At 63.4% G+C, this 112,102-nt stretch carries 108 protein-coding genes, 2 tRNA genes and 1 pseudogene (2 of these 111 only partly in view); 50 read left to right on the top strand and 61 right to left on the bottom strand.

The genetic code is table 11. The annotated features are described in order from the left end of the window. Positions 1-432, bottom strand: the beginning of a protein-coding gene (gene parC / locus U1E20_RS14045; protein ID WP_409981245.1) for a DNA topoisomerase IV subunit A. Its footprint begins 1,836 nt before the window's first position; the window shows 432 of its 2,268 coding nt (coding positions 1-432); its start codon is at positions 430-432; its stop codon lies off the left edge, out of view. 240 nt (positions 433-672) lie between these two features. Between parC and U1E20_RS14040 the strand changes: the two genes are divergently transcribed. Then, positions 673-918 carry a hypothetical protein gene (locus U1E20_RS14040; RefSeq protein ID WP_409981244.1) on the top strand — a complete coding sequence of 82 codons (246 nt, stop codon included), beginning with the start codon at positions 673-675 and terminating at the stop codon, positions 916-918. Between the two features lie 15 nt (positions 919-933). Here U1E20_RS14040 and recO read toward each other — a convergent pair whose 3' ends face one another. The 7 genes from recO to U1E20_RS14005 all read right to left on the bottom strand — a co-directional run bounded on the left by recO (position 934) and on the right by U1E20_RS14005 (position 5,571). Then, positions 934-1,665 (bottom strand): DNA repair protein RecO, encoded by a 732-nt coding sequence (gene recO / locus U1E20_RS14035; RefSeq protein ID WP_409981243.1) that lies wholly within the window; start codon positions 1,663-1,665, stop codon positions 934-936. Positions 1,666-1,687: 22 nt separating this feature from the next. Beyond that, on the bottom strand, positions 1,688-1,906 hold the full coding sequence (locus tag U1E20_RS14030) for a DUF1737 domain-containing protein (protein WP_409981242.1): 219 nt from the start codon (positions 1,904-1,906) through the stop codon (positions 1,688-1,690). 87 nt (positions 1,907-1,993) lie between these two features. Further along, positions 1,994-2,920 carry a GTPase Era gene (gene era, locus U1E20_RS14025; RefSeq protein WP_409981241.1) on the bottom strand — a complete coding sequence of 309 codons (927 nt, stop codon included), beginning with the start codon at positions 2,918-2,920 and terminating at the stop codon, positions 1,994-1,996. Beyond that, positions 2,917-3,612, bottom strand: coding sequence for a ribonuclease III (gene rnc / locus U1E20_RS14020; RefSeq protein WP_409981240.1), 696 nt, complete (start codon positions 3,610-3,612; stop codon positions 2,917-2,919). The genes era and rnc overlap by 4 nt, the downstream gene beginning before the upstream one ends. 19 nt (positions 3,613-3,631) lie before the next feature. Further along, positions 3,632-4,402 (bottom strand): signal peptidase I, encoded by a 771-nt coding sequence (gene lepB / locus U1E20_RS14015; protein WP_409981298.1) that lies wholly within the window; start codon positions 4,400-4,402, stop codon positions 3,632-3,634. Positions 4,403-4,640: 238 nt separating this feature from the next. Further along, a complete protein-coding gene (locus U1E20_RS14010) occupies positions 4,641-5,393 on the bottom strand; it encodes a pyridoxine 5'-phosphate synthase (RefSeq protein WP_409981239.1) in 753 nt (250 codons plus the stop codon). 7 nt (positions 5,394-5,400) lie between these two features. Then, positions 5,401-5,571, bottom strand: coding sequence for a hypothetical protein (locus tag U1E20_RS14005; protein WP_409981238.1), 171 nt, complete (start codon positions 5,569-5,571; stop codon positions 5,401-5,403). Between the two features lie 603 nt (positions 5,572-6,174). Between U1E20_RS14005 and U1E20_RS14000 the strand changes: the two genes are divergently transcribed. Both U1E20_RS14000 and U1E20_RS13995 read left to right on the top strand, forming a co-directional pair. Further along, positions 6,175-7,056 carry a GyrI-like domain-containing protein gene (locus U1E20_RS14000; RefSeq protein WP_409981237.1) on the top strand — a complete coding sequence of 294 codons (882 nt, stop codon included), beginning with the start codon at positions 6,175-6,177 and terminating at the stop codon, positions 7,054-7,056. Positions 7,057-7,302: 246 nt separating this feature from the next. After that, entirely contained in the window at positions 7,303-8,109 is an 807-nt protein-coding gene (locus U1E20_RS13995) for a hypothetical protein (protein ID WP_409981236.1), read from the top strand. Between the two features lie 4 nt (positions 8,110-8,113). On the opposite strand, the gene U1E20_RS13990 is transcribed toward U1E20_RS13995, so the two are convergent. Then, complete coding sequence (locus U1E20_RS13990) at positions 8,114-10,324, bottom strand: RelA/SpoT family protein (RefSeq protein WP_409981235.1); 2,211 nt, start codon at positions 10,322-10,324, stop codon at positions 8,114-8,116. Positions 10,325-10,569: 245 nt separating this feature from the next. After that, the gene (rpoZ, locus tag U1E20_RS13985; protein ID WP_409981234.1) at positions 10,570-10,956 is read right to left on the bottom strand and encodes a DNA-directed RNA polymerase subunit omega; all 387 of its coding nucleotides are present in this window, start codon (positions 10,954-10,956) and stop codon (positions 10,570-10,572) included. A gap of 413 nt (positions 10,957-11,369) precedes the next feature. Between rpoZ and U1E20_RS13980 the strand changes: the two genes are divergently transcribed. Continuing rightward, entirely contained in the window at positions 11,370-11,981 is a 612-nt protein-coding gene (locus U1E20_RS13980) for an NYN domain-containing protein (protein ID WP_409981233.1), read from the top strand. Between the two features lie 76 nt (positions 11,982-12,057). Here U1E20_RS13980 and smpB read toward each other — a convergent pair whose 3' ends face one another. Together smpB and dapA are read right to left on the bottom strand one after the other, a co-directional pair. Further along, positions 12,058-12,534, bottom strand: a complete 477-nt coding sequence (gene smpB, locus U1E20_RS13975) for an SsrA-binding protein SmpB (RefSeq protein WP_409981232.1) — start codon at positions 12,532-12,534, stop codon at positions 12,058-12,060. A gap of 49 nt (positions 12,535-12,583) precedes the next feature. Next, the gene (dapA, locus tag U1E20_RS13970) at positions 12,584-13,477 is read right to left on the bottom strand and encodes a 4-hydroxy-tetrahydrodipicolinate synthase (RefSeq protein WP_409981231.1); all 894 of its coding nucleotides are present in this window, start codon (positions 13,475-13,477) and stop codon (positions 12,584-12,586) included. 204 nt (positions 13,478-13,681) lie between these two features. Here dapA and U1E20_RS13965 point away from each other — a divergent pair, with 204 nt between their 5' ends. Beyond that, positions 13,682-15,922, top strand: a complete 2,241-nt coding sequence (locus U1E20_RS13965) for a transglycosylase SLT domain-containing protein (protein WP_409981230.1) — start codon at positions 13,682-13,684, stop codon at positions 15,920-15,922. A gap of 83 nt (positions 15,923-16,005) precedes the next feature. On the opposite strand, the gene U1E20_RS13960 is transcribed toward U1E20_RS13965, so the two are convergent. Genes U1E20_RS13960 through U1E20_RS13950 form a run of 3 tightly spaced genes read right to left on the bottom strand, consistent with a single transcriptional unit; the run spans position 16,006 to position 18,982 of the window. Then, positions 16,006-17,313: an MFS transporter gene (locus U1E20_RS13960; protein WP_409981297.1), complete on the bottom strand. Its 1,308-nt coding sequence runs from the start codon at positions 17,311-17,313 to the stop codon at positions 16,006-16,008. Between the two features lie 7 nt (positions 17,314-17,320). Next, on the bottom strand, positions 17,321-18,037 hold the full coding sequence (locus U1E20_RS13955) for a DUF1345 domain-containing protein (RefSeq protein WP_409981229.1): 717 nt from the start codon (positions 18,035-18,037) through the stop codon (positions 17,321-17,323). 12 nt (positions 18,038-18,049) lie between these two features. Continuing rightward, complete coding sequence (locus U1E20_RS13950; protein ID WP_409981228.1) at positions 18,050-18,982, bottom strand: polyprenyl synthetase family protein; 933 nt, start codon at positions 18,980-18,982, stop codon at positions 18,050-18,052. Between the two features lie 342 nt (positions 18,983-19,324). Between U1E20_RS13950 and U1E20_RS13945 the strand changes: the two genes are divergently transcribed. The 3 genes from U1E20_RS13945 (at position 19,325) to U1E20_RS13935 (ending at position 22,271) form a co-directional block, all read left to right on the top strand. Then, a complete protein-coding gene (locus tag U1E20_RS13945; protein WP_409981227.1) occupies positions 19,325-19,615 on the top strand; it encodes a hypothetical protein in 291 nt (96 codons plus the stop codon). 629 nt (positions 19,616-20,244) lie between these two features. Beyond that, positions 20,245-21,903, top strand: coding sequence for an outer membrane protein (locus U1E20_RS13940; RefSeq protein ID WP_409981226.1), 1,659 nt, complete (start codon positions 20,245-20,247; stop codon positions 21,901-21,903). A gap of 146 nt (positions 21,904-22,049) precedes the next feature. Further along, a complete protein-coding gene (locus U1E20_RS13935; protein WP_409981225.1) occupies positions 22,050-22,271 on the top strand; it encodes a hypothetical protein in 222 nt (73 codons plus the stop codon). Between the two features lie 188 nt (positions 22,272-22,459). Here the strand turns inward: U1E20_RS13935 and U1E20_RS13930 are convergent, their stop codons facing one another. Continuing rightward, positions 22,460-23,404 carry a LysR family transcriptional regulator gene (locus U1E20_RS13930; RefSeq protein ID WP_409981224.1) on the bottom strand — a complete coding sequence of 315 codons (945 nt, stop codon included), beginning with the start codon at positions 23,402-23,404 and terminating at the stop codon, positions 22,460-22,462. Between the two features lie 124 nt (positions 23,405-23,528). On the opposite strand from U1E20_RS13930, the gene U1E20_RS13925 reads away from it, so the two are divergent. The 3 genes from U1E20_RS13925 (at position 23,529) to U1E20_RS13915 (ending at position 25,305) form a co-directional block, all read left to right on the top strand. Then, positions 23,529-24,074 carry a carboxymuconolactone decarboxylase family protein gene (locus tag U1E20_RS13925; RefSeq protein ID WP_409981223.1) on the top strand — a complete coding sequence of 182 codons (546 nt, stop codon included), beginning with the start codon at positions 23,529-23,531 and terminating at the stop codon, positions 24,072-24,074. Positions 24,075-24,137: 63 nt separating this feature from the next. Then, positions 24,138-24,626, top strand: coding sequence for a DUF1348 family protein (locus U1E20_RS13920; protein WP_409981222.1), 489 nt, complete (start codon positions 24,138-24,140; stop codon positions 24,624-24,626). A 31-nt stretch (positions 24,627-24,657) separates the two neighbouring features. Further along, positions 24,658-25,305: a pyridoxamine 5'-phosphate oxidase family protein gene (locus U1E20_RS13915; protein WP_409981221.1), complete on the top strand. Its 648-nt coding sequence runs from the start codon at positions 24,658-24,660 to the stop codon at positions 25,303-25,305. A gap of 92 nt (positions 25,306-25,397) precedes the next feature. Here U1E20_RS13915 and U1E20_RS13910 read toward each other — a convergent pair. After that, positions 25,398-25,547 (bottom strand): annotated as a pseudogene (locus tag U1E20_RS13910) (IS630 family transposase); the annotation flags it as partial. Positions 25,548-26,002: 455 nt separating this feature from the next. Here U1E20_RS13910 and U1E20_RS13905 point away from each other — a divergent pair. Further along, complete coding sequence (locus U1E20_RS13905) at positions 26,003-26,827, top strand: GlcG/HbpS family heme-binding protein (RefSeq protein ID WP_409981220.1); 825 nt, start codon at positions 26,003-26,005, stop codon at positions 26,825-26,827. Positions 26,828-27,303: 476 nt separating this feature from the next. Here U1E20_RS13905 and U1E20_RS13900 read toward each other — a convergent pair whose 3' ends face one another. From U1E20_RS13900 to U1E20_RS13890, 3 genes are all read right to left on the bottom strand, one after another. Beyond that, positions 27,304-27,852 (bottom strand): hypothetical protein, encoded by a 549-nt coding sequence (locus U1E20_RS13900; RefSeq protein WP_409981219.1) that lies wholly within the window; start codon positions 27,850-27,852, stop codon positions 27,304-27,306. Positions 27,853-28,064: 212 nt separating this feature from the next. Further along, complete coding sequence (locus U1E20_RS13895) at positions 28,065-28,250, bottom strand: hypothetical protein (RefSeq protein WP_409981218.1); 186 nt, start codon at positions 28,248-28,250, stop codon at positions 28,065-28,067. An 899-nt stretch (positions 28,251-29,149) separates the two neighbouring features. Beyond that, positions 29,150-29,239: transfer RNA gene (locus tag U1E20_RS13890), tRNA-Ser, on the bottom strand. A 46-nt stretch (positions 29,240-29,285) separates the two neighbouring features. Here U1E20_RS13890 and U1E20_RS13885 point away from each other — a divergent pair. Genes U1E20_RS13885 through U1E20_RS13870 form a run of 4 tightly spaced genes read left to right on the top strand, consistent with a single transcriptional unit; the run spans position 29,286 to position 31,749 of the window. Then, complete coding sequence (locus U1E20_RS13885) at positions 29,286-29,738, top strand: gamma-glutamylcyclotransferase family protein (RefSeq protein WP_409981217.1); 453 nt, start codon at positions 29,286-29,288, stop codon at positions 29,736-29,738. Then, entirely contained in the window at positions 29,735-30,595 is an 861-nt protein-coding gene (panC, locus tag U1E20_RS13880; RefSeq protein WP_409981216.1) for a pantoate--beta-alanine ligase, read from the top strand. The genes U1E20_RS13885 and panC overlap by 4 nt, the downstream gene beginning before the upstream one ends. Beyond that, positions 30,592-30,891 (top strand): acylphosphatase, encoded by a 300-nt coding sequence (locus tag U1E20_RS13875; protein ID WP_409981215.1) that lies wholly within the window; start codon positions 30,592-30,594, stop codon positions 30,889-30,891. Before panC ends, U1E20_RS13875 begins: the two co-directional genes overlap by 4 nt. A gap of 15 nt (positions 30,892-30,906) precedes the next feature. Continuing rightward, the gene (locus tag U1E20_RS13870; RefSeq protein WP_409981214.1) at positions 30,907-31,749 is read left to right on the top strand and encodes a shikimate dehydrogenase; all 843 of its coding nucleotides are present in this window, start codon (positions 30,907-30,909) and stop codon (positions 31,747-31,749) included. A gap of 57 nt (positions 31,750-31,806) precedes the next feature. Here U1E20_RS13870 and U1E20_RS13865 read toward each other — a convergent pair whose 3' ends face one another. Then, positions 31,807-32,280 carry a phasin family protein gene (locus tag U1E20_RS13865; protein ID WP_409981213.1) on the bottom strand — a complete coding sequence of 158 codons (474 nt, stop codon included), beginning with the start codon at positions 32,278-32,280 and terminating at the stop codon, positions 31,807-31,809. Between the two features lie 14 nt (positions 32,281-32,294). Continuing rightward, positions 32,295-32,648, bottom strand: a complete 354-nt coding sequence (locus tag U1E20_RS13860; protein WP_409981212.1) for a phasin family protein — start codon at positions 32,646-32,648, stop codon at positions 32,295-32,297. 429 nt (positions 32,649-33,077) lie between these two features. On the opposite strand from U1E20_RS13860, the gene U1E20_RS13855 reads away from it, so the two are divergent. The 4 genes from U1E20_RS13855 to U1E20_RS13840 all read left to right on the top strand — a co-directional run bounded on the left by U1E20_RS13855 (position 33,078) and on the right by U1E20_RS13840 (position 37,976). Continuing rightward, the gene (locus U1E20_RS13855) at positions 33,078-35,024 is read left to right on the top strand and encodes a sensor histidine kinase (protein WP_409981211.1); all 1,947 of its coding nucleotides are present in this window, start codon (positions 33,078-33,080) and stop codon (positions 35,022-35,024) included. Positions 35,025-35,461: 437 nt separating this feature from the next. Next, the gene (locus U1E20_RS13850) at positions 35,462-36,238 is read left to right on the top strand and encodes a LamB/YcsF family protein (RefSeq protein WP_409981210.1); all 777 of its coding nucleotides are present in this window, start codon (positions 35,462-35,464) and stop codon (positions 36,236-36,238) included. 5 nt (positions 36,239-36,243) lie between these two features. Next, a complete protein-coding gene (locus tag U1E20_RS13845; RefSeq protein ID WP_409981209.1) occupies positions 36,244-36,981 on the top strand; it encodes a 5-oxoprolinase subunit B family protein in 738 nt (245 codons plus the stop codon). After that, a complete protein-coding gene (locus U1E20_RS13840) occupies positions 36,978-37,976 on the top strand; it encodes a biotin-dependent carboxyltransferase family protein (protein WP_409981208.1) in 999 nt (332 codons plus the stop codon). Before U1E20_RS13845 ends, U1E20_RS13840 begins: the two co-directional genes overlap by 4 nt. Here the strand turns inward: U1E20_RS13840 and U1E20_RS13835 are convergent, their stop codons facing one another. The 3 genes from U1E20_RS13835 to gloB all read right to left on the bottom strand — a co-directional run bounded on the left by U1E20_RS13835 (position 37,977) and on the right by gloB (position 40,126). Continuing rightward, complete coding sequence (locus U1E20_RS13835) at positions 37,977-38,780, bottom strand: DUF5765 domain-containing protein (protein WP_409981207.1); 804 nt, start codon at positions 38,778-38,780, stop codon at positions 37,977-37,979. A 114-nt stretch (positions 38,781-38,894) separates the two neighbouring features. Then, positions 38,895-39,353 carry a cupin domain-containing protein gene (locus tag U1E20_RS13830; protein WP_409981206.1) on the bottom strand — a complete coding sequence of 153 codons (459 nt, stop codon included), beginning with the start codon at positions 39,351-39,353 and terminating at the stop codon, positions 38,895-38,897. After that, positions 39,350-40,126: a hydroxyacylglutathione hydrolase gene (gene gloB, locus U1E20_RS13825; protein WP_409981205.1), complete on the bottom strand. Its 777-nt coding sequence runs from the start codon at positions 40,124-40,126 to the stop codon at positions 39,350-39,352. The genes U1E20_RS13830 and gloB overlap by 4 nt, the downstream gene beginning before the upstream one ends. 108 nt (positions 40,127-40,234) lie before the next feature. On the opposite strand from gloB, the gene U1E20_RS13820 reads away from it, so the two are divergent. Continuing rightward, complete coding sequence (locus U1E20_RS13820) at positions 40,235-40,990, top strand: class I SAM-dependent methyltransferase (RefSeq protein WP_409981204.1); 756 nt, start codon at positions 40,235-40,237, stop codon at positions 40,988-40,990. Between the two features lie 65 nt (positions 40,991-41,055). Here U1E20_RS13820 and U1E20_RS13815 read toward each other — a convergent pair whose 3' ends face one another. Then, entirely contained in the window at positions 41,056-41,739 is a 684-nt protein-coding gene (locus U1E20_RS13815; protein ID WP_409981203.1) for an alpha/beta hydrolase, read from the bottom strand. 573 nt (positions 41,740-42,312) lie between these two features. Here U1E20_RS13815 and U1E20_RS13810 point away from each other — a divergent pair. Both U1E20_RS13810 and U1E20_RS13805 read left to right on the top strand, forming a co-directional pair. Then, positions 42,313-42,513 carry a DUF2905 domain-containing protein gene (locus U1E20_RS13810; protein WP_409981202.1) on the top strand — a complete coding sequence of 67 codons (201 nt, stop codon included), beginning with the start codon at positions 42,313-42,315 and terminating at the stop codon, positions 42,511-42,513. A gap of 56 nt (positions 42,514-42,569) precedes the next feature. Then, positions 42,570-43,352, top strand: coding sequence for a hypothetical protein (locus U1E20_RS13805; RefSeq protein ID WP_409981201.1), 783 nt, complete (start codon positions 42,570-42,572; stop codon positions 43,350-43,352). Positions 43,353-43,408: 56 nt separating this feature from the next. Here the strand turns inward: U1E20_RS13805 and U1E20_RS13800 are convergent, their stop codons facing one another. The 7 genes from U1E20_RS13800 to U1E20_RS13770 form a co-directional block, all read right to left on the bottom strand. After that, the gene (locus U1E20_RS13800; RefSeq protein ID WP_409981200.1) at positions 43,409-43,768 is read right to left on the bottom strand and encodes a Rieske (2Fe-2S) protein; all 360 of its coding nucleotides are present in this window, start codon (positions 43,766-43,768) and stop codon (positions 43,409-43,411) included. A gap of 148 nt (positions 43,769-43,916) precedes the next feature. Further along, the gene (locus tag U1E20_RS13795) at positions 43,917-44,243 is read right to left on the bottom strand and encodes a lysozyme inhibitor LprI family protein (RefSeq protein ID WP_409981199.1); all 327 of its coding nucleotides are present in this window, start codon (positions 44,241-44,243) and stop codon (positions 43,917-43,919) included. A gap of 117 nt (positions 44,244-44,360) precedes the next feature. Next, positions 44,361-44,861: a hypothetical protein gene (locus tag U1E20_RS13790; RefSeq protein ID WP_409981198.1), complete on the bottom strand. Its 501-nt coding sequence runs from the start codon at positions 44,859-44,861 to the stop codon at positions 44,361-44,363. A gap of 77 nt (positions 44,862-44,938) precedes the next feature. Next, a tRNA-Leu gene (locus U1E20_RS13785) sits at positions 44,939-45,027 on the bottom strand. A gap of 44 nt (positions 45,028-45,071) precedes the next feature. After that, complete coding sequence (gene gpt, locus U1E20_RS13780; RefSeq protein ID WP_409981197.1) at positions 45,072-45,581, bottom strand: xanthine phosphoribosyltransferase; 510 nt, start codon at positions 45,579-45,581, stop codon at positions 45,072-45,074. Between the two features lie 24 nt (positions 45,582-45,605). Beyond that, positions 45,606-46,367 (bottom strand): competence/damage-inducible protein A, encoded by a 762-nt coding sequence (locus U1E20_RS13775; RefSeq protein ID WP_409981196.1) that lies wholly within the window; start codon positions 46,365-46,367, stop codon positions 45,606-45,608. A 58-nt stretch (positions 46,368-46,425) separates the two neighbouring features. Next, positions 46,426-47,514, bottom strand: coding sequence for an OpgC family protein (locus U1E20_RS13770; protein ID WP_409981195.1), 1,089 nt, complete (start codon positions 47,512-47,514; stop codon positions 46,426-46,428). A gap of 222 nt (positions 47,515-47,736) precedes the next feature. Here U1E20_RS13770 and map point away from each other — a divergent pair, with 222 nt between their 5' ends. From map to U1E20_RS13755, 3 genes are all read left to right on the top strand, one after another. Continuing rightward, entirely contained in the window at positions 47,737-48,573 is an 837-nt protein-coding gene (map, locus tag U1E20_RS13765; protein ID WP_409981194.1) for a type I methionyl aminopeptidase, read from the top strand. After that, positions 48,570-49,295: a RadC family protein gene (gene radC / locus U1E20_RS13760; protein WP_409981193.1), complete on the top strand. Its 726-nt coding sequence runs from the start codon at positions 48,570-48,572 to the stop codon at positions 49,293-49,295. Before map ends, radC begins: the two co-directional genes overlap by 4 nt. Positions 49,296-49,356: 61 nt before the next feature. Then, complete coding sequence (locus U1E20_RS13755; protein ID WP_409981192.1) at positions 49,357-50,754, top strand: DHA2 family efflux MFS transporter permease subunit; 1,398 nt, start codon at positions 49,357-49,359, stop codon at positions 50,752-50,754. A gap of 6 nt (positions 50,755-50,760) precedes the next feature. Here U1E20_RS13755 and U1E20_RS13750 read toward each other — a convergent pair whose 3' ends face one another. The 8 genes from U1E20_RS13750 to U1E20_RS13715 all read right to left on the bottom strand — a co-directional run bounded on the left by U1E20_RS13750 (position 50,761) and on the right by U1E20_RS13715 (position 62,467). After that, entirely contained in the window at positions 50,761-52,827 is a 2,067-nt protein-coding gene (locus U1E20_RS13750) for a hypothetical protein (protein WP_409981191.1), read from the bottom strand. 400 nt (positions 52,828-53,227) lie between these two features. Then, the gene (locus tag U1E20_RS13745) at positions 53,228-53,935 is read right to left on the bottom strand and encodes an RlmE family RNA methyltransferase (RefSeq protein ID WP_409981190.1); all 708 of its coding nucleotides are present in this window, start codon (positions 53,933-53,935) and stop codon (positions 53,228-53,230) included. Continuing rightward, complete coding sequence (locus U1E20_RS13740; RefSeq protein ID WP_409981189.1) at positions 53,932-56,031, bottom strand: ABC transporter ATP-binding protein/permease; 2,100 nt, start codon at positions 56,029-56,031, stop codon at positions 53,932-53,934. The genes U1E20_RS13745 and U1E20_RS13740 overlap by 4 nt, the downstream gene beginning before the upstream one ends. 83 nt (positions 56,032-56,114) lie before the next feature. Beyond that, positions 56,115-56,483 carry an integration host factor subunit alpha gene (locus U1E20_RS13735; protein WP_409981296.1) on the bottom strand — a complete coding sequence of 123 codons (369 nt, stop codon included), beginning with the start codon at positions 56,481-56,483 and terminating at the stop codon, positions 56,115-56,117. A gap of 176 nt (positions 56,484-56,659) precedes the next feature. Beyond that, positions 56,660-57,484: a carbon-nitrogen hydrolase family protein gene (locus U1E20_RS13730; protein ID WP_409981188.1), complete on the bottom strand. Its 825-nt coding sequence runs from the start codon at positions 57,482-57,484 to the stop codon at positions 56,660-56,662. Positions 57,485-57,589: 105 nt separating this feature from the next. Beyond that, positions 57,590-58,234: a TetR/AcrR family transcriptional regulator gene (locus tag U1E20_RS13725; protein WP_409981187.1), complete on the bottom strand. Its 645-nt coding sequence runs from the start codon at positions 58,232-58,234 to the stop codon at positions 57,590-57,592. Continuing rightward, entirely contained in the window at positions 58,231-61,359 is a 3,129-nt protein-coding gene (locus U1E20_RS13720; RefSeq protein ID WP_409981186.1) for an efflux RND transporter permease subunit, read from the bottom strand. Before U1E20_RS13720 ends, U1E20_RS13725 begins: the two co-directional genes overlap by 4 nt. A gap of 10 nt (positions 61,360-61,369) precedes the next feature. After that, entirely contained in the window at positions 61,370-62,467 is a 1,098-nt protein-coding gene (locus tag U1E20_RS13715; RefSeq protein ID WP_409981185.1) for an efflux RND transporter periplasmic adaptor subunit, read from the bottom strand. Between the two features lie 360 nt (positions 62,468-62,827). On the opposite strand from U1E20_RS13715, the gene dnaK reads away from it, so the two are divergent. The 7 genes from dnaK (at position 62,828) to U1E20_RS13680 (ending at position 69,038) form a co-directional block, all read left to right on the top strand. Continuing rightward, entirely contained in the window at positions 62,828-64,723 is a 1,896-nt protein-coding gene (gene dnaK, locus U1E20_RS13710) for a molecular chaperone DnaK (protein ID WP_409981184.1), read from the top strand. Positions 64,724-64,827: 104 nt separating this feature from the next. After that, positions 64,828-65,955, top strand: a complete 1,128-nt coding sequence (gene dnaJ, locus U1E20_RS13705) for a molecular chaperone DnaJ (protein WP_409981183.1) — start codon at positions 64,828-64,830, stop codon at positions 65,953-65,955. A gap of 134 nt (positions 65,956-66,089) precedes the next feature. After that, positions 66,090-66,515, top strand: coding sequence for a regulator (locus U1E20_RS13700; protein ID WP_409981182.1), 426 nt, complete (start codon positions 66,090-66,092; stop codon positions 66,513-66,515). Positions 66,516-66,538: 23 nt separating this feature from the next. Continuing rightward, positions 66,539-67,195, top strand: coding sequence for a pyridoxamine 5'-phosphate oxidase family protein (locus U1E20_RS13695; protein WP_409981181.1), 657 nt, complete (start codon positions 66,539-66,541; stop codon positions 67,193-67,195). Positions 67,196-67,480: 285 nt separating this feature from the next. Beyond that, positions 67,481-68,116, top strand: a complete 636-nt coding sequence (locus tag U1E20_RS13690; RefSeq protein WP_409981180.1) for a class I SAM-dependent methyltransferase — start codon at positions 67,481-67,483, stop codon at positions 68,114-68,116. Continuing rightward, entirely contained in the window at positions 68,113-68,817 is a 705-nt protein-coding gene (gene pyrF / locus U1E20_RS13685; protein WP_409981179.1) for an orotidine-5'-phosphate decarboxylase, read from the top strand. Before U1E20_RS13690 ends, pyrF begins: the two co-directional genes overlap by 4 nt. 14 nt (positions 68,818-68,831) lie before the next feature. After that, positions 68,832-69,038 carry a ChaB family protein gene (locus U1E20_RS13680; RefSeq protein WP_409981178.1) on the top strand — a complete coding sequence of 69 codons (207 nt, stop codon included), beginning with the start codon at positions 68,832-68,834 and terminating at the stop codon, positions 69,036-69,038. Between the two features lie 206 nt (positions 69,039-69,244). Here U1E20_RS13680 and U1E20_RS13675 read toward each other — a convergent pair whose 3' ends face one another. Continuing rightward, positions 69,245-70,897, bottom strand: a complete 1,653-nt coding sequence (locus tag U1E20_RS13675) for a hypothetical protein (RefSeq protein WP_409981177.1) — start codon at positions 70,895-70,897, stop codon at positions 69,245-69,247. Between the two features lie 402 nt (positions 70,898-71,299). Here U1E20_RS13675 and U1E20_RS13670 point away from each other — a divergent pair, with 402 nt between their 5' ends. The 4 genes from U1E20_RS13670 to hpnE are packed head-to-tail and all read left to right on the top strand — an operon-like array spanning position 71,300 to position 75,563. Further along, positions 71,300-72,520, top strand: coding sequence for a glycosyltransferase (locus U1E20_RS13670; protein WP_409981176.1), 1,221 nt, complete (start codon positions 71,300-71,302; stop codon positions 72,518-72,520). A 39-nt stretch (positions 72,521-72,559) separates the two neighbouring features. Continuing rightward, positions 72,560-73,447, top strand: coding sequence for a squalene synthase HpnC (hpnC, locus tag U1E20_RS13665; protein ID WP_409981175.1), 888 nt, complete (start codon positions 72,560-72,562; stop codon positions 73,445-73,447). Then, positions 73,444-74,319 (top strand): presqualene diphosphate synthase HpnD, encoded by an 876-nt coding sequence (gene hpnD / locus U1E20_RS13660; RefSeq protein ID WP_409981174.1) that lies wholly within the window; start codon positions 73,444-73,446, stop codon positions 74,317-74,319. Before hpnC ends, hpnD begins: the two co-directional genes overlap by 4 nt. Beyond that, complete coding sequence (gene hpnE, locus U1E20_RS13655) at positions 74,316-75,563, top strand: hydroxysqualene dehydroxylase HpnE (RefSeq protein ID WP_409981173.1); 1,248 nt, start codon at positions 74,316-74,318, stop codon at positions 75,561-75,563. The genes hpnD and hpnE overlap by 4 nt, the downstream gene beginning before the upstream one ends. 136 nt (positions 75,564-75,699) lie before the next feature. Here hpnE and U1E20_RS13650 read toward each other — a convergent pair whose 3' ends face one another. Continuing rightward, entirely contained in the window at positions 75,700-76,341 is a 642-nt protein-coding gene (locus tag U1E20_RS13650; RefSeq protein ID WP_409981172.1) for a hypothetical protein, read from the bottom strand. Between the two features lie 253 nt (positions 76,342-76,594). On the opposite strand from U1E20_RS13650, the gene U1E20_RS13645 reads away from it, so the two are divergent. The 3 genes from U1E20_RS13645 to U1E20_RS13635 are packed head-to-tail and all read left to right on the top strand — an operon-like array spanning position 76,595 to position 79,629. Beyond that, a complete protein-coding gene (locus U1E20_RS13645) occupies positions 76,595-76,888 on the top strand; it encodes a helix-turn-helix domain-containing protein (RefSeq protein ID WP_409981171.1) in 294 nt (97 codons plus the stop codon). A 25-nt stretch (positions 76,889-76,913) separates the two neighbouring features. After that, entirely contained in the window at positions 76,914-78,887 is a 1,974-nt protein-coding gene (gene shc / locus U1E20_RS13640) for a squalene--hopene cyclase (protein ID WP_409981170.1), read from the top strand. A 10-nt stretch (positions 78,888-78,897) separates the two neighbouring features. Beyond that, the gene (locus U1E20_RS13635; protein WP_409981169.1) at positions 78,898-79,629 is read left to right on the top strand and encodes a phosphorylase; all 732 of its coding nucleotides are present in this window, start codon (positions 78,898-78,900) and stop codon (positions 79,627-79,629) included. Here the strand turns inward: U1E20_RS13635 and hpnH are convergent. After that, positions 79,570-80,721 (bottom strand): adenosyl-hopene transferase HpnH, encoded by a 1,152-nt coding sequence (gene hpnH, locus U1E20_RS13630; protein WP_409981168.1) that lies wholly within the window; start codon positions 80,719-80,721, stop codon positions 79,570-79,572. The two genes, U1E20_RS13635 and hpnH, sit on opposite strands and share 60 nt — an antisense overlap. A 326-nt stretch (positions 80,722-81,047) precedes the next feature. Here hpnH and U1E20_RS13625 point away from each other — a divergent pair, with 326 nt between their 5' ends. Then, on the top strand, positions 81,048-83,252 hold the full coding sequence (locus U1E20_RS13625; protein ID WP_409981167.1) for a hypothetical protein: 2,205 nt from the start codon (positions 81,048-81,050) through the stop codon (positions 83,250-83,252). Between the two features lie 2 nt (positions 83,253-83,254). Here the strand turns inward: U1E20_RS13625 and U1E20_RS13620 are convergent, their stop codons facing one another. Both U1E20_RS13620 and U1E20_RS13615 read right to left on the bottom strand, forming a co-directional pair. Continuing rightward, complete coding sequence (locus U1E20_RS13620; protein ID WP_409981166.1) at positions 83,255-84,070, bottom strand: hypothetical protein; 816 nt, start codon at positions 84,068-84,070, stop codon at positions 83,255-83,257. 75 nt (positions 84,071-84,145) lie between these two features. Next, the gene (locus U1E20_RS13615; protein ID WP_409981165.1) at positions 84,146-85,123 is read right to left on the bottom strand and encodes a hypothetical protein; all 978 of its coding nucleotides are present in this window, start codon (positions 85,121-85,123) and stop codon (positions 84,146-84,148) included. 100 nt (positions 85,124-85,223) lie between these two features. Between U1E20_RS13615 and U1E20_RS13610 the strand changes: the two genes are divergently transcribed. The 4 genes from U1E20_RS13610 to U1E20_RS13595 all read left to right on the top strand — a co-directional run bounded on the left by U1E20_RS13610 (position 85,224) and on the right by U1E20_RS13595 (position 89,345). Next, positions 85,224-86,126, top strand: a complete 903-nt coding sequence (locus U1E20_RS13610; RefSeq protein WP_409981295.1) for a 50S ribosomal protein L11 methyltransferase — start codon at positions 85,224-85,226, stop codon at positions 86,124-86,126. A 105-nt stretch (positions 86,127-86,231) separates the two neighbouring features. Then, a complete protein-coding gene (locus U1E20_RS13605) occupies positions 86,232-88,046 on the top strand; it encodes an aminopeptidase P family protein (RefSeq protein WP_409981164.1) in 1,815 nt (604 codons plus the stop codon). Positions 88,047-88,112: 66 nt separating this feature from the next. Then, the gene (locus U1E20_RS13600) at positions 88,113-88,631 is read left to right on the top strand and encodes a hypothetical protein (protein ID WP_409981163.1); all 519 of its coding nucleotides are present in this window, start codon (positions 88,113-88,115) and stop codon (positions 88,629-88,631) included. Between the two features lie 108 nt (positions 88,632-88,739). Then, complete coding sequence (locus U1E20_RS13595; RefSeq protein ID WP_409981162.1) at positions 88,740-89,345, top strand: phosphatase PAP2 family protein; 606 nt, start codon at positions 88,740-88,742, stop codon at positions 89,343-89,345. 3 nt (positions 89,346-89,348) lie between these two features. Here the strand turns inward: U1E20_RS13595 and U1E20_RS13590 are convergent, their stop codons facing one another. Continuing rightward, positions 89,349-89,966: a GNAT family N-acetyltransferase gene (locus U1E20_RS13590; protein ID WP_409981161.1), complete on the bottom strand. Its 618-nt coding sequence runs from the start codon at positions 89,964-89,966 to the stop codon at positions 89,349-89,351. Positions 89,967-90,234: 268 nt separating this feature from the next. After that, positions 90,235-91,380, bottom strand: a complete 1,146-nt coding sequence (locus tag U1E20_RS13585; RefSeq protein ID WP_409981160.1) for a type III PLP-dependent enzyme — start codon at positions 91,378-91,380, stop codon at positions 90,235-90,237. 660 nt (positions 91,381-92,040) lie between these two features. On the opposite strand from U1E20_RS13585, the gene U1E20_RS13580 reads away from it, so the two are divergent. Then, positions 92,041-93,609: a glucan biosynthesis protein gene (locus tag U1E20_RS13580; RefSeq protein ID WP_409981159.1), complete on the top strand. Its 1,569-nt coding sequence runs from the start codon at positions 92,041-92,043 to the stop codon at positions 93,607-93,609. 136 nt (positions 93,610-93,745) lie between these two features. Here U1E20_RS13580 and U1E20_RS13575 read toward each other — a convergent pair whose 3' ends face one another. Continuing rightward, entirely contained in the window at positions 93,746-94,561 is an 816-nt protein-coding gene (locus U1E20_RS13575) for a creatininase family protein (protein ID WP_409981158.1), read from the bottom strand. Positions 94,562-94,634: 73 nt separating this feature from the next. Between U1E20_RS13575 and U1E20_RS13570 the strand changes: the two genes are divergently transcribed. Next, positions 94,635-95,114 carry a DUF411 domain-containing protein gene (locus U1E20_RS13570; RefSeq protein WP_409981157.1) on the top strand — a complete coding sequence of 160 codons (480 nt, stop codon included), beginning with the start codon at positions 94,635-94,637 and terminating at the stop codon, positions 95,112-95,114. On the opposite strand, the gene U1E20_RS13565 is transcribed toward U1E20_RS13570, so the two are convergent. After that, the gene (locus tag U1E20_RS13565; protein ID WP_409981294.1) at positions 95,042-96,331 is read right to left on the bottom strand and encodes a TIGR03862 family flavoprotein; all 1,290 of its coding nucleotides are present in this window, start codon (positions 96,329-96,331) and stop codon (positions 95,042-95,044) included. The two genes, U1E20_RS13570 and U1E20_RS13565, sit on opposite strands and share 73 nt — an antisense overlap. Before the next feature lie 161 nt (positions 96,332-96,492). On the opposite strand from U1E20_RS13565, the gene U1E20_RS13560 reads away from it, so the two are divergent. Continuing rightward, a complete protein-coding gene (locus U1E20_RS13560) occupies positions 96,493-97,548 on the top strand; it encodes an RluA family pseudouridine synthase (protein WP_409981156.1) in 1,056 nt (351 codons plus the stop codon). Here the strand turns inward: U1E20_RS13560 and U1E20_RS13555 are convergent. Further along, positions 97,539-97,829 (bottom strand): type II toxin-antitoxin system RelE/ParE family toxin, encoded by a 291-nt coding sequence (locus tag U1E20_RS13555; RefSeq protein WP_409981155.1) that lies wholly within the window; start codon positions 97,827-97,829, stop codon positions 97,539-97,541. The two genes, U1E20_RS13560 and U1E20_RS13555, sit on opposite strands and share 10 nt — an antisense overlap. Continuing rightward, positions 97,826-98,074 (bottom strand): type II toxin-antitoxin system ParD family antitoxin, encoded by a 249-nt coding sequence (locus U1E20_RS13550; protein WP_409981154.1) that lies wholly within the window; start codon positions 98,072-98,074, stop codon positions 97,826-97,828. The genes U1E20_RS13555 and U1E20_RS13550 overlap by 4 nt, the downstream gene beginning before the upstream one ends. A 280-nt stretch (positions 98,075-98,354) precedes the next feature. Here U1E20_RS13550 and U1E20_RS13545 point away from each other — a divergent pair, with 280 nt between their 5' ends. Beyond that, positions 98,355-99,350 (top strand): ribonuclease T2 family protein, encoded by a 996-nt coding sequence (locus tag U1E20_RS13545; protein WP_409981153.1) that lies wholly within the window; start codon positions 98,355-98,357, stop codon positions 99,348-99,350. A 183-nt stretch (positions 99,351-99,533) separates the two neighbouring features. On the opposite strand, the gene typA is transcribed toward U1E20_RS13545, so the two are convergent. From typA to epmA, 3 genes are all read right to left on the bottom strand, one after another. Continuing rightward, on the bottom strand, positions 99,534-101,354 hold the full coding sequence (gene typA, locus U1E20_RS13540; RefSeq protein ID WP_409981152.1) for a translational GTPase TypA: 1,821 nt from the start codon (positions 101,352-101,354) through the stop codon (positions 99,534-99,536). 172 nt (positions 101,355-101,526) lie between these two features. Then, the gene (locus U1E20_RS13535) at positions 101,527-103,014 is read right to left on the bottom strand and encodes a hypothetical protein (RefSeq protein ID WP_409981151.1); all 1,488 of its coding nucleotides are present in this window, start codon (positions 103,012-103,014) and stop codon (positions 101,527-101,529) included. 129 nt (positions 103,015-103,143) lie between these two features. Beyond that, positions 103,144-104,187, bottom strand: a complete 1,044-nt coding sequence (epmA, locus tag U1E20_RS13530; protein ID WP_409981150.1) for an EF-P lysine aminoacylase EpmA — start codon at positions 104,185-104,187, stop codon at positions 103,144-103,146. 96 nt (positions 104,188-104,283) lie between these two features. Between epmA and efp the strand changes: the two genes are divergently transcribed. After that, positions 104,284-104,853: an elongation factor P gene (efp, locus tag U1E20_RS13525; RefSeq protein WP_409981149.1), complete on the top strand. Its 570-nt coding sequence runs from the start codon at positions 104,284-104,286 to the stop codon at positions 104,851-104,853. A gap of 178 nt (positions 104,854-105,031) precedes the next feature. Here the strand turns inward: efp and U1E20_RS13520 are convergent, their stop codons facing one another. From U1E20_RS13520 to U1E20_RS13495, 6 genes are all read right to left on the bottom strand, one after another. Then, positions 105,032-105,469: a very short patch repair endonuclease gene (locus U1E20_RS13520; RefSeq protein ID WP_409981148.1), complete on the bottom strand. Its 438-nt coding sequence runs from the start codon at positions 105,467-105,469 to the stop codon at positions 105,032-105,034. Between the two features lie 101 nt (positions 105,470-105,570). Continuing rightward, positions 105,571-106,782: a DNA cytosine methyltransferase gene (locus U1E20_RS13515; protein ID WP_409981147.1), complete on the bottom strand. Its 1,212-nt coding sequence runs from the start codon at positions 106,780-106,782 to the stop codon at positions 105,571-105,573. 193 nt (positions 106,783-106,975) lie between these two features. After that, a complete protein-coding gene (locus tag U1E20_RS13510; protein ID WP_409981146.1) occupies positions 106,976-108,646 on the bottom strand; it encodes a ribonuclease J in 1,671 nt (556 codons plus the stop codon). After that, entirely contained in the window at positions 108,643-109,431 is a 789-nt protein-coding gene (locus tag U1E20_RS13505) for a biotin--[acetyl-CoA-carboxylase] ligase (protein ID WP_409981145.1), read from the bottom strand. The genes U1E20_RS13510 and U1E20_RS13505 overlap by 4 nt, the downstream gene beginning before the upstream one ends. Before the next feature lie 143 nt (positions 109,432-109,574). Further along, positions 109,575-111,008 carry an NADH-quinone oxidoreductase subunit NuoN gene (gene nuoN / locus U1E20_RS13500; RefSeq protein WP_409981144.1) on the bottom strand — a complete coding sequence of 478 codons (1,434 nt, stop codon included), beginning with the start codon at positions 111,006-111,008 and terminating at the stop codon, positions 109,575-109,577. 13 nt (positions 111,009-111,021) lie between these two features. Beyond that, on the bottom strand, positions 111,022-112,102 hold the 3' portion of the coding sequence (locus tag U1E20_RS13495; RefSeq protein WP_409981143.1) for an NADH-quinone oxidoreductase subunit M. It continues 428 nt past the right edge of the window; only the last 1,081 of its 1,509 coding nucleotides appear in the window; its start codon lies beyond the right edge, outside the window — the gene reads right to left on this strand; its stop codon occupies positions 111,022-111,024.

Raw genomic sequence — 112,102 nt, 5'->3', positions numbered from 1 at the left:
TGCGACCGCCGTCATGCGCGCTTCGGTGTAGCGATAGGCGGCGGCCGAATCGCCGTCGACATTGCCGAAATTGCCCTGCCCGTCGACAAGCGGATAGCGCGAGGAGAAATCCTGGGCGAGGCGCACCAGCGCGTCATAGATCGCCTGATCGCCATGGGGATGGAAGGAGCCCATCACGTCGCCGACGATTTTCGCGCATTTCTTGAAAGGCGCGCCGGGATCGAGGCGAAGAATATGCATGCCGTAAAGGATACGGCGGTGGACGGGCTTGAGCCCGTCGCGGGCGTCGGGCAGCGCGCGGCCGGTGATCGTCGACAGCGCGTAACGCAGATAACGCTCTTCGAGCGCCTCGCGCAGATCGACCGGCGCGATCACGCTAACATCGCTTGGGCCTTTGCCTTTTCCGCTTCCCCCGCCGCCTTTTTGCGCCATCTCGTCGATCCGAATCTTAAGTTACGTCGGTACTATGACCGTCGCACCGTCGGCGCAAGCAGGCTGTTCGGCTTTTCCGATCGGCGCGACGAAAGATGACGCGCGCGCATTTTGTCCGCAATGTTGCAAATAAGTTCTTGCGGTCGCCGCGCCTCGTCCTTTAGAAGCTTGGCGGCGATGGCGCGGATCGGCGCGGTCGGGTTTTTCGCCGGTTTTTTGCGGCTTTCAAGACAGGCGTCCATGAAGAAACTGCTTTTGCTGCTTGCTTCCCCGCTGCTCGTCGCCACCGCCTCGCTCGCATTGGACAGGTCGCAGCTCCCGGTCTCCGGACCGACGGTCGCCGCGCGGGAGCGCGCGCCGCAAGCGCCGAGTTCGGTCGACGCCGACATGCAGGCGATGTGCCGCGAAGTGCTTGTCGACATCGACCAGGGCTATGGCGTCAGCAGCCATGAGTCGCGCTATATCTGCGGCGACAAGGACCGTTAACGCGTTCCGCTTGTCTCACGCCGCGCGCGACAGAGCGCCGATGTAAAGATCGCGCGCCGCCGGCAGCGCCGCGCCGCGCGGATTCAGCACGTCGCGCGTGAGGAAATATCCGGTCAATCGGAAGGCGGCGACAAGATCGCCCGGCGCCGCCGCGTCGCTGTCATGGCGAAGAAAATCCGGATAGGGCAACAGCCGGTCCCGCCACGGCGCGCCGGCGGCGCGACTCACCGCGCGGCCCGACTTCGGCGATACATAAGCAAGATCGTCCCGCACGCCGGTCAGCGCGCAGGCGTCGAGATCAAGTCCGAAGCCGAGCGCGCCGAGGAGCGCCAGTTCGAACCGCGCCATCATCAGCGCCGCGATTTCGAAATCGCCGATGTCGCCAAGCCCGGCCGCGACGGCGTCGGCCATTTCGAACAATTCCGCATGAGGATCGCGTTCCGGCAGCAGGCGCAACAGCGCGCAGAGCGACGCGACGCCATTGAGCGCCGCGCCGCGATCGAGGAAATGCGCGGCGCGGGCGGCGAGCGGCTCGATCGTCAGGGCGCCGAGATGATCCTCAAGACGCGCCCGCCACTCTGCTACGACAAGATTGCCGGGCTGCAGAATCGGACGAAGCCGGCGCGAACGGCCGCCGCGCACAAGGCCGAGATGCCGGCCATGGGCGCGGGTCATCAGCTCCAGAATGGCGGATGTTTCGCCATGCCGGCGCGCGCCGATGATCAGAGCGTCGTCGCGCCATTCCATCTCGTCGCCTCGTCCCGCTCCGCTACAAATCTCCGAGCGTCAGATCGGCCCTATATTCAGCGTCCTCGACCTCCTTGGTCAACGCCTGACCGCAGATGACGCGCTTCTTCTCGGAATCATAGGTCAATGTCGGCGAACCATAGAGCGTCCAGCCTCGGCTTAACGCCTCGGTGACGCGATGACAGAAACTCGCGTCGTCGGGTCCGGTTAGATAGCGATAGGCGGTGAAGTGTTTTGTCATGTCGCGCGCCCTGGCTCCGACGCGGTCGGCGCATGGATTGGAACAAGCGGGAGAATCAGCAAACGGCTACGCTTGCCGTTTTGAATACTACCCGCCCTTGGGAAACTCTAGCCGCATTTCGCGATAACGCTCCGGGTCATCGGCCCAATTCTCGCGCACCTTCACGAATAGGAACAGGTGCACCTTCTGTTCGGCCGCCTCGGCGATCTCCTTGCGCGCCGACTGGCCGATCGCCTTGATGGTGCGTCCGCCTTCGCCGATCACGATCTTCTTCTGGCTTTCGCGCGCGACATAGATCGTCTGTTCGATGCGCGCCGAGCCGTCCTTCTGATTGGTCCATGATTCGGTCTCGACCGTCGACTGATAGGGCAGTTCGTCGTGCAGCCGCTCGTAGATTTTCTCGCGGGTGATTTCGGCGGCGAGCAGCCGCAGCGGCGCGTCGGAAAGCTGATCCTCTGGATAGAGCCAGGGTGAAGGCTTCATGCGCTTCGCCAGCGCTTTTCGTAGAGCGTCGACGCCGTCGCCGTTCAGCGCCGAAATCATGAAGGTCTCGTCGAATTTCTGGCGCGCATTGAGCGTCTGCGCGAGCGCCAGCAGCCTCTCGCGGGGAATGAGGTCGATCTTGTTCAGCACGAGCAGCTTCGGCGCTTTTGCCTGCTGAAGCTGCGTCAATATCGCTTCGACTTCCTCGTCGAGGCCTTTGCGGGAATCGACAAGAAGCGCGATCACGTCGGCGTCGGCGGCGCCGGCGAGCGCGCTCGCCACCATGGCGCGATCGAGCCGGCGCTTCGGCGCGAAAATGCCGGGCGTATCGACAAGGATGATCTGCGCCGCCCCTTCGATGGCGATGCCGCGAACCAGCGCCCGCGTCGTCTGCGCCTTGCGCGAGACGATTGACACTTTGGCGCCGACCAGCTGATTGAGCAGCGTCGATTTGCCGGCGTTTGGCGCGCCGACCAGCGCCGCGAAGCCGCAGCGCGTTTCTTCTCCGGCTGGCCGCGCCGTTTCGCTCATCTGCGATCGTCCGCTTCCCGCGCCAGGAACGCCGCCGCGGCGGCCTGTTCGGCGGCGCGCTTGGAGGCGCCCGAGCCCGGCGTCAGCTCGAATCCCTTGATGTCCACGGCGACTTCGAAGAAGGGCGCATGGTCCGGCCCGCTGCGGCCGACGAGCTGATAGCGGGGCGTCGCCAGACCGCGCGCCTGGGCCCATTCCTGCAAGGCCGTCTTGGCGTCGCGCAAATCCTGGCCGCTCGCCCCCATGCGGGCGCCGAACGCCTTACGGACGATGCGCTCCGCCGCCGCCGCGCCGCCGTCGAGAAAGGCGGCGCCGATGACCGCTTCGCAAATGTCGCCGAGCAAAGCGCGTTTGCCGCGCCCGCCGGTCTGCGCCTCGCCCTCCCCGAGCCGCATCGCCGGGCCGACGCCCCATTCCTCCGCCACCTCGGCGCAGGTCTCCTTGCGCACCAGCGCGGCGAGACGCCGGGACAGTTCGCCTTCGGTCTCGCCGGGAAAGGCGTCATAGAGCAGATGGGCGACGGCGAGGCCGAGCACCCGGTCGCCGAGAAATTCGAGACGCTCATATGAATCGCGCCGGGCGGTCGAGGCGCTGACATGGGTTAGCGCCCGGACGAGCAGCGCCGGATCGGCGAACTTATGTCCGATGCGCGCTTCGAGCGCAGCGAGCGCCTCGTCGCGGCCGCGCGTCATTTCGCGTCCACGCGCCTCGTCAATCAACGGGTCGGAACAGCCGGTCCCAACGAACCGACCATGGCCAGCGCCAGAAGGCGAGCGCCGATTCATCCTTCCTGACCGAGAAGAAGATGATTTCGGCGCGGCCGACGAGATTGACGAAGGGCACATAGCCGACGCCGCCTTCCTCGGGCGCGAAGCGCGAATCGGTCGAATTGTCGCGATTGTCGCCCATCATGAAATAGTGATCGGCGGGCACGACGAACAGTTCGGTATTGTCCTTGTAGCCGTGGTCGCCCTCGATCTCGATGATCGTATGTTCGACCGCCGGATGATCGCCGTCTCCGGGCAGCGTCTCTTTATAGGTGGTCACCGGAATCTCGCGGCCGTCGCGGCCCTCGGTCACCGCCTTTTCGATGGGCTCGCGCTGCACGATCACGCCATTGAGATAGAGGCGGCCGTCGATGATCTGGACGCGGTCGCCGGGAAGCCCGATGACCCGCTTGATATAGTCGGTTTCATTGTCTCGCGGCAGCTTGAAGACGACGACGTCTCCTCGGTTCGGCGGCGACGCGAGAATGCGGCCGGAAAAAATATCGGGGCCGAACGGCATCGAATAATTCGAATAGCCATAGGCATATTTCGACACGAACACATAGTCGCCGATGAGCAGGGTCGGGATCATCGACCCCGATGGAATGTTGAACGGCTGAAAGAGCAGCGTGCGGATGACGAGCGCGATCGCCAGCGCCTCGACGATGACCTTGACGGTCTCCAGAAAACCGCCCTCTTCGCGTTTTCGCGCCACCGGAACATTCCTGCTCAAGCCGACTTACTCCTCATGCGTTCGGGCGGCGTCGGCCCGCCCCGGCCGCCCGGCTTACCACGCTACAGCTTCGATGAGAACCGCGCCGGCGCAGAGTGGCGACGACTCGGCGTCAAATGGATGACGATGCGCCAGCATAGTCGCCTTTCTCCGGCGGCTGGCCGATTGTCCCGGATTAACGCTAACGCATGCGGGAGCGTGTGACGCGGCCCGGTCGGCCTCAGAACGCTTGCGCCCGCCCCTCCTCCATCGCCCGGCGCATGCGGGAGATCGCCTCGGCGAGCCCGACGAAAATCGCCTCGCCGATGAGGAAATGGCCGATGTTGAGCTCCGCGACTTGCGGCAGCGCCGAAACGCGGCGCGCCGTGTCATAGTCGAGGCCGTGGCCGGCGTGGATTTCAAGCCCGCGCCCCGCGCCATAGGCGGCGGCTGCCGCGATCCGGGCGAATTCAGCCTCGGCCCGGCCCGGATCGCCGACCTCGACGGCGTGACACCAGGCGCCGGTATGGAGTTCGACGACCGGCGCCTTGATCGACACGGCGGCGTCGAGCGCCTCCCGCGACGGCTCGATGAAGAGCGAGACGCGCACGCCTTCACGGCTCAGCTGATCGACATAGGGCAGCAGATAGTCGTACTGGCCGATCACGTCGAGGCCGCCCTCGGTGGTGCGCTCGGTGCGCTTTTCCGGCACGAGGCAGACGGCGTGCGGCGCGGTGGCGAGGGCGATGTCGAGCATCTGCTCGGTCGCCGCCATTTCGAAGTTTAAGGGCTTCGAGATCGCCGCCTTAAGGCGCGCCATGTCGTCGTCGTGAATGTGGCGGCGATCCTCGCGCAGATGGGCGGTGATGCCGTCGGCGCCCGCCTCGATCGCGGCGAGCGCGGCGCGCACCGGGTCGGGCCGCGGGCCGCCGCGCGCGTTGCGGACGGTGGCGACATGATCGACATTGACGCCGAGGCGAAGGGGCGAGGTCATTGCGCTCCTATAGCGCGCGGGCGGACGGTTTGCCATTGCGCGCCTGTCCGGCAATAGCGCTCTTGGCGCTAATCTTCTGCGCAAAAAATCTTACCCAATCGCAGCGCCAGATTTCACGCAACATTCTTGAGCTATCCGCCTCGTCTTCAATCGTCGGCGAAACGGTCGCGGCGAGCATGCGCTTGCGCCAATATCTTGGTTCCCCCATCGACACTGATTTTAGCCCTGCGACAAAACGCCAATTGTATCGTTGCACGATTTATTTTACTCAAGGGCGAGCGTCGCCAGCGGCGGTCGCGCGAGGGGGGGTGATTTCCCTTGCCCGGGTGACTTTACGCGTTTGGCCTGACATCACGCATTGGGTCGGCGCCCGGAGAAAAAGGAGGGACGCAGTATGAGAAATGTTCGTTCCGCTCCAGCGTTCGTTAAAGCCATATTGTTCCTTAGCGCCGTCGTCGCTTTCCCCGCCATCGTCGCGCGGGGCATCACCCATGCGCCCGCGAACCTCGTGGACGCCATCGAAAAATTCGCGCTGGGCAAATGAGCGGTCGATACGACTGCTCATTGGGTTTTTGGATTTAACCGAAGACAGACGCCAAGTCTGGGGAGGAAAAGGCGAGCGCAGCTGCTGCGCTCGCTTTTTTGTGCAAGACAAAATTCGCTTAAAACCTGCCAGCCTGCGCGCGTCGCGCAGCGTTTGTCATGGGCGCGCCCCCAGCGTCGCGGCTCAAAGAGCAATTTCGGTCAAGAAGCCGGTCTCCGCGCTTGCTACGATGCAAATATGGAGAACGGCGCAAAACAAAAGGGCGCGGACTATGCGCGACGCATCAATCGCGTGCTCGATTACATCGACAGGCATCTCAACGAGGAGCTGACCGTCGACGCGCTGAGCGAAGTGGCGAATTTTTCGAAATTCCACTTCCATCGGCAATTCTCCCAGCACTGCGGGATCAGCCTCTCGCGCTATGTTCAATTCATGAGGCTGAAGCGAGCCGCCTATCGTCTCGCCTTCAATCCGACCGCGCCGATCATCGACATCGCTTTTGATTCGGGGTTCGAAAATCCCGAATCCTTTTCCCGCGCCTTCAAGGCCGCCTTCGGCCAGACGCCCAGCGCCTTCCGCAAGACTCCGGACTGGGCGTCATGGAGCGCGCGAACCCGCATCAGTCTCCCACCCAGAGAAAGGACGAATGACATGGACGTTAAGATCATCGACGTGGAGCCGATTTTGGTCGCGGCGCTCGAACATCGCGGCGCGCCGGCGCTGCTCAATGAATCGGTGCAGCGCTTCATCGCCTGGCGAAAGTCGTCCGGACTTTCGCCGATCAACCAATGCGCGACCTATGGCGTACCCTACAACGATCCGAATGTGACGCCGCCGGAAGAGTTTCGCTTCGACATTTGCGGCTCGGCGCCGGCGCCGGTTCCCGCCAATGAGCAGGGCGTCGTGACGAAAACGATCCCCGGCGGGCGCTGCGCCATGACGATCCATGCCGGCTCGCGCGACCGCATAGACGAGACCGTCTATGCGCTCTATCGCGACTGGCTGCCGGAATCGGGAGAGGAACTGCGGGATTTCCCGGTCTATTTCCACTATCTGAATCTGGATCACGATACGCCGGAGCACCGCCATCTGACCGAGGTTTATTTGCCGCTGAAATAGAGCCCGGCGCCGCACGCGTCGTCTTGCCATGAATTGCAGCGCGAAGTGAATCGTCATTGCGAGCGCAGCGAAGCAATCCAATACGCATGGCGAATGCTGGATTGCTTCGTCGCTGCGCTCCTCACAATGACGATCCTTCACGATTGGCTAAATACAATCCGCGACGAACGCGTCCGCTACTGACCAAGTTGGCCTCGCCAAGAATTTGCGAGCGTCGCATTATTCGCCGGCATTCAATAAAAAAAGTTGGATTTCATGCCTTTCCTAGGCATTTTCTTCGCCGCCCTTATTGTCTGCACGGCAAGCCTCGCTCCGGCACGGGCCCACTCCCCTTATTTTTCGCAGGCGGAAAAAATTGTACTCCCCAACGGAAAATTGGGTGAGCTGCGCCTGCTGCACGGCGACGGCATCTTATGGGCGGATCCCATTCGCGTGCTCGCCTTGGACGAAGAAGGCCGCATGATCGCCCGCAGCCCGCCTTCGCCAAACATGGCCCTATTGTGTGTAAAGGCCCGATGTCGTGTGTTCGATCTTGATGAAGGCGCCGTTCTCGAACTCGATCCCTCAACATTCAGCTTCGGCGCGGTGGTCCCGGCGATCGATAATCCTGACCGTGATTTAAACTGGGAAATTTATGGCTCCGACGATGAGAGCTGGGGCTGGCGCTCGCGGCGGCCCCAGTTCTTCGAATTGATTTGGGGGAATTTGGCGCTCGCGCGCCGCATCGGCAGTTGCATTGGTTTTACAATCATAGCGGGCGTCGTCGCCGGGCCGTCTCTGCGCGCGGCTTTCAGACGGAGATCGACGTTTGACCGGCCAACCTTGATCAAATCTGTGGCGCGTCTTGTCTGGCGCTTGATTTTGCCCCTGATCGGCGCGGCGGCGATATTTTCTAGCTATTATATCGCCGTCGAGCTTTGCGGGTCCACGTTGACTCTATGGATGGTCGCTCTCGTTGGATCTGCAGCCGTCACATTGGCGATTTCTGCGGCTCTGCGCAGGATGAACGAAATGGATGACGACTTGGAGCCGCCGTCGACTGTCACGCCGTAACCACCTACCCAATCACCCTTTCCACCTTGCTCACCAGCGGGCTTGATCGCAGGCGCGTGACGATGCTGTTCAGATGCTTCAAATCCGCGACTTCGAGATCGAAGGTCATTTCGCGGAAGTCCGGCGATTGCGCCTTGAAGCTGATGTTGTCGATATTGGCGCCGGTTTCGCCGATCAGCGTCGCCAGCGCGCCGAGCGAACCCGGCTCGTTGATCGCCGTCACCACGAGACGCGCGGGAAACAGCGCTGCGGAACCCGCCTCGATATCCCAGCGCACGTCGAGCCAGCGTTCGGGCTGATCATCAAAAGCGGTGAGCGAGGGCGACTGGATCGGATAGATGGTGATGCCTTCGCCCGGCGTGAAAATGCCGACGATGCGGTCGCCGGGCACCGCGCCGCCCTCGGGCGCGAAGCTGACCGGCGCGTCGCCGCGCAACCCGCGGATGGGTATCGCGCCGCCGCCGTCATCCTTCGCGCCCGGCGCCTTGAACACCACATTGGCGTTGGCCTTGACGCCAAACCACCCCGGCTCGCCCGGCGCGATCGGCGTCGGCGCGGCTTTGCGCTCCTCGCTGAAATCCGGATAGACCGCCTTGACCACGTCGCCGGAATAGATTTCGCCACGCCCGACAGCGGCGAGCGCGTCTTCGACGGAAGGGCGCGCCAGCCGAGTCAGCGCCGCTTTCAGCTTGTCCTCGCTCCAGACGCGGCCGGCGCGCTCGAAGGCGCGTTCGACGATCTGCCGGCCGAGTCCCGCATATTGGTGACGCACCGCGTCGCGCGTCGCCCGCCGGATCGCGGCGCGCGCCTTGCCGGTCGCGACCGCCGCCTCCCAGGCGGCCGGCGGCACATGGCCCTCGGCGCGGATGATCTCAACCTCGTCGCCGTTCTTCAATGGCGACAGCACGGGCGCGACGCGCCCGTTGATTTTCGCGCCGACCGCCGAATCGCCGAGCTTGGTATGCACGGCGTAAGCGAAATCGATCGGCGTCGCGCCGCGCGGCAGCGCGATCAATCCGCCCTTCGGCGTAAAGCAGAACACCTGATCCTGAAACAGCTCAAGCCGCGTATGTTCGAGGAATTCCTCGGGACTGTCGCCATGGGCGAGAAGATCGAGGGTTTCCTGCAGCCAGCGGAAGGCGCGGCTTTCCTTGGCCAGCTCCTCGCGGCCCTGCGCGCCGATCGCGTCCTTGTAAAGCGCATGGGCGGCGATGCCGAAGCGGGCGATCTCATGCATTTCGGCGGTGCGGATCTGAAGTTCGACGCGCTGATGGCCGGGGCCGATCACAGTCGTGTGAATCGAGCGATAGTCGTTTTGTTTCGGCGTGGAAATATAATCCTTGAAGCGGCCGGGGACGTTTGGCCATTTCGTGTGAACGACGCCGAGCGCGCGATAACAGTCCTCGACGCTCCCGACGATGATGCGAAAGCCGAATATGTCTGATAGCTGCTCGAAGGAAATCGATTTGCGCTCCATCTTGCGCCATACCGAATAGGGCGACTTCTGGCGCCCGGTGACCGCCGCGGTGATGCCGCGCGCCGCGAATTCTCTGGTGAGTTCGTCCTCGATGCGCCTGATGATGCGGCCGTTCTTGGTGCGCAGATCATGCAGGCGCTGTTCGATGGTCTGATGCGCTTCTGGCATCAGATGACGGAAGGCGAGGCCTTCCAACTCCTCGCGCAAGCGCTGCATGCCCATGCGGCCGGCGAGCGGCGCATAAATGTCGAGCGTTTCCTGAGCGATGCGGGCGCGCTTGTCCTGCGGCACGAAATGCAGCGTGCGCATATTGTGCAGCCGGTCGGCGAGCTTGACGAGCAGCACGCGCACGTCTTCGGCGACGGCGAGCAGCAATTTGCGGAAATTCTCGCCCTGGCGCGCCTGTTTGGTGACGAGATCGAGCTTTTCGATCTTGGTCAGACCCTCGACCAGTCTGCCGATCTGTTCGCCGAACAGGCGATCGATCTCTTCGCGCGTCGCATCGGTGTCTTCGAGCGTATCGTGAAGCACCGCCGCGACGATCGTCGCGTCGTCGAGCTTCAGATCAGTGAGAATCGCCGCGACTTCGAGCGGATGCGAAAAATAAGGGTCGCCGGAGGCGCGGGTCTGCGCGCCATGCGCCTTCATGGCGTAGACATAGGCCCGGTTCAACAAATCCTCGTCGACGCGCGGGTTGTATTTCCGCACGCGTTCGACGAGTTCGTACTGACGCATCATGCGCTTGGCGCCAAAAACAGGTTGCGCGCCGACGCGCCAGCCCTCCCTTACGGAAATTTAATGCACGGGGCGAGCGAGTTGCGCCGGGGCGGCGGATGTAGCCAAGCGAGGATAGCGCAGCCGGGCCGCCATGACCAATGGCGACGATGCGCGTATATAAGGCTTGGCTGGATTCGTGTGAAACTTGTGTGGGAGACTTGGCCGAGCGAAAGGGCGTCCGGCCGTCGTCGAGCGATCGTCAGAATCTACTCGGCTTCGTCTTCGACCTCGGCCGGGGGCACAAGACCTTCGAGACCGCGCAGCAAGTCTTCTTCGGTCATCCGATCGAACTGGCCTTCGCCCTCGAGGTCGACGCCGACCGCCGGCGTCAAGGCAGGCGCGGTCTCGGCTTCCGGTTCGTCGACTTCGACGTGACGCTGCAGCGAGTGGATGAAATCCTCGGACAGATCTTCCGGCGCGAGCGCCTCCTCGGCGATTTCGCGAAGCGCGACAACCGGGTTCTTGTCGCGATCGCGATCGACCAGGATTGGCTGACCCGACGAAATGTTCCGCGCCCGATGCGCCGCGAGAAGAACGAGGTCGAAGCGGTTTTCGATCTTGTCGATGCAATCTTCGACAGTAACGCGCGCCATCTGCCGTCAAGCTCCATTCTGTTGGGGAGTAGCGCTGATACGCCAATTATGAAAATTAGGCAATAATCTCTTAAAGCTAGATGGGTCATCCTATCGATTTGACGCTGCTTTTCGGATTCTTTCCAGAAAATCCCCGAAGATCGGCCCGTAAAATGACGCAGTTGCTCTTGACGCTGTGACATCGAAAGGCGATGTATTTGAAGGAGACGCGTGCAGCGCTTTTTCAAAATGGTTGCTGAACGACCCGGCGGATGCGGCAAAATCTGCTCTATCGCGGGGGATGGTTTTGGGGCCGGCCATTGAGAGATTAGAGCTAAACGCCGAGAGACGATTGAGCTAAACGCTGAGCTGCGGGTTGACGGCATAATACGCAACCCGCAGCATGAACACACTAACCCGACCGTGAGACGAATATGGCAGATATCGAACGAATTGCGTTATTCATTGACGGCGCGAACCTATACGCGACCGCGAAATCGCTGGGTTTCGATATTGATTATAAACGCTTGCTCCGCGAATTTCAGGGCAAGGGCCGTCTGATCCGCGCCTTCTATTACACTGCCTTGATCGAGGATCAGGAATATTCCTCGATCCGGCCGCTGATCGACTGGCTCGATTACAACGGCTATGCGGTCGTGACCAAGCCGACGAAGGAATTCGTCGATTCGCTGGGCCGTCGCAAAGTCAAAGGCAATATGGACATCGAGCTTGCGGTCGACGCCATGGAGATGGCGGAGCATCTCGACCACATGGTTCTGTTCTCGGGCGATGGCGACTTCCGCTCGCTGGTCGAGGCGGTGCAACGCAAGGGCGTGCGCGTGTCGGTGATTTCGACGATCACCACTCAGCCGCCGATGATCGCCGACGAATTGCGTCGCCAGGCCGACGAATTCATCGACCTCATCCATCTCGTCGGCAAGATCGGCCGCGATCCTGGCGAACGCGCCGAGCGCATGCAGCGCTATCAGGAGCGCCCGCGTCCGACGACGCCACAGGCGGCGCACGCCGAAGACGAAGGCGAGTAACTCTACGCGCGTAAATGGAAATTGAGCAATTCGGCCTCTCGCATTCGAGAGGCCGAAAATTTTTGAGCCCCGTCAATCACCCCCGCGCGCGCAGCAGGCGGCCTTTCTCGCGGCTCCAGTCGCGCTTCTTCTCGACTTCGCGTTTATCGTGCAGCTTCTTGCCTTTCGCTAAGGCAAGTTGCAGCTTCGCCCGACCCTTGGCGTTGAAATAGAGCTTAAGCGGCACGATCGTCATGCCTTCGCGCTCGACGGCCTGCGACAGCTTGGCGAGTTCACGCGATTTGAGCAGCAGCTTGCGCGGCCGTTTCGGCGGATGATTGAACCGATTGCCGGCGAGATATTCGGGGATGTTGGCGTTGACCAGCCACGCTTCGCCCTGCCGATCGACATGGGCGTAACTCTCCGCAATCGTCGCCTTGCCGGTGCGCAGCGACTTCACCTCGGTGCCTGTCAGCGCCAGCCCGGCCTCAAATGTTTCGCCGATTTCGTAATTGTAGCGCGCCTTGCGATTGTCGGCGACGATCTTGAAATTCGGCTCCGGCTTTGCGGCCACTGACGATCCTCGAAGCGCTCCGACGAAGGTGAAACGCGAATCTGAAACTTTAGGCCGCGAGAACGCCGGCGTGAACCATCGCCGCGCGGATGCGGTCCTTGGTGGCCTGCGTGCAGGGCACGAGAGGCAGCCGCACTTCTTCCTCGACCTTGCCGAGAAGCGACAGACCATATTTTGCGCCGGTGACGCCGGCCTCAAGAAAGGTCGCGACATGCAGCGGCGTCAGCCTGTCCTGAATCTCCAGCGCCTTGGCGAAGTCGCCGGCAAGGCAGGCGTTCTGCAGATCGGCGCAAAGCCGTGGCGCGATATTGGCGACGACTGAAATACAGCCATGCGCGCCCGCCGCCATGCAGGCGAGCGCGGTGAGATCATCACCCGACAGTTGGATGAACTCCGGTCCCATCGCCTGGCGTTGGAGCGAGATGCGGCCGATATTGCCGGTGGCGTCCTTCACGCCGACAACGTTCTTCAGCTCCGCGCAGCGCTTCATCGTCTCGACGCTCATGTCGATCACCGAACGCGGCGGAATATTATAGATGATGATCGGAATCGAGACGGCGTCGTTGATCGCCTTGAAGTGCAGATAGAGCCCTTCCTGATTGGGCTTGTTGTAATAGGGCGTGACGATCAGCAGCGCGTCGGCGCCGGCGCGCTCCGCATGGCCGGCGATGGCGATCGCCTCGCGGGTATTGTTCGAGCCCGCGCCGGCGATAACCGGCGCCCGGCCACGCGCGGCGCGAATCGTCTCGGTGATGACGCGCCCATGCTCCTCATGGCTGAGAGTCGGGCTTTCGCCTGTCGTGCCGACCGGCACTAGGCCATGCGTGCCGTTTTCGATCTGCCAATCGATCAGCGCGCGCAGGGCGTCATAGTCGACTTCTCCATGGGAAAACGGCGTCACCAGGGCCGTTATCGACCCATGAAAAATCGGCCTTCCACTCATTGAATCAACGCCTTCCCTATGCCCCAGAGCCGCCGTATTTGCGTCGCTAAGATTGAGCCGACCTTCATAGCCGCTGGGCTGCGCCGAGGAAAGCCCTGCGCGAGAGTCGAAGGGAGCGCTCGAAATCACAGCCGGCGCGCGAAGTTGAAGCTTCGTAAACCAAATGAGTGCAGCTTTTTCACGCCAGTTAAGGGAAACGCGGTGATGATGTTGCCTCGACGCGTCGCGACACGCTTCAAACTCACGATCGGCATCGCCGCCCTCGCGATCGCCGCGCCCGCTTTTACCGGTTTTGACCGTCTCGCTGACGGCGAAGCGCGACGGGGGGCTTGGCGGCGGACGCCCACGATCCCCTTAAGCCTCGGCGCCTGGCGCGCGCGGGTCGGCTCGCTGCAGGAAGCCGTCCGCGAATTCGTGGCGCGCGGCCACATTGACGACGAGGCGGCGCATCCGGTCGAGAATTCGCTGTTTAGCGCCGAAGAGGATGGCGACCTGCCGCCGATCGTGGCGAACGCCCCGACGACGCGCTGGCTCAATGGCGCCGAGACTTTCGCCGAATCCGCTGCGTCCTTGCTCGGGGCGGACGCAGACGCCTTCATTCAGGCGGTCGCGGCCTATAAGGCCGGCGATTTCGTTCATGGCGATGAGGCCGCGTCGCGCGCGCAGGCTCCCCTCGTCGCCGCCGCGGCCCAATGGGTCGGCCTGCGGCTTCACACGCAGGACGCCGGATTCAACCGCATCGCCTCATTCCTGGCGACCCATCCGAACTGGCCGGCCGGCGACTGGCTGCGCCGGCGCGGCGAAGCAGCGCTTGTCGCCGAGCATCAGCCCGACAAGGTCGTGCTGGCCTGGTTCGCCGAAACGAAGCCGCTCACCGCCTATGGTAAATACGCCCTGGCGCGCGCCACCGCGCGCGAAGGCGATTTCGAAACAGCGGCGGCTCTGGCGCGCGACGCCTGGCGCAACGAGGATATCGGACAGGGATTCGATACGATTTTCAATAAGGAGCTCGGCGAGCTGCTGACGCCGGCCGATCACAAGTTCCGCGCCGATCGACTGCTCTACGCGGGGAAGAATTCGCTCGCCCTGCGGAGCGCCGAACTTGCCGGCAAGGATGTCGTGCTGCTCGCCCGCGCGCGGATTTCCGGCGCCGATAAATTGGCGGCGTCTTTGCCGCCGTCCGTGCAGAATGATCCGGGGCTGCTCTACGGACGCGTGCATAAGCTGCGCAAAGCCAACAAATTCGCTGAAGCCGGCGCTCTTTTGCGCAAGGCCCCGCACGCCATCGAACAGGTCGTCGACGGGGATCTTTGGTGGGAAGAACGGCGGATCGTGGCGCGCAAGCTGCTCGATCAAGGCGACCCGGAAACTTCTTATATTCTCTGCGCGCAGCATGCTGCGGTTAAGACCAGCAACCGGGTCGACGCGGAGTTCAACGCCGGCTGGATCGCCTTGCGTTTCCTTGGCGATCCGATCAAAGCCGAGCGCCATTTCAAGACGCTTGCAGAGATTGCCGAAACGCCGCTGCAAAAGTCTCGCGCTCTATATTGGCTCGGCCGCACCGCCGAGGCCGAAAACGACTCACGGGCGCAGAATTTCTATCTGCAGGCGGCGACGCATTCGACCACCTTCTACGGACAATTGGCGAGCGCCCGGCTCGGCGCCGAGGACCGCCCGCTTCGTCCGGCGCCGCCGGCCGCATCCGGCGACAAGCGGGACGAAGCGGTTCGAATCGCGGAGCTTCTGTTCGCCATCGGCGAGAAGGAGGTGGCCGCGCCGCTTTCGCTCGACAGCGCCAAATATTTGCGTGAAGAGACTCAGGTCGCTGCGCTCGGCGAGATCATCGCCCGCCAGGGCGACGCGAAGCTCTCGCTCATCTACGGCAAGGCGGCGTCCTATCGGGGCATCGCGCTCGACGACGTCGCCTTCCCTGGCTATGGCGTTCCCGATTTCAACGCCCTTCCAGGCTCGGCGTCACGCTCGGTCGTCTTCGCCGTCGCGCGCCAGGAAAGCGCCTTTGACCCGAAGGCGGTTTCATCCGCCGGCGCCATGGGCCTGATGCAGATGATCGCCTCCACGGCGCGACACACCGCCTCGATGCGCGGCGTGAGCTTCGATATTTCGCGGATGCTCAAGGATCCGCCGTTTAACGCCCAGCTCGGCGCGGCGCATCTCGGCATTCTGCTCGGCGAATATCGCGGCGCCTATCTCCTCACCTTCGCCGCCTATAACGCCGGCGGCGGACGGGTGAAGCAATGGATCGACGCCTATGGCGATCCGCGCAAGCCCCATGTCGATCCGATCGATTGGGTTGAGCGGATTCCGATCACCGAAACGCGCAATTACGTGCAGCGGGTGATGGAGAATTTCGTCGTCTATCGCGCCAAGTTCGAGGATAAGTCGACGCGGCCGCCGCAGGTCGAACTCGCGCACGCCGGTCCCTGATCTGGCGGCTTCAGAGCGCACGGCGACGACGCAATCCACCGCTGGGGCGAGCGACGCCGGCGTTATTCAATATTTGCGTCGCATCAGGATTCTTCCCGCTCAATGCGCGAATTCTTTTTCGTGTCCGGCATCGTCGCATAGACGATGAGCGAGATGAAAATCGCCGCGCTCGCATAATAGAAGAACCAGCGCTCGTGGCCGTGGGCCTTGAACCAGAGCGCCACATATTCAGCCGAACCGCCAAAGACCGACACGGTCGCCGCATAGGGCAAAGCGACGCCGGTGACGCGGATCGCGGCGGGAAAGAGCTCCGCCTTCACGACGGCGTTGATCGACGTATAAAGCGCGACGATCAGCCAGGCGCAGCAGATGAGCGCGAAGGCGGTCCAGGCGTCGCGCGCATCCTGTATGGCGGTTAGCAGGGGAACCGTGAAAATCGTTCCCAACAGCCCGAAGGCGATCAGCATCGATCGGCGGCCGATACGATCCGACAATGCGCCATAGATCGGCTGAAGGCAGAGCGCGAAGAGCAGCGAGCCGGCCGCGATCCACGTCGTCTGGCGATCGCTCAGGCCGGCCGACAGTTTGAGAAATTTTTGCATATAGGTCGTATAGACATAGAAGGCGATCGTGCCGCCGAGCGTCAGCCCGACGACCGTCGCCGTCTCGCGCTTGTGCGCGAGGAGCGCGCTCAGCCCGCCGCGCCGCTCTTCGGCGCGGGAGGCCTCAAAAGCCGGCGTCTCGGCAAGATCGCGGCGCATGATGAGCGCCACGATCGCAAGCAGCGCGCCGAAGGCGAAGGGGACGCGCCAACCCCAATCGCGCAGCGCCTGAGCGTCGAGCGCGACATCCTGCAGAATGAGCAACACGCAAAGCGCCAGCAATTGCCCGGCGATCATCGTCACATATTGGAAACTCGAATAGAAGCCGCGGCGCTCGGGATGCGCCATTTCGGCGAGATAGGTCGCGCTCGATCCATATTCGCCGCCAAGACTCACGCCCTGCAGCAGGCGCGCAAACAGCAGCGTCGCCGGCGCGCCGACGCCGATCATCGCATAGGTCGGCGCGAGGGCGATGAGGAGCGAGCCAAGGCACATCAGCAGAACGGAGAGCATCAGCGCGAGACGTCGTCCGCGGCCATCGCCGATGCGGCCGAAAATATAGGCGCCGATCGGGCGCATGAAGAAGCCGAGCGCGAAGACGCCCGAAGCCGACATCATTTGCGCGACGGGATCGTCGCCGGGAAAAAACGAGTCGGCGAAATAAAGCGAAAAGGCGGAATAGACGTAAAAATCGTACCATTCGACCAGATTGCCGACGGAGCCGATCAATATCGCGCGCAGTCGCGCCGCTTCGCTCTTGAAGTCGATTTCTGCGGCGGCGACGCGCATCTGTCCTTCACACCAATTGGCTGGCGACATTCACCATGAGCGCGAGGATCGTGGTGTTGTAGAAAAACGCCACGATGCCATGCGTGGCGACGAGCAGCCGCATCGGCGACGAGCAGGTCTCGATGTCGGCGGTCTGAAACGCGACGCCGATCACATAGGAAAAATACAGGAAGTCGACATATTGCGGCATCGTGGTGTTGGGAAAATGCAGCCCGCCTCTCGCCGCTGGCGGCTCCTGCGAATCGTGCTCTTCCTCCAAATAAAATTCATGCGCATAGTGAAAGGCGAAGGTGAGGTGCAGGAACAGCCAGGAATTCAGCACCGTGAGGATCGTCAGCGCGATCGATGCGCCCTTCTCCCAGCCGTCCATTGACTTCACCGAACCTAACTCGATCACCACCGCGCCGAAGGAGGCGGTGGCGATCGCCGTCGTCAGCAACAGCATGACGACGCGGCCCTCGTCGAGACGCTGCGCGCGCTCGCGGATCGTGTCATGCGTGGCGGTGGCGATGAGCATGTAGACTAGAGCGAAATAGCAAAGAGCGACGGCGTTCCACGCCACAAGCGCGCGCGCGACCGGCTGCATCGCCTGCGGCAAAAAAAATCCGACGCTGACGCCGAAAGCGAGACTGAGAAAAAGCTGCGGCCGCGCGCCGATGATTCGAAGGGGCGCCAGGAGCGCCGAGGCGCGCCGCGGAATGTTGGGCAGTCCCGGTCGGCGCAAGAGCGCGATCCCTCAGTTACGCCGCGCCGCGACGAAACGGGCGGCCTCGGCGAGAATCTCGGTTCCCTCGCCTATTCCCGTTTCGCGCAGCGCCTCGGTCGCTTGTTCGACGAGCGAGTCGCATCTCGCTCGCGCGGCGTCGAGACCGAGAAGTCCGACGAGGGTCGCCTTGCCGCGTTCGGCGTCCTTGCCGGCGCGCTTGCCGAGCGCGGCGCTGTCGCCTTCGGCGTCGAGAATGTCGTCGGCGATCTGGAAGGCGGCGCCGAGCGCCTCGCCATAGCGGGTCAGCGCCCGCGCTTGCGACTCTGACGCCGCGCCGAGGATCGCGCCGGCGTCGACAGCAAAGCGCAGCAGGGCGCCGGTCTTCATCGCCTGCATCCGCAGGGTTTCATCGAGCGTAAGCGGCGTCGCTGCGGTTTCGGCGGCAAGATCGAGCGCCTGTCCGCCGACCATGCCGCCAAGTCCCGCCGCGCGCGCCAGCGCCAGCACCAGAGCGGCGCGCACGCCGGCGTCTTGATGCGTCTTCGCATCGGCGATCACGTCGAAGGCGTAGGTCAACAATCCGTCGCCGGCGAGGATCGCCGTCGCTTCGTCGAAGGCCTTATGAGTCGTCGGCCGGCCGCGGCGCAGATCGTCATCATCCATCGCCGGCAGATCGTCATGGGCGAGAGAATAGCAATGAATCATTTCAAGCGCGCAGGCGGTCCGCAACGCCGCTTCGCCGCCGACCCCGAAGAGCCGCGCCGATTCGATGACGAGAAAGGGCCGCAGCCGCTTGCCGCCGCCAAGCGACGAATAACGCATCGCCTCGAGAAGTCGCGCCGGACGGACGATCTCGCCCGGCAGCGGCGCGGGCGCCAGCAGCGCGTCGAGCGCGGCTTCGGTCGCCTCGGCGTTGGCGTCGAGACGGCGGCGAAACTCCTCGGCGCGGGCGGCTGCATCCATGAGGCGACGTTCCTTCAATCAAGCGACCATGGCTGCTAGCAAATTTGCGGTCATATCCCAAGCGGACGCCAAGGGGGCCGCGCGCGTCCTCGGAGGCGAAAACCGGTCGAATTTGGGTTTTTTCCTGAACCGCGCAGGCGCGAAGGTCTACCGATGTTGTATTTTTGCGACAGCCATCGCGGCAGGGTTTGATTAAGCTCTGCGCGACGCCAATGCGGCTCGCGGCTTACCCAAGCGGCTGCGGGCCGCGGCGTCATAGAGAATTCGCGGCGCGCATTTCATCTTCAGGCGCCGCCTCGCCTCGATGGAGCGATCCTAAGTCGCCCTTGCAAGGAGCACTGCATGAAGAAAGTTCTGTTGCTGACGACCGCCCTCTTGGCGGTCGCGCCGCTTACGGCCTGCAACACGCCCGGCGAACGCGCCGCGGGCGGCGCCGTGATCGGCGGACTTGGCGGCGCGGGCATCGGCGCGCTGGCGTCCGGCGGACGCGCGGGCGGCACGCTTGCCGGCGCCGCAATTGGCGCGGCGTCAGGCGCCATCGTCGGCGCAGCGACCGCGCCGCCGCAACGTTGCGCCAAGTGGGGCTGGGACTATAACGGCAACCGCGTCTGCGTCGCTTTCTACAACTACTGAACGCACGCCAAAATTTTTCAAACCGCAGGCCTTTCGCCTGCGGTTTTTTATTGCGCCTTGGCGAATAGACGGCTGTCTCCTCCCGCGCTTGACGCTTCTTGATCTTGGAGGACGGATGACTAGTTTGAAGCGAGCGGCGCCGATCGGAGAAAGAACATGCCGGAAGGGTTGACGAGGCTGGTGATTTTGGGGGCGATCGGCTTTTTCATCGGCGCGGCGATCGTCGGCTATTACTCAGGCTGAGGCTTTTCCCCACTCAGCCTCACACATAAGCGCGCGGCGAAGCGCCCGAAGTTTTTTCCATAGAACTTGACGAAGACGACAGCGATGGTTCGTTCCGCCGCCTGCGATGAACATCGCGCGGCTTGCACGCCGCCCTAACCGCCGTGGCGCAGCGCATACAGCCAAAAAAACATAGCAAGCGGCGCGCGGCGGCGCGAACGCCGTCGCGAGCGCCGTCGCGAGCGCCATGACGCCAGAACCGGCGAAATGATGAGCAGTTGATGTTGCCGCAAGGACACATCTGGAAGACAAACGGACTATATCGCCGTCTCTGTGTTGCGCGTCGTTCAGCTAAAGCCTTACTGGTGCAGCGAAGCTTTCGGATTTTCTGCTGGCCGGGGTGCGCGATGAAAAAAGCGATTGTCTTTGCGGCGAAGATTCATCTTGGACTGGCGATCGGCTGCGCCTTATTCCCCCGGCTCTCCGTGGCGCAGGACGCCGCGACCTCTTCCGCCGCCCTTCCCCTTTGGACCGGTTTCTATGGCGGTCTGAATGTCGGCGCGGGATGGGGCGTCGACGGCCGCAACGGCAATATGTGGCAGCCGGACGCCTTGCACGGCGGGATCACCAACAGCCTGACGGCTCTTGGGCCCGGCGGCGGGGTGATCGGCGGCGGCCAGATCGGCTATAATTACGCGCTCACGCCGTTGGCGCTCATTGGCGCGGAAGCCGATTTTCAGGGCGCGAGCCTGCTTTCCGGCAGCGGCGTCGCGCCCGGCTATTTGCAGAACAGCAATGGCCAGGTCACCTACATCCCGGGATGGGTCGGCGGCGGCGTTTCCGTTCGCTGGTTCGGAACGGCGCGCGCGCGCCTCGGCGTCACCCCCCTGCCGACGCTATTGATGTATGGAACGGGCGGTTTCGCCTATGCCGAAGTTGAAAACGCCTATGGCGGCTCTTTGGCCAATCAGATCTCAGCCGTACGGACCGGTTGGACGGCGGGCGGCGGCGTGGAATGGATGTTCATGCCGAATTGGTCGGTCAGGGCGGAATATCTTTTCACCGACGTTTCCGGCGACGCGGGCGCACGCGGCGGCGTCTTTGGAAGCGCCATCAGCCGCACGCGGTGGAACACGCTGCGCACCGGATTAAATTACCATTTCAACTGGGGCGGGGCGCCGGCGATCGCGCGCTTTGACGCAGAAACGGCGCCGACCTCGCTTGTGCCCAAATCCGCTTTGGCGATCGGCGTCGGCGGCAATCTCAACCTGACGACATTCGACCAGCAAAATCTTGATTGGGCGGGAACGTCAAACAACCTTGACGGCAAGGGGCTGTTTTTCGGCCATGGCTTTGCGCAATGGAGCACGAAAGTCAATTTGATCCCGAAATTGCAAATCGCGCCGGTTGGACAGATCAGCTACTTCAATCATTTTGCCGACTCCAACTGGCTCTGGGGGTCAAAATTTTCTTATACTTATTTGGATGCGCAGGCCTCGCGGCCAAACGTGTTCATCCCTCAGTTTGGCGCGTTTACTTTCGCGGTCGGCGGCCAAGATAGCCTGCGTTTCTTTGGGACGGGCTATCTTCAGTCCTATCAGATGCGCATCAACCACCAGCTCGTTCTGACGCCCTTTATCGGGCGCCAATTCTCGAACGGGTTCATCTATCTCGGCGCGGGGCCATCCTTCTCCCAAATTCAAACAAATCTGAATAATCTCACCGGCTTTCGCCATTCCCAGGGCGCGACGATCAATCAGACGGAGCTTCCCGCGAATTATCAAAATTCGCACTGGGTTTGGGGCGGGGCCGCGACGGCGGGCGTCACCTATTTCCTGACGCCGTCCTGGTTTGTCGATTTCAACTATACCTTCTCTCAAACACGAAGCACGAGGAGTTACTATTTGGCTTGGTACGCCGCGTCGGTGCCCGGAACTGACGTAACCTCCATCGGCTATATTCCGGCGAGCACTGCGGGCGCCCTCAATACGCAGTCATTCAACGCCTCGCTCAACTGGGCGTTCGATCTCGGTGGCGGGGGCGCTGCTTCGAACGAGCGACATTGACCCGTTTCCTTGCTCGGATCCGAGAAAGCCGGCGGCGCAGAACGCGTCGAGTCGCGCGCGGCGCCGCCGGCTGGCGGATGATAACTTTCGATTAACCATATTGCTGTATGCGAATGCAGTTCGAGGCGCGATCAGGAGAATCAGCGATGGCGATCAGCAACATCACCAAGATTGGAATCGTTCTGGCGGTTGGCGTTCTCGCCGGCCTTTCGTCGACGCTGCTTTCCCTTCTGCTTTTGGCGGTGGCGGGCGTGCTGATCGCCTGGGGCCGGAATCCGCAGGCGACCGAAGCCTTTTTCGAAAGCCTCCCCTACGGCAATTACAGCTCGAAGGCCTTCTCCCGCCTGAGCGCGATCCTTTCCGCCTAAGCGTCGCGCCATAGGGCCGCGCGCGGCCCTATGCCAGACGAGGCGCTGCAACTTGAAGCGACCAATGCGCTTGGTCGAAGGCAGAGGGTAAGAGCCACTCGCGCGCTTTCGGCCAATCATGCTGGCGCGCGCCTGCGCCTTGTCGCTCATGGCGAGTCCATCGCCCCATCCCCCACAAACGCCGACTCCTACAGCCCATCAGTCGCATGGCCATTGGCATTGGCTGCCGCAAGGTTGAGACTGTCGAGCGTGGCGCGCAGACGCGGCGCGGCGAAGTCGATAAATGCTCTCAGCTTAGATGAGACCAAGCGGCTCTGCGGATAGACCAGATGCACCGGGACCGGCGCCGGCGTGAAATTGTCGAGAACCGGCGCGAGTCTTCCGTCGCGAATCCGGTCGGCGACCATGTAGGACAGGGCCACGGTGATCCCGTCTCCCATTTCCGCCGCGGCGATCGATGCAACCGCGTCGTTGATTTCGAGCCGCGGGACAAAGGAAATGCTGTTCCCGCTTTTGCCGTCGAGAAAGCGCCACTCGCGGTTAGGCATGAGGCCAGTGAAGGCGATCATGGAATGGAGGCGCAGATCGGTTGGCGTCTGCGGAACGCCCCGCCGCGCGAGATAATCCGGACTCGCGACCAGCATCCTTCGGACGGTTCCGATCTTTTTCGCCACCAAGTTCGAATCCGGCAAAGGACCGATGCGGATCGCGAGATCGACCCCTTCTTCTACAAGGTTGACGATACGATCGAGCAGCAGCACGGAAACAGTTACGCGCGGATGCTCGTTAAGAAACGCGCACACGACGGGCGCAAGCGCTGACCGACCGAACGTCACTGAGGCGGTGAGCGTGAGATGGCCATTCGGAACGGCCGTTTCGCCGACGGCTTCCTTCTCGGCGGAATCGAGATCGCTCAGGATGCGTCGCGCGCTTTCCAGAAAGCGCTGACCGACGTCGGTGATGGTCAGACTGCGGGTCGTGCGGTTGAAGACACGGGCGCCAAGACGCTCCTCAAGTGCAAAAATCGCCCGGGTCACCGCCGGAGGGGACAGGCGCAGGCGCGCTCCCGCCTTGGCGAAACTGCCGGCGTCGGCGACCGCGACAAAGACTTCGAGTTCGTGGAGGCGATCCAATTTATTCCTCTAATCGGAATAATGAATTCCACACATCACATATTCTTACAAGAATAATAAGGGGCCATTGTCTGACGAGCGGCGCGCGAAGCGCCGCCCCGTCAACGAAGAAAGGATCGACCTCATGGCTCGAATCGCCGTCATCGACCCCAAATCCGCCACTGGCGAAGCCAAGAAATTGCTGGACGCCGTCCAGACCAGCCTTGGCGCCGTCCCCAATTTCATCCGCGCGCTCGCCAATTCGCCGGAGGCGCTGAACGCCTTCCTCGGCATTCATGCGATCGCCGGCGCCGGTCTTCTCGACCCCAAAACGCGCGAGCGCATCGCGCTGGCCGTCGCCGAACAGAACGCCTGCCAGTATTGCGTTTCGGCGCACACGGCGATCGGCCGCAAGGCCGGTCTCGACTATCAGGAAATGTTGGCGAACCGCATGGGGCGTTCATCAGACGCCAAGGCGGAAGCCGCGCTCGCCTTCGCCCGCGCCCTCGTCGAACATGCCGGACAGGTGACCAAGGCGGAATTCGACGCCGTTCGCGCTGCCGGCCATTCGGATGGAGAGATCATCGAAATCATCACCCATGTCGCGATGAACATCTTCACCAATCTGCTGGGCAAGGCGACACAGATCGAGATCGACTTCCCGGAGATCGAGCTGAACAAGGCCGCCTGACTTATCTCAGCTTCGGCGCGGCGGAGCCCGCGCCGGAACTCTGAACCTGAAGGGGAGAATTCAATGACCGCAACGACTCAGCCCGCCAGCGTCCGTCCGCCGCTGCCGCCGTTCACGCGCGAAACCGCGATTGAGAAGGTTCGAATGGCGGAGGACGCCTGGAATACGCGCGACCCGGAGCGCGTGTCGCTCGCCTATACCGAGGACAGCCGCTGGCGCAATCGCGCGGAGTTCCCGGTCGGCCGGGCCGAGATTGTCGCGTTCCTGAAACGCAAATGGGCGCGCGAGCTCGACTATCGTCTGATCAAGGAGCTCTGGACCTTCACCGAGAATCGGATTGCAGTGCGCTTTGTTTATGAATCGCGCGACGACGCCGGCAATTGGTTCCGCAGCCATGGCAATGAGAACTGGGAGTTCGACGAGCGCGGGCTGATGCGACGGCGCTTCGCGAGCATCAACGATCAACCGATCCTTGAGAGCGAACGGAAATTCCGCTGGCCGCAAGGTCCGCGACCGGCGGATCACCCCGGTCTTTCCGACCTCGGACTGTAGGGGCGCAGGCTCGAGCCCGCAGGAGGACGCCATGCCGCATCGCTACGCCGAGATCGCCTTCACCCCGACGGTGAAGAAGGCGCAGGCGCAATTTGGCAGCCGCAACGCTTATGCGCGAATGGAGGGAGCGCCGGAGACCAGGAACCATCGCCTCGGCGAGGCGGAGGCCGAATTCATCGCGGCCCGAGATTCGTTCTACATGGCGACGATCGGCGAGACCGGCTGGCCCTATATCCAGCATCGCGGCGGCCCGACAGGATTTATGCGCGTGCTGGACGATTCCACGATCGGTTTCGCCGATTTCCGCGGCAACCGGCAATATATCAGCCTCGGCAATCTGATGAATGACGACCGCGTGTCGCTGTTCTTCATGGACTATCCGAACAAGACCCGGCTGAAGCTCTTCGGGCGAGCGAAGATCATCGGTCTAGACGACGAGGCGACCTTGTCTCGACTCGACACCTCAGATTACCGCGCCCGCGTCGAACGCGGGTTCCTGATCAAGGTCGAGGGGTTCGACTGGAATTGTCCGCAGCACATCACCGAGCGTTACACGCTCAACGAGGTGCGTGCGATGACAGCGCCGCTCGCCTCGCGGATCGCCGACCTCGAGGCGCAAATCGCCCGGCTCCGAAATGTGGAGTCTGTTTCTGTGGAACCGGACCAGACTGGCGCTTGATCGGATGTAAGTTGGCGCAGCGTTTCGGCGAACCAGTCGCGCGACCGGCGCTTACCCACGCGCCAAATAGGAATGTCAGGCTCTAGAGCGGTTCACGATTTGACGGAAGCGTATCCGGCGTTTGCGAAATAGTTTGCGCTCTCGCTTGTTTCGATCTCTTCGACGAGGCGGCCGATGTGCCGCCAAGTGTCCTCGATCGTTCGTTTCTGGGCCTGTCGCATCCAGTGCTTGATCTTGGCAAAGTAAACGCCAGAACTCATTCCGGCGCCGAGCAGCCGGGGGTAATGGGCTTTTTTGGAAAAATTCTTTAGGCTCGGTCAGACGCGACATTTGTACTCGGCTGATTTTTCCGTCTCTCAAATGGCATAAACGGCGCATCACGCTTGGCTGTCTTGGGTCCGATCAAAAATGACGGGAAAGGTCCGTCTCGAAGACTGCAATCGCGATATTTTTCGGCGCTCGGCGCGCCGCTCTATTCGCAGCCCCAATCATCCGGCGCGCAGGCGCAGCTAGCTTGCCTGAGCTTATCAGTTGGGACAAAAATTAGCCCGAAACGTCAGCTCGTCTGGCGCATGGCGGGTTAAATCCGAAGCGGGGCCTATCCGGCGAATCCCGGATAAAGTTCCGCACGCCATCTGGGGAATAGCGGCGGGATTACATCTGGCACAAGCAAACTTGTGGCCATGGGAGGGGGAGCATGAAAAAAATTGGAATTGCCGTTGTATCGCTTTTTTGCGGCGTGATTTGCGCGACGCCGGTGTTCGCGCAATCGCCGGTAGCGGGCCGCAGCCCCTGCGCCGGGCTTCCGAGCCAAGCGCAACTGCGCGCTGCCCTCGTCGCTGCGCGCAATACGCCCAATGGCGGCTTCAATCTCGACATGTGGGGGACAATCGTAAATCGTGACGGCGTCGTTTGCGCGGTCGCCTTCACCGGCGGCAATCGCGGCGACCAATGGCCCGGCAGCCGCGCCATCTCGGCGCAAAAGGCCAACACCGCCAATGCCTTTAGTCTACCGGGCCTCGCATTGTCGACCGCCAATCTTTACAGCGCGACGCAGCCGGGCGGCTCGCTCTACGGCCTGCAGCATTCCAACCCCGTCGATGTCGGCGTCGCGTATGGCGGCAATTCCGCTAATAATGGCCAGCCGAACGATCCGATGGTCGGCGGCAAGGTCGGCGGCGTGAATGTGTTCGGCGGCGGGCTCGGGCTCTATGCGTCCGGCGGCCAGTTGATCGGCGCCCTCGGCGTCTCTGGCGACTCCTCCTGCGCGGATCACAATATTGCTTGGAAGACACGCCATCTCCTCAAGCTGGATTACGTGCCGGGCGGCGTTTCCGGCGACGCTGCGCGGCCGGACAATATCGTCTACGACATCACGCCGCAGCCGGGGCAGATGCCCGGGGTCAGCGCCTTCGGCTGGGGCCACCCGACCTGCAGCGACGCCGCAAAGGCGATCGCCGCCAGTCTGCCGCCGGTCCCGACGCCTTCCGCCGCTCCGTCGCAGAACATGCGGCTGAAGTGAAGATGAAAGCCCCGGCCGAAATGGCCGGGGCACATTTCTTGTCTGCGCTTTACCCCGTCATAGACAAACTTGCGATGATGCCTTGTTGCGCCGGAGATTTCGGTCACTCTCAAAAAAAGGGAGCCGTAAGCCTTCCGCCGTCCGGCATCAGGGCCTCTGAGACAGCGCAGTCTCCGAACCACATCCCATCTTCGCCGCCATCGCTGAGCGGCGCCGCTCCAATTCGCCAGCCACTGCGGAGATATCCCTTTTTGATCCGATCCTTACGGCGATCGAGCGTCACAAGACGGCGTGGGTCGCGTTTTATGGCTTCAATGGCGACAATGATGAAGTTAAGCGTCGATCCGACCTTGAGGATGCCGTGCTCATGGAACTGGCGCTAACCTCGAAATAGACGTCAGCTCGGGGGCCGCCGTCGGTCAGCATGAACGTGATCGGTCCGTGATGACTGTCTGTCAGCGGTACGGCGCCGCGTGTTAGGTGGGAGTTGGGAATAGATCACCCAAGAAGCAGCCAAACCGGCAGAAAAAGTAATTGAAGGCGCACCATATCCTTCTCCACGAAGGCGCATTTACGCCTCCGGCCTGCACCAGGCAATTCGCACTACTACTGAGGCAGTTCATGACGCATAAGTCAGGCACGCCGCCCCCGCCGGTTTGCTGTGCCGCGGCTATGCCGGTTGCATTGCTCTGATCGCCACAGCCGCAGGATATCGATACCATCGCAGCTACGGCCTGCTCCGCCCGGAACGATGCTTCTTGAACGTATTTCAGTTCAGCAGTGATCTTGATATAAATGATGCTAGGCTGCTCTGGTTTATCTGGGGTCTCGACAACCCGAACAATATCAGCCTTGGCAATCTCAATATACGTGCGGAGACTAAGATCGGCATAGAGCCGTATCTGATCGTTCCTTGTCTGTCCGACAAAGCCGCCAATCGCGAGCACCTTGCCGCCGCCTTCAGCAAGCAAGTCTTGAACGAGGGGATTGAGCGCCGGGCTTGCCGGTCCGCGCTGCTGGGCCATTGGAGCCTCCAGTCGGAGATTCCGGGCGCAGTCCACTTGACTTGAAAGCCCATCGGCAGGGTTTCAGCCTTCGCTGCGACCGGCTATTCACGCTTTCAGGCTGCCGCCTTACCGCACTTGAGTCAACTCAAGATCGATCTCAGAAGCATGTTTGCCGCCATTGCTAGCGCTTTTGGCGCTGCGCCGACGCCAACATGCGCATTGCGCTTTGATTAAGGCGGGTCGGCGTCGCCGAGACCCGAGCGATTGACCCGCGGCGAAACGATCCATTCCCGCACGGCTTCCTCCGCCATTTGCATGACGTGCGACGGCGCGCTCTTTTGATAGAATTTCCCCTGCGTGCTCGCGCATTCCGCCGACGAGCCGATATGCGCCACTGTCGGCCGTGGGTCACGCATTCAAAGCGAGCTTGACGGAATTCAATAGCGGGCATCCCCCATGGACGGGAAGACAAATCCCGATTGGGTTGAAGGCTGGACTTTCGACGCCATCCGAAGGTTTGCAGAGGCGGCGACAGAGGGAGAGGTCGCGGCTACGCAGGAATCATTCGAGCGCCAAGCTGAATTCTTGCTCCGAAAAGGAGACGATGGCCGCGCGGCATTTTGGGAGGCGCTGGCCAATAGGATTGCCCACGCGGCTGGCCGATCGGCTCGGCGAGCCCGAGGGGCTCGTCCCACGTGAGACGCCGCGTGAAACGTCCGCACATCGCGTTAGCATAGCATTAACTGTCGTGGCTGGTCGCGATTGTTCGGGTCGACCGGCCGGCGACGACCGGCGCTTATTCGCGCGGGAGGGGTGTCGTGGTCGCTGAAAGCGGTCGCGCAAAATGAATAAGATAGAGTTCCAACTTCAGTGGTCTACGCTGGGCCGGGCGGTAATGGCTGCGGGTTGAGCGCGTTGACCACTGCCTGCAATAATTGATGAGCTCGAGGCGGTAACGGCTGAGGATTTAGCGCTACTGCATCAATAACCGACCGCAGGAGTGATTGAGTGCGCTCGTCGCTGATGCGTCCTGTCAATTCACGGATTTCATTTAGAACGGCGACATCGGGGCTGCAATCGTTGGGGCTGGCCATCTGTGAACCCTCCACCGGCTGGAATAGTTGCCAGGTTCCGCCCTTCGAAAGCTGTCGTCAAGATCGAGAGTCGGAGACGTTCTATTTTCCGCGTGAGTTCGCCCGCTAGCGAAAGCGCCACTCAAAGAATCAAGCGCCGTCAAAAAGCAATACTGACTGCAATACCTCCGCTGGAATCAAAAAACGAAATTTTTTCATTACAATGTCTTATTTCGACTTCTTGGCGGAAGGGGTGGGATTCGAACCCACGGTGGAGTCGCCCCCACGCCGGTTTTCAAGACCGGTGCCTTAAACCGCTCGGCCACCCTTCCGCGCCGGACGTGATATAGCACGCGTCGCCTTCTTCGCGACCGGGATTTGCGGGTGCCGCTTTATTTCGCCTATGGCTCCAATATGGACGCCGCCGCCATGGCGGCGCGCTGTCCGCGCTCCCGGCTTATCGGGCGGGCGCGGCTCGCGGGCTATCGGACGATCGAGATGCTTTCCGGCTTTGTCAGCGTCGCGCCGGACCGCCGCATGTGCGTTCATGGCGTATTGTGGGACGTAGCGGTCGGCGACGTCGCGGCGCTCGATCGCTATGAAGACGTGGCCCGCGGACTCTACGCCAAGAAAAATCTTCCTATCCTGCGCGAGCCTGTCGGCGCGGTCAGAGCGCTGACCTATGTCGGCGCCAGGCCCGATTTTGGCGTCGCGCCCGCCGGCTATTTCGATGGGATCATCGCCGCGGCGCGCGCGCAATCGCTGCCCGGCGCCTATATCGGCTATCTCTCGACACTCGCCTCCACTCGTCAGGCAGGGCGCCGTCCATGACCGCAGCAGTCGCCGTCGTCGGCGCGATCGACGACCTTCGCCGCTATGTCCGCGCGCGCCGCGCCGCCGGCGAGCGCATCGGGCTCGTGCCGACGATGGGCGCGCTCCACGCCGGCCATCTGTCGCTTGTCGAAGCGGCGCGCCGCGTCGCCGATCGCGTCGTCGTGACGATATTCGTCAATCCGGCGCAGTTCGGCCCGAATGAGGATTTCGCGCGCTATCCGCGCACGCTCGCCGCCGATGTCGAGAAGCTTGCGAATGTCGCCGCCGATCTCGTCTTCGCGCCGCCGGTCGAGGCAATCTACCCGCCGGGCTTTTCGACCAAGGTCGTGATGGAAGGGCCGGCCCTTGCCGATCTCGAAGACCGATTCCGACCGACGCATTTTTCCGGCGTCGCGACGGTGGTAACGAAACTGCTGAATCAGGCGCAGGCCGACGTCGCCGTCTTCGGCGAGAAGGATTACCAGCAGCTTTTGGTGATCAAACGTCTCGCCCGCGATCTCGACATTGCGACCGAAATTCTCGGCGCGCGGACTCTGCGCGAAGCAGACGGCCTCGCCATGTCCTCGCGCAACATCTATCTTTCTCCAAAGGAACGCGAGCGCGCCAAAGAGCTTCACGGCGCATTGAGCGAAGCTGCGCGCCGCATTCTTACCGGAGAGGATATCGGCGCCGCGACGCAGGCCGCGCGCGCCAGACTTGCGGAAGTCGGCTTTGACGTCGACTATCTCGAAGCGCGCTGCGCCGAGACTCTGGCGCCGGTCTCCTCTGTTGATGAGGGAGCAATTCGGCTGCTCGCGGCGGCGAAGCTCGGCGCGACGCGGCTCATCGACAATATCGCGGTCGAATTTTCATGAGCGATATCGAATTCATCCGGCTCATCATCGAAGGCCGCGTGCAAGGCGTCGGCTATCGCGCCTTTCTGGTCCGTGAGGCGCTCGCGCTCGACCTCGCCGGCTGGACACGCAACCGGCGCGACGGCGCGGTCGAGGCGGTCGCCGCCGGGCCGCGTCCGGCGCTTGACGCGCTGATCGTCGCCGCGCGGCGCGGGCCGCGCCTTTCGCGAGTCGACGGGCTGCGCGAAGAGCCGGCGGACGAAGCCGCGCTTGTCGAATTTTGCGGGGCGGGTTTTTCCGTCGCGCCCGACGCCTGATGCGGAGACTAAGACATGACGAACAACCGCCGCTTTGTTCTCGCCGGAGTCATGGGCTGGCCGATCGCGCATTCGCGTTCGCCGAAAATCCATAATTACTGGTTCGCGCATTATGGCGTCGAAGGCTACTATGCGCCGCTGCCGATCGAGCCCGGCCAGCTTGAAGCGGCGCTGCGCGCCCTGCCCGCGCTCGGTTTCGCCGGCTGCAATCTCACCATCCCGCACAAGGAGACGGCGCTAAAATTTCTCGATCGCGTCGATCAGTCCGCGGCGCGAATCGGCGCCGTCAATTGCGTCGTCGTCGACAGGAACGGCGAACTCATCGGCCGGAACTATGACGGTTATGGCTTCGTCGCTTCACTGCGCAAGGCCGCGCCAAACTGGCTGGCCGAAAGCGCGCCCTGCGTCATCATCGGCGCCGGCGGCGGCGCGCGCGCGATTGTCGATGGATTGCTCGAAGCGGGCGCCAAGGAGATTCGTCTCTTCAATCGCACCTTGGCGCGGGCCGAAACGCTCGCCGCCGATTTCGGGCCGCGCGTGTCGGCCTTCGCCTGGGATGAGCGAGCAGCGGGACTCGCCGGAGCGGGACTAGTCGTCAATGCGACAAGCCAGGGAATGGTCGGCCAACCCCCGCTCGATCTATCGCTATCGGAATTGCCGAGATCGGCGCTTGTCGCCGATATCGTCTACGCGCCTCTGGAGACGCCTCTATTGACGGCCGCGCGTCAACATGGCGCAACGCCCGTCGATGGGCTCGGCATGCTGTTGCATCAGGCGCGCCCGGCGTTTCGCGACTGGACCGGGGTCATGCCCGACGTGACGCCAACGCTGCGCGCGGCAATCGTCGCGACGCTTTAGAGAAAAGAGCGCCGCAGTCTCGCCGCGACGCCGATCATCCCTTAATTCGGTTGACGCTTACGCCGCGCGCACGCCGAAGAGCGGCGTGATCGTGAGGCCGAACAGACGTTGCGCGAGCGTGAGCAGATCGTTCGAATGACGCAGCAGCGTGTCGAACCGTTCGTTCACGAAACGCGACTGAAGACTCGTCACCTCGTCGATCGATTTGGCGTTGGCCAGGCGCTCGGCGAAGTCGAGCACCGCAGTGGCGTTCTCGGCCCAAAGGTCGATGGACTTTTGCGACCACGCCGCCGGATCGAACGCCTCGGGTTCCGCCGACTTTATCTCGACGGCGATCGCAAGGGCGGTGGACGGCGCCTTCTCCGCCGGCGGCTTCAGCGCTTCAACGACGACCGGCGCCGACTCGGCGATAACAGTTTCGGTGCCGGTCGGCGCCACTTCCGCCTCGGCATCGATTTCCGTGACGCTAGGGGCCGAACGTTTCGCTTCGGCAGGTTTGGGCTTAGGGGGATTGTTCTGCGGATTGGCCATTCAACTGCTCCCCTTTAGGATTTCGTCGAGCGCTGAAAAGTCGCGCCAAGCTCCTGAGTCTGTTCCTGGATCGTCTTGAGCTGCGCCTGCACGAACTCCGACTGAAGCTTGAAGACTTCCTGCGGATCCTTGGCATGGACGAGTTTTTGGGCGAGATCGAAAGCGGCGTTGACGTTCGCTTCGGCGAAGGACAAAGCTTTGGCGCTCACGTCCTTGGCGGCCGGCAGGCCGAACGGCATGTCCGCCGAAGTGTCGATCGCCTTCTGCGCGGCGCCGGCGAAACCTTCAAAGGCCTTGCGCGCCTGCTCGACGCTCTTCTCCGCGAAATCGCGAACTTCGTTGGGAATTTGGTAGATCGATTCGACCATGGCGCACCTCCGTGCCGTGCAAATGAAACAATGCCGCACCAAATCAGCTTATACCCGCGTGGCGCTCGGCCCCCCCGCGCGGCATCCGTTGAGCCCCATCATCCTGCACTATTTTATGCTGCAATGCAACAATTTTGTGCGGCGCAATAGCCAGGCTTCGGGCCCTACCGTTAATAGAAATGCATCGAAGACCGATGGCGATCATGGACCTCGCGCGCGGCCGCCATTAGTTTGATTGCGTTGCGTGAGGGCGCTCGCGAAACGGCGGAACCCGGCCTTCCGCGTAAATCGCGCTCTAACCATATGGTCTAAATTATGTTTCCGCATTTGGGCAATTTTGCTCAAACGCAGCGTGGTCTGACGTCATGCCGGGAGACGTCCAAAAAGGCGCGCGGCGAGCGAGACCGTCGGTCGACGGCGATAGGGCAAATGGTCGGTTCGCAAGAGGAGCTCGAACTTGGCGCGCGGGCGGCCGCCTGCGTCGCGGACGATGCTGTTTTTTCCGCTCTGGACGCCGCCGGGACGCCGATCATCGTCGCCAGCGGCGACCCTCTGCATATTGATTTTATGAATGATTCAGCTCGCGCCGCATTTGGCGACGATGCGCATGCGCTCGGCGAACGCCTGTTTCGCGGCGACGAGCCGGGCGCGCGGCGACTGGCCGAATGCGCCAGCGAACTGCTTGGCGAACTGCGTGGCGACGATTTGCGCGTCGAGCGCCTGCGCTTTCGCTTCGCCGGCGCGGCGCGGACAATCGCCTTTCTTTGCCGCAGCCTCGAATCGATCGGCGGCGGCTTCTTTGTCGTCGCGGCGCTGGGACTTGGCGCGAAATCTCCCGCGGACGCCGCGCCGGCTGTCGCGGACGGCGATGAAGCGGCGACTCTTCGTCGCAGCTCGGCGGGGCGTCGGGGCGCGGGCGACGCCACGCCGCCGCTGGAAACGGACTCCGGTTCGAGTTTCGAAAAGCGTTTCGCTGGCCCGTCGGCCGACAGCATCGTAACGCTGCGCCCGCCTGCCAGCGCGCGCGGCGGTCGGGAGGCGCTGGAGACGCTCAGTTCGAGCGAACGTATCGCTTTCGATGAAATCGCGCGAGCGCTCAAGGAGGGCGCCGTCGCAGCGGCGGATGCGACCCCGGCCCACCAATCGGCGCTCGAGGCGCCGAAGGCGCAACAGCCGACCGCGCTCCAGCGAGATCGCGAATTTTCCCTGCCCGGGCCGGAGCAAAGCGCTCTGGCGCTCGCGAGGGCGCTCGAAGAAAAGCTCGCGCGAGCGAAATCGGAAAGCGCGCTGCTTGGCGCGGTTTTCGAACGGGCGCAGACGCCGCTCGCGATCCTAACCACGGACGGGATGATCCTGAGAGCCAATGCGCGCTTCGCCGCCTGCCTCGGAGCCGATCCACGGGAAGCACAAAACCGCAGCCTGGCTTCTCTTCTCGGTCCCGCCGATGCGCAAAATGTGGCTCAACGCCTATCGCGCGCGCTGTCTGACGAGCGCGCGCGACTGTCTTTGTCTCGGCCCCCGCCCGGCGGCGGCGGTGCGCCCTTTGATCTCGCGCTGCGACTTCTTCCGGTGGAGGAAAAGCCGGTCATTCTCGTTTCCCTCGAAGCGAATGACGGCGCCGATGCGAGCGACGGCGCGGTTGAAGCGGCGCGGCTTGCCGCCGAAAGCGCCAATGCGGCGAAGTCAGATTTTCTCGCCCGCGTGTCGCATGAGATTCGCACCCCGCTCAACGCCATCATCGGCTTCGCCGAGGTGATGATGGAAGAGCGTCTGGGCCCGATCGGCTCGCCCCGTTACAGGGAATATTTGAAGGACATTCACGTCTCTGGCGCCCATGTCCTGTCGCTCGTCAACGATCTTCTCGATCTTTCCAAGATCGAAGCGGGCAAGATGGAGCTTTCCTTCACGCCGGTGGACGCCAATGCGGTCATCGCGGAATGCGCGTCAATGATGCAGCCACAAGCCAATCAGGCGCGCGTCGTCCTGCGGCTCGCGCTCGCGCCGGGCCTGCCGCCGCTAAGCGCCGATCCGCGCTCGTTGAAGCAGATACTTCTCAATCTTCTATCGAATGCCGTGAAGTTCAACGAGCCGGGCGGACAGGTGATCGTATCGAGCGCGCTGAATGACGCCGGCTTTGTCGTGATCCGCGTCAAGGACACCGGAATCGGCATGTCGGAGGAGGAGATCGCCACCGCGCTCGAACCGTTTCGGCAAGTGGACACGGCCCGCAAGAAGAGCGGCACAGGGCTTGGACTGCCGCTGACCAAGGCGCTGATCGAGGCGAATCACGCCTCCTTCAGGGTCAAGAGCGGTCGTAACGAAGGCACGCTGATAGAGATCGCGTTCGCGCCGCCGCAGGAGATCGCAGCGGAATAGGCTCAGGCGATGAAAAAGAAGGTTGCCCCGCCGGGCGACCAGAGCTGAAGCTGATCAGCTTAGTCCGCTGGCGCAATAGCGCCCGCGCTTACGCGGGACCGCTCCCCGCCAACGGACCGTATAGGACGTGAAACGTCGCGATTTCTTATGCTTACTTCATCCGCATGGCGACGAGCGCGCCGCCGACGACGATTGCGATCATGAGTCCCGGGATCAAATACTGCATTTCTTCCTCCCACATTGCGCCAGCCAGTGGCTCTTTTTTCCGGCTTCGCCGCGATACAGCTTCACCAAAGGGGACAGTCTTTGTCAAGCGCCGCCATGTCCTATTTATGCGGCTTTGCGCCCTTTCCCGCCGCGCCGGCGCCGCCAAATGCTGCAGATTGCCGGCGCAGCGTGGTTGCGCCAATCTCGCAGTTCGCGCGATTGCTTTCCCCATGACCTCTATGTCCCGCAGCATCGATCTTAACGCCGACCTTGGCGAGGGCTTCGGCCAATGGCGCATGGGCGACGACGAGGCGATGCTAGACATCGTCACCAGCGCCAATGTGGCCTGCGGCTTCCATGCCGGCGATCCCGACATCATGGCGGCGACCTTTGCGCGCGCCAAGGAAAAGGGGGTCGCCGTGGGCGCGCATGTCGCCTTTCCGGACCTCGCGGGGTTTGGCCGGCGCGCTTTGCCGATGAACGCGCGAGAGATCGAACGCGCCGTCGCCTATCAGCTCGGCGCCGCGCAGGCGCTCGCGGGATTGAGCGGACATCAAATTACGCATGTGAAGGCCCATGGCGCGCTCGCCAATATCGCCGAGCGCGACGCCGACGTCGCGGATGCGATCGCGCGAGCGGTGCGCGGCGTCGACCCCTCGCTCGCGCTGCTCGCGATCGCTCTCTCGGAACAGACCCGCGCCGGCGCGCGCGCGGGTCTGCGCGTCGTCAATGAAATCTTCGCCGACCGCGCCTATCTCGACGATGGGCGCCTTCAGCCAAGATCGCAGGAAGGCGCGGTCATCGAGGATATTGAACGCGCCTGCGCCCGCATGCGCGACATGCTCGCCAATGGCGGCTTGAGAACCGTCGGCGGCAAGCTCTTGCCGACGCCGATCGATTCGATCTGCGTTCACGGCGACGCGCCGCTTGCCGTCGAAATGGCGCGGCGCTTGCGCGGATCGCTGGAACGCGACGGCTGGACGCTGCTCGCCTTCGCGGGAGCCTGACCGTCATGGAAAAGCACACGCCGCGCTTTTTGGATTGCGGCGAGGCGGCGCTTTCGGTCGAATTTGGCGATCGCGTCGACCCCGCGATCAATGCGCGCGTGCTAGCGCTTGACGAATCTCTGCGCGCCGCGCCGCCGCGAGGTTTGCGCGAAACGACGCCAACCTATCGGGCGCTGCTGCTTCGCTATGAACCGCTCGACATTTCGCGCGACGCGCTGATCGCGGCGATCGAGTCTGTGCTCGCTTTAACCGACGTTGAGGCGAAACTGTCGCATCCCGCCGTGCGCTGGACGTTTCCGTGCTGCTACGACCCTGCGTTCGCGGAGGATATTGAGGAGGCGGCGGCGTTGCTCGGCTGCGCCGCGCCGTCGCTGGCGCGGCTGCACGCCGGCGCCGAATACCGCGCCTATATGTATGGGTTCGCGCCGGGCTGGTGCTATCTCGGCGGACTGCCGCAGGAACTCGCGATACCCCGGCGCGCCAGCCCGCGCGGCCCGACGCCGCAAGGCGGCGTTCTCATCGGCGGCGCGCTGGCGCTCATCGCCGCCAACCCCATGCCGACCGGCTGGTATGTCATTGGGCGAACGCCCGAGCGCATGTTCGCGCGGCGGCGCGATCCGCCTTTTCTCGCCGCGCCGGGCGACGCGGTGAGCTTCGCGCCGATCGACGCCGAGACATTCCTTGCGCTCGATGCGCGCGCCGACGCGGGCGAGATCGTGGCGTGTCGGGAAGCGCTGCAATGAGCGCGCGGCTTCTCGTCGACGCCGCCGGTCCCGGCGTCACTATTCAGGACGAGGGCCGTTTCGGACTGTCGCGTTATGGCGTCACGCCGGCCGGACCGATGGATCTTGGCGCCTATCTCGTGGCGACGCAGGCCGCCGGCGCAGACAGCGCCATCGAAGTCTCGCTCGGCGGCGCGGCGTTGCGGGCGGAAGGCGCGACGCTATGTGTGGCGATCGCGGGGGGCGATTTCGACATCCGGCTGGACGGAACTCGGCTGCCTTCGGCCTGCCTGTTGCCGCTCGCCCCCGGGTCGCGGCTAACGCTGCGCGCTGGCCCCTCGGGCGCCTGGTGCTATGTCGCCGTCGGCGGAATGCTCGGCCTCGCCCCGACGCTCGGCTCGCTGGCGACACACGCCCGCTCGGATCTGGGGCCAAAACCGCTCGCCGCCGGCGATGCGCTGCCAATCACAGACGCGGCGGCGGCGCCTCCAGGGCCGCAAGTCCTGATCGCGCCTTGGCTCGCGCGGGATAACGCGCTGATCCGCGTACTGCTTGGCCCTCAGACCGATTATTTCGCTCAGGCGGAGATCGAGCGCTTCTTGAGCGCGCGATGGCGCATCGGCGCGCTTAGCGACCGCATGGCCTATCGGCTAGAGGGACCGGCGATCCGCCATGCGCGCGGCCATGACATTGTCTCCGACGGCGTCGCCATGGGCGCGATCCAGATACCGGGCGACGGAGCGCCGCTGGCGCTGATGGCGGACCGCCAACCGACCGGCGGCTATCCGAAAATCGCGACGGTCGTCGGCGCCGACCTCGGCGGGCTCGCGCAACTGCGTCCTGGCGAACATCTATTCTTTCGCGCCGTGAGCTGGGACGAGGCGGTCGCCGCTCGCCGAGCCCATTTCGCGGCGATCGAGGCCGGCGTCGGACGCGAGCCGCTCCACGCCGAACCAACCACCGAGTCGCTACTCGCCGAAAATCTCGTCGGCGGCGTCGTCAGCGCCAAAGATTGACTATTCCGCTGGCTCTTTGATTTCGGCGATGAGAGCAGGCTCGGGGGAACGTATGGGCGCGACGGCGACCTTCGCCGACGCTTTCCGCCTCTTCCACCACTTATAAAGCATCATCCACCACGGATCGCCGACATGCAGGTGATAGCGCAGCGGCGTCTTGATGATGGCGAGCACGAGGCCGATCGAGAACAGGCACCAGACCGCCGGCCATTCGTTGATGTTGCCGGTGGTCAGACTCGCCAGGAACGGACCGGCGACCCAGGAGAACAGGATGAAGCGCCAGCTGCCGTAAAGCGATGGGATGTAGAAGGCCATCAACGGATATTCGATGTAACCGCGTCCGAGATAGGCGTTGTCCGCCATGAAGTTGCCCATGCCGTTGGTCGGCAGCAGCCAGGCGATGTGCCATTCGCCGCGCACCGTGCAGAGCACGTCGCCGCAGAGCGGCCGTCCCAGGGCGCAGTGACCGGCCCAGGCGAAGGGATAGAGCTGCAGCAGCATGGCGATGGCCGCAATGAAACAGCCGAAATAGGCCCAGGGCGCAATGATCCTGGCGCTGTCCTTGGGCATGAAATAAAGAGCGACGGCGTTGATGAAGAAAGGCTGGAAAGTTATGTGGAGATAACCAAACATGGTCATCAATTGGTTTAGCGGCGAGTCGCATTGGTTCAAGACTGAATAGGCGACCGCCTGCAGCGACTCCATGCTGGCGAAATAAAGAAGGCAGACCCAGAGGGCGAGCGGTTCGGGATCTTTTTTCAGCGCCGAATAGGCCGCGCCGGCGATCCCGGTCGCCGCCAACACTGTTGACGCCTCTCCACTCCAGCACATTCGGGCATTTCCTCTTTTTCTATCTGCGACCCGATACACTATCCGCCGGGCCGGTCAAAGCCCCCGACGCGATGAAAGCCTTTAGGTTCAGTTTGGACAGTCGGGCGAGAAATCCGCCGGCGCGAGTTCAAAGCCGGCGAATTCGAAGCCCGGCGCCACCGTGCAGCCGACGAGCGTCCATTCATTCGGGCTTAAGGCGAGGCATCGCGCCGACTGCCAAACGCCTGCTGGCGCCACGGCTTGCGGCCGGTCGCCAGCGGCGAGGTCGGCGCCGAGCCGCAGGATTTCGGTCGGCGCGCCCTGTCTTGCAATCTTAAGCTCCAGCGCCGCCCCAGCGTAATAGTGCCAGGCTTCGGCGGCGTCGACGCGGTGCCAGCGAGAAACGCCGCCGCCGGGAAGGAGATAATAAATCGCCGTCGACGCGGCCCGCCCGCCGTCGCCGACGGACAGGGAATCACGAAAAGTCTGGCGATAGAAGCCGCCCTCGGGATGGGGCGCGAGATCGAGCAGCCGGACGACCTCCTCGGTTGAAAGCGCTTGCGTCATGCCGCGAAGCTGTTCTTGCGCTCGCGCATCGCCGCGAACACATGGGAAGCGTCCGCGCCCTGCATGCCCATCGCCGCCGCGATGCTCGAATCTTCGGCCCGCAGGAACGGATTGGTGGCGTTCTCGAGCGCGATCGTCGTCGGCAGGGTGAATTTTCCTTGCCTGCGCAGATCGGCGACGGTCTGCGCCCGCTCGCGCAACAGCGTGTTCTCCGGATCGACGGTGAGCGCGAATCTGGCGTTCGACTGCGTATATTCGTGGCCGCAATAGATCAGCGTTTCCCCCGGCAGATCGGCCAGCGTTTCGAGCGTGAGGCGCATCATTTCCATGGTGCCCTCGAAAACCCTGCCGCAGCCGAGCGAGAACAACGTGTCGCCGACAAACAGAATTTCATCGTCTTCGAAGTAATAGGCGATATGTCCGAGCGTATGGCCGGGCGTTTCGATGACGCGCGCCCGCGCTTCGCCGACCTCGACAATGTCGCCTTCCGAAACCGCGCGGTCGAGCGGCGGCAGGCGATGCGCGTCCTTGGCGGCGCCGATGACCTTCATGTGCGGAAAGCGCGCCTTGAGCGTCTGGGTTCCCTGCACATGATCGGCGTGATGATGGGTGAGCAGCAGATGCGTCAGCGGCCAGCCGCGCCGCTCGGCCTCATTGGCGATCGCTTCGCCGTCGGGCGCGTCGACGCTCGCGGTCGCGCCGAGCTCGGGCTCATGCACGAGCAGCCCGAAATTGTCGTTAAGGCATATAAACTGCGCGATTTCCAAGGCCATGGCGCGGCGTCTCCTTCGGCGTTCGTCCATCATAACGCGCCGGGCAAAAAAATCCGACAGCCGCGCCGGAACGGCCGTCGCGCCTTGCGCCATTGGTCGATTGCGCCGATGATCGGCGTCATGCTGGACGTCGTCGATTTGCGCGCCTTTTATGACACGGCGCTGGGAGAGGTGGCGCGCCGCCTGGTCTCGCGGCTGGTGCGCGCGCGCTGGCAGGACCATGCCGGTCTGCGCGTGCTCGGCATCGGCTACGCCACGCCCTATCTCGACGGGTTTCGCGAGAAGGCGCAGCGCGTGCTCGCTTTCATGCCGGCGACTCAGGGCGTCGTTCACTGGCCGCTCGACGGTCGTTCCGCCACCGCTTTGGTCGAGCCGTCGATGACGCCGCTGCCCGATGCGAGCATTGATCGCATCCTGATCGTGCATGCGCTCGAGACCGACGAGCATCCGCATGATCTCCTCGAAGAAGTCTGGCGAATTCTCGCGGCCGGCGGCCGGGTGCTGATCGTCGCGCCAAGCCGCACCGGACTTTGGGCGCGCGTCGACACGACGCCATTCGGACAGGGCCACCCATATTCGCGCGGCCAGTTGCAGCAACTGCTGCAGGAGGCGCAATTCCTGCCGCTTTATTGGGACGAAGCGCTCTACGTGCCGCCGTTCCAGCGCGCGTCGCTGCTACGCTCGGCGCCGGCCTTTGAGCGCATCGCCGGCCGCTTCTCGCTGCCGGGCGGCGGCGTGCATATCGTCGAGGCGACGAAGCAGCTCTATCGCCCGATCACGCGCCGCGCCGCGCGCCGCCTGCCGATCGAACTCGAACCGGCGATGGAGCCCGCCGGCGCCGAGGCGGGACTGGAAGGCGTTTGAGCGCCGATTCTTTATCCGCCGTCAGGGCCGCGCCCCGATAGGCCGTCAGACCCAGCGGACGCCAATCAACGCCGGCGATATTCCACCGTGACGCCAAACGACTGCGCCAGGAACAACGCGCCGTGGATCAGTCCGGTTTCGTCGATGCCATGGCCGAGCCGCGCCGAAAGATGCCACTGCGTCGGCACGCCGGAGTCCGCGAGCGTATTGGCGGACATCAGCAGCGCCTCGACGGGGATCATTTCGTCTTCTTCGCCATGCGCGAGGAGGACCGCGGGCGGTTTTTCATAAGCTGTCGGCTCTTCGCCATCCAGCGCCGGCCCGAGCACATAGACTCCCGAATAGCCAAGAATCGCGCACGGCGCCCGTTTGCGGCGCAGGCCCGTATGCAACGCCATCATCGTGCCCTGGCTGAACCCGACGAGCGCCAGCGCGCGATCGTCAAATCCGCGCTTGGCGAGTTCGGCGTCGAGAAAGGCGTCGAGCGTCGGACGCGCCGCGACGCAGCCCCTCCAGCGCTCCTCAGGGTCGCGCATGGTGAGCGGAAACCACTGCCGGCCGGTCGGCGACGCGGCGCATCGCTCCGGCGCATGCGGCGCGACGAAGTCGGCGTCGGGGAGGAAGCCGCGCCATTGGCGGCCGATCTCGATGAGATCGGCCCCGTCGGCGCCGTAGCCGTGAAGAAAAACGACAAGCTGCTTGGGCTTGCCGGAACGCGCCTGCACTCTCGGACCGTCAATCGCCGCCATGAAACCGCGCCCTTCCGTCGCCCCTTTGCGTGGGAAGGTTTATGCGCGAACGGCGGCGCCGGCGCAACGGCGCGCGAATTTAGAGCGTCTTGACGACGAAAGAGACGATTTTGAACGCGTAAATGCAAGCGGCGGCAAGCGTGCCGTGCTTGACCATGGTCATGGCGAGATAGATGTGATCAGGCCTCATCAAAAAACCTCTTCGTCGCACGCAACCGCTGCGCGCCGGCGTTCGCATCAGGAGCGACATTCAAATGAGACGGTTGCTTGCGAAGCGTCGCGCCGCCTGCGTCTCCAACAGGCTCCCGCAAGAGGCGCGCCATGCGCCGCTGGTTCGATTGCGTCGGTTCGCCGCAGGCGGAACCCAACAGATTGGGTCGAACCATTCGCCGGCAGCTAGCGTTCGACAGGCTGGCCGGTCAAGCGGATCGGGCAAAGAATGACGGCTTCGCGACAATATGTCACCAGAAGCCGTCATCTTCGCCGGCCGACGGCGCGGCCGGCAATATTGCCAAAAAGGCGTGAGGCGCCAATGTCTAAGACGCCGGCGCCGAAGCCGAAAAGAAGAACGCTATGGCCAGGTTTCTCATCGTCGCGGGGCTCGTCCTGATCGGCCTTGGCGTTTTGTGGATGATCGGCGAGCGATTCGGCCTTGGACGTTTGCCAGGCGACATTGTCGTCGAACGCGACAATTTTCATTTCTATTTTCCGCTCGCGTCGTCGCTCGTTTTGAGTCTCGTCATCAGCCTGCTGATATGGCTGTTCAACCGCTAGCGGCTTTGACAATTCGACGCAGTCGCCTCCTAATGCCGCCAAAAAAGGAGGCGCCCTTGCCCGAATTATTCAAGCATATGTCCGTCACGCAAATGGCCGCGCTGTTTTGCCTGAGCGCCCTGGCGCTTACTTGGTTGGGGGTTTTCCTTTTTCGCAGGCTCATCCACTCATGGATACATGGGCGTCGCAACGCCAATGAAATGATTGGACTGACGCTGGCGGCGTTCGCCGCGCTCTATGGCATTCTGCTGGGCTTGCTGGCGGTCGAGGCCTATCAGGATTTCTCCGCCGTCAAGGACATTGTTTCCAAGGAGGCGTCGGCGATCGCAGCGCTGCATAAGGATTTCGGCGGCCTTCCGCCGCCGATCCGGGACGAGCTGCAGGAAAAGCTGCGCGCCTATGCGCATGAGGCGATCGACGCCGTGCATCCGCCGCCCGACGTTGCGCAGAATCCTCATTCGTCGTCGCCGGGATTGGACGCGCTCTTCGCGCTGATCATGGATTTTCAGCCGACGCTCAAGAGCCAAGAGATGATTCAGACGGAGACCTTCACCCGATTGAACATGCTCGTCGAATATCGCCGCTATCTCATCGCCGCCGGCGAGGACGGCATTCCGACCGAGCTATGGTGGGTGGTGTGTCTTGGCGGCTTCATTTTGATTGGGCTGATGTGGCTGTTCGACATGGAGCTGCATGTCCATTTGATTCTCAGCAGCGCGATGGGGCTGTTCATGGGCTCGGTGGTGTTTCTCATCGCCGCGCTCGACAATCCATTCAACGGCGGTCTGACGGTCGGTTCCGAGCCGATCGAAACGGTGCTGGCGAGCATGGTCCGCTGACGCGCGCCGGCGCCATTGCCGCGTCGCGCGTCGGTGCGGGCGGCGAACCTTTGGGCTTAACCCGGATTGCTCGGCGCGCTAGCGCCGGCGCGCGCCGGTTTGATCGGTCCGACATCGACCTGGATCTCGTCGCCCTCGACGCGAATCTCATAAGGGTGGAGCGCGTTGCGGACGAGATGCGTCACGCATTTGCCGCTCGCGCTGTCGAACCCCCATTGATGATGCGGACAGGTCACCGTCTGCCCATTGAAGGTCGCCTCGCTCAGCGGCATGTCGGCATGCGGACAGCGCCCGCGATAGGCCTTGAGCTCGCCGCCCGTCGGCCAGACGAGCAGCACGCTCTTTTTGCCGGCGTGAAAGAGGCCCATGCCCCCTTCGCTAACGGCGCCAGTAGTACAAATTGTCGTGAACGCCATCACGGTCGCCTTCGGAAAATCAGCTTTCGACTGCCGCGAGCAAATTACGGACCATCGACCGCCGGCGACAGCGCCCGGCGCAGAAGCCAAGATGACGACTGCCCCGTTTCTCTATAACCCGGTTCGGAGCCACTCGGCGACGCGAGCGCTACTTCGAGGGAAATGGACACGATAATTCACCCTCCTTACATTTGAGATAGCGCTTGAAATCATTGACGCGGCTCGTGGTGAGGTCGATCAGGCAAGAAGTGGTGATCGCCGTATTAAAACTTCCATCCGTCTTCGATCCGACAAGCGCACATTCGGCCTCGCGAAATGCGATCCATGCCAGCTGCGCCGCCACGAGAGCCTTCTGCGTGTCCGCCCAATCTGCGCCGCCTTTTTTCAAGCGCTCGATGAGCTGCTGATAAAGAACGTTGAGCTGGTCGTCCGCCCGCCGATAGGGCTTGGCCAAGCATTCGTTCATGCTGACCATATCGGGCGCGTTCCCGCAGTTTTCAGCGCGCGCGTTTGGCGCAAGCGTGATCGCTGTAAGTCCGAGCAGAATTGGCCACGCGCGCATCGGCCTCTCCTATGGCCTAGTTAAACGGCGTCATTTAACAAACGCCGTGAGCTTGAGAGTCCAGACCCAACGACGCCGAGGAACCTTGCAATCAACGATCGGAACATTGGCGCATGCCCTATGCGGGGGCTCTGTAGAAAGCGCATAGACGACGCGTTGTGACGCTTTGGCGAATCCTTTTTGCGTGCTCGCGGGACCGTCAGCGTCAAAATCGATGACGGCGGTCCAGGCCGCGCGCAAGAGCGACGCCTCGAGTTTCTTTCGAGCATTGTCGAACTCCATGGTTAAGCCGGTCGCGCTGCCCGACATAAGGCAGGCGGTTCCATGGAGGTCCGGCAGGTCCGGAGTTCCCACCGTCGTCTTCAGCGCAATGCCGACGACATCGCCGATCGTCCGCGCAATCGCGCTGCATTCGTCCGAGGGCAGAGGCGTGACGTTTTGCGCCGCCGCGTTCGCGATGCTTCCGTTTGCAAGAGCCCCACTCAAAATCGAGAGGGCGGCCGCCAGGAGCAATGAATCGCCTTTAAGCATCAATCCGCTCCTTGCCCTCGACAATCCGCCGCCGCGGCGCGCGGCGCTCATCGGATCCCGGACATGCGCGGCGTCAATGGTGCGGGCGGCCGGAATCGAACCGGCACAGGCCTTGCGGCCCTACGGATTTTAAGTCCGTTGCGTCTACCAGTTTCGCCACGCCCGCAAACGGTTCGTTATAGGCGGCGCCGCGATCGGACGCCAAGCGGTTTATCTGCGGCGCCTTGGCTTGGCGTCCGGCTTGCCGATCGGCGCCTGAAACGACAGCCCGGTGTCCCAGGGAAAGAAAATCCAGGTGTCCTGCGAGACTTCGGTAACGAATGTGTCGACCATCGGCAGGCCCTGCGGCTTGGCGTAGACCGTGGCGAAATGCGCGTCGGCGAGCATGTCGCGCACCGTCTTCGCGGTCGCGCCAGTGTCGACGAGATCATCGATAATCAGCACTTCGGCGCTCGGCCGCGCGAGAATCGTCTCGGTCAGCGGTTTGAGCACGTGCACTTCGCCGCGCTCCATCTCCTCATGATAGCTCGCGACGCAGACCGTTTCGATGACCGTGATGCCGAGTTCGCGGGCGACGATCGCGGCGGGCACGAGACCGCCGCGAGTCACCGCGACGATCGCCGAAAATCCGCCGATCGAAGCGAGACGCCAGGCGAGCGCGCGCGCGTCGCGATGAAAAATGTCCCAGGAGACCGGAAAGATTTTGTCGGACCCGTGCATCTGCTTCCTGCCTCCGCCGTCAACTCAACGCGCCAGTTCCTTGGACAGCGATTCGATCATCGCCCGCGCCGCCGCCGTCGCCCGCGACAGAAGCGCGGCGTCGCGGCTGCGCAGCACGATTTGATTTTTAATTCCGGCGCTGGTGAAAGCGGGATAGGAGCCGACGCTTACGCCCTCATGGGCGCGCGCGATCGCTTCCAACCCTTCGGCATAAGCGCCTTCGGAAACGCCGTCGGCCTCGATCGTTTCGACGCGCACCGGCGGCCCGGCCGCGAGCCGCGGGCCCACAACGTCCATCATGTTCTGCATGATCATCGGCACGCCGGCCATGACGATGACATTGCCGATCCAAAATCCCGGCGCCTTGGAGATGGCGTTGAAAATCAGCTCCGCGCCTTTTGGAATGCGCGCCATCCGCCGGCGCGCGGCGTTCAGCTCGGTTTGCGAAAAGCGCTCGCTGAGCAGCGCGATGGCGCGCGGGTCCTCGACGATGTCGACGCCGAAGGCGCGCGCGACCGCGTCGGCGGTGATGTCGTCATGGGTCGGACCGATGCCGCCGGTGGTGAAGACATAGGTGTAGCGGGCGCGCAGCGCGTTCAGCGCCTCGCCGATCGCCTCAATGTCGTCGGGCACGATTCGCGACTCCAGCAGATCAACGCCGATCTGCGCGAGATAATTCGCGATATAACGGATGTTCACGTCCTGCGTGCGTCCGGACAGGATTTCGTCGCCGATCACCAGAATCGCCGCGCTTGCCGGTCTCTCGCCCGCATTTCCTTGCGCCATTGCCGGCCTCCCTGCCGCCGATTATGACCATGGCGGCCGCGAACGCCAGCCCTGGCGCTCATTCCGCCGCGGCGGCCGGGACGAGGGAGAATTGCTCGATGGCGCGGGCCAAGCGGTGCAGCAAGCCGAGGCACGCGGCGACGAAGACGACATCGAGCGCCGGCGAAGCGAGACTGGCTTCCTGCAGAATCTGTCCGATCGCGCTTAACAGGCTGACGCCCGCGAAGGTTGAAAGCCCGTTGCGCCCGAGCAGCGTAAAGAACGGAAACAGCCGCGTCGGGCTTAGAAAAGCGGTGACTTTCGAGAAGTGCAGCACATAGGCGAGCGCGACGAAATCGACGATGCGGACGACGCCTAGATCCGTCTTGTCCCAATCGAGATAGCGGCCTGCTTCGTCGACGAGCCCCGGCGCCAGGCCAAAAACATTGGAGACGACCAGCGTCGAAACGAGGGTTAAGGCGAGCGCCAGCCGATAGGCGACGGCATGATAGGGCACGCCCCGCGTCTTAATCGCGCCGCCGCAGTAGATTCCCAGCGCGAACATGAACTGCCAAGCGAAGGGATTGAAATACCAATAGCCGGGCTCTGGCCAAGTGGGGACGTTGAACCCCAGCAGGCGCGCGCCCGCGTAAATCGACGCCGAAACGGCAAGCATCAGCGGGCCGCCGCGCAAGGCGCAGGCAAGGAGCGCCGGGGCAAGCGCGATCAACACGATATAGAGCGGCAAAATGTTGAAATAGGCGACTTGGTGACTTAGCGCCAGAATCGCGACGACGCCCTTTGCCGGATCGGCGAAAGGCGCGGCGCGACTGCTCTCGGCGCCGAGAAAATCCCAATGAGTGACATGGGTCGCGAGGCCGTAGAGCGTCAACGCCGCCGCCGTCAGAGCAAGATGGACGCCGTAAAGACGCAGAGCGCGCCTGCCGAGCGCCGCCGTCGCATCGACGACGCTGCGCCTGAATTTGTCGCCATAAGCCAGGGCGATCGAAACGCCCGAGAGAAAAACGAAGGCTTCGGCGGCGTCGGAAAAGCCGAAATTGCGCGGCGTGATCGCGCCGAGCACATTGCCAGGAATGTGGTTCACGAGGATCACGGCGAGGGCGGCCCCGCGCCAGAAATCTATTGCCTCGACCCTTTTTCCGTGCACGCGCGTTTCATGCCCTCTGGCGCCAGCGCTGAGCCGGTCGCCTGCGCCACAAAAGCAAGCCGCATGCCTCCCTTGATACCCAATCGCGGCCGGCCCGCCAAGATCGCGCTCCCGCGTTCCCTGGGGATTCGCGGCGGCGGGGCGCCGCAGCCTTGCGTCGCCGCCTCAAACCATTACTTTGTCGGATAATCTTTCCCAGAGAAATCCGAGCCGCCGCCCTAGATGACCTTTATCGAATCCCATCTCGCCCCCGCCGCACGCAAGAGCGGTCAGATCAAGCTGCACCGGCCTGAGGATTTCGAGGGCATGCGCGCCGCCGGCAGGCTGACGGCCGAGGCGCTCGACATGCTCGTCGAACATGTCCGGCCCGGCGTGACCACGCAGGCGCTCGACGATCTCGTCTTCGACTTCGCCCTGGCGCATGGCGCCTATCCGGCGCCGCTGGACTATCGCGGCTACCGAAAATCCATCTGCACCTCGATCAATCATGTCGTCTGCCACGGCGTGCCGGACAATAAGCCGCTGCGCGAAGGCGACATCGTCAATATCGACGTGACCTTCATCCTCGACGGCTGGCATGGCGACGCCAGCCGCATGTTCGCCGTCGGCGAAATTCCGCGCCGCGCGCAGCGGCTGATCGACGTCACCTATGAGTCGCTGCTCCGCGGCGTCGCGGCGGTGAAGCCCGGCGCGACCACCGGCGACATCGGCGCTGCGATTCAGCAATATGCGGAGAGCGAGCGCTGTTCGGTGGTGCGCGATTTCTGCGGCCATGGTCTCGGGCGCGTTTTCCATGACGAGCCGAATATTCTGCACTATGGCGCGAAAGGCGAAGGCGTCGAGCTGCGTCCGGGCATGTTCTTCACCATCGAGCCGATGATCAATCTCGGCCGCTCGCAAGTGAAAATATTGTCGGACGGCTGGACCGCCGTCACCCGCGACCGCTCGCTTTCCGCGCAATTCGAACATTCGGTCGCGGTCACCGAAACGGGCGTCGAAGTGTTCACCAAGTCGCCGGCGGGGCTCGACAATCCCTCAGCCGCGCACGCCGGCGCATGAAGAAGGCGGCTGACGCCGCATCACGCGAAGGCACCGGCCTGCGCGATTCCGCGCCACATTTTCACGGTCACCGGCAGCGCCTGCGCGATCGCTTCATGGATGCGGGCGAAGCGGCGCTCGCCGATTACGAGATGCTGGAGCTGCTGCTGTTTCGCGCCATCGCGCGACGCGACGTGAAGCCGCTCGCCAAGGCGTTGATCGCCCGCTTCGGCTCCTATGCGGAGACCGTCGCGGCGCGGCCGGAACGGCTGCGCGAAGTCGACGGCCTTAGCGAAGCGGCGATCGTCGAAATCAAGCTGATAGAGGCCGCGGCGAAGCGCCTGGCGCGCGGCGCCTTGCAGAAACGCCCGGTTCTTTCTTCCTTCATGGAGGTGCTCGATTATTGCCGGACGGCGATGGCGTTCTCCGAGCGGGAGGAATTCCGCATCCTGTTTCTCGACAAGCGCAATGCGCTGATCGCCGACGAGGTCCAGGGCGTCGGCACCATCGACCATACGCCGGTCTATCCGCGCGAAATCGTCAGACGGGCGCTCGAGCTCGGCTCGAGCGCACTGATCCTGGCGCATAATCATCCTTCCGGCGATCCGACGCCGTCAGCCGCGGACATCCGCATGACCAAGGACATCGCCGCGATCGCGCAGCCTTTCGGAATCGTCGTCTACGATCATCTCATCGTCGGCCGTCATGGCCATGCGAGTTTCAGAGGGCTCAAGTTGATTTGACGCGAACCGCCACAGCACTCATCGAGATTGACGCCATGCGCTCGGGAACGGTCTCAGCGCATTGACCTATTTCGTCACGCCGCTGATCATCGCCACCGCGCTGTTCATGGAGCAGCTCGACGGCACCGTGCTCGCGACCGCGCTGCCGGCGATGGCGGCCGATCTTCACGAAGACCCAGTGGCGCTGAAACTCGCGCTGACCTCTTATCTTCTCTCGCTCGCGGTGTTTATCCCGCTGTCCGGCTGGGCAGCCGATCACTTCGGCGCGCGGCGCGTGTTTCGCGCCGCGATCATCGTCTTCACCTTCGGTTCGATTCTGTGCGGCCTCTCGAATTCGCTTGGCGCGATCGTCGTCTTTCGGATCGTGCAAGGCCTCGGCGGCGCGATGATGACGCCGGTCGGACGGCTGGTGCTGCTGCGCACCGCGCCGCGTCAGGAACTGGTGCGCGCCATGGCCTATCTGACGATTCCGGCGCTGATCGGCCCGATGATCGGTCCGCCGGTCGGCGGCTTCATCGCCACCTATTTTCACTGGCGCTATATTTTCTGGATCAATGTGCCGATCGGCGCGCTCGGCGTCGCGCTGGTTACGCGCTTCATTCCAAATTTACGCGAGGAATGGACGCCGCCGCTTGATATCGCCGGCGCGATTCTATCTGGCGTCGGCCTCTCCTGCCTTGTGTTTGGTTTCACCATCGCCGGGCGCGGTTTCGTCCCGACGCCGGTTGTCGCGCTTATCGTCGCGCTCGGCGCGGCGGCGCTCATCGCCTATGTCCGACATGCGAAGCGCACGTCCTATCCGATCGTCGATCTCGATCTCTTGCGCATCCCGACATTTCGCGCGGCGGTCTTCGGCGGTTTTTTGTTTCGCATCGGATTGGGCGCGACGCCCTTTCTGATCCCGCTCCTGTTGCAGGCGGGGTTCGGACTGTCCGCCTATGAAGCAGGACTTCTCACCTTCGTTTCGGCGGCGGGCGCGATCGCGATGAAAACCACCGCGCAGCCGATCCTGCGAATCTTCGGCTTTCGGCGGGTGCTGCTCGTCAATACGGTCCTCTGCGCCGGCTTTCTCGCCTTCAACGCGACATTTACCGCGACGACGCCACATTTGCTGATCATGGCCGCGCTGCTCGTCGGGGGCTTCTTCCGTTCGCTGGAGTTCACCGCGCTCAACGCCCTCGCCTACGCCGATGTCGGTCAGGAGGCGATGAGCCGCGCGACGAGCTTCGCTTCCGTCGCGCAACAACTATCGCTGTCGACCGGCGTCGCCATCGGCGCGGCGGCGCTGGAGGCGGCGCGGGCGCTGCGCGGCGGCGGCGCGCTGCAGGCGGCGGACTTCGCGCCGGCGTTTCTTGTCGTCGCGGCGATTTCAGCGATTGCGGTGACGCAATTCCTGCGGCTCGCGCCCAATGCCGGCGCGGAGCTTGTCGGGCGAACCGCCAAATCCGCGCGTCGGTGATCGGCCTCAGCGCACCAGTCGGCCAATCGCCGCGAAGAGGAATATCGCAAAGATCAATCCGAGCCACCTGAGCAGATCGAAGCAAATCTTGATGATGCGTTGCTGGCGCTCGCTGGCCTCCGTGACATTCCATACCTTGAGAAATCGCTTGAACGGATATGTCGCCTGCTTTTGGTCCGCCAATACATAAAATTGCAAAGGCTTGGAGTGGTCTTCCCTGAGTTTGTAGCCGGGGATCAGCGTATCGAACAAAAAGATCAGGCCGATCGGCTGAATGCGCGGCGACTCGCCCGGACGCCGCTCGTCGATGACGCTGAAACCCACGACCCCTGCGAGCTGTATGACGAGCCAATAAATCAGCAGCGTGCCGAGCGCGAACCAGACGACTCGCTCCGGTCGAAAGCCGTGGGCCGCCAAATTCCACAGCAAAAATTGCAAAAGCGCGACGAGACGATCTTCCATGCGTTGGAAGGCTTGACCTATGGCGCTTGTGACGCCATTCGACTGATCGATATCATTGGACTTTTCACTAAAAGCATCGTTCTCGCTTTCGCAATAAAAGCCCCAGCTCTTGCAGATACTCCTCTTCAACGTCGTCGTTTCGCCCTGAATTTTGAGTTCGCGCGCGGCCTCGGCGTCGCCGGCCTGTTCGAACACGCTTACGAACTGAGCGAAAGGCTGCGTTCCCTTGAATTCGTTCTTCTTCACCCAGGCGGTGACGTGCTCGGGCTTCGGCAGGCTTAGGCTTGGAGGAAACTGAGGGATTTCGCGCGCGTCACGCGGCCTCGCTTTCTCATTGGTCGCGCGCGGCGACAGGGCGGTTTCGCATTTGTCCTTGGCGGAATAGACGCGCTCGAAATGCAGGCCGTTGACGCTCACCAGGACGTCATTCTTCGTCACCTCGAAATCCAAAACGAACGTGCCTGTTTGCAAATTGAAAATGCTCAATCGCGGTCCATTACCGTCCGGCTTTCCCGAAACCGACTGCATCTGATTTTTTATATCGAGCCAAGTCGCGCCATCGACGATATCTTCGTTAAGGTAGATGATGCTCTTTTCTGGACGATTCTTGTCGTCGACAAGCCAGGAAAAATCGCGCAGGCAAATCGAATATTTGATATGATTTTCGATGAAGACGAATGAGCCGGGAACAATCGACCGGACATAGTCGCAGGGCTTGGGAAATGGATTTCCGCCGTTGAAAATCTGCGAGTCTGGCCCGGTAAAGCGCTGGTATGCATTGCCTGGTTTTCCGTTCGGCGCCTTGAACCCGAAGAGCTCCTCTCCGGTATCGGATGTTCGTACGTCGCCAAATCCGAACTCGACCGCGACGACATCATTGAGTTCATTCTTGCGGATATCGAAACTACAGCGCGCGTGCGATTGTCCCAGATCGAGCGCGCCGCCGACGTGATTCTTGAGAAACACTAGATGCGAGAAAAAACTACGCGCTAGATCGACATCGCCGTCGACCTTTGTGTTTTCGATCGTCAATTCATCGCCGATGAGCGAGTCTGGCGCGTTCAGGGTACCGTGAACGATTGTGTCGATGATGGTTAGTTTCGAAAGAAAAGCGCCCTGACTGTAGAGCGATCCAGCAATTTCTGACCGCGTGATCCGAACATTCACATGCGAAACCGCATAGTCGAAGGACAGATCGCCTTTTGTCTGAAAATTTCTAATCTCGACTGGCACGCGGCTGCATTCCGTAGAATGCGTGCAAGTGATGATCGATTTATCGAAAACGATCGAATAGGGAAGATCAAGGCCGGAGAGATCGAGGCCGTCGCAATAGACGCCGCCAATAATTCGTATGCCTTTGGGATCGACCTTGTCCTTCGCATCGCGGGCCAGATCCTTGACGAATGTCCGCGAAACGATGCGTTTGTCGCGCACCGGCGCCGGTGCGCATACGTCCTCGGCCTTGATCTGCCGCGAATCGGGATAGCGACGGGTATTCCCGTCCATCGTCATCGAGTCGAGGAATAAGCGTCCCCGCGACGCGGATGCACAAACGACGCCATTGTAGTCGGGAACCAGCACGGCTTCGAGGCCGCGCGCGAGACAGGCCAAGACGCGCGCCGTCTGCGTGTCTCCGGGCGCGAGGCAAATCTCCCCGTAGTACTTCGATACGTCGATTCGCCTCAGACCTTTGCCCCGGTCTAAACAAAACTCCGTCTGCATCGCCATCGTCTTATCGGATGCGGACGCAGCCTGGGTTTCAGCCGGTTTGGCGCCAGATGTTTTCGGGCCGTTCTGGGCGGAAAACGCCGGAGCCGGCGCTATGAGCGAAATGAAAAGAAAAATCCAAAACGCTCGAGCAATCGATGAGCGGCGGAAGCGACAATGATCAGCCATTAGCCACCTCGCGACGCCATCAGCGTTGAGGGCATTGCAAAATGAAAGGAACAACCTTGACTGTTACGATATGTCGCGCGCGGAAAGCGTCAACTGTCGGGGCGGGCGGTTCGGGTCAGGAAGCGGGCGCCTCCTGCCGCCCCCTAAAGCCCGTCGCCAGCACATAAAGCTCGGCCGAATCCGCCCGGCTCGCCGCTGGCTTCACATGGCGCACGGTCGAAAAATCGCGTTTGAGCCGCGCCAGCAGCTGGCCTTCGGTGCCGCCCTGCAGCACTTTGGCGACGAAGAAGCCGCCTTCGGCGAGCACGTCGCAGGCGAAGTCGGCGGCAAGTTCGGCGAGGGCGACGATGCGCAGGTGGTCGGTCGCCTTATGGCCGGTGGCGTTGGCGGCCATGTCCGACATCACGCCGTCTGCTTCGCCGCCAAGCATGTTCTTGATGAATTCCGGCGCGTCGGCGTCGTTGAAATCCTTCACCGCGAAGGCGACGCCGGCAATCGGCTCCATGTCGAGCAGGTCGACCGCGACGACCTTGCCCTTCCCCTCCTTCGCCTTCACTCGCGCGGCGGCGACCTGCGACCAGCCTCCGGGCGCGGCGCCAAGATCGACGATGCGGCCGCCCGGCTGAAGGAGATGACAGCGATCGTCCATCTCGATGAGCTTGTAGGCCGCCCGCGAGCGATAGCCCTCGCGCTTGGCGCGGGCGACGTAAGGATCATTGAGCTGGCGCTCCAGCCACAGCGTCGAGGAGAGCGAGCGCTTGCGCGCGGTCTTGACCCGCGTCTTCAGCGACCGCCCGCCTTCGCGCCCCGACTCCTTCGTCACGCATGCACCTTGTCGCGCGGGCTGAAGACGCCGCCCGGCGCGGGCGCCATGACGATGTGCCGGTCGTGGAAGGCGAGCAGCGTCGAGCGATGGCCGATCGAGACGATCGTCGTGCGCGGCAGCCGCTCGCGCAGCATGGCGTAGATGTCGTCTTCGAGCTGCTCGTCGAGCGCCGACGTCGCTTCGTCGAGGAAAAGCCAATCCGGCTTGGCGAGAAGCGCGCGGGCGATGGCGACGCGCTGCTGCTCGCCGCCGGAAAGGCGCTGCGCCCAATGGTTCTCCTCGTCGAGACGCTCGACGAAAGGCGCGAGCCGCGCGGCGCGCAACGCTTCCTGCATATCGACGGGCGAATAGTCGTCGACATGGCCCGGATAGACGACCGCTTCGGCCAGTGCGCCGATCGGAATATAGGGACGTTGCGGCGCGAGCATCACTTTCGCGTCGCGCGGCGTCAGTATGTCGCCACTGGCGTAGGGCCATATGCCGGCGATGGCGCGAAACAGCGTCGACTTGCCAGACCCCGACGGGCCGGTGAGCAGCGCCGACTGGCCGGCGGCGAGCGTCAGATCGTCGACCGTCACGATCTTGCGTCCGTCGGGCAGCGCAAGCGTCAAATCGCGCAGGCGGATATCCGCGCCATCGGTCGGCTCGACGATCCGCGTCGCCGACATTTCCGTACGCGCCGTCTCGATGGCGTGATCGAACGACGTCAGCCGGTCCAGCACCGATTTAAAATTGGCGAGAGACGTGTAGTAATTGATGAAAAAGGTGAGCGCGCTTTCGACCCGCCCAAAGGCGCTCGCCGTCTGCGTCATCACGCCGAGTTGAATGCGCCCGGCGAAATAGAAGGGCGCCGTGATGATATAAGGAATGATCGGCGAGAGCTGACCATAGGTCGAGGTGAAGGCCATCAGCTGCTTGCGCTTCTGCACGATCGCCAGATAGTTGACGATAATGCCGGCGAAGCGTCGCAGCAGCGCGCCGCGCTCGGCGGGTTCGCCGCCAAGCAGCGCGATCTGCTCGCTATATTCACGCAGCCGCGCCAGCGAAAAGCGGAAATCGGCCTCGCGCCTCTGCCGGTCGAAATAGAGCCCGGTGAGCGTGCGGCCGATGAGATGCGTCACCAGCGTTCCCACCGCCGCATAGAGCAGCACCGCCCAGAACAGCAGGCCGGGAATATAGATGTCGGTTCCCGGCAGCGGGTAATTGCCCGACAGGTCCCACAGCACATAGGCGAAGGAGACGAGCGAACTGAGCGTGGCGATCAGCAGGATCGAATAGGAATAGACGCCGTAGCCTTCCTCGCCGCCGCTGATGAAGCGGTTGACGTCTTCGGCGATGCGCTGATCCGGATTGTCGGCGCCGCTGCCGACGAGCGCCATGCCGTAATGGGTATGCGCGCCGAGCCAGCGCTCGATGTAATGTTCGGTCAGCCACCGTCGCCAGCGGATGACCAGCATGGACTGCAAAACGAATTCGACGATCAAGGAGAGGACGTAGACAAACGCCCATGGCGTGAAGACCAGCAGCAGCTGCCGCCAGAACTCCGGCGCGTTCCGCTCCTGAATGGCGTTGTACCAATCGCGATTGAAGAAGGACAGGCGCACGGTGATGCCGACCTGTCCCTGATTGAGAAGCACCAGCACGACCACCATGGCGACGGCGATCGCGCTTTCCCGCGCCGCGAAGGGCCGAAACGGCCAGACGCGCCCCTCCCCGCGCTCGCTGGAATCGAAGTAGAGATCGGCGATGCGGGTCATCTCGCGAACGACCCGGATATGCGAGATCGCGTAAACGATGATCGAAAACACCGCGACAGTGAGCGGCATGGTCTCGGGCGGCGCATAATCCTTCAGCGCGTCAGGCCATACGCTTTCCGCCTGCATGAGCCCGATGAGGCCGAAGACGATGGTCTCGGTCGAAAAAATGCAGGCGAAGATTTTCAGGAAGCTCGACATGTCCAACGCGCGCCACGTCGTATAGGCGCAGAGCGCCGAGGCGGCGGCGAGGACAAACAGACTGGAATCGCCCTTGTGGGCGCCGACCAACGCGGTAAGGGCCGCGAAGACGGCGACCGCCACGCTCAATTTCTGCATTTTTCACCTTGGATATGGGAAGCCGGCCGGCCCGCCGCGAACGCATCGCCTGCGACGGCCCTCTGATCCCTATGATAGAGGAATCAGTCCTCCTCAGGAATGACCGCATCCCCGTTGACATGTGCGACGAGCACCGGCGAAGCCTTGAAGGTCAGCACTCGGCGCGGCGTAATCGTGGCCTCGACGCCGGTTTTCGGATTACGGCCGATGCGCTCGCGCTTGGCGCGCACGTTAAAGGTCCCGAAGGACCGAAGCTTGACCGATTCCCCGCGCAGCAAAGCTTCGCTGATCTCGTCGAAGGTCGCGTCCAAGATCTTGCGGGCTTCGGCGCGCGACAGCGAAGGACAGCAGCCGTAGACGGCCTCTCGCAGCGCCGCCCGCGTCAAGGTGCTGCCCGGAGCAGTTCTCCTTACCATGCGGACTGAGCGTCCAATGCTTGCTTTATCGGGAATGGACCGAACACATTTCCCCCTCGAAGCTTCTGGCAATCGTCACTAGCAATAAACGGGCGCTGCGTCCCAGGCGAGATAGTACGCATAAATTACCTATTTGCAAGGACAGTCAAGCGTTCTCTCGGCGGGTCGGCGGCGATTGGCCGCGTCGCCGCGCCGGCACGAAATCGATCCGCTCACACCGCCAGTTTCACCTTATGTTGGGCCACCGGAATCATGGCGCGCACCTTACGTATGCGGTCGACGTCGACATAGGACGAGACGAGCCCCGGCCCTTCCGAGGCCTTCGCGACGACATGTCCCCAAGGGTCGGCGATCAGCGAATTTCCGTAAGTGAAGCGCGTCTCATGCCCGGCCTTGTGCGCCCCGGTCTGCGCCGGCGCGCAGAGATAGGCCTGCATCTCGATGGCGCGCGCCCGGCACAGCACTTCCCAGTGATCCTTGCCCGTCACCAGCGTGAACGCGGCTGGCAAGGCGACGATATCGACCCCCTTATCGGCCAGCGCCTGGAAAAGATATGAGAAGCGTAGATCGTAACAGATCGCGCAGCCGACGGTCAGGCCCTCGCAATCATAGGTGACGACCGAATCGCCTGGCTTGAACGCGGCGCTCTCATGATATTTCGCGCCATCCGGCGCGGTGATGTCGAACATGTGGATCTTGCGGTAGCGCGCCACCTCTTCGCCTTCCCGATTGAAGGCGACGCTGGTGTTGTGCAGCCGCTCCTCGCCCGGCGCCTTTTCGAGAATCGAGCCGGCGTGGATGAAGACCTTGTGCTCGCGCGCCAGCGCCCGGCACATTTCATAAGCCGGGCCGCCGGGCAGTTCTTCGGCCGCCGCCATCTTCTCGGCGCGCGAGCCGCCGATGAAATCGAACACCTCCGGCAAGCAAATCCAGTCTGGACGCTCCTGAGCGACGGCGCGCTCGATCAGGGCGCGCGCATTGGCGAGGTTCAAGGCCTTATCGCCAACGGAATTCATTTGAACCAGAGTGACCTTCATCGACCGTCCGCTGTTCTTTTGCGTCGCGCGCCCTGATGGTCGCGCGTGATTGAGTTGAGCCGCTTATTATACGTGGCCGGCGCCGCAGGTATAGATCGAATTGCGCTAACGCGGCAAAGCCGCCGACGAACCCGGTTCGCCAAAGCCTTTTCGCAGCGCTGCGATGCAAAATTCGACCATTTGCGCGCTTGTCGGAACCGGCCGGTCGGCGCATTCCACCATCAGCCGCGGATGGCAGTAGCGGATGCAGGCGGTATGCACGACGCGCGCCGCAAGCTGCGCGTCGCCCCTGACGAATTCGCCACTGTCCATGCCGGATCGGATGACGTCTTCGATCGCGGCGTCGATACGGTCGATATGTTCCGAGATGATCGGCCAATTCTCGACGAGCGCGGCTTCCACCATGTCGTGAAGCTTGCGATCCGCGACATAGCGCTCGGCATTCATCGTCTCATTCGACAGAATGAGCGCGCGAAGCCGCTCCGCCGCCGAGCCCGGCCCGTGCGCGATACCCTGCGCCGCCTGTTCCACCTCGCTCATCAACTGCCGGGCGACGGCGGCGTTGATTTCCGATTTGGCGCTGAAGAATCGATAGACATTGGCCGGCGACATCCGCAATTCGCGGGCGATGTCCGCGACCGTCGTTTTTTGGAAACCAATCTCGCGAAAGAGACGCTCGGCGGTGGCGATGATTTTCTCGCGCTGCTGCGTTTCGCGCGCGCTCGGCGCGCTCGCGCCCATGATGCTCATTCGGCCGCTCCCCTTGCAAGCCCGTGCGCCAAAGTCTCGATCCGCGCGCCATCGGATTCGGCCAGTCCCTCGCCAAGATGACGGCGAAACCACGTCGCGTAAAGCGCCGGCAGAAACAGAACGGTGAGAAAAGTGGCGACGAAGAGCCCGCCCATGATGGTCAGCGCCATCGGCCCCCAGAAGGCCGAGCGCGACAGTGGAATCATGGCGAGGATCGCGGCGAGCGCCGTCAGCGCGACGGGTCGCACCCGCCGTATCGTCGCGCCGATGATCGCTTCTCGGTAATTCTCGCCACGCTCGAGATCCTGTCGCACCTGATCGACCAGAATGATTGAATTGCGCATGTCCATGCCGGACAGCGCGATGAGGCCGAGCAGCGCGACGAAGCCGAAGGGCGCATGCGCGACATTGAGCGCCAGCGACGCGCCGATGACGCCGAGCGGCGCGCTCATCATCACCAGCGCGACGCGGGTGAAGTTCTGCAACTGGAACATCACGATCGTCAGCATGACCAGCCCGACGAGAGGAAACACCGCGAAGATCGACGCGTTGCCCTTTTGGGATTCCTCGATCGCGCCGCCGATTTCGATCCGATAGCCGGTCGGCAAATTCGCGCGAATCTGCTCGAGCCGCGGCCAGATTCGCATGGTCGCGTCAGGAGCCTGCACGCCGTCCTTGACGCCGGAGCGCACCGTGATGCTCATGTCGCGGTTGCGCCGCCAGAAAATCGGTTCTTCGTGATCGTAGACGATTTTCGCGACCTGCGAGACGGTCACCGCCTTGCCGTCGCGCGAATAGACGACCATGTCGCCGATCCTCGAAAGATCGCCGCGCTCCTGGGGCGTCGCCCGCGCCACCACTTCGACTTGATCGATTCCGTCGCGCAAGGTTGCGATCGTCACGCCGGAGATCGCCAGGCGGAGCCTGTTCGACACATCCTGCGGCGTCAGTCCAAGGAGACGCGCGCGATCCTGATCGATGACCAATCGCACGCGCGGCGTCTGCTCGTTCCAATTGAGATGGGGATCGTCGACGCCCTCGTCGCCGCGCATGACGTCGCGGACTTGATAGGCGATCGCGCGCACCTTCGCCGGGTCGGAGCCGACGACGCGAAACTGCACCGGGAAGCCAATGGGCGGTCCGTAATAGAAGCGGTCGACGCGCGCCCTCGCCTGCGGCAGGGCGCCGCCGTCGATCGCCGCTTCGAGCTTCTTCTTCAAACGCTCGCGCGCCTCGATATCCTTGGCGACGATGACGATTTCGGAATAGGCCTCGTTCGGCAGCTGTGGATTGAGGCCGAGCCAGAAGCGCGGCGGCCCCTGCCCGACATAGCTTGTGTACAGCGCCGCGTCGGGGTCGTCCTTTAAGAGCGCTTCGGCCTGTTTCGTCGCCTCCAGCGACGCGCCGATCGACGAGCCTTCAGGCAGTCGCAACTGGAGAAAAAGCTCCAGACGCTCGGCGTAAGGGAAGAACTGCTTCTGCACGACGAAGAAGCCGACGACGGCGAGCGCGAAAACGCTGACGACGCCGGCGATCACAACGCGGCGGTAGTCGACCGCCCAGGTGACGACGGCGCGCAGCCGCCGATAGAATGGCGTCTGATAGATATGGTCAGGATCGTGATCGGGATGCAGCTTGGCGAAATCGGGAAGAAGCTTGACGCCGAGATAGGGCGTGAAGGTCACCGCGACGAACCATGAGGCGATCAAAGCGACGAGCAGCACCCAGAACATCGAACCCGTATATTCGCCGACCGCCGAATTGGCGAAGCCGACCGGTAGGAAGCCCGCGGCGGTGATTAGCGTGCCGGTGAGCATCGGAAAGGCGGTCGATTCCCAGGCGAAAGTCGCGGCCTTCATGCGGTCGACGCCCTGCTCCATCTTCACCATCATCATTTCGACGGCGATGATCGCATCGTCGACGAGAAGCCCGAGCGCGATGATCAGCGCGCCGAGCGAAATGCGCTGGAGGTCGATGCCGAGCGGCCCCATGGCGATGAACACAATGGCGAGCACCAGCGGCACCGAAAGCGCGACGACGATTCCCGTCCGAAAGCCGAGCGAGACGAAGCTCACGCCGAGCACGATGACCAGCGCCTCCAGGAAGGAGCGCGTGAATTCGCCGACCGCCTCCTGGACCACCTTCGGCTGATCGGCGATCTGTTCGATGTCGACGCCGAGCGGCGTCTTGTCGCGCATTTCGTCGATCGCGGCGCCGACGTTCGCGCCGAATTTGAGAACATTGGCGCCCTTCGCCATGACAACGCCGACGACGATCGTCGGCTGGCCCTTGAAGCGCGCGAGAAAACTCGGCGGGTCCTCGAAGCCGGCATGGATGTCGGCGATGTCGCCAAGCCTGATCACCTTGCCATTGGCTTCGACCGGAATGGCGGCGATGGCGTCCGCGCCTTTGAGATCGCTGGTCACTTGCACGCGCACGCGATTCGACGACGTCTCGAAGACGCCCGCGTCCTCGATGGCGTTCTGCTTGGCGAGCGAATCGAAAATCGCCTGAGGCGCAATGCTTAAACTCGCGAGCTTCGCCTCGCTGAATTCGACGAAGATGCGGCGTCCTTGATCGCCGTAAACGTCGACCTTGACCACGTCCGGCACGGCGAGCAGCCGTTGGCGCAAGGCTTGAACCACCTTGTCGAGCACGTGATAGTCCGCGCCGTCGCCGGTCACGGCGTACATCACCGTATCGACGTCGCCATATTCGTCATTGACCTGCGGGCCCCGCACGCCGGCGGGCAAGTTCGGCGCGATGTCGTGGAGCTTCTTGCGCAGCTGATAGAAGAGCTGCGGCACTTCCCTTGGCGGCGTCGTGTCCTTGAAGGTCACTTGCATCGCCAGAAAGCCGGGCTTGGTATAAGTCTCGATCTTGTCGAGGAAGGGCAGCTCCTGCAGCTTCTTCTCGATCGGATCGGAGACCTGATCGCGTATCTCGGTCGCGGTCGCGCCGGGCCAGGAGGCGGAGACGATCGCCACCTTGATGGTGAAGGACGGGTCTTCCGCGCGGCCGAGGCGCAGATAGGAATAGACGCCGGTGAGACTGATCGCGACCATCAGAAACAGCATCAGCGTCGGCCGTTGAACGGCCCAGCGCGAGAGGTTGACGCCGCTCATCGCCGACCTCTCACAACGACTGCCGCGAAATGGCGCGGACTTTCATGTTCGGATCGAGCTTGTGGACGCCGAGGACAACGATGTTGTCGCCGTCTTTCACGCCGCCGGCGACGAGCGCCTGGTCGGCCTCGAGTCGCACCAGCGTCACCGGAACGAGCTGCAAATTTCCCTCGCCGTCGACCTTCCAAAGCGAAGGCCCGGCGCCTTGATTGTAGATCGCCGAGAGCGGCACGCTGACGACGGGCTGCGCGTCGGCGCCTGAAATGTGCAGCGTCGCGCTCATGCCGAGCGCGATGGCGGCGTCCGGATTGAGAATGGAGAAGCGCGCAGCGAACGTCCGCGTGACGGGGTCCGCCGCCGGGCTCAATTCGCGCAGTTTGGCGCGATAGACGGCGCCGGGCTTCGACCAGAGCGTCAAACTCGCCTCGCCCTTTCCAGCCGCCGCCTCGAAAGCCTCCGGCAGGGCGACCGCAGCCTCCAATTCGCCGGCATGGGCGATACGCATGGCGGGCTGTCCCGACGACACCACCTGCCCCGGCTCCACCAGCGTTTGGGTGACGACGCCGTCCGCCCCGGCGCGCAGAGTCGCATAGTCCAGCGCATTGCCGGCGAGTTCGACGGCGCGTTGGGCCCTCCGGAACCGCCCGCGCGCCTCCTCTCCGCCCGCCCGCGCCCGATCGAGCGCCGCCTGCGCGACCCAGCCCTTGCTGCGCAGCTCGGCGGCGCGCTTTTCGTCGGCGAGCGCTTGCGTCTGCGCCATGCGCGCCGCCGCGAATTCGGCGTCGGCCTGTTCTTTCTGCAGCCGCAAATCCTGCTCGTCGAGCGCTGCAAGCGGGTCGCCCGCCTTCACCCGCTGCCCGACCTCGACGAAACGCTTGATGACTTTGCCCGCGACGCGAAAGCCCTGGTCGGACTCGATCCTGGGCCGGATGGTGGCGACAAATTCGCGCGTCTGCGACTGGGCGGCGTAGCGCGCGGGTGCGACAAGCACCGGGCGCTCGGCGCGCTCGCTTGCCTGCGCCGCGCGCTGGTCCTTGCCGTCGCAGCCGGCCAGCGTCGCGGCCAGCAGCCCGACGATCGCGAAAACACTCGAGCGAAACTTGAGCATGCAGCTTCGTCCTGTAAGGCGAGGGCGCGCAGCGCTCGTAATGATGATTTTCAATAATTGTTATTCATCATTCATAAGTCAACCTTCGTCGCGACTTTTTGCGTCAACCTGATCTCTTGGGCCGGCGGCCCAGCCTTCGAACGCCCCGCCGGACGCTGTGCCGAAAGCCCAACCGGACGCCTTGTCGCGGCGAAATGATTCTTCTATATGCGGCCTGCTCTTGCGGGCGGGTGGGCCCGTCACAATCTTGGGAGAGCGAGGGGGAGGATCGCGCGGCGGGCTCACAGCGAGCCGCTGTCCTTCGCCTTTTTGAACCGGACCGCTTCGGGGTCCGGAGTTCACCAGCGAAAGGACATGCATATGGGTAAAATTATCGGCATCGACCTCGGCACGACCAATTCCTGCGTGGCCGTCATGGAAGGGTCGAGCCCCAAGGTGATTGAAAACGCCGAGGGCGCCAGGACGACGCCGTCGATCGTCGCCTTCACCGACGACGGCGAGCGCCTCGTCGGCCAACCCGCCAAACGTCAGGCGGTCACCAATCCCGACAAGACTTTCTTCGCCATCAAGCGGCTGATCGGCCGCACCTATGACGACCCGATGACCAAAAAGGACATCGGTCTCGTCCCATACAAGATCGTCAAGGCGAATAACGGCGACGCCTGGGTGGAGGCCGCCGGCAAGCAATATTCGCCGTCGCAGATTTCCGCCTTCATCCTGCAGAAGATGAAGGAGACGGCCGAGGCCTATCTCGGCCAGACCGTCACCCAGGCGGTCATCACCGTCCCCGCCTATTTCAACGACGCGCAGCGTCAGGCGACGAAGGACGCCGGCAAGATCGCCGGCCTCGAAGTGCTGCGCATCATCAACGAGCCGACGGCGGCGGCGCTCGCCTATGGCCTCGACAAGAAACAGTCGGGCACGATCGCGGTTTACGACCTTGGCGGCGGCACTTTCGACGTGTCGATTCTCGAGATCGGCGACGGCGTCTTCGAGGTGAAGTCGACGAATGGCGACACTTTCCTCGGCGGCGAGGATTTCGACATGCGCCTCGTCGAATATCTCGCGGGCGAGTTCAAGAAGGAACAGGGCATCGACCTCACCAAGGACAAGCTCGCCCTGCAGCGCCTCAAGGAAGCGGCGGAGAAGGCCAAGATCGAACTCTCGTCGGCGACGCAGACCGAGATCAACCTGCCCTACATCACCGCCGACGCCACCGGCCCGAAGCATCTGACGCTGAAGCTCACCCGCGCGAAATTCGAAGCGCTCGTCGACGACCTCATCCAGCGCACGGTCGAGCCCTGCCGCAAAGCCTTGAAGGACGCCGGACTGTCGGCGGCCGACATCGGCGAAGTGGTGCTCGTCGGCGGCATGACCCGCATGCCCAAAGTGCAGGAGGTGGTGAAGCAGTTCTTCGGCAAGGAGCCGCATAAGGGCGTCAACCCGGACGAAGTCGTCGCCATCGGCGCGGCGGTGCAGGCGGGCGTCCTGCAGGGCGATGTGAAGGACGTGCTGCTGCTCGACGTGACCCCGCTGTCGCTCGGCATCGAAACGCTCGGCGGCGTGTTCACCCGCCTCATCGACCGCAATACGACGATCCCGACCAAGAAGAGCCAGGTGTTCTCGACGGCCGAAGACAATCAGACGGCGGTCACCATCCGGGTGTTCCAGGGCGAGCGCGAGATGGCGGCGGACAATAAGCTCCTCGGCCAGTTCGATCTCGTCGGCATTCCGCCGGCGCCGCGCGGCATGCCGCAGGTCGAGGTGACCTTCGACATCGACGCCAATGGCATCGTCAATGTCACGGCGAAGGACAAGGCCACCAACAAGGAGCAGCAAATCCGGATCCAGGCTTCTGGCGGCCTCTCCGAGGGCGACATCGACAAGATGGTGAAGGACGCCGAGGCGCATGCCGCGGAGGACAAAATCCGCCGCGAACTCGTCGACGCCAAGAACCATGCCGAGGCCGCGATCCACGCCGCGGAGAAATCCGTCGCCGAATTCGGCGACAAGGTTTCTGGCGCCGACAAGAGCGCGATCGAAGCGGCGATCGTTGCGCTGAAGACCGCGATCGAGGGCGACAACGCCGAGACGATCAAGGCCAAGACCAATGAGCTGGCGCAGGCCTCGATGAAGCTCGGCGAGGCGATGTACAAGGCCCAGCAGGCCGAGGCCTCTAACCCCGGCACGACGGAGGCGCCCAAGGACGACGTGATCGACGCGGAGTTCAAGGACGTCGGCGACGACAAGAAGTAAGCCGGGACTGGCCATGGCCGTTCCGATGCGCTAGCGAAACGGGAACCCGGCGCAAATAACGCCGGGTTTCGTTGCGTTCGTCGCCGCACTCAGCAGAATTAAGCATGTCCAAACGCGACTATTACGAAGTTCTCGGCGTCACCCGCACCGTGACGGAAGTCGAACTGAAAATCGCCTTCCGCAAGTCGGCGATGGAGTGCCATCCCGATCGGCACCCCGGCGACAAGCAGGCGGAGGCGCGGTTCAAGGAATTGAACGAGGCCTATCAATGCCTGTGCGATCCCCAGAAGCGTGCCGCCTATGACCGTTTCGGCCATGCCGCCTTCGAGCAGGGCGGCGGGTTCGGCGGCTTTGGCGCCGGCGCTGGCGAGGGTTTCGGCGCCTCGATGGCCGATATTTTCGAGGATTTGTTCGGCGATGTGATGGGCCGGCGCGGTCGCTCCGGCGGCCGCGAGCGCGGCTCGGATCTGCGCTACAACATGGAGATCACCCTCGACGAGGCCTATCACGGCAAGAGCGCGTCGCTGAAAATTCCGACCTCGGCGACCTGCGAACCCTGCTCGGGGACGGGCGCCAAAAAAGGCTCCAAGCCCAAGACCTGCACGACCTGCAACGGCATGGGACGGGTGCGCGCCCAGCAGGGCTTTTTCGCGATCGAGCGGACATGCCCAGCCTGCCAGGGACGCGGCGAGATTATCGACAACCCCTGCCCCGCCTGCGCCGGCGCCGGACGCAAGACGATCGAGCGGTCGCTCTCGGTCAATGTCCCGCCGGGCGTCGAGGACGGCACGCGCATCAGGCTCGCCGGCGAGGGCGAGGCCGGCCTGCGGGGCGGGCCGGCCGGCGACCTCTACATCTTTCTGTCAGTGAAGCCGCATCCCTTCTTCCAGCGCGACGGCGCCGACCTCTATTGCCGCGTGCCGATCTCCATGGTGCGCGCGGCGCTCGGCGGCGAGATCAAGGTCCATGCGCTCGACGGCTCCGAGGTGAAGCTCAAAATACCCGAGGGCGCGCAGTCGGGACGCCAGATCAAAGCCAAGGGCAAGGGCATGCCGATCCTGCGCGGGCGCGAGCATGGCGATCTGCATGTGCAGATCAGCGTCGAGACGCCGCAAAAGCTCACCAAGCGCCAGAAGGAGCTCCTCGCCGAATTCGAGGAGGAATCCTCGCATGACACCCATCCCGAGGAGACCGGCTTTTTCGCGCGGATGAAGGATTTGTTCGGCGGGTAAAGCGAATTCCCCAATAGGCGCCGCTCGATCAAATGCGCAGGGCAATTTGCCCGAACGCTTTCGGGCGCGCTTCCCTGGCGCCGCGGCGTCGCCTTTCGGACAGTCCCGGCTGGCCCTTTCAGGGGAGAGCCGACATGCCGCATTTCGCTTTCGACGACACGAACATTCATTGGCGACGCCTCGATGGAATCGACCATCTCGCCTTTTCGATCCTCGACATCGACGCGACGAACCGCATCGCGCATGTGCTGTTCAAATTCGACGCGCAGCGTCAAATCATCCTGCATCGCCATCGCAGCCTGAACAAAACCTTCGTCATTCAGGGCGAGCATCGGTTGTATGAACCCGACGGCCGCCTGAAGGAAGCAAGGCCCTCCGGGCGCTACACGGTGAGCCCGCCCTCGGACGATCCGCACCGCGAAGGCGGCGGGGATCGCGACGTGATCGTGCTATTCACGATCTATGGCGACAATGATCCCGTCTATGAACTTCTCGACGATGCGCAAAACATTGTCGGCGTGCTGCGTTTCGATGATTTTGTCGCGCTGAGCGCGCAATAGGAACGCGGGGCCAGGAGGAGTTCATGTCCAATTATTACGGCGCGGCGCATCGCGCGCTTCAGGATGAATTCGACACGCGCCGCCTCGCCGATCTGATGGAAGGCGGCGTGATGCACGCCGAATTCGCGCCGCATGAAATCGACTTCATCCAGTCGCGCGACATGTTTTTTCTCGCCACCGTCGATCCATCGGGCCGGCCGACGGTCTCCTATAAGGGCGGCGCGACAGGCTTTGTGCGCGTCACCGCGCCGAGCGCGCTGATCTTCCCCTGGTACGACGGCAATGGCATGTTCTATTCCGCCGGCAATCTCGTCGAGACGGCGAGCGTCGGACTGCTGTTCATCGACTTTTTGAGGCCGAACCGCTTGCGCGTGCAGGGCGCGGCGGCGATCTCGCGCGACCCGGCGCTTCTTGCCGCCTATCCCGGCGCGCAATTTCTTGTCAGCGTTTCGGTCGAGAGCGTCTGGGTCAACTGCCCGCGCTATATCCACGCCTATCAGAAAATCGCGGATTCGAAATATCTGCCGAATTCGGCCGGGGACGCGCCGCTGCCGGGCTGGAAGCGGCTCAATCTCGCCCAGGAGGCGTTGACGCCCAAGGACCGCGCCGCCGTCGACGCCGCCGGTGGCGTCATCGATATGGACGCCTATGGCGAACTTGTCGCCAAGGGCGAAGGATAGGCGCGCCAGGGCAATCGGGTGAAGGGCTTCCTCGTCCTTCGAGACGCGTGCTGCGCACGCTCCTCAGGATAAGGAAGCCCTTCACCCGATCGCCCTGGTAGGCGCGCGCTTAAGTCATTCTATAAACCCCCGACGGGTCGTGGCGCGACGGGCGGATCGGTCGCAGCCAAGCCTCCGGCGCGCCGCATTGTTTTCGGCGCGCGGCTCTCCTATCATCCGACAAAACGGCCCCCGACAGCGGGGGCCGTTTGCGCGTTTCATCGCGCCGCTTCGGGAGGGGGGTCCGTGCCGCATAGATCGCAAAAAGCCGGCGGTCGCGTAAATCTGGTGGATAACGCGCGCTTCATCCGTCAATGGATCGAAAACCCCCGCCTCATCGGCGCCGTCTCGCCGTCCGGCCGCGCGCTGGCCAAGACGATGGCGGGCTTCGTCGAACCGAAACAAGACGGGCACATTGTCGAACTTGGTCCCGGCACCGGGCCGGTGACGCAGGCGCTCCTCGCCCGCGGCATTGCGCCCGAGCGTCTGGTGCTCGTCGAATTCGAGACGCGGTTCTGCCATTTGCTCGCCGAGCGCTTTCCCGGCGTCAACATCGTCCAGGGCGACGCCTATGGCCTGAAGGCGACGCTCGACGGCAAGCTTCCCGGCAAGGTCGCGACCGTCGTGTCGAGTCTGCCGCTGCTGAACCGGCCGGAGCGCGACCGCGTCGAATTGCTGAACCAGGCTTTCGAGCTGATGGGCGACGACGGGCTGTTCATCCAATTCACTTACGGCCTGACCAAATCGCCGATGCCGATGCACGCCCATGGCGTCAAGGGCGCCTATGTCGGCAAGGGATCGCCGCCGATCGTGCTCAATATTCCGCCGGCGCGGGTCTGGCGCTACCGCAAGGCCGGCCATGCCGGAAAGCCCAGGGCGTGAAGGCGCGCGAGCGCCTCATCGTCGCGCTCGACGTGGAAAGCGTCGCGAAGGCGCGCGCGCTGGTCGCGGCGCTCGGCGAGACGGTTTCCTTCTTCAAGATCGGCATGGAGCTCGCCTATGCGCCGGGCGGCTTCGATTTCGCGCTCCAATTGAAGGCGTCCGGCAAGCGCGTCTTCCTCGATCTGAAGCTGCATGACATCGGCGCCACCGTCGAGCGCGCGGCCCGGCAGATCGCGCGCCTCGGCGTCGACTTTCTCACCATCCACGCCTTTCCCCAGACGATGGCGGCGGCGCGCCAGGGAGCGTCCGACGGCGCGGCGGAAGGCGCGCTGAAGCTGCTCGCGGTGACGGTGATGACCTCCTATGACGACGCCGATCTCGCGGAGGCGGGTTACGCCTGCGGCGTCGCGGACCTCGTCGCCCGACGCGCCCTTCAGGCAAAGGCGGCGCGGGTCGACGGCCTCATCCTGTCGCCGCTGGAGCTTGCCGCCATTCGCCCGATCGTCGGCCCGGACATGCTGCTGGTGACGCCGGGGGTGAGGCCGGCGGGGGCCGATTCCGGCGACCAGAAGCGGGTGATGACGCCGGGAGAGGCGATCGCCGCCTCGGCGGACTATATTGTCGTCGGACGGCCGATCGCGCGCGCGGCAGATCCCGCAGCGGCGGCCGAGGCCATCGCCCGCGAGATCGCCGACGCCTGACCAAAGGTCGCGGCATGCCCTACGCCAGCAATGCCGACCTGCCCGAAAATCTCCAGCGCCTCCTGCCCGATCATGCGCAGGACATTTATCGCGAGGCGTTCAACCACGCCTTCGACGCCCATCGCGGCGACCCTCGCCAGGAAGAAGCGGCGCATCGCATCGCCTGGGCGGCGGTCAAGCGAAGCTACGTCAAGACGGCGGCGGGGTGGCAGAGGCGATAGCGCCGCGCAAATGCTCGAAGGCCGCTCTGGGTCTTGGGTCGATTTGAATTCCGCAAAGCGCCAAGACGCGGACGTTCGGCAGCCATGACGGAACTTCATCGGCGCGAGACGCGAGGCACCGCTATAGATGGGAGTCACCGCGTCGGATGCGCTCAGCTACAACGTGAGCGCGGGAACGATTCAGAGACTTGAAAATGTGCGCATATTCAATCGAGAGCTAACACCACTCTCGGCACTTCTTTGCGGGTCCTGTCACTAAAAGTCTTTACGAGTTGATGCTTTTCGGGGTCATAAGTCACGGAGCCCTGCAAGCAAGCTTGTGCCACGTTCGGATGATCAGCCAGCAACGTCTTATAGTTTTTCTTTGTCCAATTTATCACGCAGACGCGCAACGCGTAATCTTCGCGATTGAGTGTTTCACGCCGGTCGCCCGGCGTTAACCCCAGGACATGAAGGCAAAAGCCAAGATAACGAGCGCCTACGAAATTGCCGTAATTTTGCATAATTTCGCTATAGATCAAGCGACGCACTTTAAATCTAAGTACAGAATATGTATAGCTTCCTCCTCGAAATGAGACCAAAATATCCCACGCGATGTTATGTTGCACGTTCCAGCAAATAAACGATGCAACATCGACGGTTGCCGCCTCGAAAATAAGCTTCAAGATGGCATGGGCCATAGCGTCATAAATATCGTGATACGTTTCTTTTCTCAGTCTAAGACAGCGCGCTTTGATACCACTTTTATCAAGCAGGATGATGGCTTCTTTTAGAAAATCAGCAACTGCCTGAAAACGTGCGTATTCCGCCGACTTCCATCCATCATCTGCTAAGTTATTAACTTTATAGATTCCGCTGGCGCAGCTCTCCATAGTACCAAGGAGCCGCGCAAAAGCGCAAGAGTGCATTTGATGATGATATTTTTCGAGGTACGCGCTAAAGAAAACTAGACCAGCCCGTTTGAAACCTTCCATTTGGATGGCATCGAGGGTGCCTATTATCGAATAATGCAACTCCAAGGGTGAGGCGCTATTCGTAGCGCAGCGCTCGACCAGCTCGTACGATCCAAAAACGGCGCTGGTGATTGGTTTTGTATAGCCAAAATACCCAGAATCATAGCCGCTGTCCTCTTGGTAGAACGCAGAATCTGTATTGACGATGAACTCTTCGCCGACATTGCGGGAGAATTGGGCGAAGGGAGCCTCTGGATGTTTGGCTGCGAGCGCGAAGCATCGAATTGCAAAAGCCGGATCACGATCAACAATGAGATTGCAGAAGCGCCTATCGGCTAGCGCCAACAGCAGATCATGGGCACAAGCTTGCTCAACGGTCGGCTTTGACGCGTCGTTGTGATAATTGATTTGCGAAGCCAGACGAAAAATATCTTCCATTGCGGGACCCAGCTCTTCCGCTATTGCCTGGAGCCGATCCTTATTACCTTGATGAATCAAGCGAGTTGTTGCTCTAAAAAATTGCTCTGCGTTTGCGCGGCGGAGCTGCACCCTTCGGAGAAAACATACCGAAACAATATAGATTATGAGAGCAAGAAAAACAGCGGCCAACATAAGCTTGATGTTGCTATAGTGATTGAGGAAACGGGGAATGGGGAACGAATTTTGAAACCATAATTCGGTTATCATGAGAACGATAGCTATCGCGACGACGATCCGAATCGCAACTTTTTGAATATCGAAGCGGGTAACGTAAAGTCGATAGCGATAACGAAAATCTGACACGTTAAATACGACTACAAGTAAGGCCAGCGTCGAGAGAAATTGCGCCAAACCGAAAACACTTGATGAATCCGATGTTGCCGGTTCGAGTTGAAACCCGCTCCAATTCCGAATGACGTCATTCACGTTTGAAAATGTGCTCGTAAAAAACCTTACGGTCGTCGAACTAATCATATCGAAGTTACTCATTTCGTCCGTTATCGCGTGAAGGGTTCGGCATTAAACGTTTCTCAGCATATCATTTGGGCTCGATTTTGCGATGATCCCAGGCAGCGATCGACTTCGGTAGCAAAATGGACCTTGCAAAAGATAGAGGTTCGCAATCTTGTGTACAAAATGAAGCCGTGAGAGTTTTAGCAATTCCGACGGGTTGTGATGATCGGGTGGTTTTGGGCAATATTCATCTCGAACTGAAAGGCCGCGTTGGCTCACAAACTGAAATTCAAACTGACCCACCGCCCCGCTCTGGTCCAGCTGAGATGCGAATGTTAGAAGGCGATCTGCGTCGAATCCTCACCCCGATTCGCCATGCTCGCGACATTCGTCTCCATCATTGGGCTGTTCGCTTGGCTCTATCTCATTGGGCTGCGCGGCGCCTTTTGGCGGTTGACCGAACATGACCGGAACCTCGGCGGACATGACGCCGCCGCTCCGGCCACTTCCGTCGTCGCGATTGTTCCGGCCCGCAACGAAGCCGACGTCATCGAAAAGAGCCTGGCGTCGCTGTTTGCGCAACAGTTCCACGGGCGCTTCGACATCATTCTCGTCGACGACGAGAGCGACGACGGCACCGCCGAAGTCGCGCGCCGCTGCGCCGCCGCGCAGGACGCCGCCGACCGCCTGACCATTCTCTCGTCGCGCGGGCCTGACGCCGGCTGGACCGGAAAGCTCGCGGCGATGCAGCGCGGATTCGATCATCTGCAAAGCCTGCCGCTCGAGCCCGACTTCGTGCTGTTCTGCGACGCGGACATCGAATTTTCGCCGCCCGTGCTGGCGCGTCTCGTTTCGGGCGCGAAGGCGCGGGGCGCCGTCCTCACTTCGCTGATGGTCAAGCTGCGCTGCGAAAGCGTCGCCGAGCGCTGGCTGGTGCCGGCCTTCATTTTCTTCTTCCAGAAGCTCTATCCGTTCCGCCACATCAATGACCCCGACCATTCGGCGGCGGGCGCGGCGGGCGGCGTGATGCTGTTGTGTCCCGAGGCGCTCGCGGCGGCGGGCGGCTTTCGCGCCATTCGCGGCGCGCTCATCGACGATTGCGCGCTGGGCGCGCTGATGAAGGCGCAGGGGCCGATCTGGCTCGGCCTGACCGAGGACGTCCACAGCCTGCGCGCCTATCCGCGCCTCGCCGACATTTCCCGAATGGTCGTGCGCTCGGCCTACGCCCAGCTCAGCTATTCGCCCTGGCGTCTCGCCGGGGCGCTGTTCGGCATGGCGGCCGCCTATCTCGCGCCGCCCTATCTGGCGTTTTTCGGCGAATCGCCGGCCCGCGAGACGGCGCTCGTCTCCTGGCTGTTAATGGCGCAGTGTTATATGCCGACCCTGCGCTTTTATGGCCTGTCGCGGTTGCGCGCCTTTGCTTTGCCAGGCGTCGCGGCATGCTATACGTGGTTCACGGTTGAATCGGCCTGGCGGCACTTACGGGGCCGCGGCGGCGAGTGGAAGGGCCGCTATCAGGCGCCGCGCGCGCAAAAGGCGGCGCAGCGATTCGAATCGTCCGACGAGATCGAGGCGAGCCGCGAAATCGAGGTTTGAGGGCGCGCGAGCGCCGTGGAGCGGCAAAACGGCGTCATCATGGACATTGGGCGGACGAGTTCGGGAAAGACCCATCGCGACGAAAATTTTCCCGTCGCCTCCTTTCTGATCGCGCCGCGCCATCGCGCCCCGATCCTCGCCTTCTATGATTTCGTTCGCGCCGCCGACGACATTTCCGATCATCCGACGCTAGAAGCACAAGAAAAGCTCGATCTTCTCGACGCGCTCGACGGCGCGCTGATGGGAAAATCTGAAGCGGATACGCCGGTCGCGCGCCGGTTGCGCGACACATGCGAAGAACGGGGCCTTGATCCGCAGCACGCGCGCGACCTGATCACCGCCTTCAAGCGCGACGTGACGCAATTGCGCTATCGCGACTGGGACGATCTCGTCGACTACTGCCGCTATTCGGCGATGCCCGTCGGACGCTTCGTCTGCGACGTTCATGGCGAGGATCGCGGCCGGGTCTGGGCGGCGAATGACGCGCTCTGCGCCGCGCTGCAGGTGATCAATCATCTGCAGGATTGCGGCAAGGATTACCGCGACCTCGACCGGGTATATCTGACTCAGGATACGCTCGAAGCGCATGGCGCCGCAGTCGACATGCTGGCGCAGGAGAAGGCGCCGCCGCAATTGCTCGCGGTGATCCGCGAGCTGAACGAGAAGACCGCGCGTCTTCTCGTTCAGTCGCGCCCCTTCGCCGATCTGATCGACGACGCGCGCCTCGCCATGGAGGTCGGCGCCATCCAAACGCTCGCCGAACATCTCGTGGCGCGCCTCGCCGTCGCCGATCCGCTCGCCGACAAGGTCCATGACGGCAAGCTTGGCTTCGCCGCGAAGGGCGCGATCGGCGCGATCGGCGCGCTGCTTCGGCGCCTTTCGCGTCCCCGCGCGGCTTCGCCGGCCATCCCGGGAACGCGCCAATGACGATGGACGCGCTTGCCGATTCGACGACGCTGCGCACCCGCGCGATCGCCACCAAAAGCTCCTTCTATCTCGCGATGCGCATCCTGGAGCCAGAGCGCCGCGACGCGATGTTCGCGATCTACGCCTTCTGCCGCGCGGTCGACGACATCGCCGATGATGAAGGCGACCGCGCCCTTCGGCGCGCCGCGCTCGACCAATGGCGCGCCGACCTCGATGAGCTCTACGCCGGCCGCATCCGCGCGCGCGTCAGCTTTCTTTCCGAGCCTGTCCGCCGTTTCAGGCTCGACCGCGCCGATTTCGAATCGGTGATCGACGGCATGGCGATGGACGTTAACGAGGATATTTGCGCGCCGGAGTGGGAAAAGCTCGAACTCTATTGCGATCGGGTCGCGAGCGCCGTCGGACGACTGTCGGTGCGCGCTTTCGGCCTCACGGAAGACGAACCGGGCGGCGATTGCGACTTGCCGACCGGCCCGAAACTGCTTGCCTATCACCTCGGCCGCGCCTTGCAGCTCACCAATATTTTGCGCGACCTCGACGAGGACGCCGCGCGCGGACGTCTCTATCTGCCCCGCGAGGCGCTTGAGGGCGCCGGCGTGACGAGCTTCGCGCCGCATGCCGTCCTCTCGCATCCTTCGCTTGACGAGGTTTGCGCGCCGGTCGTGGCGCGCGCGCGCGAACATTTTGATCAGGCCGATCTGGTGATGGCCGGCCTGCCGAAGCGCGCAGTGAAGGCGCCCTATCTGATGGCCGCCGGCTATCGCTCGATCCTCGACGGTCTCGCCACGCGCGGCTTTTCGCCGCCGCGCGCGCCGGTGCGGGCGTCGCGCCTCAAGCTGATCAGCGCCTTCCTGCGACACGCCTTCACGTGAGCGAAACCATTCATGTCGTCGGCGCGGGCCTCGCCGGGCTCGCCTGCGCGCTGCGCCTTGCCGACGCCGGCCGCCGCGTCGCGCTCTATGAGGCGGCGCGCATGGCCGGCGGACGCTGCCGCTCCTATTTCGACCCTTCGCTCGGCCTGACGATTGACAATGGCAATCATCTGCTGCTCTCCGGCAACAAAGCGGCGCGCGATTACGCGAAGCGCATCGGCGCGAGCGACGCGCTTGTCGGCCCAGACGAATGCGCCTTCGACTTTCTCGACGCGCGCACGGGCGAACGCTGGCGGCTGCGTCCCAACGCCTCGCGCGTTCCCTGGTGGATATTCGTCGCCAACCGCCGCGTCCCCGGCGCCGGACCGCTCGCCTATCTCGACGCCGGCAGGCTGCTCTTCGCCAAGGACGGCGCGACGATCGGCGAAACCATGCGTTGCAAGGGCCCGCTGTGGGAAAGGCTTTGGCGCCCGGTGTTGCTCTCAGCTTTGAACACCGAGCCCGAAGAGGCGTCGGCCAAGCTCGCCGGCGCCGTGCTGCGCGAGACGCTCGCTGCGGGCGGCGCCGCCTGTCGGCCAATGGTGGCGAAAGGCGGTCTCGGCGACGCTTTGATCGAGCCGGCGTTGCGCACGCTTCGCACGAGAGGCGTCGAGCCGCGCTTCGGCGCGCGTCTGCGTGAGATCGTCTTCGAAGCATCGCGCGTCGCCGCGCTGCATTTTGGCGATCGCGACGTGACGCTTGAACAAGGCGACGCTGTGGTTCTGGCGGCGCCGCCCTGGATTGCGCAGGAGCTTATTCCCGGTCTCGTCGCGCCGGACGATTTTCGCGCGATCGTCAACGCACATTTCAAGATCCTGCCGCCGCCTGATCAGCCGCTGCTGCTCGGCATGATCGGCACGCTCACCGAATGGCTGTTTTCATTCGACGACCGCCTCTCAGTGACGATCAGCGGCGCCGACCGCTTGATCGACGATGCGCGCGAAGCGCTTGCGACAAAAATTTGGGCGGAAGTCGCAGCCGCGACGGGACGGCCGGCAGGACCGCTCCCGCCCTGGCAGATCGTGAAGGAAAAGCGCGCGACCTTCGCCGCCACGCCGGCGCAGGAAAAGCGCCGACCCGACGCCAAAACAGCGTGGGACAATCTCTGGCTCGCCGGCGACTGGACGAATACCGGCCTGCCGGCGACGATCGAAGGCTCGATACGCTCGGGCTATAGAGCGGCGGATTTGATTGGCGCGCTATAGAAGAACGCAGTCGTCATTGCGTGGCGCGAAAGCGATGAAGCAATCCAGCGGCGGCCCTTCGGCTCTGGATTGCTTCGCTTCGCTCGCAATGACGCGACCTGTCGGCGCGGCGCGGTCTTTGCCGCCCGCCCGCTCGTCAGAATTGCGCGACCTTCTTTTGCAGGTCGGCGATCAAAGCCGAGGCTTTTTCGACGACAGCGGCAAGCTGCTTCTTTGCGGCCGGCAGTCCTGTGGTCGAGAGATAGTCCAGCGTCTTCTTCGAAGCCTCTTCGGCGTGCTTGCGCGCGACCGGGAGATATTCGACGAATTTCGCGGCGAGGCGCTCGATCTCGCGCTGCGCCTTCTTGGTCATCGGATGCGCCTTCAGCGCCTCGAACTTGCCCTTGAAGTCAATGCTCGCGAGATAGGCCAGCGTCGCCTTCGACCCCGCCTCGGCATAATATCGCGCGACCGGGAGAAATTCGACAAAGCTCACGGCGCCGCGCTTCGCCGCGTCGAGAGCGGTCTGCGTCACCGCATTCGCCTTCAGCAGAGCGTAGACTCTGGCGTTCAGCGCGCGCAATTCGCCTTCGAGCTGATAAATCTTGTATTCCTGCTGCCTCGACTCATTGACGGCGCGCGCATGCAGCGCGCCGACGCGCTCCATCTCCGTCGTGACGCGCGCCAGCTCCGTCTCGAGCGCGCCGACATGATCCTTGATGGCGTCAACCATCTCAAACGAAAACTTGCCGGCCGCGAGATCGGCCAATGCCTGTTTGCCTTCGGGTTTCGTAACCATGCCTATCCCTCCAAGCTGCTCGAAGGACCATCGGCGGCGGATGGTTAAAACTTCGTTTCCACGGCGCGAAAATCGCTAGCTTTTCCAATAATTGCACAAAGTGCTGTCAAGCATGTGACCCTTCATCCGCGCAAACCAGGCCCATCTCCTTGCCGCGGCGATCGCCGCGCCAGGAGCGACTTGACGATATAGTCAATTCACTATAGCCAATGCGCTCGGCGCGACCGTCAGGCGCCTTTCTACAAGCCAAATCATGATCGAAGATCTGCCTGCCGCTCAAGCGGCGCTCGCCGACGACCACTTCTTGAAGGCGCAGCTCGTTCGCAAGATCGACGCGCTCCTAAAGGAACGCGGGTTGAAACAGGTGCAGGCCGCCGAACTCTTCGGCGTGAAGCAGCCGGACGTATCGAAACTGCTGCATGGCGACTTCCGGCAATTCTCGCTGGAGCGGCTGCTGCGTTTTCTCGTCGCGCTCGGACAGGATGTCGAAATCGTCGTGAAGCCGCACCGCCATTCGGCTAAAGCCGCGACGCTCAGCGTCGCCTGAACGCAAATATCAAAGGGAATTTGCAATGAACGTCGCCGCGCGCATTGACGATCATTTCACCGCCGTTCCGACTGAAGCGCTCGATACGAGCATCCAAAACGCCAAGGGCGCGCTGCTCTCGCTTCGCAAAGGCGACGGACATTTCTGCTTTGAACTCGAAGCCGACACTACGATCCCCGCCGAATATGTGCTGATGCGCCATTACCGCGCCGAGCCGGTCGACGCCGAACTCGAAGGAAAGATCGGCGTCTATCTGCGCCGCTGCCAGGGCGATCACGGCGGCTGGCCGCTTTTTCAGGACGGGCGCTTCAATATCAGCGCCAGCGTCAAGGCTTATTTCGCCTTGAAGATGATCGGCGACGACATCGACGCGCCACATATGGCGCGCGCGCGCGAAGCGATTCTCGCCTATGGCGGCGCGGCGAAGAGCAATGTCTTTACCCGCGCGCTGCTGGCGCTTTACGGCGAAATTCCCTGGCGCGGCGTGCCGGTGATGCCGATCGAAATCATGCTGCTGCCGAAGTGGTTTCCCTTCCACCTCGACAAGATTTCCTACTGGGGCCGCACGGTTCTCGTGCCGCTCCTGGTGCTGATGACGAAGAAGCCGCGCGCGAAGAATCCGAAGGACATTCACATCGCCGAACTTTTCACGACGCCGCCGGAAGAGGTGAAGGTCTGGCCGAAGGGCGAACACCAGACCTGGCCCTGGGCGCATATTTTCGGCGAAGTCGACAGGATGCTGCGCTTGATCGAGCCGCATATGCCCAGGGCGACGCGCGAGCGCTCGATCGAACTTGCCGAGACATGGACCACCGAGCGCCTCAATGGCGTCGACGGACTCGGCGCGATCTTCCCCGCCATGGTCAACAGCCTGCTGATGTATGACGCGCTCGGCGTCGCCGACGACGACAGGCGCAAGAGACTGGCGCGCGAGTCGATCGAGCGACTGCTCGTCGTCAGCGAAACCGAAGCCTATTGCCAGCCCTGCGTCTCGCCGGTGTGGGACACATGTCTGACGGCGCATGCGCTGATTGAAACCGGCGACGATGACGCCCGCGAAGCCGCAAGCGCCGCCTGCGAATGGCTCGCGCCCTTGCAAGTGCTCGACGTGAAGGGCGACTGGGCGGCGCAGCGGCCCGAGCTTCGGCCCGGCGGTTGGGCGTTCCAATACGCCAACGCCCATTATCCCGACGTCGACGACACGGCGGTTGTCGTCACGGCGATGGATCGGCTGACCGCGAATGATGCGTCCCGCCCCTATGACGAGCGCATCGCCCGCGCCAAGGAATGGATCGTCGGCATGCAGTCGAAGAACGGCGGTTGGGGCGCCTTCGACGCCGACAACACCTACCACTATCTCAACCACATCCCCTTCGCCGATCACGGCGCGCTGCTCGATCCGCCGACGGCGGATGTTTCGGCGCGCTGCGTCTCGATGCTGGCGCAGCTCGGCGACACGATCGACACAAGCGACTGTCTCAAGCGCGGCGTCGATTATCTGATCAAGGAGCAGGAAAAGGACGGCAGCTGGTTCGGCCGCTGGGGCGCGAATTACATCTACGGCGCGTGGTCGACGCTCTGCGCGCTCAACGCCGCCGGCCTGCCGCATGATCACGACGCCTATCGCCGCGCCGTCGACTGGCTCGCCGCGATTCAGAACGACGACGGCGGCTGGGGTGAGGACCTCTCAAGCTACAAGCTCGATTACAAGGGCTATGAGCAGGCGCCGTCGACCGCCTCGCAAACCGCCTGGGCGCTGCTCGGTCTGATGGCGGCGGGCGAGGTCGATCATCCGGCGGTCGCAAGGGGAATCGCCTATCTTCAAGCGACGCAGAATGAGGCCGGCCTGTGGAACGAGGCGCGATTCACCGCGACGGGTTTTCCGCGTGTCTTCTATTTGCGCTACCATGGCTATGGAAAATTTTTCCCGCTCTGGGCGCTCGCGCGCTATCGCAATTTGCGACGCGCCAACAGCAAGCTCGTGCAGGTCGGGCTTTAGCTGAGGAGCGATGGCGAGCGATCATAGCCGCAGTAGGACAGCCAGGCTCGACGCCCTTGCGCCGATCCTCGTCGTCGTCGGCATGAAGCGCGAAGCCGCTTGTGCAGCGGGGGAAGGCGTCACGACGCTGTGCAGCGGCGCGGATGCGGCGCACTTGCGGCGCCAACTCGACGCGCTTGACGGGACTGACTTCTCCGCGGTCGTTAGCTTCGGACTCGCCGGCGGCCTCGACCATGCGCTGCGGCCCGGCCATGTCGTGGTGGCGGACGCCATCGTTTCCGGAGACGCCCGGCGCGATACGCATTCGCGTCTCTCGTCGGCGCTGACGAAGGGCGCTGGCGCCGCAGGCTGCAACGTCTCACGCGGGGCCATCGTCGGCGTCGACGCGCCGGCGATGCACCCTGGTGCCAAGGCGGCGCTGCGCGAGCATGCGCAAGCGGTCGCCGTCGATATGGAATCGCATCTCGCCGAAGAATTCGCGCGAAGCCGCAATGTCCCCTTCGTCGCGCTGCGCGCGATCAGCGATCCCGCGGCGCGGGCGCTGCCGCCGCTCGTCGCCAAGGCGCTGACGCCCGAAGGCGACATCCATGCTTGGGGGGTCGCGCGCGAACTCATCCGCGGGCCGCATCAGCTTGGCGGCATGATCCGCGCCGGCCTCGACTCGCGCGCCGCCTTCGTCTCGCTAGGCCGCTGTGGACCTCTGCTCGGCCCGCTGCTGCGCCTCATGCTCGCGCAGCTCTGAGAGCTTGGCGACATTCTCGTCGAAGACATATTCGGCCGGACGCTGATTCTCGAGCGAAATATCCGGCGCCATCGGGTCTTCAGTGCGCACGCCAAAGAGCGCGACCGCGGCCGCCCGCCAGGGACGGCGGACCGAATCGGCGACGGCGGTGGCCTCAAAGCCACAATGGACCATGCAGTCGGCGCATTTTTCGTAATTGCCGACGCCGTAGGAGTCCCAATTGGTCTCCTCCATCAGCTGTTTGAAGGTCGGCACATAGCCCTCGCCAAGCAAATAGCAGGGACGCTGCCAGCCGAACACGGTGCGCAGCGGCATGCCCCAGGGCGTGCAGCGGTAGCTGACATTGCCGGCGAGAAAATTGAGAAACAGCCCCGACTGCGTGAAGTCCCATGCCTTGCCGCCCTTGCCGCGACGCAAAATGGCGCGGAACAGCTCCTTGGTGCGCGTGCGGTTGAGGAAGTGCGTCTGATCCGGCGCGCGCTCATAGGCGTAGCCGGGCGAAACGGTCATGCCGTCGACGCCGAGCGTCATCGTGGCGTCCAGAAACTTGGCGACGCGCTCCGGATTGGCGTCGGAGAAGAAAGTGCTGTTGGTGGTGACGCGGAAGCCCTTCGACTTGGCGAGCTTGATCGCCTCGACGGCGCGATCATAGACGCCGTCCTGGCAGACGGCGCGGTCATGCATCTCTTTGTCGCCGTCGAGATGAATCGACCAGGTGAAATAGGGGCTCGGCTTGAAGAGGTCGATCTTCTTTGCAAGCAGCAGGGCGTTGGTGCAGACGATCGCGAATTTCTTGCGCGCGGTGATCCCTTCGACGATCTCCGGCAGGTCCTTGTGCAGGAGCGGCTCGCCGCCGGCGAGCACGACGACCGGCGCGCCGCATTCATCGACCGAGCGCAACGCGTCCTCGACCGACAGCCGCTTGTTGAGAATGTGATCCGGATAATCGATCTTGCCGCAGCCGGCGCAGGCGAGATTGCAGCGAAACAGCGGCTCCATCATCAGCACCAGCGGATAGCGCTTGACGCCCTTAAGCTGTTGCTTGACGAGATATGCGCCGATTTTCGCTATGTAGCGGAACGGAATGGCCACGTCTGACCCCTTGGAATTCTGACGGGTTCAAGGCCCGACAGCGCGAGTCGCGGCCGAACGGCCCAGCCGCAGACGGTTAAACTCGGGCTCTAGCACGAATCAGCGAGCGAGGGAAAGCTCGGCGCTGGGGCGCTCGAATCTCGCGGCCGACCGACGCCCCGCCGCGCGCCAGGCGACTACGCTTTCGCGGCGGCGTAATGAGCGCCGCGCCCTTGCGCCGGAGCGCAAATCCGTCTCAATTCGCCTGCAGATTCGGCAATGGATATTTCCTCAAGGGGAGCGGACATGCGCGGCCGGACGGTTCCAGCCTCAAGAGCGCCTGCGCGATGACGGCCTCCCAGCAGCAGGCCCGTGCGCCCGATTCGCCGACGCCGCGACGCGGCTATGGTTTTTTCGACGGGCTCGCGTCGCCGCTCGTCCGGCTGTGGCGCGGCGATCTCAATCTCGGCCGGGTTGGCATGGCTGCCGCTTTACCGGTCCTCGCCTGGGTCTTCTATACGACCTCGTCTGGCATGATCGACATCATGCAAAAGGAGCCCGGCGACGTCATCGGCATCGCCGGCACGCTGATCGCCACGACCGCGGTCCTCACCATGCTCGCGGCGACGTCCTGGTCGCTCGGCGTCGATCTCGCCGCGCTTATCGCCCGGCGGCGGATGGCGCGCGAACGTGTAATCATCAAGACCGCCGTGACGGCGGCGGTCTTCGTCTTCGTCTTCTCGATCTCCGCCTTTTTCTCGTTCACCTTCTACTACAACAATATTTTCAAGCTCTCTTCCCGCAAGATCGTCGCCGAGATCCAGCCGATGGAGCTTGCGACCGAAGTGATCCTGCCGGCGACAAAGGAAATCGCCGCCGCCTATGACGCCGCCTCGTCGCGCATCGCCGAGACCCCAAGCTACAAGACATATCTCGCGTCGATCGACGGACTCATCGACACCGCGCGTCAGGCGGGGCCGGCGCTGCGCGACTCGATTCGCAAGCGCCAGGAAGCGCAGCAGGCGGTGATCGCGCAGGCCGCGAGCCAGGCGGCGGCGGAGATGGAAAGCGCCCAGGCGGCGATGCGCCAGCTCGAGGACGCAAGGCGCGAGATCGAAGCGCTCGAACGCAGCATCGCCGAACTCGACGCCGTGGTGAAAGCCAAACAGGATGAGATGGCGTCGGCGACAGCCACTGTGCGCCAGGAAGAACAGCTCGCCGTCGACGCCGAGCACGGTCTCGACGGCTTGGGCGCATCCTGCGGACCGAACTGCCGCGGGCATCGCGACAAGGCGGCGGAAGCCATGAAGCGCGTCACGGCGCTGCGTCAGACGCTCGCCGGCCCGACCAATGAACGCGCCAACGCCGTGAAGCGGCGCGACGCGCTCGCAGCTCAAACGATCACGCTGAAACAGAAGGCCGAGGCCGCGAGCGCCGCCTCGGCGCGGCCGACGCCAAAAAGCGAAGCCGCGCTCGATCTCGACGCGACGGTGCGCGATCTTTCCGCGCTGCGCGACCAGCTGCGCATGGATCCGAGATGGCGCACGGTGCGCGAAGCGAAGCCGCTGTGCGAACCGATTTTCGCGGCGGCGCGCCAATCAAACGCCCTGCCGGCAAGCGTGCCGCAGGACTTTTCCTGCGAGCCGCAGGGCGAAGCCCGCGATCTCCTCTCGGCGCGCGACGAAACCCTCGCCGCGCGCGCCGCCTTCGACCAAAAATGCGGGCTCGAAACCGGGCTGCGGGACGAGCTTTCGGCGATCGTCGCCAAAATCCGCGCCGCGCCGGCGTCGGATCGGGCCGCCGCCGCCAATGGCTTTAATGAAGCGAAAACGCTGATCGACGCCTGCGTCGTCTCCGGCAAGGCCGCCGGCCTCTCGGAGGACGAGGTGCGCGCACTGTTGAAGAAAAGCGACGCCTATCTGCGCACGCATAGTTCCGAGCGCAATAAATTCGAACTGGCGCGCGAAGCCTTCTGGAGCTTCACGCCGGATTCGACCATGGCGATCTGCGTCGCCATGGCGCAGGACGCGTTTCTGTTCATCATGAAATTCCTGTCGGAAATTTTTAAGCGCAGCTATGACGCGCGCGAACGGCGCCAGTTCGCCGCGCCGATCGATCTGTCCGACGACGAGGACCAGCCGACCGACGTGCGCGCGATGAAGGCGATCCTGCGCGCCGCCCGTCCGGTTCATGGCGACATGAGCGAGATCGCGCCCGAGACGGAAGCGATTTCGGCGCTGCCGCCGAATGTGCATGACAATGTCGTCGCCATCCTAAATCGGCTGGTGCGCGACGAAATCGCCCATGTCGACCGCAAGGGCGCCTATCTCGTCGATAATGTCACGATCGCGCAGATCGAAGCGCGGCTCTTCTCGGCGCTGAAGCCGCGCGCCGCCCGCGCCATGCATTACGGCGCCGACGGCGCAGCGAATGGTCCGCGCGCCTATTATGCCGACGCCGGCGCCGCGCATCTTCCACGCCGGCGCTGCGGCGCGCTGGAACGCTATCTCAACGCCGAGCCGGCGCCGATCGACAGGCGTCCGTCAGCGTAACATCAGGCGGCGGCGGTGGTCCGCGCGGCCGCGCGAAGCGACGGCAGGTAGCGCAGGCAAAGGCCCTGCGATTCGTGCCGTAAGCCGGAGACGACGCTGATCTCGCGCCAGCGCGGATAGCTCGCGGGCAGGAATTGCAGCGCCAGTCCGACGGCCCGAAGAAACGCCGCCTCGCTCGCGAAATGGTCGGCGCCGAAAGTCAGCGTCGCGTCTTCCCCAGTTTCGGCGCCGCGCGCGAGAAATTCGAGAACAGGCGCCGCCCAGCTCGACTTTTCCAGCGCGTCCTCAAGCGCGCCCCAGACATCCTGCGGATCGAGCTGGCGCACGAGATAGCGCGCCGGCTCGGCGCTGAAGCGGATTTGCTCGGCTTCGCTCGCGAGGTCCGGCAGCGCCTCGAGTTCGGACCCCGCCATGGCCAGCAACGCCGCCGGATGTCGCCGCCAGTCGGAAGCGGCGACGCTCCATATGGCGCTCTGCTGATAGAGCCGCCCATGGCCGCCCTCGCCGTCCTCGGGACGGAACCGGGCGCGCAAGAAGATCGCGCGGCGCGAATCCGGCTCCGGCGAAACGCGCGCGAGAAGGGCGCCGCGCCGGCTCAGGACCGGATCGACGAGGTCGGGTTCGAAACGGCGAAGCGCCATCAGCCGCGGCGGCGACAGCAGCCGGTCGTCGGACGAAAGCAGATTGCGGCTGCGCAAGGTCACGCCATAGCCCGCCGCCGCCGGAACGCTCAGCGACGCGCCGGAGGCGAGCTTGCCGTAATGCAGCCGTTCGAGAGAAATTTCGGCCGTGTCGTCGCCGATCGGCGCCTGGCGCATCGCTTGTCCTTTCGCGGGGAAAGCCGGCGATCACCCTATGCGCAGAGCCTTAAGCAAAAATTGACGACATTCGATTCACGCGATCTCCTCCTGGCGCGCGTCGAGCTGCGCGTAGGAGAAGGTGAAGGCGCTGTCGTGGCCGAGCGCCGCGTAAAGAAACGGCTCGGCGGTGAGAAACGGCCGCCAATATTCATTATAGGCGCGGGCGCCTTCGAGGCCGGCGCGGCGAAACCGCCGCTCGCCGGGCTGATGCGGATCAAGATTGGGGTTTTGAAAGCGCTTCACGAAGCCATAGGCCGAGCACACCGTAAAGCGCACCGAGACGCCGCCGGTCGGCGTCTCCAGGGCGCGCAGCCGATCGAGCCATTGCGCGCCGCGCAGCGATTTGCGCAACACATGCAGCGCCACCGCGGGATCGCAGGCGTAGGTGAAGGCGCTCGGCCCGAGCCGCGCGAACAGCCGCTCATATTGCGAGAAGACCACGACGAGTCGCTTCAGCTTCTTTTCCGGCGCGAGCGCCAGCCGGTCGATCAGCCGCGAGAGATTGCCGGACCAGCCGGAATCCTCTAACCGCACCAGCGGCAGAACGATGACGATCGCCTCCGAATCGAGCATTTGCTTCGCGAGCTTCGCCTTGACGTCGTTCAAAATCGCGACTTCGGCGCCGTCCGGCGGCACCGCGATCTCGCCCGCCGAGTCGATAATCTCTAGCAGCCAGGGTCCGCGCAGCACGACCGCAGGCGGCGCCTCGCCATTCACCGTCAGGCGGAAACGATATTCATAAGTGTCGAGCGTGTCGGTCGCGACCCCGCCCTCGGTGAATTCCCCTCGCAGCCGCTCATAGTCGCCCTGTTCGACCGTGAGCAGATCGGCCTTCTTCGGCTCGGCGCTCTCGGCGTAGAATTCGGTTTCGGTGACTGGCTGCAGCGCCGGGCGCAGACGCGGCGAATAGCCGAAGGCGCTCTGCGCGACGCAATCGACGAGCGAGGCGAGCAGCGACGACTTGCCGCCATTCTTGGGGCCGATGAGACAGATCGACAGTCTTTCGGTCATTCGCGCCTTCAGTTCAAAATGCCGCCGCTGACGCGACAATATAGGTGGGGCGCGTCCGGCGAAAGGTGACGGGCGCGGCGCCCCCGTGCTAAGCGCGCTGATGCTCGAAGGCCTGCCGCCCAACAACGCCAGCCATATGCTGCGCCTCGATTGCGACGAAAAGCGCGCCCGCGCCGTCGCCGACCTGATCGTCGAGACATTCGATCCGACCGAAACCGCCGCCGCCGCCTTCGAACTGGACGGCGGGCCGCTCTGGTCGGTCGAGGTCTATTTCGCCGACGCCCCCGACGAGGCGCTGATTCTGGCGCTGATCGAATCAGCCGCCGGCGCCGAAATCGCGCGGTCCGCGCGCTTCTCGACCATCGCCGAGCAGGATTGGGTCGAGAACGCGCTTGCCGGCCTCGCGCCGGTGCGCGCCGGCCGGGTGCTGGTCCATGGCGCGCATGACCGAGGCCGGCGGCGCGCCAACGACATCGGCGTCGAAATCGAGGCGGCGCTCGCCTTCGGCACCGGCCATCACGGCACCACGCTCGGCTGCTTGAAGGCGCTCGATCGAATCGCCAAGCGCCGGCGCCCGGCGCGCATTCTCGATGTCGGAACCGGCACCGGGGTGCTGGCGATCGCCAGCGCGCTGATCTTCCGTCAGCGCGTCGCCTGCGGTGACATCGACCCAATCGCTGTCGCGACGGCGCGCGCCAACGCCAGCGTCAATGGCGCCGGCCCCTATGTTCGCCCGGTCGTCGCGACGGGGCTGCGCCACCCCGCGCTGCAAGGCCGATACGCTCTGATCTTCGCCAATATTCTGGCGAAGCCTTTGCGCCTGCTCGCGCCGCAGATCGCCGGCGCCGCCGCGCCCGGCGCCGAGCTCGTGCTCTCGGGATTGCTGGCGCGCGACGTGCGCGGCGTGCTCGACGCCTATCGCGCCCAGGGATTTTTCCTCGCCGAACGGAGCGACATCGACGGCTGGGCGACGCTGGTTCTGCGGCGCGGCGGGCGCAGATAGCGCCCCCTCCCCAACCCTCTCCCGCGAAGCGGGGGAGGGTTGGGGAGGGGGAAAGTTGAAACGCGAAGCATTGCCCCTGGCGCGCGACGTGCATAGGTTGTGCGCATGTTCGAAGCAAAATTTCAGACTTTCGTCGACGACGCCACGCCCGGCGATAGCGCGGCGCGGCTAAAGGCCCTACGCGCAGAACTCAAGCGCCAAGCGCTCGACGGCTTTCTCGTGCCGCGCGCCGACGCCCATCAGAACGAATATGTGCCCAGATGCGCCGAGCGGCTCGCTTGGCTCACCGGCTTTACCGGCTCGGCCGGCTTCGCCGTCGTGCTGGAGAAGCAGGCGGCGATTTTCGTCGACGGCCGCTATGTGATCCAGGTGCGCGGGGAGATCGACGGAAAGCTCTTCAAGCCGCTCGACATCGCCGAGACGACGCCGGCGAAATGGCTCGGCGATCATGCGCGTCCCGGCGCGCGCATCGGCTATGACCCATGGGTGCACGCCAGCGCCCAGATCGAGCGCTTTACGAAGGCGCTCGCCGAAAAGAAGATCGAACTCGTCCCGCTCGACATTAATCCGATCGACGCGCTGTGGACCGATCGTCCCGGAGAGCCGAAAGGCGCGGTGACCATCCATCCCGCGCGTTACGCCGGCGAGAGCGCCAATTCGAAAATCAGGAAGCTGCGCGCGGCGCTGAACGACGCCGACGCCGCGCTGATGTCCGATCCGCATGCGATTTGCTGGGCCTTCAACATTCGCGGCGCCGACGTCGCGCATACGCCGATCGCGCTGTGCTTCGCCATGCTGCCGAAGGAAGGCGCGCCGACGCTTTATATCGACGACGCGAAGCTCGCGCCGAAGACCCGCGCTGCGCTTGAAAAATTCCTGAAGCTGAAAGCGCCCGAAGCGCTGATCGACGATCTCGTTGAGGCCGGTAAGAGCGGCGCGACGATTCTCTTCGATTCGGCGACGGCGCCGGCGAAGCTCGTCGAGGCCCTGCGCGCCGCGGGCGGCAAGCCGCGCGTCAATGACGATCCGGCGGCGCTGCCCAAGGCAATCAAGAATGAAGCGGAGCTCGCCGGGGCCCGCGCGGCGCATATTCGCGACGGCGCGGCGCTGACGCGCTTTCTCGCCTGGTTTTCGGAAGCCGCGCCCAAAGGCGGGCTGACCGAAATTTCCGCCGCGGAAGCGCTCGAAACCTTCCGCCGCGAGAATGGCGATCTGCGCGACATTTCCTTTCCGACGATTTCCGCCTTTAGCGAACATTCGGCGATCCCGCATTATCGCGTCACCGAGAAGAGCAATCTCAAAATCAGCCGCGGCGTCTATCTCGTCGATTCCGGCGCGCAATATCTCGACGGCACCACCGACGTGACGCGCACAATGGTCGTCGGCCCGGCGTCGAAACAATTGCGCGACCATTTCACCCGCGTGCTCAAGGGTCATATCGCGATCGCCCGCGCCGTGTTTCCAAAAGGCGTTTCGGGCGCGCAGTTAGATGCCTTCGCGCGTCGCGCGTTATGGGAGGCGGGACTCGACTTCGATCATGGCACGGGGCATGGCGTCGGCGCCTATCTTTCCGTGCATGAAGGGCCGCAGCGCATCTCCAAGCTCGGGACGACGCCGCTGCAGCCGGGCATGATTCTCTCGAACGAACCCGGCTATTACCGCGCCGGCGACTATGGCATCAGGCTCGAAAATCTTGTGATTGTCGAGAAGCGCGAGATCAAGGGCGCCGAGCGCGAGATGTACGGCTTCGAGACGATCACGCTGGCGCCTTTCGATCTGAATTGCGTCGAGCCGACATTGCTGGCGCCGGAGGAAATCGATTGGCTCAACGCCTATCACGCGCAAGTGCGCAAGACGCTGTCGCCGCTCGTCGACGCCAAGACGCGCAAATGGCTGCGCGAGGCGACGAGAGCATTGTGACATTTTGGAAGAAGCCAGCTTCGACCTATTGATTCTGAATAGGCCGGTCGCTCAGAGAAGAAACTCATGAGCCTTGACGCCGAACCCACTCCGAACGACGCCATCGCCGCTTTGGCCGGCGAGGCCTTCGCCAAGGCCGTCACCACGCTGGCGCGCGGACATATGCTGACGCCCTTCGGCGTGGCGCGGTCCGAGGCCGGCGTCGACCGGCCCCAGCAGTTCGTCGTCACCGACGCGGGCAAGATCAATGTCGCCGAGAGCGTCGAAGCCGCGCTGCAATGGCTGGAGGATGAAGCGACAAACGCCGACATCTGTATGATCGTCCTCGACGGTTATTTCAGCGATGACGATGAGCGCATCGACGCGGTGGTCGGCCGCGCGGTGTCATTGAAACGGCATTTGATGGTCGAAATCGCGCTGCCTTATGAAAGCGCCGAAGACGACGAAGGTTTCGAGTTCTCGGACCCACAATATCGCTTCTCCGGCGTCGCCGAAGATGGCGCGGAGATTGAAAGGGTCAACGTCAACGCTGAGGCCTTCGACGCGGTCTTTCGCAACGCCTTCGCCAAACACGCGCCCGCTTAGCGCCGTCACCAAAACATCGCATAAGCGTCACACAAGCTCTATCCTACCGTCATCGAAACGCAGCCTCCGCGTCGCGAAACCGCAGCGTCCGTCGCGTAGCCTTGCGTCATGGCGTTCACATCGGACCAGCTGGCGAAGCTGACGCGAGACGCGTCGTCGGAGCCGCAAACACTCGCCGCCGCCACATGGGGTCAGCGCCTCGTCGAACTTGACCTCGCGGCGGTTCATCTCTTCTCGCGAACGGCGCGTTCGGCGCTCGGCAAATTCCTCGCGGTCGCGATCAGCAAGCTCGGCAACGGCTGGATCTATCTCATCCTCGCGCCGATCGTGCTCATCGGCCTTGGCTGGCAGGGAACGCATGTCGCGGCCCTCGCGGGTCTGAACGCGGCGCTCTTGCATATGCTCTATCCGCTCATCAAGCGGCGGTTCGGACGCAAGCGGCCCTTCCATACCGATCCGCGACTGCCCTCGCTGCTGCGCACGCTCGATGACCATTCATTCCCCAGCGGCCATGCGATGACGCTGACCGGCGTGCTCGCGCCGATCGTCATTGCCTGGCCGTCGGCGACGCTGTCGGCGGGCGTTCTCCTGGCGTCGATGGCCTGGTCGCGAATCGCCACCGCGCATCACTATCCAAGCGACGTCGCCGCCGGCGTCGCGCTCGGCGCGGCGCTGTCCTATCCGCTGGCGAGCGGCGTGCTTGCCTATTGGTAAGGCTTATGCCGCCTGCGGCAGGTCGAATGCAGGCGCGGCGGCGGGGATGATCCGCCCGCGCGCGCCTTCGAGCCCCCCCGCGACCAGCTCCAGTCCCAGAAAGCGCGCGCGCTCGACCGGGCCCGGCATCGTCAGCCGCTCGGTAAAGCGCCGCTCGAATCCAAAGCGCGCATAGTAAGAAGCATCTCCGACCAGCAGGACAGCGCGATGGCCGAATTCGGCGGCGCGAACAAGCGATTCGTCGATCAGCGCCCGGCCGATCCCCAGCGAGCGATAATCCGCCGCGACGGCGAGCGGACCAAGCAGCAGCGCGTCGCGTCCGCCGGCGAGTATCGGCCACAGCCGAAGCGTGCCGATCAGCGCGCCATCTTCGTCAATCGCGACAAGCGCGAGCCCCGGCGCCGGCGCCGATCCGTCGCGCAGCCGCTGACAGGTTTTGAGAAACCGCGCCGGACCGAAGGCCGAATCGAGCAGCGCTTCGCGCGCCGCGACATCGGCGGGCGTTTCTTCGGCGAGCGCAAATGGACCGCGCGCCTCCAGGCGCGCATGGGACATGGCCGAAGAAGCGCGCCTCGCGGCGCGCGGTCCAGCGTCAAAGTCGTGGTGAGCAAGAAAGGCCATCTTTTCCTCCCTTAAAGAAGGACAAGCGACCCTCGCGCGTGGCGCATCACGCGCCCGCCGAACGGGACTGGATAGATTGGGAAAACAAATTCCCGTTGTTTGCCGTCATGCCCGCGCTTGTCGCGGGCATCCACGCGACGACGATGCGGCGTGCTCGAAGGAAAGCGGAGACTTCCCTCTTCCCGAGCTGAATTCCGCAATCTCTCGGCGTGGATGGCCGGGACAAGCCCGGCCATGACGCAAGTGCTGCGCGACGCGCAGAGCCGACTCAGATCACATGAGTCTCGAGCGGCGGGAAACCATTAAAGCCCACCGCCGAATAGGTGGTCGTATAGGCTCCGGTTCCCTCGATCAGCACCTTGGCGCCGATTTCGAGCGAGATCGGCAGCTGATAGGGCTGCTTCTCGTAAAGCACGTCGACGCTGTCGCAGCTCGGGCCGGCGATCACGCAAGGTGTCGTCGGCGCGCCATCCGCTGGCGTGCGAATCGGATAGCGGATCATCTCGTCGGTGGTCTCGGCGAGTCCGTTGAACTTGCCGATGTCGAGATAGACCCAGCGGATTTCGCTGTCCTGCGCCGACTTCTTCGAGATCAGCACGACTTCGGCTTCGATCAGCCCGGCGTTGCCAACCATGCCGCGGCCCGGCTCGATGATCGTTTCGGGAATGCGGTTGCCGAAATGCTTCGACAGCGCGCGGAAGATCGCATGGCCATATTGCTTCACCGCCGGCACGTTCTTTAAGTATTTCGTTGGGAAACCGCCGCCGAGATTGACCATCTGCAGATTGATTCCGCACTCCGCGAGGTCGCGGAAAATTTCGGCCGCCGACGCCAGCGCGCCGTCCCACATGCGCGGATTGGTCTGCTGCGAGCCGACATGGAACGACACGCCATAGGCGTTGAGCCCGAGACGATGCGCATGTTCCAGCACGCCCGTCGCCATTTCGGGGACGCAGCCGAATTTGCGCGACAGCGGCCATTCGGCGCCGGAGCCGTCGCAGAGAATGCGGCAGAACACCTTTGAGCCCGGCGCGGCGCGGGCGATCTTCTCGACTTCCGCCTCGCAGTCGACGGCGAACAGCCGAACGCCCAGCGCATAGGCGCGCGCGACATCGCGCTCCTTCTTGATCGTGTTGCCGAAGCTGATTCGATCCGGCGTCGCGCCGGCGGCGAGCGTCTGCTCGATCTCGACCACCGAAGCCGTGTCGAAGCACGAGCCGAGCGAGGCCAGCAGCGAGAGCACTTCCGGCGCCGGATTGGCCTTCACCGCATAGAAGACGCGCGTATCCGGCAGCGCCTTGGCGAATCCAAGATAGTTGTCGCGAACCACGTCGAGGTCGACGACGAGGCACGGCCCATTGTCGCGGCCGTTGCGTCGGCGGTCGGCGAGGAATTCGAGAATGCGGTCGGTCATCTGTGGCCCCCTTGCGCGGCGCGCCGCGCGCGATCGTTTGAGCGTCAACGGACGCGCCGCTCCGTTCGCCCGCGCGCGATGGAAACGCGACGAACGTTGGTTTCGGCGGTCCAAGGCCGTGCGAGCGCGAACGCTCAAACGGCCGGTTGATGCGCCGTTGACTGACCGATGCGTATTAATGCGCGCATGAGCGCGCACGCTTCCGCTAGGACAGCCATCGATTGGAAGGGGAGAATCCCCATCCGCACGCCCGGCAAGAAAGACAAGCCTCTTCGGTAAGCCGACCTTTGGAGAGTCGACAGAGACGAAAAAGCCCGGTCCGTCGTTGCTTTAAGTCGCGATCCTCCGCAGAGACGGAGTTCGCCGGTTCGCCTCCGGCTGCCGGTTCTATGCTGGCGGTTGACCGGCCTCTTGTCCGGATCCCCGCCCACCGACACACGACCACAGGCACGTGCGATTTGGGCAAGGACTTAAATACGCGCTTTTGCTGCGGTTACAAGCGGTTTTTGCGACGCGCGATTATTTTTTCAGCCCGTCGTGCAAAGCGGCCATATCGCCACGCCCCAAGGCGCCCGCTTCTTGCGCTTCCGAATCGATAGAGCTAGAGCAGCAGGCGGATAGTCACCAAAGGGATCGGAAAACCCTGGCTCGGATGCGGGAATGAGGCGATTAACGCGGCGCCAATTTGGCGGGGCGCTCTCTGCAATCGGCGCGCATTATGCGCTCACAGGTTCGGCGCAGGCCGCCAATGTCGCGCCCTCGCCGCGATTCGGCTTCGAGAACGTGGTGCAGCGCGCGCGCGATCTTGCGCTTGCGCCCTTTGACAACGCCATACCAGCGCGCCTGCCCGACCCGTTCGACGCGCTGGATTTCGACGCCTGGCGGGAGATTCGCTTCCGGCGCGACCATGATGTCTTCGCCGGCGCCGACGGCGGCTACCGTCTGGAAACCTTCCATCTTGGGTTTCTCTATCGTCGCCCGGTGACGGTGAACACGATTCGCGACGGCATCGCGACGCCCATTCCCTATTCGCCGGCGCTGTTCGACTACGGCCGTTTGAAGATCGAAAAGCCGCCGCCGGTGAACACCGGCTTCGCCGGCTTCCGCCTGCATTTTCCGGTCAACGACCCACATGTCCACGATGAGGTGATCTCTTTCCTCGGCGCGAGCTATTTTCGCTTTCTCGGCCGCGACCAGAATTATGGATTGTCCGCCCGGGCGCTTTGCGTCGACGCCGGCGCCGATCGCGAGAGCTTTCCGTTCTTTAGGGAGTTTTGGATCGAAACGCCGGAGAAAGGCAGTAATCACGCGACGCTTTACGCCTTGCTCGACGGCGACGCCGCCACGGGCGCCTTCAAATTCGATCTTTTCGCCGGACAGGAAACCACGCTGGAAATCCAGTCGACGCTGTTTACGCGCCGGTCGGGCGCCAAGCTCGGACTCGCGCCGCTTACGTCGATGTATCTGACTGGCGAAAACGACCGGCGCATGCGCGACGGCTTTCGAACCGAATTGCACGACTCCGACGGGCTTCTCATTCACACTGGCGCGGACGAATGGATTTGGCGTCCTCTCGGCAATCCGCCCCGCGAACGGATTTCGACATTTCTCGACGCCAACAACCGCGGCTTCGGCCTGCTGCAGCGCGACCGCACCTTCGAATCCTATCAGGACCTCGACCTCGCCTATGAAAACCGCCCCAGCTATTTCGTCGAGCCGATCGGCGACTGGGGCGATGGCCGCGTCGAGCTGATCGAATTGCCGACGCGCGACGAAACCAACGACAATATCGTCGCGAGCTGGATTCCGGCAAAACCGCCAGAGCCCGGCGCGCCCTTCGTCTATGCCTATCGAGTCACGGCGGGACTGGATATGCCGCGGCTCGCGCCCAATGGCGTCGTCGTCAATACGTTCGAAGCGCCGGCGCGGGCGCTCGGCTCGACTGAACCCTTCGACCCCGAGTCGCGTCGGTTCCTGGTCGATTTCGCCGGCGGCGATCTCGGCTATTATGTCGCCGATCCCAGTCAGGTCGAAGCGGTGGCGACGACCAATACCGGTCGCCTGCTGCGCGCAAGCGTCACCGCGAACCCGCATATCGGCGGGCTGCGCGCTTTGTTCGACGTGTCCGTGAAGCCCGGCCAGACCGCCGATCTTCGCCTGTTTCTGCGCGCGAACGGCCGCACGCTCACCGAGACCTGGACCTATCCCTGGACGGCGCCGGCGGCTTAGTCGGCGCGGCGAATTAAGCGCGCCAACTCCGACTTGTTCGCAACCATGCAAGCCTGGAGGCTCGCGGTCCAGGACACGCCGCTTGGACCGCGAGCCTCCTGGCTCGCCGATTCAGTTATCTCATGGCGTGGCCTTATCAATCATCGAGGCTCTTGAGCCGCGTAAGATCGAAGGCCTCGACGTCGCGCAGCAATTCGATGAAGGCCGTCGCCCAGTAATCCGCCACCGCTTCGCCCTTCTCGGCGCTGGCTTTCGAGGCGTCGCCCATCGCGCCGGCTGGCGAAAGGTCTTGCGCCATCCAGCCAAAGCCGGCGGGACGATCGGCGCGCAGCCAGGCGAAGTCGCGCTCGAAATCGAGCGTCGCCGGCGGAAAGTTTTTTGCCCGCGCCATGTCGACGAGCTCCGGCCGGAAAGCGAGCATGAGCGAGGTTTCGATCTCGCCGCCATGAATGCCGTGACGCAGTTCGGTCTCCGAGAACAGCCCATCGGGATAGCCAAAGCGCGCCCAGGAGGCGACGACCGCCAAGACGCCGAAACGGGCGCGCAATTCTAGCGCCGTCTGCGAAACAAGCGCCGAATTGCCGCCATGCGAATTGAGCAGCGCGAGCTTCGTCACGCCCGCGCGCAGCACGCCTTCCGCGGTCTCGACGAGCAGACGCGACGCCGTCTCATTGGTCAGGCTCAGCGTGCCGGGAAAGTCGCGATGCTCGGTTGAGACGCCGACGCTCTGGATCGGCAGGAAGACGGCTTCGAGGTCCGCAGGCAGCCGGACGGCGACGCGCTCGATGCAGCCTTCCATGATCATCGCGTCGACGCCGAGCGGTAGATGCGGCCCATGCTGTTCCACCGCCGCGACCGGCAGAACGGCGATGACGCGCGACATGTCATGCGCGCGCATGTCCCGCAGCGAGAGTTCAGTCCAGAAGCGCGAAGGCAGCATGGCGGCGAGCATATGCGCCTTGGCGTGAAAGGGGAATGCGCAAGGCCCGGCGCGGGACTATATGATGAATGACGCAAAGGAGCAGATGCCGATGGAACAAAACACCCGCCGTCAGGCGCTCATATTCGCCGTCGCGACAGGGACGATCGCGCTTTTGTCGGGGTGGCTGCGCGCGGAAGCTGCGACGAAGGCCGTCGTGCATAAGAGCCCGACCTGCGGCTGCTGCGGCGCGTGGACGGCGCGCCTGCGCGATGCCGGCTATGTCGTCGAGGAGATCGTCGAAGCCGATATGCAGGCGGTGAAAAAACGCCTCGGCGTGCCTGAGCGGCTCGCCTCCTGTCATACCGCGGAGATCGACGGCTATGTCGTCGAAGGCCATGTCCCTCCGCAGGCCGTCGCGCGGCTTTTACAGGAGCGGCCGAAGGCGATTGGCCTCGCCGCGCCCGGCATGCCGGCCGGGTCGCCGGGGATGGAGGGCGGCGAGCCGGAAGTCTACAGGATATATTTGTTCGATGACTCCGGCGCGCGTCCGTTTGGCGACTGGCGCGGCGACAAGCCCGCCTGATCCTGCTCTAGCGGCGCGCCGAGTTGATCCGGCGTCAGCCCAAGATAGCGGGCGGCGCCGCGTCCGGCGGCGAGCCCGGTGGCGAAGGCCGCCTGCAACAAATAGCCGCCCGTCGGCGCGTCATAGTCGAGCATCTCGCCGGCGACGAAGACGCCCGGCAGTTTCTTGAGCATCAACGCGTCGTCGAGTTCGTCGAAGGAGACGCCGCCGGCGGTCGAGATGGCGCGCTCGAGACCGGCTACCCCCGTCACGGTCAGCGGAACGTTCTTGATCAGCGCGGCGAGCGTTTCGGCGTCGCGCGGCAAGCCGCTCCGGCGCGATTCGCGCATCAGGCCGATCTCGACCTTCGAGAATCCCGCCTTGCGCAAAAAATTCGCGTGCGACTGTTTCTGCGGACGGCGCGAGAGCTTACGCGTGAGACACTCCAGCGTCGTGTCGGGACGCAGATCGATCGTCAGCGTCGTCTCACCGTATTTTTGCGTCGCCGCGCGCAATTGCGAGGAGAGCGCGTAAACCGGACCGCCCTCCAGTCCGCCGCGGGTGACGACGATGTCGCCGCGCGCCGACGACGCGCCATGGCGCAGCAGCGTCGTCTTGATCGGCGCGCCTTCGAAATCGCTGCGAAAGATCGCGCTCCAGTCGATCAACGCGCCGCAATTGGCGGCGGCGAGCGGCGTGACCCGCACGCCTTGCGCGCCGAGCCGAGCCGCCCAGGCGCCGTCGGAGCCGAGACGCGGCCAGGAGGCGCCGCCGAGCGCCAGCACCAGCGCGTCGAATGTGCGGAGGAATTCGCCTTCCGGCCCCAACATGCGCAAAGCGCCGGATTCGGCGAAGCCCATGAAGGCGTGCCTTGTGGCGATCGCGACTCCGAACCGCGACAGCCGGGCGAGCCAGGCGCGCAAAAGCGGCGAGGCCTTGAAGCTTGCGGGAAAAACCCGTCCGCTGGAGCCAACAAAGGTGGTTTCGCCAAGCTCGGCGCAAAAGTCGCGCAGCGCCTGCGGCGGCCAAGCGCGCACGAGCGGCGCGAGGCGCGTGGCGGCCGCGCCATAGCGCGAGATGAAGCGTTCCAGGCTTTCGCTGTGGGTAATGTTGAGGCCGCCCCGCCCCGCCATCAGAAATTTGCGCGCCGGGCTCGCTTTGTGCTCATAGATGACGACGCGCGCCCCGGCGCGCGCGAGCGCGTCGGCGGCGAAAAGTCCGGCGGGGCCCGCGCCAATCACGGCGCAGAACGGAGCCTCGGCGTCGCTAATGGAAGGGCCTCCCCTCGGCGCGTCATTCAATGCGCAGATTGGCGAAGGTTCGCGCCTTCGCTCGCGCCACGCCTGCGTTTCCGCAGCCCTCTTATCATGCGCGCGCCAGCGCGCGGAAAAAAAGCTCAATGACGGTCAAGGCTCTGCCTCATATTGACGCATCCGCCGAGCGCTTCGAATTCCTCGCGGCGCCGCAGCACGGCGGCGTCCGGCTCGATCGCTTTCTCGCCGAACAACCGGAAATTGTCGCGGCGCATCTCTCGCGCAGCCGCATCAAGACGCTGATCGAGGAAGGGCGCGCGACGATCTCCGATGTTGTGGCGCCCGATCCGGCGAAGAAGCTCGCGCCGGGCGACAAGGTCGCGCTTCTTGTGCCGCCGCCGGCGCCGGCCGAGCCGAAGGGCGAGGATATCGCGCTCGACGTAGTCTTCGAGGACGCCCATCTTCTCGTCATCGACAAGCCCGCAGGGCTCGTCGTGCATCCGGCGAGCGCGCATGAGAGCGGCACGCTGGTCAATGCGCTGATCGCCCATTGCGGCGACAGTCTTTCCGGCGTCGGCGGGGTGAAGAAGCCCGGCATCGTGCATCGCATCGACAAGGATACGAGCGGGCTGCTCGTCGTCGCCAAGACCGACGCGGCGCATCATGGATTGTCGCGCCTCTTCGCCGACCATGGCCGCACGCTGTCCCTGACGCGCGAATATCTCGCCTTCGTCTGGGGCGTTCCCGAACGCGCGCATGGAGTGGTTGATGCGCCGCTCGGACGCCATGCGACCCAGCGCGAGAAGATGGCGGTCGTGCCGCCAGCGCGCGGCCGTGAGGCGATCACCCATTGGGAGAAGGTCGAAGACTATGGCGTCGCCTCGCTCTTGCGCTGTCAACTCGAGACCGGCCGCACCCATCAGATCCGCGTGCATATGGCCCATATCGGCCACCCGCTGATCGGCGACAAAACCTATGGCGCGGGATTCAAGACGAAGGTCGCGAAGGTTTCGGAGAATGCGCGCGAAGTGGTCGAGAGCTTGCCTCGACAGGCGCTGCACGCCGCGACGCTCGGCTTTAGACATCCCGCCACCGGCGAAGAACTGCAGTTCGAAAGCGAACTGCCAGAGGATTTAAAGGCGTTGCGGGAGGCGCTGGCGAACGCCACGAAAAACGAGACCGTCGTCAACTCTCAAAGATGACGTTGAAAATCCATGCGTTGATGCAGAATGCGGATAATTTCGACGCCTTTTTGCGCATTCCGATAAAACACCACGTGAACGCCGACTGCGCATTTCCGGTAGCCGGCGCGAATCTCATCGCACGCGCGACCGCGTTCCGGATCGGCGGCGACATAAGCCATCGCCGCCACGATCTGGCGAAGGTATTTTTCCGCCTGATCGTCGCCCCAATGCGCGACTGTGTAATTCCAGATGTCTTCGAGGTCCGTTTGTGCACGCGGCGTAAGCGCGTAGAGGCTCATCCTCTAACGGCTTCGGCTCGCTTACGCGCGATGAAAGCCTCCACGTCGAACGGCGTCGCGGCGCCGCTTTCCTCGCCTTCGATCAGCGCAGCGCGCAGCGCGGCCAATCGAGTCTCCTGCGCTTCGAGCAACCGCAAGCCGGCGCGAACGACGTCGCTTGCCGATCCGTAACGCCCTTCGGCGACCTGGCTTTCAACAAAAGCGGTGAGATGATCGCCGATAACAATGGACGTGTTCTTGGCCACGGCCGACTCCACCCGTTGCACTACCTAAGTATGGCGCCAAATCGACTGATGCAACGCCTTCCTTGTTACGGCGCTCGGCTTTGAGCATCCGATCCCCGCGAAGACACTTTTCGAGAGCGAACCGCCGGAGGACTTCGCGAAATGAAAATGGGCGTTGGGTAACGCTTCCGCCCTGAGACCCGATTTGAGCAAACCCAACCAATCGCGCAATCAGCCGACGCTTGCTCGCGGGCGCCGCCGCCATTACCATCCGTCGCGCCTATATTTGGGAGTTATCCCCTTGCGCACGATTGGTCTTCTCTTCCTGCTATGTTCAGCCCTGCTGCTTACCGCCCATGGCGCGATCGCCGAGACGCCGGCGTCCGGCAGCTTTATCGTCCGAAAATCCTGTCCGGCGCTTCAATCGATCAGAGGCGGCGCCAATCCTGGCAATATCATCGTCGAGCCCGACCAGCGTTACAGCATTTTCGCCAAGAACAAGCCGAATGCGACGCATTATCTGATCGACGTGCCGGACGCCAATCCAGGACGCCGATGGGTCGCGGTCGGCTGCGGCGACGCGACGCTCGATGAAGGCGGCCAGGATCCGACTGATCCTGGCGGACAGCAGGGCGGCGGGCAAGCGCAAAAGCCGGATTACATCCTCGCCGTCAGCTGGCAGCCCGCCTTCTGCGAAGGCAAGCCCGACAAGACGGAATGCGAGACGCAGCGCCCCGACCGTTTCGACGCGACCCATTTCACGCTGCATGGGCTCTGGCCGAAAAAGCAATATTGCAAGGTCGATCGCCACATTATCGCAGCCGATAAGGACGACCGATGGACCGCTTTGCCCGAGCCTGAACTCTCCGACGCGACGAGGAGCGCCCTGTCGGAAGTGATGCCGGGAACCATGTCGCTCCTCGAACGGCACGAATGGATCAAGCACGGCACATGCTTTCCGGGCGGCGAGGCGGACGCCTATTTCTCCCGCACGCTGGCGCTGATGTCGCAGCTGAACCGCTCCAAAGTTCAGGAGCTTTTTTCGGCGCATGTCGGCGAGGAAATCACGCGAGACCAGCTCAAGGCCGCCTTCAACGAGACATTCGGCGACGGCGCCGCCGACCGGGTGCGCGTCGCCTGCAAGAAAGACGGCGAGCGAAATCTGATCGTCGAGATAACCATCGGTCTGAACGGCGAGATCAAAGCCGACAGCAAGCTCGCCGACCTCATCGCCGCCGCGCCGACGACAGACCCCGGCTGCCCGGTGGGAATCGTCGATCGCGTGGGGCTGCAGTAGGCGGAGCGCCAAACCCCTCGCCCCTCATCGCACTTCTCCCCGCAAGCGGGGAGAAGAGGCGTCAGGCGCATCGCGAAAAATCATGCGCGCGCAATTTGCGAAAGGCGCTGCGCCGCTATCCCCTCTCCCCGCTTGCGGGGAGAGGTAAGGCGAGGGGCCTGGGCGATTGGCGCGACGCCGCCCTCACTCGACCAGCGCGGCCTTGCCCTTCGCCTTCTTGCGGTCGTTGGGGTCGAGATAGACCTTGCGCAGGCGGATCGACTTTGGCGTCACTTCCACCCTCTCGTCGTCCTCGATATAGGCGAGCGCCTTTTCCAGCGTCATCTGGATCGGCGGGGTGAGGCGCACCGCTTCGTCCTTCGACTGGGTGCGGATATTGGTGAGCTGCTTGCCTTTCAGCACATTGATCTCGAGATCATTGTCGCGCGTGTGCTCGCCGACGATCATGCCCTTGTAGACCTTCCAGCCGGGCTCGATCATCATCGGCCCGCGATCCTCGAGCTTCCACATGGCGTAGGCGACGGCCTCGCCGGAATCATTACTGATCAGCACGCCGTTGCGACGGCCCTGAATCTCGCCCCGGAAGGGCGCATATTCATGGAACAGGCGGTTCATGATCGCCGTGCCGCGCGTGTCGGTGAGGAGTTCGCCCTGATAGCCGATGAGCCCGCGCGTCGGCGCATGGAAGACCAGCCGCAGGCGATTGCCGCCCGACGGCTTCATCTCGATCATCTCGGCCTTGCGCTCCGCCATTTTCTGCACGACGACGCCGCTATGCTCCTCGTCGACGTCGATGACGACTTCCTCGATCGGCTCGAGAATCTCGCCGTTCTCATCCTTCTTGTAGACGACCTTGGGGCGCGACACGCCGAGTTCGAAGCCTTCGCGGCGCATGGTCTCGATCAGAATGCCGAGCTGCAACTCGCCGCGGCCCGAAACGATATAGGCGTCGCCCATCGGCGCATCCTCGACGCGCAGCGCGACATTGCCTTCGGCCTCCTTATAAAGCCGGGCGCGGATCATGCGGCTCGTGACCTTGTCGCCTTCGGTGCCGGCGAGCGGGCTGTCATTGACGAGGAAGGTCATCGACAGCGTCGGCGGGTCGATCGGCTGCGCCTGCAAGGGCTCGTTCACGTCGAGCGCGCAGAGCGTATCGGCGACGTTGAATTTCTCGAGGCCGGCGATGGCGACGATGTCGCCGGCTTCCGCCTCTTCGATCGGCTGGCGCTCGATGCCGCGGAAGGCGAGAATTTTCGACACGCGGCCCTGTTCGACGATCTTGCCGGCGCGGTCGAGCACCTTCACCGCCTGATTGGGCTTCACGCTGCCGGCGAAGACGCGGCCGGTGATGATGCGGCCGAGATAGGGGTTCGCCTCCAGCAGCGTGCCGAGCATGCGAAAGCCGCCTTCTTCGACCGTGGGCTCGGGAACGTGCTTGAGCACGAGATCGAACAGCGGCGCCATGCCGTCCTGCGGGCCGGTCGGCTCCTCGGCCATCCAGCCCTGTTTGGCCGAGCCATAGATGATCGGGAAGTCGAGCTGCTCGTCGCTGGCGTCGAGCGCGGCGAAGAGGTCGAAAACCTCGTTGACGACTTCGGAGACGCGTGCGTCGGGCTTATCGACCTTATTGACGCAGACGATCGGCTTCAGCCCGATCTTCAAGGCCTTGCCGACGACGAATTTGGTCTGCGGCATCGGGCCTTCGGCGGCGTCGACGAGCACGATCGCGCCGTCGACCATGGAGAGAATGCGCTCGACCTCGCCGCCGAAATCGGCGTGGCCGGGCGTGTCGACAATGTTGATGCGCACATCCTTCCAGGCGATCGAGGTAGCCTTGGCCATGATGGTGATGCCGCGCTCCTTCTCGAGATCATTCGAATCCATTACGCGCTCGGCGACGCGCTGATTCTCTCGAAAAGCGCCCGACTGCTGAAGCAGACGATCGACGAGCGTGGTCTTGCCATGGTCGACATGGGCGATGATGGCGATATTGCGCAGCTGCATGGTGAACGGGCCGGCCGGGTAAAACAGCCGCCCCTGCGGCCGCCCGAGAGGGGCCGGGACAGAGGCGCTGGCTGTTGTTGCGATGCAGCGTCTCATACCCCAAGGCGGGGGATTTTGGAAGCGAAACCGCCCTACGGAAGCGGCGGACGATCAGCCCGCCGCTCGGGTCGCCTCACCGCGCCGGGCACCGCTCGCGACAGCGGCGAAAGGCTGGTATGCATTGCGACGCCAGACCGCCCTCGGCGAGACAGGAGTCGCGATCCGCGGCGCATTCCCGCAGGCATTCCTCGCGCGGCGTCAGCGGCGGGGGCGGGGGCGGCGGCGGCTGCGGCGGCTGCTGCGCCGTGAAGGTGGTGAGCGGTCCAAGCTCCTGCTCGATCAGGCTCAGCGGGCTGAAGACGAAAGAACTGCCGTCGTCGGGTCCGCCCCAGAGAATGCCGTGCAGGCTCGCCTGGCTGGCGGTCGGCAGAATCGAGAAGACCGGCGAGCCGCTGTCGCCATTGTCGGTCAGCTTATTGGTTCCGCTCACCCGGGCGACGCGGCTCTGGCACAGCAGCCGAACGTCGGTGTCGGCGACATTGACGTCGATGCAGGTCGCGCGCACGTCGCCAAACGCCCAGCCCGTGGTTCGCCCGACCTTGTTGAGCCTCATGCCGACCATCGAATCCGGCGTCTCGCTGACGATCCGGAAAGAGTTCGGAAAGCCGTTGATCGTCAGCGAGCCGACATTATTGGTCGTTCGCGCGATTTCGAATGGCCCGCGCGCGATGCGGTAATCGGCGTAGGCGCTGTCGCTGAACCGGCATCTCCTGCCCGACGGACACTGGCCGCCGGTGAAATATCGCGGGTCGGCGTCCTCGTCGCCGATCTTATTGCCCGACAGCAGCGGATCATTCGGCTGATGGAAATCATCGTCATTGCTGACGCCGCGATTTCTGGTGCAATGGGAGTTGGTGACGAAGCCGTCGCGGCCATTGCGCACGACATTGAAACCGAGCGTGCAGATTTTATAGGCGAAGATTCCCGTGTCGATTTCGATCTGCACGCCGGCCGGAACCGGCCGCCTCTTATCGCGCAACGACGCGTGAAATCGGATCGGCTGCGTTTCCTCGATGATCAGCGCTTCGAAGGGAACGCCAAGCGATTTCGCTAGGGCTTCGAATCTCTGGCGCGAGGGATCGCCGACGACGCCGACGGTCACGCGATTGCGGCGCTCGTCGAGATCGACAAAGACGATTTCCTGGCCGTCGAGCGCAGGCGCGACGCTCTTCTTCCATTTGGCGAGTTCGATCGCGTCATAATCGCCCTTGATGATATTGGGCTCCGACGCTCGGCCTTTACGGGTGCCGTTTTGCGTCAGGAAATCCGCGCCGAGCACGCTGGAGATCGCCGTCATTACTTGAGACCGCGCGGCTTTCATCGAATCGGCGTTGCGCAGCTCGCCGGCGTTCTTCATATAGATCTGCAGCGTTCCCTTCTCGTCGACATACATGCCGCCAAAGCCTGGCGCCTGCTCGGCGATTTTGACGAGCTTGTCGTCGAAGGTGGTCACTGGCGCGGCCGGCGGCGCGGCCGGGGCTTCGCCTTTCTGCGCGATCGCGGTTGTGTTCATCGAGATGGCGATCGCCACGAATGATGTCAGCAATATTCTCAATCTCATTGCGCCCTCCATGAAATCATGCTCGGCGGCGGACGCATCTCGCCCGCCCCCGCTCAAACGGCGCCACTATTAAAGGTCTCCTTGGCGCGCGATGTGCGCGCCAGCATTGCGTCGCAGTTTTTAGGGGAATTAGAGCGCCGAACCGCGCTCGGCCACTGGCGTCCACAGCACCTGTTCGATGCGCTCGGCGCCGGTCGCGAGCATGACCAGCCGGTCGAAGCCGAGGGCGACGCCGCAGGCTTCCGGCATTTCAGCAAGCGCCGCCAGAAAATCCTCGTCGATCGGATAGGCCTCGCCATAGATGCGGCGTTTCTCGGCCATCTGCGCCTCGAAACGGCGGCGCTGCTCGGCGGGGTCGGTCAGTTCGGCGAAGCCATTGGCGAGTTCGACGCCGCAGACATAGAGTTCGAAACGGTCGGCGAAGCGCGGATCGTCCGGGTTGACGCGGGCGAGCGCCGCTTCGCTTGCCGGATAGTCAGTCAGGATCGTCGGCCGCTCGCCGCCGAGCATAGGTTCGATCTTTTCGCTCATGATCTTGCTGAAGAGATCGGACCAGCCATCGTCGTCGGCGACCCTTATGCCGTCGCGCGCGGCGGCGCGGGCGAGCCCGTCGCGGTCGCCGAGCAGCGCTGCAAGATCAATGCTGGCGTGGGTCGCGAAGGCCTCGCAGACGCTAACGAGCTCCGGCTCCTCGAAAGGATCGCAGGTCCGGCCGCGCCAGGAAAAATCGCTCGCGCCCGCCGCCCGAGCGGCGCTCGCCAGCAGTCCGGCGCAATCCTCCATCAGTCGCAAGGTCGGCGCGCCGGCGCGATACCATTCCAGCATGGTGAATTCGGGATGGTGCAGCGCCGAGCGCTCGCGGTTACGAAAGACATGGGCGAGGGTGAAAATCCGCTCCTCGCCCGCCGCCAGCAGCTTCTTGCAGGAGAATTCCGGCGAGGTGTGGAGATAGAGCCGGCTGCGCTCCCCGGAGCCGCCGATCAGCTCGGTCGCGAAGGCCGACAGATGCGTTTCATTGCCGCCCGAGAGCTGAAGCGCCGCCGTCTCAACCTCGGCGAACCCTTCCGCGGCGAGGAAGCGCCGGACCGCCGCGGCGATCGCCGTGCGCGCCTTGAGAAAGGGCTTGCGGTCGGCGTAGACATCCCGAGCCCACCAGGGCGACGCGCCCGTCATAAGGCCTCCCGCGTGGCGGGGCCCCGGATTGCCGGCGCGCCCGAAATATGGTCTTACCGCCGTTCATACCCCAGGCCGGCCATAAGGGATACCGACGTGAAAGTCATCGCCAGTTCGATTCGCAAAGGCAATATCATTGAGAGGGATGACGGGCAGCTTTACGTCGTCCTGACCGCCGAAAGTTTTTTCCCCGGCAAGGGCACGCCGACGACGCAGATTGACATGCGCCGCCTTTCCGACGGCGTCAAAGTCTCCGACCGTTATAAGACCACCGAACAGGTCGAGCGCGCCTTCGTCGAAGATCAGGATTTCAGCTATCTCTACAATGACGACGACGGCTATCACTTCATGAATCAGGCGAGCTACGAGCAGGTCGCCGTCTCCGCCGACACGATCGGCGATCAGGCGCAATGGCTGCAGGAAGGCATGGTCTGCATCCTGTCGATGTTCAACGGCGCGCCGGTCGGCATTCAGCTGCCGCCGCGGGTGACGCTTGAAGTCGTCGAGACCGAGCCGGCGCTGAAAGGCCAGACGGCGTCTTCCTCCTACAAGCCGGCGAAACTCTCCAATGGCGCGCGCGCCATGGTGCCGCCGCATATCCAGACCGGCACAAGAGTCGTCATCCAGACCGAGGATGGCGCTTATGTGGAGCGCGCGAAGGACTAAGCGCGCCCACCCTCTCCCATGGGGAGAGGGTCGGTCCGAAGGACCGTGGTGAGGGGTTACGCGCCTTCGCCATTGATCCAATCGGAAAAAGGCGGCCACGCGCTACATTCGATTGGCGCATCCCCTCACCCGGCTGCTCCGCAGCCACCCTCTCCCTATGGGAGAGGGTTGCTGGCCCTTACTTTAGAAATTCGCGTAGCTTCTTTTCTGTCGCGGCGGCTTCCTTCAATTCGCATTCCCAGACGGTGAGCGCGCGCCATCCCTGCGCCGCGAGCTTTTCGCGATGCGCGGCGTCGCGCGCGACATTTTTGGCGATTTTCGCGCGCCAATAATCGGCGTTGGCTTTCGGCATGCGCGCGCCGCGCGCGCACTGATGTCCATGCCAAAAGCAGCCATGAACGAAAATCGCGCGCTTGCGGCCGATGTAAGCGATGTCGGGATTGCCGGGAACGTCCTTCCGATGCAGCCGGTAGAACGGCGCGAATGTTCTAAGCATCGCGCGCACCGCGAGTTCTGGCGTAGTGTCCTTCCCCTTCACCGCGCGCATGATGGCGGAGCGGTGGGCAGGATCCTCTCCGATATATCGTATATTTTGCTTTTGTTCGCGTGATGTCATTCCCGACGCCCGCTTGCGGGCGATCGGGAATCCAGGAGCCGCCGCCCAGTTTTTCTGGATTCCCGGTCAGGCCTTCGGCCTGCCGGGAATGACAAACCCCATTACGCCGCGCTGCGAAGCGACGTTGTGTCGATCAACGGCTCCAGCAGATGCGCCGCGACATGCCGCACGACACGAACGACGACGCCATCGCCCGTTAGATGATAGGCCTCGTTGTAGTTTTCCGGCAAAACATAATCATCCGGCAGTCCCATCAGCCGCGCCGTCTCGCGCGCCGACATCAGCCGCGAGCGCACTTTGCCCTTGTCGATGACGAGCACAAATTGCCGGCTTGAGCCCCCGGCCGGCGTGCGCAGACAGCCGGCGACTTCGTCGAAACGCGCTTCCGCGCGCTGGATTCTAACGCCGTTCTGGTAGCGCGTGCGGCGATAGAGCGTGCCCGCCATTTTGCGCCCGGCGCGTTTCGCCTCGGCGATCTTGGCGAGATTGACGTCGCTCATCATCGCGATGAGCGCATTCGTCTCTTTGACGCCATGCCACGCGACATCGATCGGCGCATCTTCGATCACGTCGATCAGCGATCTGTTGCGCAGCGGCGGCGCCGGCAGATTCCACCACAGCCAATTGGCGCGAAGCGGCTTTGGCAATCGCTCATGCGCGGCGACAAGCGCGCGCGTATGGAACAAACCGTCATTGCGAGGAGCGATGCGACGAAGCAATCCAGAGGCCGCCTCACGGCTCTGAAAAGCTTCGCTTCGCTCGCAATGACGCAGGAGAGATGAGGGAACAGCGATGTCCTCCCGCGTGGCGATGATGAACAGTCGCGGGCGCGATTGCGGGACGAACAGCGCCGCGTCGATAACCAGCGCGCCGAATCTGTATTGTTCCTTCGCCAGCGCCTCGCAGATTTTCACAAAATCCTTGCCGCCGTGAGAGGTCAGCGCGCCGCAGACATTTTCGAGAACGATGATCGCCGGCGCGCGTCCCTCCTGGCGCAGCGCCTTCATCAGATCCCAGAAGGGCCAGAAGGTCCCCGATCTTTCGCCCTTCAATCCGGCGCCGGCGCCGGCGAGCGACAAATCCTGACAGGGGAAGGAGGCCCAGACGAGATCGGCGCGGCCCGGCAATTGCGCCGTGGTAATCTCGCGCACGTCGCCGATATGAAGCTCATCGCCGCCCCAATTGTCGCGATAGCTTTCAGCCTTCTTGCGATCGAAATCATTAGCGAAGAGACAGCGCCAGCCTTCTCCAAGCCCGGCGCGGGCCATGCCGCCGCCGGCGAAGAACTCGTAATAGGCAGGCCGATTGTCCATGCGCGATTCGCTCCGGGTGAAGCGTAACCGCTTGGCGCTTTCGCCGCGACTTAAAAGAACGCGCGCAACCCTCTCCCATCGGGAGAGGGTCGGACCGACGGTCCGGGGTGAGGGGCGTCGCGCTAAATGGAGAGGCGGCGACCCCTCTCCCGGCTGCTTCGCAGCCACCCTCTCCCGATGGGAGAGGGTTTCGCTATGTCGCGACGACCATCACATGGACGGTCGGCTTCTTGCCCCAGACCGACGACACTGCGCCCCGCACCGCCTTCTCGATCGCATTCGAGACCGCGTCGGCGTCGCGGCGCCGCGGGCGCGACAGGCCGTCGAAGGCGGCGAACAGCGCCTCGTCGATGACCTCGCCCATCTCCTCGCCGAATTTGCCGCGTTTCGGCACGCCGGCGAAGACCACGTCAGGATCGCCGACGAGTTCGCCCTTGCGATCGACAGCAAGCGCGATGGAAATCACGCCGGCGAAAGACAGTCTCACTCGGTCGCGCACCGCGCCATCATCTTCGGTTAGGACGACATCGCCATCCTTCATGAGACGGCCATGCGGCGCCTCGCCGATCACGCCCGGCGCGCCTGGCGCGAGCCGCACAATGTCGCCATTGCGCGCCGAGACGACCTCCGCGGCGCCATGCGCTCTCGCGAAAGCCGCATGTTCCTTCAGATGATGCGCCTCGCCATGCGCCGGCACGGCGATCCGCGGCCGGATCCATTCATACATTTGCGCGACCTCGCCGCGGCGCGGATGGCCCGAGCAATGCACGAGATGATCGTGGTCAGTGATGACCTCGACTCCGAGATCGCAGAGATTGTTGATGATGCGAAAGACGTCGCGTGCGTTTCCGGGAATAACGCGCGAGGAAAAAATCACCCGGTCGCCGGAGACAAGCTTGATCGTCGGATGATCGTTCGCGGCGGCGCGCGCCATCGCGGCGCGGGTTTCGCCCTGGCTGCCGGTGGCGATGACCACAGTCTTGTCGCGCGGCAGCGTCGGCAGCAATTCGGGCGGGTGAAATCCGGGCACGCCGTCGAGATAGCCGCAGTCGCGCGCCACCTGAATGGCGCGGTCCATCGCCCGCCCCGCGACGACGACGGTGCGTCCGCACGCCTGCGCGGCTTCGGCGATGGCGCGCAGCCGGGCGATATTGGAGGCGAAGGTCGTCACCAGAACCCGGCTTGGCGCTTCCGCGATCAGCGTGCGCAGCGTGCGCGCGACATCGGATTCGGAGAAACTGTCGCCCTCGCGCAGGATGTTGGTCGAGTCGCAAATGAGCGCGGCGACGCCCTCGTCGCCGAGCGCGCGCAGCCGCGCCTCGTCGATCCGCGTTCCAACGCCGGGCTCGGGATCGATCTTCCAATCGCCAGTATGAACCAGCAGGCCGAGCGGCGTGCGGATCGCCAGCGCATTGGCTTCCGGAATCGAATGGGCGACGGCGACATATTCGACCTCGAACGGATCGAGATCGAGCTTCGCGCCAGCGCGAGTGAGAGAAATGTCGATCTTCGGCGCGCCGGGCTCGTTCAGTCGCCGCACTTCGAGAAGGCCCGCCGCGAAGGGCGTCGCGAAGACCTTGCAGTTGAGCCGCGGCCACAAAGTCGCGAGGGCGCCGATATGATCCTCATGGGCGTGGGTGATGCAAATCGCGACAAGATCGCGCGCGATCTTTTCGATGAAGGCGATATCGGGAAAGACAAGATCGACGCCGGGCAGTTCCGGTCCGGGAAAGCCCAAGCCGCAATCGACCATCAGCCATTTGCGCTTGTGCGGCGGCCCATAGCCATAGAGCGCCATGTTCATGCCGACTTCGCCGAGCCCGCCGAGCGGCAGGAAGACGAGGTCGGCGTCTGGCGTCATCATGCGGCGCCTCCTGCCGCGATCCGCCGCGGCCCGAGGGAAACATCGCCGGCTTCCACGACGCGCTCGCCGCTGTGCGTCGCCAGAATGAGCCGGCCGGCCGCGTCGATGGTGGCGAAGCGACCTTCAACCGTTTCGCGCGGCAGTTCGACGCGAATATGAGCGCCAAGATAAGCGGCGTGGTCGAGCCAGGCCTCGCGGATTTGGGCGAACCCTTCGCCGCCGCGCCAGAGATCGAGCGCTTCGACGATCGCGTCGGAAAGATGGGAAAAGACCGTCGCGGCGCCGGGCGCGTTAGGGCCGACTGACGTTAACGCGTTTGCCTCGAACGGCAGATTCTTCGGCGCCTCGGCACAATTGACGCCGATGCCGATGATCGCGACCGATGCGACCGGCGCACGCGCATCGCCGGTCGGCGCGCTGACATTTTCGAGCAAGATTCCGCCGAGCTTGGCGCCCTCAAGCAGCAGATCGTTCGGCCATTTCAGCGCGAAGCGGCCGACCTCGCCCGTGGCTTCGCGCAGCGCGCGCAACGCCGCGACGCCGGCGACGAAGCCGAGCTGCGGCGCGATGTCGCTCGCGCCGAAATCGCCGAGAATGAAGCTCGCATGCAGATTGCCCGGCGGCGAAACCCATTGGCGTCCGAGACGGCCACGGCCGCCGGTCTGCCGCGCCGCGACCACCCAGAGCGGCCCGCGCTCGCCCGTCTCGATCAGGCGGCGCGCTTCGGCATTGGTAGAATCGACGCTCTCCAGCGCGAGGAGGCGCACGCCGCGGGCGCGCGCCAATGATCCCAACTCCACGCGCCAATTACCTCCCTAGATCACGCTGCCTTTGGGCGGAATCGCCCAAAGGCAGAAAACGTGATCGATTTAACAATTTAGAGCGCGCTCTATGCGAAAAACCGGTTCCCACTTTTTCGCCGCGCGCTCTAGAAGAGCGATTTGGCCGCCGCCGCAGCCGCATCCATGACGGGAGAGGGATAGACCCAAAATCCGAGCAGCGCCAGAGTCGAGATGGCGAGCACGGCGCGAACCGCCCGCGGCGCGCGATCGAAGGCGGGCGCCGGCTCGTCGAAATACATGACCTTGACAACCCGCAAATAGTAATAGGCAGCGACGGCGCTCGCCAGAACGCCGATTACCGCAAGGCCGAAGAGGCCGGCGTCGACCGCGGCGAGCAGCACGTAGTATTTGGCGAAAAAGCCGGCGAGCGGGGGCACGCCGGCGAGCGAGAACATCAGCATCGCGAGGAAGAACGCCATCCAGCCATTGGTGCGCGACAGGCCGGCGAGGTCGGAAATATTCTCGACAAATCTGCCTTCGACGCGCATCGCGAGGATGGCCGCGAAAGTCCCGAGCGTCATGATGAGATAGATCGTCAGATAGATCGCGAGGCCGCGCACGCCCGCCTCGTCGGCGGCGGCAAGTCCGATCAGCGCGAAGCCCATGTGGCCGATCGAGGAATAGGCCATCAGCCGCTTGATGTTCTCCTGGCCGATCGCCGCGAAGGAGCCGAGCAGCATCGAGGCGATGGAGACGAACACGACGATCTGGCGCCATTGGTCCTTTACGCCCGGAAAGGCGGTGAAGACGATGCGCGCGGTGATCGCCACCGCCGCCATCTTGGCGGCGGAAGCAAAGAAGGCGGTGACCGGCGTCGGCGCGCCCTGATAGACGTCGGGCGTCCACATGTGGAAAGGCGCCGCCGACATTTTAAAGGCGAGCGCGGCCAGGACGAAGACAAGCCCGAAGATCACGCCGATCGGCGCGGAGGTCGAGACGACAGCGGCGATGCCGGCGAAGGACACCGTTCCGGAGAAGCCGTAGAGCAGCGACGCGCCGTAAAGCATCATGCCGGAAGAAAGCGCGCCGAGAACGAAATATTTCAGCCCCGCCTCCGACGATTTGCCGTCGTCGCGCGCGAAGGCGGCCATGACATAGAGCGCGAGCGACATCAGTTCGAGGCCGAGATAGAGGGCGATGAGATTATCCGCCGAAATCAGCAGCAGCATGCCGAGCGTCGAGAGGATGATCAGCACCGGATATTCGAATTTCTCAAGCCCGTTGCGCTGCAGCCAATCGACCGACATCAGGATCGAGACGATCGCGCCGATCAGCGTCAGCGCCTTCATGAAGCGCGAAAAGCCGTCGTCGATATAGGCCCCGTCGAAGACGCTCGTGTCGGGCGTGCTCGACAGCGCGATCGTCACCAGCGCGAGACCGAGAATGCCGACCGCCATTTCGTCGACGAGGCCGAAGCCGCGCTCGCCGCGCCAGGCGCCGATCAGGATGAGAATCATCACGCCGACCGCGAGGATCGTCTCGGGAAGGAAGTGATGCGCGAGTTGAACGAAGAAGGGCATCGTCAGCGATCCGTCATTGGCCAGCGGCCGCGAGCTTAATCGCGTCGACGAGCGCCGTATGGGTCTGGAGGAGATTGTCGACCGACGCCTGCGTCGCGCTTAAAATCGCCTGCGGCTGCACGCCGTAATAGATGGTGAGCAGCACAAGCGGCGTGAAAATCGCGATCTCGCGCGCCGTGAGATCGGTGATGGTCATCAGGCTCGCCTTTTCCAAGGCCCCGAAAATCACGCGGCGATAGAGATAGAGCGCGTAAGCCGCGGAGAAGATGACGCCGCTCGTCGCGATCAGCGCCACCCAGGTGTTGGCCTGGAATGTTCCGGCGAGCGACAGGAATTCGCCGATGAAGCCCGTCGTCCCCGGCAGGCCGACATTGGCCATTGTGAACAGCATGAAGACGAAGGCATAGACCGGCATGCGGTTGACGAGGCCGCCATAGGCGGCGATCTCGCGCGTATGCATGCGGTCGTAGATGACGCCGACGCAAAGGAACAGCGCGCCGGAGACGAAGCCGTGGCTGATCATCTGGAAGATCGCGCCCTGCATCCCCTGAGCGTTCAGCGTGAAGAGGCCCATCGTGACATAGCCCATATGCGCCACGGACGAATAGGCGATGAGCTTCTTGATGTCTTCCTGAACCAGCGCGACGAGCGACGTATAGACGATCGCGATCACCGACAGCGCGTAGATGAGCGGCGCGAAATTGGTCGAGGCGTCGGGAAACATCGGCAGCGAGAAGCGGATGAAGCCGTAGCCGCCCATCTTCAAGAGAATCGCCGCAAGGATCACCGAGCCTGCGGTCGGCGCCTCGACATGGGCGTCAGGCAGCCAGGTATGCACCGGCCACATCGGCATCTTCACCGCGAAGGAGGCGAAGAAGGCGAGCCACAGCCAGGTCTGCATGTCCTTGGGGAAATCGGTCTTCAGCAGCACCGTGATGTCGGTCGTGCCGGCCTTGCCGTACATCGCGAGGATCGCGACCAGCATGAGCAGCGAGCCGACGAGCGTATAGAGAAAGAATTTGAAGCTCGCATAGACGCGCCGCTTGCCGCCCCAGATTCCGATGATGAGAAACATCGGGATCAGGCCGCCCTCG

Source organism: Methylocystis sp., assembly GCF_046349115.1.
GTDB lineage: Bacteria > Pseudomonadota > Alphaproteobacteria > Rhizobiales > Beijerinckiaceae > Methylocystis.
Note: the sequence above shows the minus strand (reverse complement) of the source record. Positions and strands in the feature narration are given on the sequence as shown.

What these genes read in the sequence shown, in the direction of transcription:
- U1E20_RS14040 (WP_409981244.1), top strand. Translation starts at nt 673, where the DNA reads ATGAAGAAACTGCTTTTGCTGCTTGCTTCCCCGCTGCTCGTCGCCACC.
- recO (WP_409981243.1), bottom strand. Translation starts at nt 1,665, where the DNA reads ATGGAATGGCGCGACGACGCTCTGATCATCGGCGCGCGCCGGCATGGC.
- U1E20_RS14030 (WP_409981242.1), bottom strand. Translation starts at nt 1,906, where the DNA reads ATGACAAAACACTTCACCGCCTATCGCTATCTAACCGGACCCGACGAC.
- era (WP_409981241.1), bottom strand. Translation starts at nt 2,920, where the DNA reads ATGAGCGAAACGGCGCGGCCAGCCGGAGAAGAAACGCGCTGCGGCTTC.
- rnc (WP_409981240.1), bottom strand. Translation starts at nt 3,612, where the DNA reads ATGACGCGCGGCCGCGACGAGGCGCTCGCTGCGCTCGAAGCGCGCATC.
- U1E20_RS14010 (WP_409981239.1), bottom strand. Translation starts at nt 5,393, where the DNA reads ATGACCTCGCCCCTTCGCCTCGGCGTCAATGTCGATCATGTCGCCACC.
- U1E20_RS14005 (WP_409981238.1), bottom strand. Translation starts at nt 5,571, where the DNA reads ATGCTCGCCGCGACCGTTTCGCCGACGATTGAAGACGAGGCGGATAGC.
- U1E20_RS14000 (WP_409981237.1), top strand. Translation starts at nt 6,175, where the DNA reads ATGGAGAACGGCGCAAAACAAAAGGGCGCGGACTATGCGCGACGCATC.
- U1E20_RS13990 (WP_409981235.1), bottom strand. Translation starts at nt 10,324, where the DNA reads ATGATGCGTCAGTACGAACTCGTCGAACGCGTGCGGAAATACAACCCG.
- rpoZ (WP_409981234.1), bottom strand. Translation starts at nt 10,956, where the DNA reads ATGGCGCGCGTTACTGTCGAAGATTGCATCGACAAGATCGAAAACCGC.
- U1E20_RS13980 (WP_409981233.1), top strand. Translation starts at nt 11,370, where the DNA reads ATGGCAGATATCGAACGAATTGCGTTATTCATTGACGGCGCGAACCTA.
- dapA (WP_409981231.1), bottom strand. Translation starts at nt 13,477, where the DNA reads ATGAGTGGAAGGCCGATTTTTCATGGGTCGATAACGGCCCTGGTGACG.
- U1E20_RS13965 (WP_409981230.1), top strand. Translation starts at nt 13,682, where the DNA reads ATGATGTTGCCTCGACGCGTCGCGACACGCTTCAAACTCACGATCGGC.
- U1E20_RS13960 (WP_409981297.1), bottom strand. Translation starts at nt 17,313, where the DNA reads ATGCGCGTCGCCGCCGCAGAAATCGACTTCAAGAGCGAAGCGGCGCGA.
- U1E20_RS13950 (WP_409981228.1), bottom strand. Translation starts at nt 18,982, where the DNA reads ATGGATGCAGCCGCCCGCGCCGAGGAGTTTCGCCGCCGTCTCGACGCC.
- U1E20_RS13945 (WP_409981227.1), top strand. Translation starts at nt 19,325, where the DNA reads ATGAAGAAAGTTCTGTTGCTGACGACCGCCCTCTTGGCGGTCGCGCCG.
- U1E20_RS13940 (WP_409981226.1), top strand. Translation starts at nt 20,245, where the DNA reads ATGAAAAAAGCGATTGTCTTTGCGGCGAAGATTCATCTTGGACTGGCG.
- U1E20_RS13935 (WP_409981225.1), top strand. Translation starts at nt 22,050, where the DNA reads ATGGCGATCAGCAACATCACCAAGATTGGAATCGTTCTGGCGGTTGGC.
- U1E20_RS13925 (WP_409981223.1), top strand. Translation starts at nt 23,529, where the DNA reads ATGGCTCGAATCGCCGTCATCGACCCCAAATCCGCCACTGGCGAAGCC.
- U1E20_RS13920 (WP_409981222.1), top strand. Translation starts at nt 24,138, where the DNA reads ATGACCGCAACGACTCAGCCCGCCAGCGTCCGTCCGCCGCTGCCGCCG.
- U1E20_RS13915 (WP_409981221.1), top strand. Translation starts at nt 24,658, where the DNA reads ATGCCGCATCGCTACGCCGAGATCGCCTTCACCCCGACGGTGAAGAAG.
- U1E20_RS13905 (WP_409981220.1), top strand. Translation starts at nt 26,003, where the DNA reads ATGAAAAAAATTGGAATTGCCGTTGTATCGCTTTTTTGCGGCGTGATT.
- U1E20_RS13900 (WP_409981219.1), bottom strand. Translation starts at nt 27,852, where the DNA reads ATGGCCCAGCAGCGCGGACCGGCAAGCCCGGCGCTCAATCCCCTCGTT.
- U1E20_RS13895 (WP_409981218.1), bottom strand. Translation starts at nt 28,250, where the DNA reads ATGCGTGACCCACGGCCGACAGTGGCGCATATCGGCTCGTCGGCGGAA.
- panC (WP_409981216.1), top strand. Translation starts at nt 29,735, where the DNA reads ATGACCGCAGCAGTCGCCGTCGTCGGCGCGATCGACGACCTTCGCCGC.
- U1E20_RS13875 (WP_409981215.1), top strand. Translation starts at nt 30,592, where the DNA reads ATGAGCGATATCGAATTCATCCGGCTCATCATCGAAGGCCGCGTGCAA.
- U1E20_RS13870 (WP_409981214.1), top strand. Translation starts at nt 30,907, where the DNA reads ATGACGAACAACCGCCGCTTTGTTCTCGCCGGAGTCATGGGCTGGCCG.
- U1E20_RS13865 (WP_409981213.1), bottom strand. Translation starts at nt 32,280, where the DNA reads ATGGCCAATCCGCAGAACAATCCCCCTAAGCCCAAACCTGCCGAAGCG.
- U1E20_RS13860 (WP_409981212.1), bottom strand. Translation starts at nt 32,648, where the DNA reads ATGGTCGAATCGATCTACCAAATTCCCAACGAAGTTCGCGATTTCGCG.
- U1E20_RS13855 (WP_409981211.1), top strand. Translation starts at nt 33,078, where the DNA reads ATGGTCGGTTCGCAAGAGGAGCTCGAACTTGGCGCGCGGGCGGCCGCC.
- U1E20_RS13850 (WP_409981210.1), top strand. Translation starts at nt 35,462, where the DNA reads ATGACCTCTATGTCCCGCAGCATCGATCTTAACGCCGACCTTGGCGAG.
- U1E20_RS13845 (WP_409981209.1), top strand. Translation starts at nt 36,244, where the DNA reads ATGGAAAAGCACACGCCGCGCTTTTTGGATTGCGGCGAGGCGGCGCTT.
- U1E20_RS13840 (WP_409981208.1), top strand. Translation starts at nt 36,978, where the DNA reads ATGAGCGCGCGGCTTCTCGTCGACGCCGCCGGTCCCGGCGTCACTATT.
- U1E20_RS13830 (WP_409981206.1), bottom strand. Translation starts at nt 39,353, where the DNA reads ATGACGCAAGCGCTTTCAACCGAGGAGGTCGTCCGGCTGCTCGATCTC.
- gloB (WP_409981205.1), bottom strand. Translation starts at nt 40,126, where the DNA reads ATGGCCTTGGAAATCGCGCAGTTTATATGCCTTAACGACAATTTCGGG.
- U1E20_RS13820 (WP_409981204.1), top strand. Translation starts at nt 40,235, where the DNA reads ATGATCGGCGTCATGCTGGACGTCGTCGATTTGCGCGCCTTTTATGAC.
- U1E20_RS13815 (WP_409981203.1), bottom strand. Translation starts at nt 41,739, where the DNA reads ATGGCGGCGATTGACGGTCCGAGAGTGCAGGCGCGTTCCGGCAAGCCC.
- U1E20_RS13810 (WP_409981202.1), top strand. Translation starts at nt 42,313, where the DNA reads ATGGCCAGGTTTCTCATCGTCGCGGGGCTCGTCCTGATCGGCCTTGGC.
- U1E20_RS13800 (WP_409981200.1), bottom strand. Translation starts at nt 43,768, where the DNA reads ATGGCGTTCACGACAATTTGTACTACTGGCGCCGTTAGCGAAGGGGGC.
- U1E20_RS13795 (WP_409981199.1), bottom strand. Translation starts at nt 44,243, where the DNA reads ATGGTCAGCATGAACGAATGCTTGGCCAAGCCCTATCGGCGGGCGGAC.
- U1E20_RS13790 (WP_409981198.1), bottom strand. Translation starts at nt 44,861, where the DNA reads ATGCTTAAAGGCGATTCATTGCTCCTGGCGGCCGCCCTCTCGATTTTG.
- gpt (WP_409981197.1), bottom strand. Translation starts at nt 45,581, where the DNA reads ATGCACGGGTCCGACAAAATCTTTCCGGTCTCCTGGGACATTTTTCAT.
- U1E20_RS13775 (WP_409981196.1), bottom strand. Translation starts at nt 46,367, where the DNA reads ATGGCGCAAGGAAATGCGGGCGAGAGACCGGCAAGCGCGGCGATTCTG.
- map (WP_409981194.1), top strand. Translation starts at nt 47,737, where the DNA reads ATGACCTTTATCGAATCCCATCTCGCCCCCGCCGCACGCAAGAGCGGT.
- radC (WP_409981193.1), top strand. Translation starts at nt 48,570, where the DNA reads ATGAAGAAGGCGGCTGACGCCGCATCACGCGAAGGCACCGGCCTGCGC.
- U1E20_RS13740 (WP_409981189.1), bottom strand. Translation starts at nt 56,031, where the DNA reads ATGCAGAAATTGAGCGTGGCGGTCGCCGTCTTCGCGGCCCTTACCGCG.
- U1E20_RS13730 (WP_409981188.1), bottom strand. Translation starts at nt 57,484, where the DNA reads ATGAAGGTCACTCTGGTTCAAATGAATTCCGTTGGCGATAAGGCCTTG.
- U1E20_RS13725 (WP_409981187.1), bottom strand. Translation starts at nt 58,234, where the DNA reads ATGAGCATCATGGGCGCGAGCGCGCCGAGCGCGCGCGAAACGCAGCAG.
- U1E20_RS13720 (WP_409981186.1), bottom strand. Translation starts at nt 61,359, where the DNA reads ATGAGCGGCGTCAACCTCTCGCGCTGGGCCGTTCAACGGCCGACGCTG.
- U1E20_RS13715 (WP_409981185.1), bottom strand. Translation starts at nt 62,467, where the DNA reads ATGCTCAAGTTTCGCTCGAGTGTTTTCGCGATCGTCGGGCTGCTGGCC.
- dnaK (WP_409981184.1), top strand. Translation starts at nt 62,828, where the DNA reads ATGGGTAAAATTATCGGCATCGACCTCGGCACGACCAATTCCTGCGTG.
- dnaJ (WP_409981183.1), top strand. Translation starts at nt 64,828, where the DNA reads ATGTCCAAACGCGACTATTACGAAGTTCTCGGCGTCACCCGCACCGTG.
- U1E20_RS13700 (WP_409981182.1), top strand. Translation starts at nt 66,090, where the DNA reads ATGCCGCATTTCGCTTTCGACGACACGAACATTCATTGGCGACGCCTC.
- U1E20_RS13695 (WP_409981181.1), top strand. Translation starts at nt 66,539, where the DNA reads ATGTCCAATTATTACGGCGCGGCGCATCGCGCGCTTCAGGATGAATTC.
- U1E20_RS13680 (WP_409981178.1), top strand. Translation starts at nt 68,832, where the DNA reads ATGCCCTACGCCAGCAATGCCGACCTGCCCGAAAATCTCCAGCGCCTC.
- U1E20_RS13670 (WP_409981176.1), top strand. Translation starts at nt 71,300, where the DNA reads ATGCTCGCGACATTCGTCTCCATCATTGGGCTGTTCGCTTGGCTCTAT.
- hpnC (WP_409981175.1), top strand. Translation starts at nt 72,560, where the DNA reads ATGGACATTGGGCGGACGAGTTCGGGAAAGACCCATCGCGACGAAAAT.
- hpnD (WP_409981174.1), top strand. Translation starts at nt 73,444, where the DNA reads ATGACGATGGACGCGCTTGCCGATTCGACGACGCTGCGCACCCGCGCG.
- U1E20_RS13650 (WP_409981172.1), bottom strand. Translation starts at nt 76,341, where the DNA reads ATGGTTACGAAACCCGAAGGCAAACAGGCATTGGCCGATCTCGCGGCC.
- U1E20_RS13645 (WP_409981171.1), top strand. Translation starts at nt 76,595, where the DNA reads ATGATCGAAGATCTGCCTGCCGCTCAAGCGGCGCTCGCCGACGACCAC.
- shc (WP_409981170.1), top strand. Translation starts at nt 76,914, where the DNA reads ATGAACGTCGCCGCGCGCATTGACGATCATTTCACCGCCGTTCCGACT.
- U1E20_RS13635 (WP_409981169.1), top strand. Translation starts at nt 78,898, where the DNA reads ATGGCGAGCGATCATAGCCGCAGTAGGACAGCCAGGCTCGACGCCCTT.
- U1E20_RS13625 (WP_409981167.1), top strand. Translation starts at nt 81,048, where the DNA reads ATGACGGCCTCCCAGCAGCAGGCCCGTGCGCCCGATTCGCCGACGCCG.
- U1E20_RS13620 (WP_409981166.1), bottom strand. Translation starts at nt 84,070, where the DNA reads ATGCGCCAGGCGCCGATCGGCGACGACACGGCCGAAATTTCTCTCGAA.
- U1E20_RS13615 (WP_409981165.1), bottom strand. Translation starts at nt 85,123, where the DNA reads ATGACCGAAAGACTGTCGATCTGTCTCATCGGCCCCAAGAATGGCGGC.
- U1E20_RS13610 (WP_409981295.1), top strand. Translation starts at nt 85,224, where the DNA reads ATGCTCGAAGGCCTGCCGCCCAACAACGCCAGCCATATGCTGCGCCTC.
- U1E20_RS13605 (WP_409981164.1), top strand. Translation starts at nt 86,232, where the DNA reads ATGTTCGAAGCAAAATTTCAGACTTTCGTCGACGACGCCACGCCCGGC.
- U1E20_RS13600 (WP_409981163.1), top strand. Translation starts at nt 88,113, where the DNA reads ATGAGCCTTGACGCCGAACCCACTCCGAACGACGCCATCGCCGCTTTG.
- U1E20_RS13595 (WP_409981162.1), top strand. Translation starts at nt 88,740, where the DNA reads ATGGCGTTCACATCGGACCAGCTGGCGAAGCTGACGCGAGACGCGTCG.
- U1E20_RS13590 (WP_409981161.1), bottom strand. Translation starts at nt 89,966, where the DNA reads ATGGCCTTTCTTGCTCACCACGACTTTGACGCTGGACCGCGCGCCGCG.
- U1E20_RS13585 (WP_409981160.1), bottom strand. Translation starts at nt 91,380, where the DNA reads ATGACCGACCGCATTCTCGAATTCCTCGCCGACCGCCGACGCAACGGC.
- U1E20_RS13580 (WP_409981159.1), top strand. Translation starts at nt 92,041, where the DNA reads ATGAGGCGATTAACGCGGCGCCAATTTGGCGGGGCGCTCTCTGCAATC.
- U1E20_RS13575 (WP_409981158.1), bottom strand. Translation starts at nt 94,561, where the DNA reads ATGCTCGCCGCCATGCTGCCTTCGCGCTTCTGGACTGAACTCTCGCTG.
- U1E20_RS13570 (WP_409981157.1), top strand. Translation starts at nt 94,635, where the DNA reads ATGCCGATGGAACAAAACACCCGCCGTCAGGCGCTCATATTCGCCGTC.
- U1E20_RS13560 (WP_409981156.1), top strand. Translation starts at nt 96,493, where the DNA reads ATGACGGTCAAGGCTCTGCCTCATATTGACGCATCCGCCGAGCGCTTC.
- U1E20_RS13555 (WP_409981155.1), bottom strand. Translation starts at nt 97,829, where the DNA reads ATGAGCCTCTACGCGCTTACGCCGCGTGCACAAACGGACCTCGAAGAC.
- typA (WP_409981152.1), bottom strand. Translation starts at nt 101,354, where the DNA reads ATGCAGCTGCGCAATATCGCCATCATCGCCCATGTCGACCATGGCAAG.
- U1E20_RS13535 (WP_409981151.1), bottom strand. Translation starts at nt 103,014, where the DNA reads ATGAGATTGAGAATATTGCTGACATCATTCGTGGCGATCGCCATCTCG.
- epmA (WP_409981150.1), bottom strand. Translation starts at nt 104,187, where the DNA reads ATGACGGGCGCGTCGCCCTGGTGGGCTCGGGATGTCTACGCCGACCGC.
- U1E20_RS13520 (WP_409981148.1), bottom strand. Translation starts at nt 105,469, where the DNA reads ATGACATCACGCGAACAAAAGCAAAATATACGATATATCGGAGAGGAT.
- U1E20_RS13515 (WP_409981147.1), bottom strand. Translation starts at nt 106,782, where the DNA reads ATGGACAATCGGCCTGCCTATTACGAGTTCTTCGCCGGCGGCGGCATG.
- U1E20_RS13510 (WP_409981146.1), bottom strand. Translation starts at nt 108,646, where the DNA reads ATGATGACGCCAGACGCCGACCTCGTCTTCCTGCCGCTCGGCGGGCTC.
- nuoN (WP_409981144.1), bottom strand. Translation starts at nt 111,008, where the DNA reads ATGCCCTTCTTCGTTCAACTCGCGCATCACTTCCTTCCCGAGACGATC.